Source organism: Micromonospora sp. DT48, from assembly GCF_049844495.1.
Classification (GTDB): Bacteria; Actinomycetota; Actinomycetes; order Mycobacteriales; family Micromonosporaceae; genus Micromonospora.
Genome location: NZ_JBNCLE010000006.1, coordinates 113,218 through 215,782 on the forward strand (window position 1 = coordinate 113,218; position 102,565 = coordinate 215,782).

Consider the following 102,565-nt stretch of genomic DNA (forward strand, 5'->3'; position numbering starts at 1 on the left):
GGAGTTGGGCGTCGACCTGATCGGGCTGGACGCGGTGGTGATCTGCGGCTACCCGGGCACCCGGGCCTCGCTGTGGCAGCAGGCGGGCCGGGCCGGGCGCTCCGGCCAGGAGGCCCTCGCGGTGCTGGTGGCCCGGGACGATCCGCTGGACACCTACCTGGTGCACCATCCGGAGGCGGTCTTCGGGGCACCGGTGGAGGCCACCGTGCTCGACCCGGCCAACGCATACGTGCTCGGCCCGCAACTGGCCTGCGCGGCGGCCGAGGCGCCACTGACCCCAGCCGACCTGGAACTCTTCGGCGACGGTGCGAAACAGGCCGTGCGGGAACTGGTCGAGGCGGGCGCGCTGCGGCAACGGCCGACCGGTTGGTACTGGCGGCACCGAGAGCGACCCGAGGTCGATCTGCGCGGCGAGGGCGGCACTCCGGTCTGCGTGGTGGAGGCGGCGACCGGCCGGCTGCTCGGCACGGTCGACGGTGGTTCCGCCCATTTCCTGCTCCACCCCGGCGCGGTCTACCTCCATCAGGGCGTGTCGTACGTGGTCGACTCGCTCGACCTCGACGACGGGTGCGCGCTGGTGCACCCCGAGGAGCCGGACTGGTCCACCCACGCCCGCGACGTCACCTCACTGTCGGTGGTCTCCGTCCGCTCCTACGTGGACGCCGGACCGGTCGGGCTCTTCCTCGGCGAGGTGGATGTGACCAGCCAGGTTGTCTCCTACCAACGGTGGCGGATCGCCACCGGCGAGGTGATCGACACCCGCCCACTGGACCTGCCGGCGCGCGAGTTGCGGACGGTCGCGGTCTGGTTCACCCTCTCTCCCGAGTCGCTGCTCGTCGCCGGGGTCGATCCAGCCGACGTGCCGGGGGCACTGCACGCCGCCGAACACGCCGCGATCGGGCTACTGCCCCTGGTCGCCACCTGCGACCGGTGGGACATCGGCGGCCTCTCCACGGCGGTGCACCCGGACACCGAGGCCCCGACCGTCTTCGTCTACGACGGGCATCCGGGGGGTGCGGGCTTCGCCGAGCGGGCGTACGGCATGGCGGCATCCTGGCTGCGAGCCACCCGGGACGCGATCGCCGAGTGCGGCTGCGAGTCCGGATGCCCGTCCTGCGTGCAGTCACCCAAATGCGGCAACGGCAACAATCCACTGTCCAAACCGGACGCTATCCGGGTGCTTGACGTGGTACTCGACAACCTGCCGGAGGTCGCCCGGGTATGAAAACCGGGTCGGCCGGGCAATGATGGTGGGAGCGCTTCCATCGAGCGCCGTCCTTGCCGTTCCCTTGCCAGGATGGAGGAGAGGCCGTGGCCGACACCATCGCCGAGACCGTCGACCTGCTCTACACCATTGACCAAGAGAAGCTCGACACCAACCAACTGATCGCATTGGGAACCGCGCTCGCCACCCTCGCTCAGGCCGAGCGGTTGGAGCAGATCAACGAACGCCTGCGTACCATCCAGCAGCTGTTGACCACCATGACGCACCGGGCGGCCGTCGAGGGCGTCCGCTGACCCGAGGCCTTGCGCCAACTCGCTGACTTGCCGATTTGCTGGCTTGCCGGCTTGCCGGCATGTCTGCCCGGCTTGCCGGCTTCTCTGCCTGGCTTGCTGGCGGTCCCCGGGCGCGGCCGTTGTCCGGCTGTGCGACACTCCGGCGCACCACATTTGAGGAGTTCTCATGCAGCTCGATAGCTTGCAGGCGCAGCAGCGGTTCCACATCCGCCAGCGGGTGCGCTTCATGGTCAACCAGTACGAGGTGCACAGTGTCGCCCCGGACGGCTCCGAGGGCGAACTGTTGGCGTTCGCCCAGCAGAAGCGGCTCGCGTTCAAGGAGCAGGTGACGATCTACGCCGACGATTCCAAGCAGCAGCCGCTGCTCGGCTTCAAGGCCCGTCAGCGCCTCGACCTGGGTGCCACCTACGACGTCACCGATCACGCGGGCAACCCGATCGGCCTGTTCCGGAAGGACTTCGCGCAGTCCCTGCTCCGCTCGACCTGGCACGTCGAGCAGCCCGGCCTGCCCAACGTCACCGGCCAGGAGCGCAGCATGCCGGTGGCGTTGCTGCGCCGGTTCGTCGACTCGCTGTCCTGGTTGCCGTACCACTTCGACTTCGTCGCGGACGGCCAGCCCGTCTTCTCGGTGGTGAAGAAGTGGGGCCTGCGGGACCGGTACGTCGTCGAGATCCAGAACCCGCAGATCGACCGCCGCATGGTGATCGCCATGGCCGTCGCTCTCGACGCCCTCCAGGGCCGCTGACGTCGAACCCACCCCTGACGCACTCCCCCCGGTCCGGCTCGCTCGACGCAGGCCCGAGCGAGCCGGACCCACCATTCCAGGCGGCCCGCCGGTCGGTCGGTCGATCCGTTGGGCTGCTGGGCCGGTCCGGCGGGTCAGTCGCTGTCGGACTGGTATGCGGTCCCGCGCAGCGGACCGGCCCTACTGGTGGCCCGGGCGGTCCGGGTCATCCCTGGTAAGGGCTCCACGACGACCTCCGTGGTGACCAGCACGTCCAGCCCGTCGAGCCGGCACCGCACCAGCCGGGCACCGTTCGCGACGACCAGTTCCCCAGCCCGGGTGCACGTCTCCGGCTCGCCCTGGAGGGCCCTCGCCGCCCCGGCCAGGGCACCGAGATCAGCGGCGACCCGGGCCTGCTGCCGTGCCAGCCGAGCCGTACCGACCCCTGCCCCGAACAGCCCGGCCACGACGAACAACAACCCCACGCCGAGCAGACAGATCGTCGCTCCTCCCCGGTCACCGCCCCCGGGCACCCACCGCCCCGCCGACCCACCGGCTCGACCGGACCAACCGGATCGACCGGGTCGGCCGGGTCGACCAGAGCGACTGGGTCGACCGGGTCGACCAGAGCGACCGGCTCGACCGGGTCGTCGGGTGAGCGGGCCGGATCCGGGGGCAGCGCAGCGAGCGGCGACGGCGCTCACGGTTGCGGCTCCGGCACACCCGGTTCGACCGCCGCTACGGCCGTGGCCACGACGCTGATCGCGGGCAGGTCGGCACCGAGGGCGCGAACGGAGGCGCGGACCGTCGCCCGGACGTGCTCACCGTCGTTGACCACCACGACCTCCGCACCCGGCGGGGCGTGTCGACCGCCAGCGGCGACGCCCGGCTGCCCCCGGGAGGCGGCGAGCGCTGCCTCCCGGGCCGCATCCAGGCACGCCGCCTTGGTGCTCACCGCGTTGATCGTGGTCAGCCCGGTGAGCAGGAGCAGCACCAGCGCCGGCAGGCCGGCCGCCATCTCGGCGGTGAACGACCCCCGGTCGCGGTCGGCCCGCCGGCGCCCGGTCACTTCAGCGCCCGGTCGATGACGGCAGTCAACGCGGACTGCACACTGTCGGAGGTCAGCACCTTGAGCAGGACACCGCCGAAAGCAACCGCGGCGAGCGTCCCGACCGCGTACTCCGCAGTGTTCATCCCAGCGTCCCCGCGAAGGCGGGCGAGGATTCTGCGCACGTGTTCGTCCTTTCTCGATGGGTCACAACACGTCGCCGAGAACGGCGACGATCACCGGCACCAAACCGGCGAGAATGAAGGCGGGCAGGAAGCAGAGCCCCAGCGGCAGCACGATCAGCACCCCCGAACGGCGAGCGGCCTCCTCAAGGTGGACGGCCCGATCCGCTCTCAGGTCGTCGGCGAGCCGGGTGAGTGCTCCCGCCAGCGCGGCACCACTGCTCGCCGAGCGGATCGCGGCGGTCGCCACCCGATGGGCTCCCGGAACCGTCGCCAGGTGCGCCCATGCCTCCTGGGGGCCACCGCCGAGTTGCAGCGTCCGGCCGACCCGGGCGAGTTGTCCGCCCAGCGGACCGCCGAGCGCGTCGGCCACCGCGAGCACCGAACGTTCCACCGGTGCCCCGGCCCGCAGGGTCGCCGCCAGCAGGTCGGCGGCGAGTGGCAGGTCGGCTGCGGCACGCAGCCGATGACGACGGACGGCCGGTGGCTCGATCCGCCGGAGCAGCCGGTCGAGCAGCACCACCGTGGGCAACGCCGCCACCGGACCGGCCCAGCCGCCGACAAGCACCGCCACCGCCAGCCCGGACAGCCCGGCGGCCAGCCGAACCAGATCGGGCCGCCACCGGTACGCCGACAGCTGTCCCGGGACACCGCCAACTCGCCCGCCGGACTGGACGACCGGCGACACCCTGCCGGACAGCCGACGCAGCCGACGCCGAGGCTGGTACCGGCTGACCACGAACGCGGCGAGCAGAGCAAGGGCGGCCAGACCAGAAGCGATTAGCGGTGTCCCGCGCATCAGCTGTCCCCGCCCGGAATGGTCGCGAGACGCTCCGACCAGAGCAGCCCGATCACCTGAAGGCCCACGGCAGCGATCGCGCACCCACCACCGACCGGCGTGTGCAGCAGTACCTGGAGCGGGTCCACCCCGATCCCGTAGCCGAGGCCGATCCCGCCCAGCGGCAGGGCAGCCAACAACCAGGCGGTGGCCCGAGCCCCGGATGCCTGGGCCGCCGCCGCAGCCAGCCCCCGATCCGTCGACCGGGCGTCCGCTTCGATCCGCTCCACCAGGTCGGCCAGCGGTGCCCCCGTACGCTCGGCCAGCCGTACCGCGGCCCCGGCCAGTCGCCCGAGGCGATCCTCGGATCGCCCGGGTGCGGCCTCTCTCGGCAGCGCGTGTTCAGCGCCGGTGAGCTGACCGTCGACGGTGGTTGCGTCCTCACTCAGACCGGCGGGAGACGGGCTGGTCAGCACCTGCGCGGCGGCCGGTACGGGTAGACCGACCCGTAGCTCCCCGGCCAGGGCACAGAGCTGGTCCAAGCGTTCCCTGCGGTCCTGAGCGGCCCGACCCACGGTCGCCCGGCGGAGCACCGCCCGCGCCCCCAGGACTCCGTATCCGGCCAGAGCCGCTGCCGCCACCGGACCACCGAGCAGCCCACCGGCCCCCGCGCCGAGCAGACCGGTCAACAGCAGGATGCGCCGTGGTTTCGCCAACCGCGCTACCTGCCCGCCTGGCCCGGGTACGTGACCGTCGACCTGATCCCGGCGCTCGATGCCGGTCGTGGCGCTCTGCTCCTCGAACGGTGTCGGCACACCAATGGGCGCGGCCGTCGACCCTGCGACGGCAGCGGCCGTTCGCGAAGCGGCACCAGCGGGTGTGCCGCCGGGCCGGGCCGGTCGTCGACTCCCTCCCCGGCCCGGCGGACGAGACCCGGGCGGTGAGGTCGGCGGCCCGGACGAGGGCATCGCGACCGGGACGGCCGGTCGCCTGCCCGGGCGTGCCACGGCCATCGGAGGCGGTGACCCGGGTTCCGACACCGGCGGGCGAGTCCCGGCCGGACGTCGCACCGCGCAGGTCGGACCGGTGCCCCGGACCAGCGAATCTACCGGATCGCTCCGCCACCCGAGGGCACTCGACCCGACCCGCCGGACAACCGTCGGATCAACCGGCCGCGCCGACTGCGCGTCACCGAGCCCGGACGCCCCGGTCACCGCCGGCCACCCGACGCCTGTCGGTTCCCAACCGGGCGGCCTCAGGCCAGGTGGCGGCTCCTCCCCCTCACGCTGACCGCCCGCCTCGCGGAGCGTGGTTACCCACGCGACCAGCGGATCGTCAGCCGCTTTCCGGCCGCCCGAAGACCACGTCGGAACACGACGGCCACTCGTGCGGAATTTCCGGATCGCCACCAGCAGCGGCAACACCGCGACCGCCAGCCACCACCCGCCACTCATGACGACACCGCCGACGCGGGCCAGGGCTCGCACAGGATCGGCGGCACCGGCACGTCGCGGTTGTGGATCAGCGTGCCGAGCGCTCGGGCCGCCAGGCCGATCCCCCGACCACGAACCCAGGCGGGCACGGCGACCACCAGCCGGTCGGGGCCCTCCGGCAGGAGCAGGCAGATCGACTCCAGGACGCGGCCCTGCGGTGTGCGGCGGATCTGGAACACCACCTGTAGGGCCGCCGCTACCTGGGCGTGCAGAGCCGAGCGTGGCAGCCCGCCGAGCAGACCGAGCGCCTCCAGGCGGGCCGGTACGTCCGACGGAGTGTTGGCGTGCAGCGTCCCCGCCCCACCCTCGTGGCCGGTGTTGAGGGCAGCCAGCAGATCGACCACCTCCGCGCCTCGACACTCACCGACCACCAGCCGGTCCGGCCGCATCCGCAGCGCCTGCCGGACCAGCTCGCTCAGGCCGACGGCACCCGAGCCTTCCACATTGGCCGTACGCGTCTGAAGGCTCACCACGTGCGGATGCACCGGTCGCAGCTCGGCGGCGTCCTCGACCAGCACGATCCGCTCGGTGCCCGGCACCAGCCCGAGCAACGTGTTCAGCAGGGTCGTCTTGCCGGAACCGGTGCCGCCGATCACCAGATAGGCGAGCCGGGCGGCCACCACAGCGGCGAGCACCGGCGCGACCGGCCGAGCCACCGCGCCCTGGGCCACCAGTTCGTCGAGGCTGAACGGCCGCTGCCGGAAAGTGCGCAGCGACAGGTAGGGCCCTTCGGTCGCCACCGGCGGCAACACGGCGTGCAGCCGTGTCCCGTCGGCCAACCGCGCGTCGACGCACGGAGAGCCGTCGTCCAGCCGACGACCTGCCCCGGCCGCCAGTCGCTGCGCGAGTCGACGTACGTCGTCCGGGGTGCCCACCGGCACCGGGACCTGATGCAGCCCCTGCCCACGGTCGACCCAAACCCGCGCCCCGTTGACCAGCACGTCCGTCACCTCGGGGTCGGCCAGCAACGCGGCGAGCGGGCCAGCGCCGACCAGGTCGTCGCGTACCCGATCGGCGATCCGCAGCAGGGCGTTGTCACCCAGGACGGCGGCGTCGGGTTCGGCGCGTACCGCGGAGACGATCGCGGCCGGAGTGACCGGTGTCGTGGTGGCGGCGATCCGCTGCCGCACCCGGGCCGCGAGATTCTCCCCGGTCACGCCGCGCCCGCCGCAGGCTGGCCGGTGAGGTCGGTGACGATGCGCTGACACAGCTCGGCCAGCGGCCCGCGCCCACCCGCCGCCGGTGCCTCGCCCCGCTCCAGCCCCCGGCACAACCCGGGCTCCGGCCGCAGGGACGCGGCCAGGGGCAAGCCGAGCGCCTTGGCCACCTCGACGGCGCGAAGTCGCCCCGGTGCCGGACCTCGGACGATGACGGACAGGTCGTGACAGTGCGGTGCCGCCGCCGCCACCACCCGGGCCGCGGCGGCGGTCGCCCGCAACTCGGCGGGCACCACCACGAACGCCCGGTCAGCCGCCTGAAGCGCGGTCACCGCAGCGTCGTCGAGGTGTCGGGGCAGGTCCACCACCACGAAGTCCCGGCTCCTCCGGGCGGCGTCCACGGTGGCGGCCACCGCTTCGGCGGGCACGGCGATCAGGTCACCCCGATCCCAGGAGAGCACCACCAGATCACCCCGGCTGGGCAACGCCCGCACCAGGGCAGGTGCGTCGACCCGCCCGTCGGCCCCGGTCAACGCGGGCCAGCGCAGCCCTTCCATCTGCTCCCAGCCGAGCACCAGATCCAGACCACCGCCGAGCGGGTCGGCGTCGAGCAGGAGGGTGCGCAGCCGGGCCCGTGCGGCGGTGACGGCGAGACCACCGGCGAGGATGCTGGCGCCGGCTCCACCCCGGCCACCGACGAACGCGACCATGCGGGCTTGGGCCGTGGCCGTACCCTCGCCTCCGCAGTCAGCGAACCGGTCCACCAGCCACGGCTCGGCCGCCGGCAGCACGGCGACGTGTTCGGCGCCGAGCAGGTCGGCCACCTGCCATCCGGACTCGACGTCGTCGGCCCGCCCCACCAGGACCAGTCGGGCACGCCGGGGCAGCCGCGCCCGCAGGCAGGACTGCGCCTGGTCGCTGCCGACGACGACCAGCGGCGCCGGTCGCCAACGGGTGCGGGCGGCGGCCGGATCGGCGGCCACCTCCACCTCGACTCCTCCTGCGGCAGCGAGCCGGAGAAGGTCGTCGAGCAGGTCAGCGTCCGAGGTGACGACCAGCGGTGGACGTCGGTCCGGTGGGAGGGTCGTACGGGGTGGCATCGCGGCCTCCAAGCGGTCGGCGCGGGTTCACTGGGTCGAACCCTGCCGCCGCTGCCACCCCGAAGGCCGCCCCGGACGGCCAACCTGTGGACAACGAAGTGCTCTGTGGACAACGCCCACAACGGTCGTTGATCTGTTATGTGGACAGGCCGCGCAAGGCACCTGATCTCAACCCACACCACCCGTAGCGAGACGTGACGTGCACCACGCATAATCGACGTCCTGTGCCGTCGCCGAACGGTGTTCCTCGCCGGATCGAGGTCATGAACCAGTCGCCAGATCACGAAGATGGCCGTGTCGAACCGAGGCTGCGGGTCGGCCCCTGGCTGTTCGACCCGCGCACCCGCGCCAAGCAGTTGGCGGCGCCGCCGGTTCTGCGGGCGCTGCCACCGGCACCCACCCCCGGAGGCGACGCGTCGACCACACCACCCCCGCCGGTACGGGAGCCGGTCGCGCCGTTCGAACCCGCGCACCGCGCGCCGGGCCGGATGTCGCACCGGCTGCTACTGGCCGGCCTCGCCACCGCCGTACTCGGTCTCATCCTCACCGTGCTCTGGCCCGCCGCCGGACCGCCGCCGGCCGCCGCACCGGACGTGCCGTCAGGCTGGGTTCCTCCGGCACCGGACAGCCGTGAGGGCGACCTTGGGCAAGTCGCCACCGCCGCCGCGTCGTCCCCCTCCCCGGCAGCCTCGTCATCCGTCGAGGGCGTCACCTCCTCCCGGCCACACCTGAGTCGCCGGGCGACACCACCACCGTCGGCCACCCGGACCAGCTCTCCGCCCAGGCCAACCACCCCAAGCACCCGACCGGTCCCCCCACCGAGCCGACCGGCGGCCCCACCACCGACCACCCGGCCACCCGAGCCGCAGCACCTGACACCGCTACCGGCGTCGCGGGAACGCGGACTGCGGTCGACCGACGGTGGCAGCGAGACGAGCATCGAGTTCGTCAACCAGCGATCGCGACCGGTAACCGTGTACTGGCTCGACCATCGTGGACAGCGGAGGCAGTACGCCGTGCTGCCACCACGCCAGTCGTACCGGCAGCACACGTACGTCGGTCACCCATGGGTGGTGACCGACCGCCGGGGCCGCGCCCTGGCCTGCTTCGAGCCGACGCGTACGCCCGGCCGAGCCGTGATCAGGTAGGGCCATGGTCTTTCCAGCCGTCCGACTCACCGGCTGCTTTCCCGAAGCTCATGGCTTCGCCCTGCTCGGCCCCGTGCGTCTCGACCAACATTTGGGCACGGACAGCACGGGTCGTGACCTGCTGGACCTGTTCAGCACCACCGAGGCCGGTGACAGCTTGGGCGCGGAGAGCTACACCGTACTGGTGCGGCACGCCGCAGATCCTTCCCCGAGGTCCGCCGCCGCGTTCTCGTCGCCGGGCTGGATCCTCGGGTCGGCGACTGGTTCGCTGCTGCTCTGCGGCGTCGGGTACCTCCGTCACTGGCAACCGGACCATCCGGCACACCACCGCGTTGCAGTGCCACCCGACTGGTACGAGACCGAAGTCCGAGGGCACGCTCAAGCCGAGGGAGCCGACGACGGCACGTACGAATTCGTGCTGACCTCCACCCCGACCCGACCGGTCTGCCACGCTGATCCGGCTCAACGGTTCGCGATCCGCCACGGCGACCTCTGATGCACAGTCGGATGACCGGGCTGTCCGCTACGTGACAGCGCCCTGCCGGGGCCGCAGGACACGCCTACGCTGAGCGCACGTTCCGCCGGGCGACGCTGCGGAGGAAGCCGACATGCCGTCCATCCTCGTCACCGCTCTCCTCGCAGCCGCCATGACGGCGGCACCCGCACTCGCACCCACCACCGCCACCCCTGCTGCCCCGGCCCACTACCGCGTGGTGGACCTCGGCACGCTCGGCGGCGACAGCAGCTACGCCACCGCCATGAACGACCGTGGCGACGTGGTGGGCCGCGCCCAGGGCGCCGACGGCAGTTACCGTGGATTCCTCTGGCGGCACGGTCGGATGATCGATCTCGGCGACTTCAGCCCAGTCGACATCAACGACCGTGGCCAGATCGTCGGCAGCCGCGACGACGGCTCCGGCGCGTACATCTGGCATCGCGGCGTCCTGCGCCCGCTGGGTGACCCGTCCGCGCGGCCGGTAGCGATCAACAACCGGGGCCAGGTCGTCGGCCACACCGACGCGGGCCCCACCCTGTGGACGCGCGGCCGGGCCCGACCCTTGCCCCTCGCCGACGTGTCCGACATCAACGAGCACGGCCAGGTCTCCGGCGGCATGGCCCTGCCAGATGGTTTCCACGCCGCACTGTGGCACCGTGGCCGGATCACCGACCTCGGTGCCGGCCCTTTCAACCGCAGCAACACGTACGCCCTCAACGACCGTGGCTGGGCGATCGGCTGGCAGTTTTCGGCGGACCAGGACGAACGCGGCATCCTCTGGCGGCACGGCCGCGCCCTGGACCTCGGCACCCTCGGCGGCAGCTTCACCCGACTCAGAGCGATCAACAACCGTGGCGCGATCCTGGCCAGTTCCCAGGCCACCGACGGAAGCGAGCGACCCGCGCTGTGGCGACACGGCGTCCTGCACGACCTCAGCCTCGCCGGAATCAGCACGGAGGGCGAGGTCGTCGACCTCGATGACCACGGCCGCATCGTCGCCTCGATCCGCCCGGTCTTCGGCGTGAGCCGCGCCGTCGCCTACCACCCGAACTGAGTCCCCGATGGGCAAGACGGACCGAGGCAAGGCTGCTCGCAACGCCGAGCGGATGCCCGAGTGGCCGACCGCTGAGCATGTGCCGGCAGAGGAACTGGCCCGTCGAAAGGGTGTGCGGCCGGTCGCCTCCATCGACAACCTGGCCCGGCCGGACCTGTTCGAATCCGACGAAGAGCTGGACGACTTCCTCGCCGACCTGTACGCCTCTCGGCGGGCCAGCGCCGCGTGAACCTGGTCGTCTCCTGGACACCGACGTCGCATCGGCGATCCTGAGGGGTCGCCTGCCTCCGGTAGGGTCCGCCGGATGAATCCTCCTGCGAGACGTGTTTCCACGGTCCGCATAATCGGCAACATGGCCCTGGTCGCTGGCCTACTGGTCTCGATCATCACGCTGTCGAGCGACTCCGGGTCGGCTGAGCCGCACATCCTGTCGGGATTCCTCGTCGCCACCGGCATCGGTCTGCGCATCGAAGCCGCGATCCGCGAACCTCGAGCGTGACAAGACCAAGACTGAGATCATGCGCTGCCTGAAGCGCTACTCGCCTAAGACGCCTACCGGCTACTCACGAACTCCGCGTATCCAACGCCGGGTCTCGACACCAGTAGCCGGATCCTGCACGCTGCACCGATGGCGGTCGACACCACCGGCAAGTTCTGGCGCGGCGACGACTTCACCGACCTCGCCGACTACTTGCGCGAGTACCAGCCCGGCGGCTACCCGGTGGCTCAAGTCGAGGAGCTGATCTGCCAGCGGTGCGGCGGCAGGGCCTTCGCCGTCCTCGCCGACGACGAGGACGGCTGCGCACAGACACGATGTCTGACCTGCGGCGATGGGCCACGAGCAGGCGTCCACCACGCTCAACCGCTACACCCACACCCCGGACGACTACGCCGCCCGCGTCCTGGCGGCCTTCGACGGCTCCGCTGCCTCGCTGCTGCCTCTGACCCCGGAAACGCCACAGGATGAGGCCACCGACGGGATCGGGACGACCTGTGACCTGCGGTGGAGCGCTTACCTACCAAAGGGACGACCCCCGTCGGGGGGAGACGGGGGTCGTCGAAGGTTCGGCTCCGGGGGGGTCGAGCCGAACCCACTCAGCGGTCACGGGGGGTGCAACCGCTGAGGGTCTGCCAGTTTGAGTGCTCGTGCTAGTGAACAAGTCTGCCTGAGCAGACCTGTGTACGTCGAGTGGTGTAGCCTCCACTCCCTGCGAAATCCTGTTCGCAGCGTGTGACTGCGGTCACTGTTCGCAGGCGGGCGGAGGTCGGCCCGCAGGTCCGAGTGCTCTTCAGGCCCCGGGCACCCGCCGACCATAGACCATCGGGCTAGACTTTCGCGCCGTGGGCCGAAGTGCCGCTTTTTTCGATCTGGACAAGACCGTCATCGCCAAGTCGAGCGCCTTGGCGTTCGGCAGGCCGTTCTACCGGGACGGCCTGATCACCCGGCGTGATGTGGTCAAGTCGGCGTACGCGCAGTTGATGTTCCGGCTGGGCGGCACCGACGAGCAGACCATGGCCCGGACCCGCGATTATCTCGCCACCCTCTGCAAGGGGTGGCGGGTGGAGCAGGTCCGTCAGATCGTCGCGGAGACACTGCACGAACTCATCAATCCTTACGTGTACGCGGAGGCCGCCGCGCTGATCGAGGAGCATCAGGCTGCCGGTCGGGACGTGGTGCTGGTCTCCGCCTCGGGCGAGGAGATGGTGCGCCCCATCGGTGCGCTGCTCGGAGTCACCGACGTGATCGCCACCCGGATGGGCGTGGTCGACGGTCGGTACAGCGGTGAGGTCGAGTTCTACGCCGCTGGGCCCAGCAAGGTCGAGGCGGTCAGCGAACTCGCCGCCGTCCGGGGGTACGACCTGGCCGACTCGTACGCCTACTCCGACTCGTACAGCGATCGCCCGTTGCTGGAGTGCGTGGGTCATCCGAGCGTGGTCAACCCGGACCGGCAGCTGCGTCGGCTGGCGGTGGAGAACGGCTGGCCGGTGCTTGAGTTCCGGCATCCGGTCCCGCTGGGTAGGCGGCTGCGTGAGCGGCCCGCCGTTCCGGTCGCCGCGGCGGCGCTCGGTGTCGGTGTCGGGGTGGCGATCGGCATCGCGTGGTACGGCCGGCATCGCCGTACCCGCGCCAGCGCCTCGCCGGCCTGACCTACCGCCCGGCCTGACCAGGCGGCCTGTCAGGCGGCCAGGGTCTCGTCTCCGATCGCGGTGAGCTGGTCGGCACCCACTTCCACGGCGGACATGTAGTGCCGCAGCCACGACCGCAACCCGTCAGGGGTGCCGGTGGCGAAGGCACCGGCCGCGCCGACGTACTCAGGCTCCCGCTCGCGGTGGCCGACGTCGACGGCGAGCAGGCCGCGCGGGTCGAAGCCGGTGGAGAGCAGTACGAGACGGGCCGCGCCCCGGGCCACCACACCGGAGGGGCCGGCGAACGGGCGCAGGTTGAGCAGTTCACCGTGTACGACGGCGGCCAGCACCAGCGGGCTGACCCGGGTGCCACCGGTCACCAGGTTGACCAGTGCGTCGAGTCGGGCGGCGACCACCGGGTCGTCGACCGGGCGGCCCAGTTCCGCTTCGGTGGTCACCTCACGGGCGGCGAGCACGTGCAGTTTCGCCAGGACCTGTCGGGGGGCCGTGGACCAGAGTTCACTGAGCCCGGGTAGCGCTCCGGCGACCCGTAGCGCGCCCTGGAGCACCGGTTCGGTGACGGTACCGGCGCGTACCTCCTCCCGCTCATGGTCGTGGCCCTCCAACGCGGCGCTAGCCACCGCAGAGCGCAGACTGACCTCGGCCGCCACCTGGCCGCCATGGCGGCGCAACGCCCGGTGGCCGAGTGCGTGGTCGAAGTGGGTACGGGCCTGCTCGACGGCGTCGGCGACGTCGGTGAGCGCGAGCAGCGGCGCGAGCGGGTCGGAGTTCACCCCGCCACGCTAGCGACCAGGTCGGCGGCTTCGGGCACGAGTAACCGGCAACGCGACGCCCGCCACCCGTAGCGACGTGTTAGCAGGGGGCCCTTCCTCTACCGGAGGCGTTAACAAGGTGCCCTTCCTTGCGCCTCGGCGCGTGGGAGGGGCCGTTGGGCGACGGGTCGGTGAGGGTTCGGTCGCCTCGCTCGTGGGCCACGACTAACCTGCCCGGAAGAGACCCAGGTCACCCAAACGACGAGGAGTGTTGGCATGAGTGAGGCATTGGCCAATCTGCTGAACGAGACGCGTCAGTTCCCGCCGCCAGCCGAGCTCGCCGCTGACGCCAACGTCACCGCTGACGCGTACGCCGAGGCGGAGTCCGACCGGCTCGCCTTCTGGGAGCACCAGGCCGACCGGCTGGCCTGGGCGAAGCGGTGGGACCAGGTGCTCGACTGGTCCCGGCCGCCGTTCGCGCGGTGGTTCGTCGGTGGCCAGTTGAACGTGGCCTACAACTGTCTCGACCGGCATGTGGAGGCCGGCCAGGGTGACAAGGTGGCGATCCACTGGGAGGGCGAGCCCGGTGACACCCGCACCATCACCTACGCCGACCTGCACCGGATGACCTGCCAGGCGGCGAACGCGCTCACCGACCTCGGGGTGACCGCCGGTGACCGGGTGGCGATCTACCTGCCGATGATCCCGGAGGCCGCGGTCGCGATGCTGGCCTGCGCCCGGATCGGCGCGACGCACAGCGTGGTCTTCGGTGGCTTCTCCGCCGACGCGTTGACCAACCGGATCCAGGACGCCTCGGCCAAGGTCGTGATCACCGCCGACGGCGGCTACCGGCGGGGCAAGCCGTCCGCGCTCAAGCCGACCGTCGACGAGGCGGTGGCGAACTGCCCGTCGGTCGAGCACGTGCTGGTGGTTCGGCGTACCGGCGGGGAGGTGGGCTGGTCCGAGCGGGACCATTGGTGGCACGAGACGGTGGAGCAGGCGTCAACCGAGCATTCCGCCCAGCCGTTCGACGCCGAGCATCCGCTGTTCATCCTCTACACCAGCGGCACCACCGCCCGCCCGAAGGGCATCCTGCACACCACCGGCGGCTACCTGACCCAGGCGGCGTACACCTCGCACGCGGTCTTCGACCTCAAGCCGGAGTCCGACGTCTACTGGTGCACGGCGGACATCGGTTGGGTGACCGGCCATTCCTACATCGTTTACGGTCCGCTCTCCAACGGCGTGACCCAGGTGATGTACGAGGGCACTCCGGACACTCCACACAAGGGCCGTTTCTGGGAGATCGTCGACCGGTACGGGGTGACCATCCTCTACACGGCACCGACGTTGATCCGCACCATGATGAAGTGGGGCGAGCAGATTCCGGCGGAGTACGACCTCTCGTCGTTGCGGCTGCTCGGCAGTGTCGGTGAGCCCATCAACCCCGAGGCGTGGATGTGGTACCGGCAGCACGTGGGGCACGGTGAGCTGCCCATCGTGGACACCTGGTGGCAGACCGAGACCGGCAGCATGATGATCTCGCCGTTGCCGGGCGTGACCGCCGCCAAGCCCGGTTCGGCGATGACTCCGCTGCCGGGTGTCGTCGCGGACGTGGTGGACGACCAGGGCCAGTCGGTGCCCAACGGCGGGGGCGGTTACCTCGTGCTGCGCGAGCCGTGGCCGTCGATGTTGCGCACCATCTGGGGCGACGACAACCGGTTCATCGAGACGTACTGGTCGCGGTTCGGCGCGGGCGCGAGCGGTAACGCCGACGACCCGTGGATCTACTTCGCCGGTGACGGTGCGAAGAAGGACGACGACGGGCACATCTGGCTGCTCGGCCGGGTCGACGACGTGATGCTGGTGTCGGGGCACAACATCTCCACCACCGAGGTGGAGTCGGCGCTGGTGTCGCACCCGTCGGTGGCGGAGGCCGCGGTGGTCGGTGCCACCGACCCGACCACCGGGCAGGCGATCGTCGCGTTCGCCATCCCACGGGGCAGCACCGAGATCTCCGGTGAGGCGGGCGAGCAGCTGATCGCCGAGCTGCGTAACCACGTGGCGAAGACGCTCGGCCCGATCGCCAAGCCGCGCCAGATCATGCTGGTGCCGGAGTTGCCGAAGACCCGCTCCGGCAAGATCATGCGGCGGCTGCTGCGGGACGTGGCGGAGAACCGTTCGCTGGGTGACGTGACCACCTTGCAGGACTCGTCCGTGATGGAGCTGATCTCCGCCGGGATGAGCGGCGGGAAGTCCGACGAGGACTGACGGCAGGCGTACGACTCGAAGGGTGGCGGTCCGAGATCGGGCCGCCACCCTTCGTCATGGTCGGGTACGTCCCGACCTGGTCTGAATGTGACAGCCCGAGCGCCCGGCAAAAACTATCTGCAACAAATTCGGCCTGGGTCTTCCCACCGGCCCCTCCAGTGCCTAAGTTCACCACTGGCCCCATTTACGGGGGCCTTTTTCACCGGCCCACAACCCCCGACGGGCCGGTTCCCTCAATCCGGAGGTACCACGTGCGGAAAGTCGCAGTGGGTCTGCTCGGGCTCTCGTTGACGGCGACAGGACTGACGGTCGGCTCATCCGCCGCCGCCGCGCCGCAGCTGGAGACGCCGGCGGCCGCGCCGTCCATCGCGGAGCCCGCCCACGCCGAACACGACCTACCGAACCCGCTGGAGGCCAAGCGTCGCGCCCTGCGTCAGGAGGGCCTCAGCGAGGTGCTCTCGGGCCGAGCCAAGGCCGAACGGATCAACGGCAGCACGGTCGTCAAGGTCGGCGAGCGGGCCACCCGTGGCGGCAAGGCCGGTCGCAACGCCAAGGCCACCAAGGGTGGCCGGGGCCCCACCGAGAAGCAGTACGTCGAGTTGTCCCGGGAGAAGACCGACCGGATCTTCGTGATCCTGGCCGAGTTCGGCAACGAACGGCACCCGGACTACCCCGACCAGGACACCGACCCGGATGTCCCCGGCCCGACGAAGTTCGACGGGCCGCTGCACAACGAGATTCCCGAGCCGAACCGGTCGGTGGACAACTCCACCGTCTGGCAGGCGGACTACAGCGCCGAGTACTACCGGAAGCTCTACTTCGGCACGGGCCCCGGTGACGAGTCGGTCAAGCAGTACTACGAGGCCCAGTCCTCTGGCCGGTACAGCGTCGACGGCGTGGTCACCGACTGGGTGAAGGTCCAGTACAACGAGGCCCGCTACGGCCGCTCCAGCGGCTACCCGTGTGCCGGGATCGTCTGCAGCAACGTCTGGGCGCTGGTGCGCGACGCGGCCAACCAGTGGGTCGCCGACCAGAAGGCGGCCGGGCGGTCCGACGAGGAGATCGCCGCTGACGTCCGGGCGATGGACCAGTGGGACCGGTACGACCACGACGGTGACGGCGACTTCAACGAGCCGGACGGCTACATCGACCACTTCCAGATCGTGCACGCCGGTGGCGACATGGCCGACGGTGACCCGATCCAGGGCGAGGACGCCATCTGGAGCCACCGCTGGTACGCGTACGCCTCGGACCAGGGTCGCACCGGTCCGCCGAACTTCCCGGCGGGCGGCACCCAGATCGGTAACACCGGCGTGTGGATCGGCGACTACACCATCCAGCCGGAGAACGGCGGTCGCAGCGTCTTCTACCACGAGTACGCTCACGACCTCGGCCTGCCGGACGACTACAACGTCCTCAGCGGTGGCGACAACAACAACGAGCACTGGACGCTGATGGCCCAGAGCCGCCTCGGTGCCAGCAACGACGGCGGCATCGGCGAGCGCGGTGGCGACCTCGGCGCCTGGAACAAGCTCCAGCTCGGTTGGCTCGACTACGAGGTGATCGTGGCCGGGCAGAAGCGGACGCTGACCCTCGGCCCACAGGAGTACAACACCAAGGAGGCCCAGGCCGCCGTGGTGGTGCTGCCCGAGCGGGAGTACACCTTCGACAACGGCGCGCCGTTCGAGGGTGACAAGCAGTTCTTCTCCGGCAACGCGGACGACCTCAACAGCACGATGACCCGGACGTTCGACCTGACCGGGAAGTCGTCGGCGACCTTGTCGATGAAGGGCCGCTACAGCATCGAGGAAGACTACGACTACCTCTTCTTCGAGACCTCGGTCGACGGCGGCCAGAGCTGGACGTCGCAGCCCGGCACCGCCGACGGTACGCCGCTGAAGGAGATCTCCCCCGGCCGGTTCGCACTGGACGGCAGCTCCGACGACGAGTGGGTCGACATCGAGATCCCGCTGGACGAGTTGGTCGGCAACAGCGTCGCGTTCCGGTTGCGCTACCAGACCGACGGTGGTGTCTCCGAGGGTGGCTTCTTCGGTGACGCGGTCACCCTGACCGCCGATGGCGAGACGGTCTTCACCGACGGTGCGGAGTCCGGCGCGGCAGGCTGGACGCTGGCCGGCGGGTTCGAGGTGGTCGAGGAGACGTACACCAAGAGCTTCGCGAACTACTACATCGCGGGCACCCGGCAGTACATCTCGTACGACAAGTACCTGAAGACCGGCCCGTACTTCTTCGGCTACACGAACACCAAGCCTGACTACGTGGACCACTACGCGTACCAGGAGGGGCTGCTGATCTCGTACTGGAACACCCGGTGGGCGGACAACGACACGTTCGCGCACCCGGGCGAGGGCCGGAACCTGATCATCGATGCCCACCCGCGGCCGATCTACAACCTGACCGGGCAGCCCTGGCGGGCCCGCGTCCAGGTCTACGACGCGCCGTTCAGCCTCAAGAAGGCGGACTCGTTCACGCTGCACCTGAACAGCCAGCCGCAGTACATCCGTGGCCAGGACGCGCAGCCGCTGTTCGACGACACCAAGCAGTACTGGTACCCGGAGCTGCCGAACCACGGCGTCAAGCTCCCGGCCACCGGCACCAAGATCAAGGTGGTCTCGCAGAACGGCATCTACACCAAGGTCAAGTTCTCCTGATCGCTGAGTGACAGCAACGATGCCCCGGGCAGGTGACCTGCCCGGGGCATCACGCTGTGCGGCACCGTGACGGACCCGGCCAGGTGGGAACCGGCACGACGCCGCTCACGTCGTACCCTCGTGTCCACCACCGTCCGCACCCGAGCGTCAGCGGCCGGTCTCGCCCTGCTGCTGGCGGTGGCCGGGTGCGCCGAGTCGGACCGGGGAGGCACCGTGACCGCCGACCAGAGCCCCACCGCGCCCGGCGGCTCCCCGACGGCGAGCCCCGGCGACGCCCCTGCCGACGACACCGCCGCCGGCCAGCCACCTTCCGGTCGTACCGGCCAGACGCTGTCGCCGACCGAACCACCGCTGATCGGCACCCCGACGGCCCCACCGAGTCATCCGACCGAGCTGCGCAAGGCGAACGTCCTCGCCGGCCGGCTCAGCCGTGGCGGCAGCGGCCCCTGCTACACCCTGGTCACCGACGACGGCCGGGAGTACGCCCTGCACGGCAGGGACAAGGGCACCTTCGCCACCGGGACCTGGGTGCGGGTGACCACCGCTGCGGCGACGACCGAGGTGGACTGCGACGGCCCGGGCATCCCGGTCGACATCATCAAGATCCTCCCGGTCGGTTGACCGTCCGGACCCGACCTCCGCCCGCCGCACAGCCAGGTCTCGGCCCGACCGACGCCGTCGACACAGGGCCTAGGCTGTGGTCCATGACCGAGCAGCGTGGCGATGCCGTCGACGAGTCCTGCGTACTCACCGAGGGGCCGTGGACGCACCGGTTCGTGGGTGCGAACGGCAGCCGCTTCCACGTCGTGGAGGCGGGTACCGGCCCGATGGTGCTCTTCCTGCACGGCTTCCCGGAGCACTGGTGGGCCTGGCACCAGATGCTGCCGGCCGTCGCCGACGCCGGCTTCCGCGCCGTCGCGATGGATCTGCGGGGCTACGGGGCCAGCGACAAGCCACCCCGGGGGTACGACGGCTACACCCTGGCCGCCGACGTCGCCGGGCTGATCCGGGCGCTGGGCGAGCGTTCGGCCACCCTGGTCGGCACCGGTGCCGGCGGGATGATCGCCTGGACCGCGGCGTCGTTCCACCCCAACCTGGTACGCCGCCTGGTGGTGCTCGCTGCCCCCCACCCGCTGCGGCTACGGGCCGCCATCTTCGCCGACCCCCGAGGCCAGTTCGCCGCCTCGACACCGGCGCTGAAATTCCAGCTGCCCCGATACGAACACCTCCTCACCCGCGACAACGGCCGCGCGGTGGAGGAGATCCTGCGCCGCTGGGGTGGCCCGCGCTGGGTCAGCGGCCCGGACTTCACCGACTACGCACGGCGCTACCGGGAGGCCATGCGGATCCCGCAGGCCGCCTTCTGCGCGCTGGAGGGTTACCGGTGGGCGTTCCGGTCGGTCCTTCGGCTGCACGGCTACCGCTTCGTCAAGCTGATGCAGCGCCCGCTGACCACACCCACCCTGCAACTGCACGGCGCGCGGGACATGGCGTCGTTGCCGCGTACCGCCCAAGGCTCCGGGCGTTACGTCAGCGCGGCGTACGAGTGGCGGCTGCTCGACGAGGTCGGGCACTTCCCACACCTGGAGACCCCGGAACTGGTGCTCGGCGAGATCCTCCGGTGGGCGAAGACCTGACCTGGACGGCCGCGCTCAGACCCGCTGCTCACGCACCTCGGTGACCTCGCCGACGGGTGCCCAACCCTGGTAGACGCCGAAGTCGAAGGCCTCCAGCCGCATCGCCTCCGCGACCGGCCACCGCCCGCCGGTGTACTCGACCCGCAGCCATCCGTCATGCTCGGCCAGCACGATGAACGGCTGTCCCTTCCAGGTGCAGGTCGTCCGGACGTACGCCAACTCCTCGATCTCGTTGGCCGGCACGACCCGGACGTACCGGCCGGGCCGCACCTCGGTGAAACCCTCGGTGGCCTCCGCCTGGTAGAGACGGACCTCGCTGCCGTCCGGGCTGGCCTGGTACTCCCGCCCGCGCCAGCGGGCCACGTAGCCGTCGCGCATCACCGCTCACCGACCTGTTGCCAGGAGAGCGTGTCGGTGTCGAGCACGGCGATCAGCCGCTCGGTGCCCGAGGCGTCGATGCGTACCAGCTGGGCACCGTGCGGCAGCCGGACGCTGTCCACTTTGAACTCGGCGAGCACGTCGCTGCCCTCGCCGGGGGCGAAGCCGTTGCCCCGGAACGGGGGCCGTTCGATGACCCAACCCTCCATCGCCCGCATGGCCGCCTCGTTCTGCCCGCCGTACGGAATCCGGTACAGGCTCGGCCGGTACGCGGGCCAGCGGAGCACGTAGATCTGCTCGGCGTCCGGTGCGAAGGGCGAGTCCGGGTGGTTGAGGCCGAGCGCCCGGTAGAGGGCCGCCGGGGTGGTGAGGTGTGCCAACTCGCTAGCCCGGTGGACGAATCCGGAGACCCGGTCGTAGCCCCGTTCCAGGTAGTAGCCGAGTTGGCTCGGGGCGATCGCCTTCTGCATCACGATCGGCCGGGCCAGGTCGCCCGCCGGTGCCGCCTGCCGGGGGCTGCTCGCCGGGGCGGGAGTCGTGACGGTCGGCTCGGGCTCGCCCTCGACATCGTCACCGAGACCGAGTTCGGCCGCCCAGTTGGCCAGCCCGACGATCTGCTCGCCGGGCAGCTTCGCACCGACCGGGGTGCCGGGGTTGACCGCGAACGACCACGACAGGTCGGGCCATCGACGGATCAGCTGGACGAACCGGACCTGGACCGTCTCGGCCGCCGGATCGGTGTGGTCGGCGAGGCGTTGCGGGGAGGTGTAGGCCACCACGTAGGTCTGCCCGTCCAGTTGCACGGTCGGCCAGACGAAGCCGGGTTCCCCGGGGCGGCTGCCAGGAGCGGAATCGGCGGCCACCGGCATCAGGACCCGGGCCAACAGCAGCGTGGAGAGGAAGGTGTCGGTGCTGCCGGCGCTGGCGGCACCGTACAGGTCTTCCTCCACCTCGTTGGCGGGTTCGAAGGGCGGCGCGGCGGTGACCGGTGTGGTGCTGCTGCCGGACGAGGGCTCGGTTACCGGGGAGCCGGCAGCCGCCGCTTCCCCCACCGGCGACGCGGTCGGGGGCTCGGCCGACGCGGGCGGCGGCGCGGGTGATGCGGCCGACGCGGGCGGCGGCGCGGGTGATGCGGCCGACGCGGGCGGCGGCGCGGGTGATGTGGCTGGCTGCGCGGAGACCGGCGTGAACAGCGAGGGCGTATCCGCCGGGTGGGGGGCGGTCAACGGCACCGTAGCCGCGTCGGTCTCCGACTGGACCTGGCTGGACAGCTCCGGGGTAGCCGTCGGAACCGGCACCGTCGGCTCAGCACCCGACCCCGTCGGAACCGGCACCGTCGGCTCAGCACCCGACCCCGTCGGAACCGGCACCGTCGGCTCAGCACCCGAACCCGTCGGAACCGGCACCGTCGGCTCAGCATCCGACCCCGTCGGAACCGGCACCGTCGGCTCAGCATCCGACCCCGTCGGAACCGGAACCGTCGGCTCGGATTCGGTGGTCGGGAGGCGTACCGTCGCCGCCTCCGGCGCGGGCGCGGCGAGCGGGGCCGTCACCTCGGTGTCCTCGGCTGCCGTCGCAGTCGACGGCATCGCCTGGGTCGGGCGCTCTCCTTCGTCGTCCGGTGTCGGCGGGCCACCGCTGCCGTTGGTCAGGGTGAGGTCCCGGGCCTCGATGATCGTGCCCTCTATGACGATCGGGGTGAAGCCGCGACGTGGCGCGGGCGGACCGGAGACCGGTTCGGCCACCGAGGTCGGCTCCTCCTCCACCGGCTGACGGCGGGGCAACGCCTGCGTCGGATCACCGCCACCACCGGCGGTCGGAGCCCCGCCGCCAGGTGCCGCCCAGCCTGCGGGAGTGCTCACCCGCAGCGGTCGTACCGGCCCGTCAGGGGCCGGTAGCGGCGCGGTGGCCTCCTCGTTCGGACCTGTCCGCGTACCGATGTTGGCCTGGTCGTTCTCGCTGAAGACGAAGGCACGGGTCGGCCCCTCGGACGGCGGTTCGCCAGCCGGGCCACGCCGGGGAAACGGCTGACCACCTCGGAACCGCGACGGTGGGGCGGCCCGCTCGGTGAGGCGGTCGCCACGCTGCGTCAGGCGGTTGTGCGCGGGTTCGAAGAAGGATCGCGGACCCGTCTGCTCGGCACCGGTCGAATGTCCGTTGGTGGCTCCGGGCTGCTCTGGGGGCCAGCCCGGCCCGGCGGACGCGGGTTCCTCGTTGCGGCCGGGCGGCGGGCGGCGTGATGTCAGGCCGCCCAGCGGGCCCGGTGCGTCGGATCGCGCACCACCGAGTCCACCCGGTCGTTGCTGACCGGCAGCCGTGGCACGGCCCACTCCGCCGCCGTCGGGTTGGCTCGGGCGCGGCGGTACGGGTGGCCGGTCGGCGGGCTGCGGTCGCGGGCCGGTGATCGTACGCGACGCCTGCGGTGGCACCTCGGGAAGGTGGAAGGCCGCCGGCACCACCGGAGGGGCCGGGGGAAGCTGGGTCGGTCGGCCCGGTCGCGGCGGTCGCGGCTGGGCGTTCGCCGCCGCGTCCGGTGGCGACGCGGCGGCGTCACGGACCCGGTTCAGTGCCTCCACCCGTTCCAGCCGGGCGCGGGCACCCACCGTGCGCCCGGGTAGCCGGACGTCACCTCGGGACAACTGGGCCACGTACCAGGCGGGCAGGTAGCCCTCGATGGGCAGGCCCGGGTTCACCGCCAACCACCACTCGTGGTTGGGCCAACTGGCGGCCAGTTCCGCGTAGCCGGTGCGCCGGCTCGGGCCGACGTGCTCGCCGAGGCAGGCGCGCATCGCCTCGGCGGAGGTGAACGCCAACACGTGGGTCCGGCCACCGGTCGTCCAGGTGCCCCAGCCCACCGGTGTCCGCCCGGCGGCAGCCTGCGCGGAGACCGGCAGCAACAGCTCGACGCCGGACAGGATACGGAAGTAAAGCTGCTGGTCATTGCCGTGCAGCGCGTCGCGCATCGCCGCCTCAGCCGCGGTGGCCGGCTCCCAGTCGGTCACGGCCACCCCTCCTCCCGGGCACAGGCCATAGGTATCGGATACAACCTACAAGGTGATTACAAGATCACAATCCCAGCCCGGCGGCTGCCCGCCCGACCCACCAGCAGCCGATAACATCGCGTGTCGCTGTCGACACGATGCGGAGGCGGTCGATGTCCCGGCCACTTTGGGTCCGGCGCGCAGGGCGACGCTGGTCGTGCCCGCTCGCCGGTCTGGCCGCGATCCTGCTGGTCGGCCCGATGGTGGCGGTCGGCGTGGCACCGGCCCGAGCCGCACCGCGCTGCGCGTCGCCGCCGCAGCCCGCCGGGCCGGTCTCGGTCTCCGCGATCCCCTGGCCCCAGCAACGGTACGCACCACAGCGGCTCTCCCGGCTGGCCACCGGCGCCGGGGTGATCGTGGCGGTGGTCGACTCGGGTGTCGACCGTCGGCATCCCCAACTGGCCGGGCGGGTGCTCGCCGGCATCGACCTGCTCGACCCCGACGGTGATGGCGGCCTCGACTGTGTCGGGCACGGCACCGGGGTAGCGAGCATCATCGCCGCAGTGCCACGCGACGGGACCAGCTTCCGTGGGCTGGCGCCACAGGCCCGGATCCTGCCGGTCCGGGTCAGCGAACAGCAGGTGGTGGACGGGCAGGGGACGGGGCGCGCGGCGACACCGGAGGATCTCGGCCGGGCGGTCCGTTGGGCGGTCGACCGTGGCGCGGCCGTGGTCAACCTCTCCGTCGTGCTCTACGCCGACCATCCCGCCGTCCGCACGGCGGTCGCCTACGCGGTCGACCGTGACGTGGTCGTGGTGGCCGCCGCCGGCAACCTGACCGGCGACGGCGGTCCGCTGCCCTATCCCGCCGCGTACGACGGGGTGCTCGGGGTCGGCGCGATCGGCGCGGACGGGCTGCGCGCCGACTTCTCGCACACCGGCACCCACGTGGATCTCGTCGCTCCCGGTGTCGACGTGCTGGTCGCCAACCCCGGGCAGGGACACCGCAGCATCGACGGAACGAGCTTCGCCGCGCCTTTCGTCGCCGCCACCGCCGCCCTGCTGCGCCAGTACCGTCCCGACCTCAGCGCGGTCGAGGTGACTCGGCGGCTCGTCGCGACAGCTGATCCGGCACCCGGTGGCGGGTACGGCGCGGGAGTGTTGAACCCCTACCGGGCGGTGACCGAGACCGGATCGACGCCGGGGCGCGCCCAGCCACCCAGCGGGCTGAGCGCGCACCGACCCGATCCGGCGCTGTTGGCGCAGCAGGATCGTCGCGCCGACGCCCTCGCCCGCGCGCTGCTGCTGGCCGGCGTGGTGGTGCCGCTGACCGGCGCCGTCGTGCTGGCGGCGACGGTGGTGCCTCGGGGGATGCGCCGACGATGGCACCCGGCCGGCCAGGACCACGACGCGGGGTGACACCGTTCGGCGCCACCCCGCGCTCGACGTGGAAAGGTCACTGGAAGAGGTTGGTGTTCCGCTTCTCGGTGTCGAGATAGTCGGCTGCGGACTCGTCCACCGCGAGCTTGATGTCGCGCAGCATCGCCTGGAGGTCCTGCGAGGCGTTGCGCCACCGCGTCTGCCGCTGCTCGTACGCCTGCTGGGCGGCACCGGACCAACTGGCGACCAGCGGCGCGGCATCTCGTTCCAGCTGGCCGAGCTGTGCGTCGAGCGTGTTCAGCGCCCGCTGGATGTCCGCGCTGGCCTGTTGCAACGCGGCGAAGTTGACGACCAGCACACCGTGCTCCATCGGTCTCTGTCTCCCTGGGTCGTGGGCTAGAGCGGCAGTCGGATACCGCCGCGCGTGGTGGCGGCGACTCGGGTAGCCGCCTCGGAGTCCGAGGCGTCGTACCGCGTGCCGGCGGTGCGGATCGCACCCGCCGTCTCCCGTAGCGCCTGTTGCAGCCCGGCCTGATCCTCCGCCCACTTCCGCTTGACCTGCTCGAACGACCGCCCGCCCGCCCCGCGCCAGGCCTGTTGCAGGATCTCCAGCTGGACCAGCAGTCCACTGAGCATCGACTGCAACGACTGGTCGGTCTGCTCGAACTTCGCCGCGGTCTGCTGCATCACCGCGGCCTCTGCCTGGGTCTGGGACACCTGGGACGTCACCTCGTCTCCTCGATCGTGGCTGGCCCTTCGGCGGAAAACGCCCCACCCACGACGCCGGAGGGCGTGCACGACGCGGGATGGGCCAACGAGAACTCGTCGCTGACAGTAGCGACACGATCGCAATTCTGCTACCCCTTGCTACTCCCCTGTGGACAACGTAAACCCGTGTCGGCGATTACGATGGGCGGTTGTCGATTCGCGAAGGGTGACCGGTCTCCGGGGAGGTGCGGTGACAACGGTTTGCGCTCCGCCCCGCCCGAGCACGAGCGACCAATCCCTTCCCGACGGCCTGCCTCCCTCCTCCGGGCAGCGGATCCGGCCCGTCGCCGCCCGATCACGGTCCGGGCGCCGGTGGCGATCCCCGCGGATCGGTGCCGGCCAGGTCGTCACCACCCAGGTGGCGGCGGCGGGGCTCGTCGCTGTCGCGGGCCGGGGCCTACCGGCGATCGCCGGCACGGCGCTGGCGGCGCTCGGGCTACTCGTCGTGACCTGGTTCCGGGTACGTCGACGGTGGTTGTACGAGTGGTTGGCCATCGGCTTCGGTTATCTGGCCCGCCGACGGGCGAGGAGATCACTGTCCACTGCGGCCGAGTTGCTCGACCTGGTGGCCCCGCACGCAGTGGTCCGCACCGTCGAGTGGGAGGGTGGCCCGGCCTCGGTGCTGGACGACCCGGATGGACTGGTGGCACTGCTGGAGGTCGGCGATCCGGCCGAGCTGCTCGGTGACGGCGGGCGGCGCGTGGGCTCACCGGCGGCGCTGCTGGCCGACGAGACCGACCAGGCACCGCCCGTACGCGTACAGCTTCTGCTGACCGGCACACCCACACCGGCGGTCGCTGCCGGTGACGGCGCGGCGGCCGCCTCCTACCGTCAGCTCGGCGACCAGCGACTGGCCGGCTGGGAGCGGACGGTGCTGGCGGTACGGGTGTCGCGGGCCCGGGGTTGGCCGGAGGAGACGCTGGGGAATGCCCTCGCCGGTGTCGTCCGCCGGATCGCCCGGCGGCTGCGCCCTGTGTCCGTGCGACCGCTGGGCGAGCAGTCGGTCCGCCGGGTGCTCGCCGAGTTCGCCCACCATGACGGGCGACCGGTTCGCGAGTCCTGGCAGACGGTCCGGTGTGGTGGCCTGCTCCAGACCAGCTTCCGGTTGAGCGGGTGGCCGGTGGGGGAGGCGATGTTCCCCCGACTGTGGGGGCTGCCCGCGACCGCGATCACGGTGTCGCTGCACAGCGCGACCGGACGACCGACGGCGGGCAGCGGCCGGGCCGGGCCGTCGGCCGGGCTGGTCGTACGGCTGGCCGCCGCGACGCCCGCCGAGTTGGCGAACGCGGCCCGACAGTTCCGACGGACGGTGGCCCTGGTCGGCGCGACGGTGGAGCGTCTCGACGGCAGGCAGGTGACCGGCTTCGCCGACACGCTGCCGCTGGCACTGCCCACGGCATCGCCCCCGACCAGTGCCGGGCATCCGGAGCTGACCGTGCCGTACGGCAACGCCGGGTTGCAGCTCGGCGTCAACCGGCACGGCCACGCCGTCACCGTCCGCCTGTTCCGGCCGGAGAGCACCCGGCTGGTGCTCGGCGGCGGGGTACCCGTCGCCCAACTGGTCGCCGTACGGGCGCTGGCGCTCGGTGCCCAGGTGGTCGTGCAGACGACCCGCCCGCACGCCTGGGACCGCTTCCTCCGGGGCGTTGGTGTGCCGGGCGCGCCCGTACGACTGGCACCGCCCGACCGGCCGGTGACGCGGGGCTCCGGGACGCCGCTCGCACCGGTGCTCGTGGTGCTGGACGCACCACCGCCGCCGGGTCCGCGACCGGGCACCGCGTGGCAGACCACGCTGCTGGTCCGCGACGCGCTGACCCCGTCGGACACGGACCCGTTGGGCCGGGCCGACCTGGCGGTCCTCCCCCCGCTCAGTCAGGCGGAAGCCACGGTCGCCGGTGCGGCGCTGGGGCTCGGCGACGCGGCGCACCTGTTGACCCGGATTCGGCCCGGTATGGTCGCCGTGGTCAACCGACGGGCCCTGCGCTGGGCGCTGCTCGTCCCCACCCCGATCGAGGCGCAGCTCATCGGTGCCGACATCCACCGTCATGCCGGATGATCTCGCGGGTTCCGCCCGCGCGTCGGCCGTGACACCATGCCCGCCATGGGTTTTCTGAAAGGTCTACTGATCCGGGTCGGCGCCACGGCGGTGGCCTTCTGGCTGGCCACACTGATCATCCCCGGGATCTCGCTCGACACCGACTCGGTCTCCGAGACGGTGCTGACGCTGGTCCTCGTCGCGGTCATCTTCGGTGTGGTCAACGGGGTGCTACAGCCGATCATCAAGACCGTCGGCTGCGGTTTCTACCTGCTCACCCTCGGCCTGATCGCACTGGTCGTCAACGGTCTGCTGTTCCTGCTCACCGGCTGGATCGCGGACCAGGCGGGGCTGCCCTTCGACGTCGACGGCTTCTGGCCGGCGGCGGTGCTCGGGGCGCTCTTCGTCGGCATCGTCACCTGGATCCTCGGCGCCATCCTCGACCGCGACTGACCGTCCTCGGCGATCCTGCCGGCGGCCACACATCGGTGACCGCCGGCAGGATGCGGTAACGCTGGCCATATCGCGGGAATTGGCTGCCGAGGCGCGCGCCGCCAGGCAGTAGCGTCGACAGGGTGTTCACCCTTACCCGCGACGACGGCTACACGATCAGCACCGACCCCACCCGGCTTGACCTTGACCTGGTACACGGTTGGCTCAGTCTGGACGCGTACTGGGCGCTCGGGCGTGACCGGGAGACGGTCGCGCGGGCGTTCGCCGGTTCGATCGGGTTCGGGGTGTACCGCCCGGCGGACGGCCGGCAGGTCGCGGTCGCCCGGGTGATCACCGACCGGGCCACCTTCGGCTACCTCTGCGACGTCTACGTCGACCGGGCCGAACGGGGTCGCGGGCTGGGCACCTGGCTGGCGGGCGCGGTCCGTGACCACCTGGCGGAGCTGGGCGTACGCCGAATCCTGCTGGCCACCAACGACGCACACGGGGTGTACGAGAAGGTCGGCTTCAACTGCGTACCCCCCGACCGGTGGATGGAACTCGACAGGCGCGACCCCCAACCGGTGAGTCCGCTCACCGGCAAGGACCGGATGGCCGACCCGGCGCTTACGGTTGAGCCGTGACGTCGCTCCGCCTCGGATACCTCTACGGCCTCGGTGCCTACCTGATGTGGGGGTTCTTTCCGCTCTACTTCAAGCTGCTGCGCCCGGCCGGGCCGATGGAGATCCTGGCCCACCGGGTGGTGTGGTCCGTCGCGTTCGTCGCGTTGCTGCTCCTCGCGCTGCGCAACGTCGGCTTCCTCCGTGCCCTGCTGCGCCAGCCCCGGACCCTGGCCGGGATCGGCGCCGCCGCCGCACTGATCGGTGTCAACTGGTTCACCTACATCTACGGCGTGAACACCGACCGGGTGGTGGAGACCGCCCTCGGATACTTCATCAACCCGCTGATCGTGGTCCTGCTCGGGGTGCTGGTGCTGCGGGAGCGACTGCGCCCGGCGCAGTGGTGGGCGCTCGGCGTCGGCGCGTTGGCGGTGGCCGTGCTCACCATCGACTACGGACGACTGCCGTACCTCGCGCTCATCCTGGCCTTCTCCTTCGGCGGGTACAGCCTGGTGAAGAAGCGCCTCGGCCTGCCCGCCGCAGAGGGCCTGTTCGTCGAGTCGGCAGTGTTGTCGCTGCCCGCGCTGGGCTACCTCGGCTGGCTCGCGGCCACCGCAGACCTGGCCTTCGGCCACGTCTCGGCCGGGCACACGGCCCTGCTGGTGCTCGCCGGAGCGTTGACCGCCATCCCGTTGCTGATGTTCGCCGGGGCCGCCAACCGGCTACCACTGACCGCCCTCGGCATGCTCCAGTACGTGGCGCCGATCCTCCAGCTCGGCTGCGGTGTGCTGATCTTCCACGAGCCGATGCCACCGGCCCGACTGGCCGGCTTCGCCCTGGTCTGGCTCGCCCTGATCGTCTTCACCGCCGACGCCGTACGCCAGGCCCGGCAGACCCGCCGCCAGCGCCTGGCGGACCCGGTGCCGCCCACGGCGGCGGTCGCCGGTAGCCGTTGAGGCCCGGTCAGCGGACCTCGTAGGCGAGCACCGCGGTGCCGTCCGCACGGATCAGCTCCAGCCGGACCAACTCGGCGTTGGTGAACCGGGTCGCGCCGGTGATCCGCAGGTCGTCGCCGGGGGCGGCCAGCCAGGAACCGATCTGTTCCTGCGAGCCGTCCCCGGCGTACGCGACCAGCCGGAATGCGGTCGCCTTGCCGTACCCGGCCCGCTGGTCGTAGCCGCAGTCCATGGTCACCTGGGTACCCCAGTTGGTGCCGGTCAGCCCGATCTCGGCGTGCACCGGCACCGTCCCGGCGACCGGTTGCATCTGCACCATCCGCACCTGGGCCACCGGCGGGTTCTGCTGCCCGGGCAGCATCATGGCCCCTCCGAAGCCGACCACCAGGGCGAACGCGGCGGCGGCCAGCCCGATCACCGCGTACCGCAGTCGGCTGGCCTGCCGCTCGCGGCGGCGGCGTTCCCGGGCGGCGTTGAGCAGCTCCGGCACCCGGGGGTTCTCCGGCTGCGGCAGGAGCTGTTCCAGGCTGGCCGGATCCAGCCGGCCGAGCAGGCCGGGCAGCACCGCGATCTCGGAAACCGACTGCTGGCAGGCCGGGCAGTCGACGAGGTGCCGTTCGTATGCCACCCGGTCGGCGGGGGAGAGCGCGCCCAACACGTATGCCCCGTCGTCGAACGCGAACTCGCACCGGTTCATCCGGTCACCCCCATCTCGGCCAGGACCAGCCGCAGGGAGCGCAGCGCATAGTGGGTGCGGGACTTCACCGTGCCCGGCGGCACCCCCAGTCGGGAGGCTGCCTCGGAGACCGACCGCCCCTGGTAGAAGCACTCCACCAGGACATCGCGGTGCGACGGGCTGAGCCGGTTGAGCGCCTCCGCGACCGTCCACGCCTCGACGGCCCGCTCGGTCTCGTCGACGACCGGCGGCTCGGGAAGTTCGTCGCTGTAGACCTCGCCGACTCGGGTCGACCGTCGCCGCCAGGCGTCGATCGCCAGGTTGCGCGCGGTGGTGAAGAGCCAGGCGCGTACCGAACCGCGTCGGGGGTCGAGCGACTCCGGATGCCGCCAGGCTCGCAGCAGCGTCTCCTGCACCAGATCCTCGGCGCGCTGCCGGTCGCCGTTGACCAGCCGCAGCGCGTGCGCGTACAGCGCCTCGGCATGCTCGTCATGCAGGGCACGCAGCAGGTGGGCGTCGTGGTCGCTGATCGTTCTCTCCTCGCTCTCACCGACGAGCGGGCGCGGTGTTACGACCGGAGATACGTGCGGTCACGCCGATCGGTTCATTCCCAGCTCGAACCCGGGATTCCCGAGGTGGAGTTCATCGCTGATTCACATCGACGCTGACCCGCGCTCACCACGCCGCCCTAGCGTCCGGCGGGTACGCGTCGGTGACCTGAGCCGACGTGCACCGACCCTCAGGAGGATCCTCCCCATGAGCGACCGTCCCCGGCTGCTCCCGCTGCTGGGCACCCCCCGCCACGGCAGCCGCGACGCCATGACCTGCCGCTACCGCTGCGGCAACGCCTGTGACCATCCGGTACCCAACACCTCCGACAACGCGTACTTCGGTGACGTGGTGAACGCCGAGGTCAGCCGCCGCGGTGTGGTCCGCGCCGGGGCGGTCGGTGCCCTGGTGCTCGGATTCAGCGGCGCTGCGGCCGGCGCGCTGGCCGGCGCGGCTCCCGCCGCCGCAGTCCCGGTACCCCCGGTGCCCCCGGCCGGTCAGCCGGCGGCAGCCGGCCGTCGCCCGGGCAACGGTGCCCTGAGCTTCACGCCGATCCCGCCGAACACCCTGGACACGTTCGTCGTCCCGAACGGCTACGACCACGCCGTGGTCATCCGCTGGGGCGACCCGGTGGTGCCCGGCGCGCCGGAGTTCAACCCGCGCCGGCAGACCGCCGCCGCGCAGAGCAAGCAGTTCGGCTACAACAACGACTTCGTCGGCGTGCTGCCGCTGGACAAGCGCGGCAAGCGGGCGCTGCTCGTGGTCAACCACGAGTACACCAACGAGGATCTGATGTTCCCCGGCTTCACCAGCCAGGACGCGCTCAGCGTCGAGCAGGTGAGGGTGGCGATGGCCGCACACGGCATGTCCGTGGTGGAGATCGAGCGGGTCGCCGGCACCGGCCAGTGGCAGGTCGTCGACTCCGGCCGCCGTCCGTACAACCGCCGCGTCGACGCGCTGAGCAGCAAGTTCGAGCTGACCGGGCCGGCCGCCGGCTCGTCGTTCGTGAAGACGGCCGCCGACCCGAAGGGTCGTACGGTCATCGGCACGCTGAACAACTGTGCCGGCGGCGTCACGCCGTGGGGCACCGTGCTGTCCGGGGAGGAGAACTTCAACCAGTACTTCGTCGGCGGCGATGCGGCGCCGGAGTCGGACAAGGCCCGGCTGGCGCGCTACGGCATCTCCACCACGGCCCGCTACCCCAGTGGCAGCCGCAGATGGGACCGGGCCGCCGAACGCTTCGACCTCGCCAAGCACCCCAACGAGGCCAACCGGCACGGCTGGGTCGTGGAGATCGACCCGTTCGACCCGGAGAGCCGCCCACGCAAGCACACCGCGCTCGGCCGGTTCAAGCACGAGGGCGCGAACGTCATCGTCGCACGCAGCGGGCACGTCGTGGCGTACATGGGCGACGACGAGCGCTTCGACTACCTCTACAAGTTCGTCTCGGACAAGAAGTTCATGAAGGGTGACTCCCGGGTCGCCCGCAAGCACAACCTGACGCTGCTGGAGTCGGGCACCCTCTACGTCGCCAAGCTCGACCAGACCAGCGCCGGTGAGATCGACGGCTCCGGCACGCTGCCCAGCGACGGCGCCTTCAACGGCAAGGGCCGCTGGATCAAACTGGTCAGCGGTCACCGCTCCTACGTGAACGGGATGACCGCCGCCGAGGTGCTGACCTTCACCCGGTTCGCCGGTGACAAGGTCGGCGCGACCAAGATGGACCGCCCGGAGGACGTCGAGCCGAGCCCTCTCACCGGGAAGGTGTACGTGGCGCTGACCAACAACACCAGCCGGGGGGTCGGCAGCAACCCGGGGCCGGACGAGGCCAACCCGCGTACCGCGAACCGGCACGGGCAGATCCTGGAACTGGTCGAGGACCGGGGGGACAACACCTCAGACACGTTCCGGTGGTCACTGCCGATCGTCTGCGGCGACCCGGCGGACCCGTCGACCTACTTCTCCGGGTACGACAAGACCAAGGTCTCGCCGATCTCCTGCCCGGACAACGTGGCCTTCGACGCCACCGGCAACCTCTGGATCTCCACCGACGGCAACGCGCTAGGAAGCAACGACGGCCTCTTCGCCACCGCGACCGAGGGTCCCGAGCGCGGTCACCTGAAGCAGTTCCTGACCGTGCCGGTCGGTGCGGAGACCTGCGGTCCGTTCATCACCGAGGACAACCGCTCGCTCTTCGTCGCAGTGCAGCACCCCGGCGAGATCACCGGCGCCACCATCGACAACCCGGCTTCCACCTGGCCGGACGGCGACTACGCCAAGCCGGGCGTGGTGGTGACCTGGCGGCTGGACGGCGGACCGGTCGGTAGCTGACCCCGCTCCGGCATCGCGCCGGCCGCCCATCCGACGGCCCTCTCCCCACCAGGGAGGGGGCCGTCCCGGCGTACGGCGTGGGTCAGCTGTCGGCGGCCAGCCCTTCGGCGATGGCACGCGCGGCGGTGAGCAGTTTCGTCCGTACCACTCGGGCGGAGGTCATCATCTCGCTGGCCGGCAGCGTGCAGGCCAGCACCGTCCGCCGTTCCATGTCCTTGTCCGGGCACACCAGGACGGCGGCGCAGGCCACCCCCTGCCGGAACTGGCCCAGTTCCAGCTGCATCCCGCGCCGTTCCCCGGCGGTGAGGTCGGCCTCGAAGGCTTCCGGGGTGGTGAGGGTGGCGCTGGTGAACGGGCGCATCCCGTACTCACGCAGGTAGCGCTGGCGTTGCTCGGTGGTGAGCGTGGCGAGCAGCGCCTTGCCGAGTGCGGTCGCGTGCGCGCCCTCGTCGAAGCCGGGGACGAGATCTTCCAGGTACGGCGATCGACTCCCCTCCGCCACGGCGGTGATCGCCACCTGGCCGCCCACGAACCGGCCCAGGACGTGGCTCCAGCCGGTCTCCAGGGCCACCCGACGCAGGCTCTCCCCGACGGCTGGTGAGCGGAACGCGGCGACCAGCTCGCGGTAGCGGTCGGCGACCTCCAGACCCACGATGTACGTGCCGTCCTCCCGACGGATCACGTAGCCCTCGTACGCGAGGGTGCGGACCAGGTGGTAGGTGGTGGCCACGGTCAGCTCACATCGGCGAGCGATCTGTTTGACCGTCAGGCCCCGAGGGGCACGACCGACCGACTCAAGCACTCGAAGCGCGCGGGAGACACTTCGGATCAGGTCCGAAGGTTCCGCCAGGGGGTCACGCACAACCACCTCCGCTACCGGGGACTTACACCATATGAAAAAGTGGCCCGCCGCGAAATGCCTGATCGGGTGAGCTGACCAAGATCGTCCGATACGGCATGTGAGGTGGAACGCACTTTCCGTCGCCGATCTGTGGCTGACGTAGGTTGGGCCCCACCATGACCCACATCGCCCCTCCGCCCACCTCGGCGACCGCCGCACGGCCCGTCCGGGCCAGTCTGGTGGCGGTCACCGTCACGATCGCCTGCGTACTGCCGGTCTTCCTGGTCGGTGGTCTCGCCGTGCAGATGCGGGAGGAGTTGGGCTTCTCCCCCGCCGGTCTGGGGCTCGTGGTGGCGGTCTACTTCGCTGTCGGTGCCCTCGCCTCGGTCCCCTCCGGCGCGCTGGTCGAACGGTGGGGTGCCGCCCTGGTGGCCCGGACCGGCATCGTGGTCTCCGCAGGCAGCCTGCTCGCCGTGGCGGTGGCGGCCCGCTCCTACCCGGTGCTGGTCGGCCTGCTCGCGGTTGCCGGCACTGCGAACGCCCTCGGTCAACTGTCCAGCAACGCGCTGCTCGCGCGGCACGTCCCGCCCCGTCGGCAGGGCCTGTCCTTCGGCGTCAAGCAGGCGGCCATCCCGCTGTCCACCCTGCTCGCCGGCGTGGCGGTACCCACCCTCGCGTTGACCGTCGGCTGGCGCTGGGCCTTCGTGGCCGCAGCCGGGGCGGCACTGGCCGCGCTGCCGGCCGTACCGTCGGATGGCACCGCGCCCACCGCGCGGCGGACCGGGCGCACCGGCCGGGCGAACCCGGGGCTGATCCTGGTCGGGGTGGCCGCGACGCTGGCCGCCGGGGCGGCGAACGCGCTGGGCACCTTCGTGGTCGACGCCTCGGTCGACCGGGGTCTGGGCCCCGCGATGGCCGGGCTGACGCTGACCCTGGGCAGCGCGGTCTGCGTGACGGCCCGGGTCGGGGTCGGCTGGTTGGCCGACCGCCGCACCGGTGGCCACATCGCGGTGATCGCCGGGCTGCTGGTGGCCGGGGCGGCCGGGCTGGCCCTGCTCGCCACGGCGGGCCCCGGCCCGCTGGTGGTCGGCGTGGTGCTCGGCTTCGGGCTCGGCTGGTCCTGGCCCGGCCTGATGAACTTCGCCGTGGTCCAGCTGCATCCGCAGGCCCCGGCCGCAGCCACCTCGATCACCCAGACCGGGGTGTACGCGGGCGGCTGCCTCGGCCCGCTCGCCCTGGGTCCGCTCGCCGCCGCGGCCGGCTATCCGGCGATGTGGCTGACCGCCGCTGCGGCCATGCTCATCGCCTCCGCCCTCATGCTCACCGCCACCCGCCTACTCCCCACCCGAAACCACGCCCCCACCAGTTGATCAAGAAGTTTTGGTCAGGATTCGCGCGTACGGCGACCAAAACTTCTTGATCAACGCGGGGGGACGCGGGGTGGGACGCGCGGTGGGAGGGGGTTAGCTGGTGCGGTCGGCGATGTGGTCGCAGAGGGATTCGAGCGCGCGACGGGCCGGACCGTCCGGCAGGGGCGCCAGTTGGGCGCGGGCGTCCTCGGCGTAACTGCGCACGGTCTCCCGGGACCGCTTGAGCGCCGGGCTCTCCCGGAGCAGACCGAGCGCCTCGGCGTGCAGGGCGTCGTCGGTCAGCGGGCCGGTGGCCAGGATCTCCCGCAGCCGCACGGAGGAGGCGTCCGCGTCGTCGGAGCCGAGAGCGTAGAGCACCGGCAGGGTGGGCACGCCCTCCCGCAGATCGGTGCCGGGTGTCTTGCCCGACTCGACGGACTCGCTGGCGATGTCGAGCAGGTCGTCGGAGAGCTGGAAGGCCACCCCGATGGTCTCGCCGTAACCGGCCAGCGCCGCCACGTGCTCCGGCGTGGCCCCGCTGAACTGGCCGCCGAAGTGGGCGCTGGTGGCGATCAGCGAGCCGGTCTTCTCGGCGATCACCCGCAGGTAGTGCGCCACCGGGTCGTCACCGGCCCGAGGACCGACCGTCTCGGCGATCTGGCCGTGCACCAGGCGGGCGAACGTACGCGCCTGAAGGCGTACCGCCTCCGGGCCGAGCTCGGCGGCGACGTCCGCAGCTCGGGCGAAGAGGTAGTCACCGACCAGGATGGCCACCGAGTTGGTCCACCGGGAGTTGGCGCTGGGGGCGCCCCGGCGCACCGGCGCCTCGTCCATCACGTCGTCGTGGTAGAGCGTGGCCAGGTGGGTCAACTCCACCACTACGGCCGCCGAGACGACCTCGGACCGGGCCGGGTCACCGAACTGTGCGCCCAGGGCCACCAGGAGCGGCCGGAACCGCTTCCCGCCGGCCTCCACCAGGTGCCGCGCCGCCTCGGTGACGAACGGGTCGGCGCTGGCGACACTGGCCAGCAACTCCGCCTCCACCGCCGTCAACACGCCGAGGACGGACTCCTCGCTGTGCGGGTCGGCGAGGTGAAGGCCGAGCGCGCCGAACTGAGCCGCGCCAGCCCGGCTCCGGCGACCACCGGAGCCGGTGACACCTGAACCCTCGCCACCCCTAATCACCACGCCTCCACCATGCCACACACGTTCTACCTGGGCCGGACCGGGTGGATACGCACGAGGGTCGGCCCACAGTCACGTGGGCCGACCCTCAAGCCGCAGGTCAGCAGCTATCGAACGAAATCGGCGGCCGACGACGCGAGGTCGAGCAGCGGTGCCGGTACCACGCCGAGCGCCAGCGTGGCGAGCACCCCGATAACCAGGGCCGCCGAGGTGAACGCACCGGGTACGGCCACCGTCGGCGTGCTGTCGCCCGGCTCGGAGAGCCACATCAGCACCACGACCCGCAGGTACGGGAAGGCCAGCACCATGCTGGTCAGCACACCCGCGATGACCAGCCACACCTGCCCGCCGTCCAACGCCGGGGCGAAGACCGCGACCTTGCTCATGAAACCGCTGGTGAGCGGGATACCCGCGAAGGCGAGCAGGATGAAGGTGAAGACGGAGGCGTACACCGGCGACCGTCGGCCCAGCCCGGCCCAGCGGGACAGGTGGGTGGCCTCGCCGTCGGCGTCGCGCACCAACGTCACCACGGCGAACGCGGCCAGCACCGTGAAGCCGTACGCGACCAGGTAGAACATGGTGCCGGAGAGCCCCTCGCTGCCCGGTGCGAGCACACCGACGAGCAGGTAGCCGGCGTTGGCGATCGACGAGTACGCCAGCAGCCGCTTGATGTCGGTCTGGGTCACCGCGAACAGTGCGCCGACCACCATGGTGAGGACCGCCACAGCGCCCAGCACCGGGGTGAAGTCCCACCGAGCGCCCTCGAACGCCACGTGGAACACCCGCAGCAGGGCACCGAACGCGGCGACCTTGGTGCAGGCCGCCATGAAACCGGTCAGCGGCGTCGGAGCGCCCTGGTAGACGTCCGGCGTCCAGACGTGGAAGGGCGCGGCAGCCGCCTTGAACAGCAGACCGATGGCGACCAGCGCCATACCGGCGAACAGCAGCACCGGGCTGGCCGTCGAATTCGCCACGGCCGCGTTGACGGTCGCGAAGTCCACGCCGGACGCCCGGTCACCGAGGCCGGCGGTGAAGCCGTAGATGAGCGCCAGCCCGAACAGGAAGAAGGCCGAGGCGTACGCACCGAGCAGGAAGTACTTCATCGCCGCCTCCTGGCTCAGCAGCCGGCGACGACGCGCCAGCGCGCAGAGCAGGTAGAGCGGCAGCGAGAAGACCTCGAGCGCGATGAACATGGTCAGCAGATCGTTCGCCGACACGAAGATCAGCATGCCGGCGATGGCGAACGTGGTCAGCGGGTACACCTCACCCGCGCCACCGGCGCTCTCCGCCTGCCGACGGTCCTCCGGCGAGTCGGCGGTCACCGCGGCCTGGGCGACGAACGCCCCTCCGCGCTCGACCGCCCGCTCGCCGAGCAGCAGCAGTGCCACCGCCGACAACGCGAGGATCGAGCCCTGGAGGAACAGGGTCGGCCCGTCCACGGCGATGACCCCGATGGTGATGACCCGCTTGTCGGCGTTGACGACCACCATCGTCAACGCCGCGAGCACCGCCAGCAGCGCCAGCGGCAGCTGCACGGGGTGCCGCAGACGCCGAGGCACGAACGCCTCGACCAGCACACCGACCACCGCCGCACCCAGCATGATCAGGATCGGTGCGATCGCCGCGTAGTCGATCGGCGGCAGTTCAAGCTCGGTCACTGGGCCAGCCTTTCGTTCGCGACTGCGGGGCTCGCAAGCTCACTCCTCGCGCTCACCCAACCAGCCTTTCGACCCGCGACTGCGGGGCTCGCAAGCTCACTCCTCGCGCTCACCCAACCAGCCTTTCGAATCCCGACTGCCGGGCTCGCAAGCTCAGTTCTCGCGCTCACCGGCTCGCCTCCTGGACGGTGCCTGCCGACGGCGCCGGGTCGGTGCGGTCGACGTCCTCCATGGTCGCCTGGATGGCGGGGTTGATCACGTCCGTGACCGGCTTCGGGTAGAAGCCGAGCACCAGGATCAGCGCGATCAGCGGGGCCACGACGACCTTCTCGCGGAGGTTGAGGTCGCGCTTCATCCCGTCGATCTCGGTCAGCGCCGGGTTGAGGGTGCCCTGCGTGGTGCGCTGGACCATCCACAGCACGTACGCCGCCGCCAGGATGATGCCCAGCGTGGCGATCACGGCGACCGGCTTGTTCACCGTGAACGTGCCGATCAGCACCAGGAACTCGGAGACGAACGGCGCGGTGCCGGGCAGCGCCAGCGAGGCGAGACCGGCGAAGAAGAACACGCCCGCCAGCACCGGCACCAGCTTGCCCGCGCCACCGAAGTCACTGACCAGCGCCGAGCCTCGGCGGACGACCAGCATCCCGACCACCAGGAAGAGCAGCCCGGTGGCGAGGCCGTGGTTGAGCATGTAGAGCACGGCTCCGGTACCGGCCTGCGTGGTGAAGGCGAAGATGCCGACACCGATGAAGCCGAAGTGGGCGATCGACGTGTACGACACCAGTCGCTTCAGGTCGTTCTGCCCCACGGCCAGCAGTGCCGCGTAGATGATGCCGACGACCGCCAGACCCAGCGCCCACGGTGCGAACCACTGGGCGGCGTCGGGGAACAGCGGCAGGCAGTACCGCAGGATGCCGAAGGTGCCCACCTTGTCGAGCACGCCCACCAGCAGTGCGGCGGCACCGGCCGGTGCCGCGCCACCGGCGTCCGGCAGCCAGGTGTGGAAGGGGAAGAACGGCGCCTTGATCGCGAAGGCGATGAAGAAGCCGAGGAACAGCCAGCGCTCGACTCCGGTGGAGATGTCCACCTGCGACAGCGCCACCCAGTCGAAGGTCTTGCCGCCGACCACCCAGAGGCCGATCACGGCGGCCAGCATGAACAGACCGCCGACCAGCGAGTAGAGGAAGAACTTGACCGCCGCGTACTGCCGCTGGTGGCCGCCGTAGCTGCCGATCAGGAAGTACATCGGCACCAGCATGACTTCGAAGAACACGTAGAACAGGAACACGTCGGCGGCGGCGAAGACGCCGATCATCGTGCATTCGAGGACGAGCAGCAGCGCGAAGTAGACCGGCACCGAACGCTTCGAGGACTCGGCGTCGTGCCAGGAGGCCAGGATCACCAGCGGCACCAGCACGGCGATCAGCATCAGCATGACCAACGCGATGCCGTCGGCGGCGAAGGTGAAGTTGACCCCCCAGTTCGGGATCCACGGGTACGACTCGCGGAACTGGAACCGGTCGCCGTCGACCTGGAAGGTCACCCACATGACCACCGACAGCGCCAGCACCAGCAGCGACCAGCCGAGCGCGACCTGCTTCGCCAGCGTCGGCCGACTGCGCGGCAGGAAGGCGACGACCACGGCGCCGACCAGCGGCGCCACGGTGAGCACCGAGAGGAACGGGAAGTCGGACATTATGCGGCCTTACCTCCGTCGTCACTGTGCGGTCCGCCGGCGACGGCCGCCTGAGAGGCCGACAGCCTCCTGAGGTCGATCACGCCAACCACCCCGCCTGTACGGCCAGGAAGGCGGCCACCACCAGCAGCGCGCCGGTCAGGATCGAGGTGGCGTACGACCGGACGAAGCCGGTCTGCAGCCGCCGGAGCCGACCCGATCCACCGCCCACACCCGCAGCCAGGCCGTTGATCAGCCCGTCGATGCCCCGGTTGTCGAGGTAGACCAGCGCCCGGGTGAGGAAGATGCCCGGCTTCTCGAAGACCGCCTCGTTGACCGTGTCGGTGTAGAGGTTCTTCCGGGCGGCGGTCACCAACACCCCGGCCGGCTGCGGCTCGGTAGCCGTACCGTTGCGGAACAGGTACCAGCCCAGCAGCGCGCCGATCACGGTGACCCCCAGCGACAGCACGACGATCGCCCAGTGCGGCAGCACCGCGTCGTGGTGCCCCTCGGTCGAGGTGAGACCGGCGGTGGCGGTCAGCCAGTCCGGCACCGAGGTGGCCAGCAGCCAACCGGCACCGATCGAGCCGATGCCGAGCAGGATCAGCGGGATGGTCATCAGCGGCGGGGACTCGTGCGGGTGCTCGATGTCCTCCGTCCACCGCTTCGGGCCGTGGAAGGTGAGCACGAACAGCCGGGTCATGTAGAAGGCGGTCAGCGCGGCACCGAGCACCGCGGCCCCACCGAACAGCCAGGCCGTCCAGCCCTCCCGCTCGAAGGCGGCGGCGATGATCGGCTCCTTGGAGAAGTACCCGGAGAACGGGAACATGCCGATGATGGCCAGCCAGCCCGCACCGAAGGTCAACCAAGTGATCTTCATGTACTTGGACAGGCCACCGAAGCGGCGGATGTCCACCTGGTCTTTCATGCCGTGCATGACCGAGCCCGCACCGAGGAACATGTTGGCCTTGAAGAAGCCGTGCGCCAGCAGGTGCACGATGGCCAGCGCGTACGCCGCGCCGCCGAGGCCGACGCCGAGGAACATGTAGCCGATCTGGCTCACCGTCGACCAGGCCAGCACCCGCTTGATGTCGTCCTTGGCGCAACCGATGATCGCGCCGACGAGCAGGGTCAGCGCACCGACGCTGACCACCACCAGCTGCAACGTGGAGTTGGCCGAGAAGATGATGTTGGAGCGGGCGATCAGGTAGACACCGGCGGTGACCATCGTCGCGGCGTGGATCAGCGCCGACACCGGGGTCGGGCCCTCCATCGCGTCCGGCAACCACGCCTGGAGCGGGAACTGGCCGGACTTACCGGTCGCGCCGAGCAGCAGCAGCAGGCCGAGCACCAGCACCGTGCCACCGGCCAGCGCGCTGACGCCGTTGAACACCTCGTCGTACTGGGTGGTGCCGAGGGTGGCGAACATGATGAAGATGGCGATGGCCAGACCGGCGTCACCGACCCGGTTCATCAGGAACGCCTTCTTGCCCGCGGTGGCGGCGGCCGGCTTGGTGTACCAGAAGGAGATCAGCAGGTACGACGCCAGACCGACGCCCTCCCAGCCGAAGTACAGCATCACGTAGTTGTTGCCCAGCACCAGCAACAACATCGCCGCGATGAACAGGTTGAAGTAGGCGAAGAACCGACGCCGTCCCGCGTCGTGCGCCATGTACTCGACCGCGTACAGGTGGATCAGGAAGCCCACGCCCGTGATCAGCAGGACGAAGACCCCGGACAGCGGGTCGAACAGCAGACCGAAGTCCACGTGCAGGCCGCCGACCGCGATGAAGTCCCAGAGGCTCAGCTGGACGGACTTGTTGTCCAGGCCGCGCAGTCCGAGGAAGTAGCTCAGGCCGAGCAGGAAGGCGGCACCGACCGCGGCCACCCCGAGCCAGTGGCCCCACCGGTCGGCCCGTCGACCGAGCAGCAGCAGGATCGCCGCGCTGACCAGCGGGATCGCCACCAGCAGCCAGACGCTGCTCAGCAGCCCGTCCGCCGTCGCGTACGAGACGGTCTCGGCCGGAGCAGCCTGGGCGTACGTCAAGATTTCGTCCACCGGTGGGCCCCTCTAGTACTTCAGCAGGTTGGCGTCGTCGACGCTGGCGGAGCGTCGGGTGCGGAAGATCGCCATGATGATGGCCAACCCGACCACGACCTCGGCCGCCGCCACCACCATCACGAAGAACGCCATGATCTGGCCGTTGAGGTCACCGTTCATCCGGCTGAAGGTGACCAGCGCCAGGTTGGCCGCGTTGAGCATCAGCTCGACACACATGAACAGCACGATCGCGTTGCGCCGGACCAGCACCCCGGCCGCGCCGATGGTGAACAGCACCGCGGCGAGGACCAGGTAGTAGTTCGGCTCGACCGAGAAGAAGTCACTCATTTCTCAGTGCCCTTCAGCGTGGTCTCCTCGGCGGTCAGCTCCCGCACCGGCAGGATGTCCGGCGTACTGCGGTCGCTCAGCCGCCCGTCCGGCAGGCGGGCCGGGGTGGCGACCGACGAAGAGGTGGCGAAGACACCCGGGCCGGGCTTCGGGCCGGGGTAGTTGCCGGGCCGGAAGCGGGCCTTCATGGTGGCAACCTGGTCGCGCTTGTCCTCCTTGCGCCGTTCGACGTGCGCGAGGATCATGCCGCCGATGGTGGCGGTGATGAGCAGCGCCGCAGTCAGCTCGAAGGCGAAGACGTAGTCCGTGAAGAGCAACCGGGCGATGCCCTTCACGTTGCCGCCCGCGTTGGCCTGCTCCAGACCAGCCGGGATGCTGCCCTGCGTGGCCCGGTAGACCCCGCTGCCGAGCAGGCCGGCGAAGCCGATCCCCAGCCCGAGCGCCGCGATGCGCTGGCCGCGTAGCACCTCGATCAGTGAATCGGAGGACTCCCGACCGACCAGCATCAGCACGAACAGGAAGAGCATCATGATCGCGCCGGTGTAGACGATGATCTGCACCATGCCGATGAACGGTCCCGCCTGGAGCACGTAGAACACGCCGAGGCTCAGCATGGTCAGCACCAGCCACAGCGCCGAGTGCACCGCGTTGCGGGCGGCGACCATGCCGATCGCACCGGCCAGCGCGAGCGGGGCGAGGATCCAGAAGGTCACCGCCTCGCCGCCGGAGACCGCACCGGAGGCGGCGAGCAGCGTCGAGGTGGTCATTCCGACTCTCCCTTCTCCGCCGCAGCCCGCTGGGCGGCCTGCTCGGCACCGGGGAAGGTGACCCCCGGGTGCTCGTCCACCTGGTAACGACCCGGACCCATCGGGGAGCGCTCCGCCCCGGCGGAGGTGCCCGGGTTGGTGAGGCTGCCGACGTAGTAGTCCTTCTCGCTGTCACCCAGCCGCATCGGGTGCGGCGGCTGCTCCATCCCCGGCAGCAGCGGCGCCAGCAGCTGCTCCTTGGTGAAGATCAGATCCTTGCGGTTGTCCCGGGCCAACTCGTACTCGTTGCTCATGGTCAACGAGCGGGTCGGGCAGGCCTCGATGCAGAGTCCGCAGAAGATGCAGCGGGCGTAGTTGATCTGGTAGACGCTGGCGTACCGCTCGCCCGGCGAGAAGCGCTGCTCGTCGGTGTTGTCGCCACCCTCGACGTAGATCGCGTCCGCCGGGCAGGCCCAGGCGCACAGCTCGCAGCCGATGCACTTCTCCAGGCCGTCCGGGTGCCGGTTGAGGATGTGCCGCCCGTGGTAGCGCGGCGCCGGCTTCGGCGGCGAGAACGGGTAGTCGGTGGTGACGACCTTCCTGAACATGTGCGAGAAGGTGACCCCGAAGCCCTTGAACGTTCCGGTGATCGCGCCCACGTCACACCTCCTCAGAGTCCTGGCCGGCGGGAGCGTTGGCCGGCTCCCGCTCGGCGACCATGCGCCGGGTGCGCGGGCTCGGTGGTACCTGGAGATCCATCGGGGGCAGCGGGAAGCTGCCCGGCGGCCGGTTCTCGACCTGCTCGGCGAGCGTCGGCTTCGGCGTCGGCTTGCGGCTCGGCCAGAACAGCGTGGCGAGCAGCACGATGCCGGCGGGGATGCCGATCGCGTACAGCCGGCTCCGGGTGTCCCAGTCGTCGACGGTGCGCAGGCCGGCGAGGACCACGATCCAGACCAGGCTGATCGGGATGAGCACCTTCCAGCCGAGTCGCATGAACTGGTCGTACCGCAACCGGGGCAGCGTGCCACGCAGCCAGACGAAGACGAAGACCAGCAGGATGACCTTGCCGAAGAACCAGAGCAGCGGCCACCAGCCGGAGTTGGCGCCCGACCACATGGTGATCGGCCATGGCGCGTGCCAACCGCCCAGGAAGAGCGTCACGGTGAAGGCCGACATGGTCACCATCGCGACGTACTCGCTGAGCATGATCAGCGCGAACTTGAGCGAGCTGTACTCGGTCATGAAGCCGGCGACCAGCTCCGACTCCGCCTCCGGCAGGTCGAACGGCGGCCGGTTGGTCTCGCCGACGATGGAGATGAAGAAGACCACGAAGCTCGGGAAGAGCAGCACCGCGTACCAGCCCGGTGCCGGGATGTCGACGCCGAACAGGCTCAGCTGGGTGCCGCTGCCCTGGGCGGCCACGATCTCACTGGTGGACATCGTGCCGGCGAGCATGAACACCGCCACGATGGACAGCCCCAGCGCCACCTCGTACGAGATCAGCTGAGCGGCGGAGCGCAGGCCGCCGAGCAGCGGGTAGGTCGAGCCGGACGCCCAACCGGCCAGCACGATGCCGTAGACCGCCATCGACGAGCAGGCCAGCACCACCAGCACCGCCACCGGGACGTCGGTGACCTGCAACGGCGTCTGGTGGCCGAAGATGCTCACCATCGGGCCGAACGGGATCACCGACAGCGCGGTGACCGCGCAGATCACCGAGATCGCCGGGGCGAAGAAGTAGACGACCTTGTCCGCCGCCTTCGGGAGGATGTCCTCCTTGAAGGCCATCTTCAGACCGTCGGCGAGCGTTTGCAGCAGGCCGAACGGGCCGAGCTGGTTCGGTCCGGGCCGCACCTGCATGAAGCCGACGACCCGCCGCTCGAACCACACGCCGAGCAGCGTGCCGAGCAGGGCGACCACGAACGCGAAGACAATCTTGCCGAGGATCAGCCACCACGGATCGTGGCCGAAGTCGGTCAACGACGGCGCCTGCGCCAGCGGGTTCATGCGACACCCCCGGAGGAGTTGAGGATCGGGCCCGGCCGGTCGGCCGCGTCGGCGGCGACCGGCTCAGTGGTGCCGGGTGCCGAGATCCGTACCACCGCACCGGAGGTCGCGCCGAGGCTGCGCCGCACGGTCGAACCGGGCGAGTTGGTGGGTAGCCAGACCACACCGTCCGGCATCTCGGTGATCAGCGCCGGCAGGGTCACCGCGCCCCGGTCGGTCCCCACCGTCACCGGTTCGCCGTCGGCGACACCGAGCGTCTCCGCGGTGCCCTTGCCGAGCCGGACCACCGGCGGTCGGGCGGTGCCGCCCAGGTGCTCGTCGCCGTCGGTGAGGCTGCCCAGGTCGACCAGCTGGTGCCAGGTCGCCAGCACCGCCTCACCGGCGGCCGGCGCGGGCACCGCCGCCGGTGCCACGGTCGGCGCGGCCGGACGGCTCACCCGGGTCGCCGGCAGGCTGCCCAGCTCACGCCGGACCGCCAGCACGTCACCGGTGCCCAGCCGCACGTCCATCAGGTCGGCGAGCGCGTCGAGCACCCGGCTGTCGGGCATCGCGGCGGTGTTCAGCACCGCGTCGAACGGACGCAGGCGGCCTTCCCAGTCCAGGAAGCTGCCAGCCTTCTCCACCACCGGCGCGACCGGGAGGACCACGTTGGCCCGGCGGGTGACCGCGCTGGCCCGCAGTTCCAGGCTGACCAGGAACGGCACCGCGTCCAGGGCCTGCTCGGCCAGGCGCGGGTCGGCCAGGTCGGCCGGATCGACCCCGGCCACCACCAGCGCGCCGAGCTGACCGGCGGCAGCAGCGGTGAGGATGGCGTCGGTGTCCCGGCCCGCCTGGCTCGGAATCACCCCGGCCGGGATGTCCCACGCCTCGCCCAGCTCCGCCCGGGCCGCCGGCTCGGTGACCAGGCGACCACCGGGCAGCAGGTTGGGCAGGCAGCCGGTGTCGACGGCACCACGGTCACCCGCGCGGCGCGGCACCCAGGCCAACTTCGCCCCGGTACGCGTCGCCACCTCGGCGGCGGCGGAGAGGCCACCCGGCACGGTGGCCAGCCGCTCGCCGACGATCAGGATCGCCCCTTCGGCACTGAGCGCCTCGGCGACCGTGGCGTGCTCGGCGAGCACCCCGGCCTCCTCGCCCGGCACCACCCGGGCCAGCTTGGCCCCGAGCTTCTCCAGGCCCCGGGTGGCGAACGGGGCGATCGCGTACACCTTCAGCTTGTTCTTCAGGTACGCCTTGCGCAGCCGCAGGAAGAGGATCGGGCACTCCTCCTCCGGCTCCAGGCCGACCAGCACCACCGCCGGGGCGTTCTCGACGTCGGTGTAGGTGACGTCGGTGCTGCCGGCGACCGTGCTGGCCAGGAAGTCGGCCTCCTCGCGGGAGGCCGGGCGGGCCCGGAAGTCGATGTCGTTGGTGTGCAGCGCGACCCGGGCGAACTTGGCGTACGCGTACGAGTCCTCGACGGTCAGCCGACCGCCGGTGAGCACCGCCGCGCCCTGGCCGGTGTCCCGGGCCGCCCGCAGCCCTTCGGCGGCGACGCTGAGCGCCTCGCTCCAGGACGCCTCCCGCAGTTCGCCGGTGCGCTCGTCGCGCACCAGCGGAGTGGTGAGCCGGTCGGTGGCGCGGGCGTACTGGAAGGCCCACCGCCCCTTGTCGCAGTTCCACTCCTCGTTGACCTGCGGGTCGTCGCCGGCCAGCCGGCGGAGCACCTTGCCCCGGCGCCAGTCGGTGCGCTGGGCGCAACCGGCCGAGCAGTGCTCGCACACGCTCGGGCTGGAGACCAGGTCGAACGGGCGGGCCCGGAACCGGTACTGGGTGCCGGTGAGCGCGCCGACCGGGCAGATCTGCACGGTGTTACCGGAGAAGTACGAGTTGAACGGGACGTCGCCGGCGTCGCTCTCGTCCCCGTAGTCCTCGTCCCGGTAGATGTTGATCTCTTCGGCGGAGGAGCGGTTCATCAGGTCGATGAACTTGTCGCCCGCGATCTCCTCGGAGAACCGGGTGCACCGCTGGCAGAGCACGCAGCGCTCGCGGTCGAGCAGCACCTGGGTGCTGATCGGCAGCGGCTTCGGGTACTCCCGCTTGTGCTCGTGGAACCGGGAGTCGGCGCGGCCGGTGGACATCGCCTGGTTCTGGAGCGGGCACTCACCGCCCTTGTCACACATCGGGCAGTCGAGCGGGTGGTTCACCAGCAGCAGCTCCATGATCCCCTCCTGCGCCTTCTTGGCGACCGGGGAGGTGAGCTGGGTGCGGACCACCATGCCGTCGGCGACCGTCTGGGTGCAGGAGGCGACGGGCTTACGCTGCCCCTCCACCTCCACCAGGCACTGCCGACAGGCGCCGGCCGGAGCCAGCAGCGGGTGGTCGCAGAAGCGCGGGATCTCGGTCCCCAACTGCTCGGCGACCCGGATCAGCAGCGCTCCCTTCGGAGCGGTGACCTCGACGCCGTCGATGGTGAGGGTGACCGTCTCGGTCTGCTTGGCAACGTCCGTCACAGTGCTCGCCTTTCGCTCGCGGCTGCGGGGCTCGCTCCGCTCACTCCTCGCACTCGCATCAGTGGGCTCCCACGAGCTGCTTGTCGGACAACTTCGGCGCGGTCCGTCCCTCGATGTAGTCGAGGTAGTCCTGCTTGAAGTACTTCAGCGACGAGGTCACCGAGCTGGTCGCACCGTCACCCAGACCGCAGAACGAGCGGCCGAGGATGTTGTCGCAGGTGTCGAGCAGGGTGTCCAGGTCCTCGTGGGTGCCCTGGCCGGCCAGGATGCGCCGGTAGACCCGGACCATCCAGTAGTTGCCCTCGCGGCACGGGGTGCACTTGCCGCACGACTCGTGGTGGTAGAACTCCAGCCACCGGTAGGTCGCGTAGACCGGGCAGTCCTGGTCGGAGAAGATCTGCGTGGCCGTGGTGCCGAGGATCGAGCCGGCGGCGGCCACCCCCTCGAAGTCCAGTGGCACATCCAGGTGCTCGGCGGTGAGCAGCGGGGTGGACGATCCGCCCGGGGTCCAGAACTTCAGGTTGTGCCCCGGCTGCATCCCACCGGCCAGCTCGATCAGCTCGCGCAGGGTGATGCCGAGGCCGCACTCGTACTGGCCGGGGTTGACGATCCGGCCGGAGAGGGAGTAGATCATCGGGCCCGCCGACTTCTCGGTGCCCATCGACTTCCACCAGTCCGCGCCACCCAGCACGATGTACGGCACGCTGGCGATGGTGCCCACGTTGTTGACCACGGTGGGGCTGGCGTACAGGCCGTGGGTGGCCGGGAACGGCGGGCGCAACCGGGGCTGACCCCGGAACCCCTCCAGGGAGTCCAGCAGCGCCGTCTCCTCACCGCAGATGTACGCGCCGGCTCCCGAGTGGACCACCAGGTCCAGGTCGAAGCCCGAGCCGAGGATGTCGCGGCCGAGGTAGCCCTTGGCGTACGCCTCGTTCACCGCGTTGCGCAGCCGGCGGGCGGCGTGCACGGCCTCACCACGGATGTAGATGTAGGCCCGGTTGGCCCGGATCGCGTACGAGGCGATGATGACGCCCTCGACCAGCGAGTGCGGGTCGTGGGTCATCAGCGGCAGGTCCTTGCACGTGCCGGGCTCGCCCTCGTCGGCGTTGACCACGAGGTAGTGCGGCTTGCCGTCACCCTGCGGGATGAAGCCCCACTTGAGGCCGGTGGGGAAGCCGGCGCCACCGCGACCGCGCAGCCCGGAGTCCTTCACCAACTGGATCAGGTCGTCCGGGTGTGCCTTGATGGCCTTGCGCAGGGCGGCGTAGCCGTCCAGCTTCTCGTAGGTGTCGATCCGCCAGGCGTCAGGGGACAGCCAGCGCTTGGTGAGCACGGGCGTCAACTTGGCCAGGGTCTCCGGCGCGGGCGTGGTCACTTCTGAGCCCCCTTGTCGTGCGCGGATTCCGGTGCACCGCCGGTCGACTCCGCCTCCTTGAGGTTGCGCTCCTGCGCGCCGGTGTCGTCACCGGCCGGCTTGGCGTCGCTTGCCGGCTTGTTGGCGGCCTCACCGGCGGCCTCCGCGGCCCGGGCGGCACCCGGAGCCGGCGGCTGCCCGTCGACGGGAACCTTGGTGCCAGGGGCATCCGGGACCGCGGTCTTCGCGTCCGGCTGCCGGGTCTCGGCGGTACGCACCTGCGGCGACTTGCGATCCGGTGCCGCGACGTCGGGCGCGGTGCTGCCGGTCGGCGCGGCCTTGGCCGGGGTCGCCGGTGCCGGCTTGTCACCGGCCTGGCCGCTGCGGATCGGGGTGTTCGGGTCGAAGCCCGGCGCGGTGATGCCGTGCTCCTGGGCCAGCCGCAGACCGCGCAGGCTCGGCTCGCCCGGCACGCCGTCGGCGACCGCGCCCTCCCGCTCGTCGGCGAAGCCGGCCAGCTGGATCGCCATCTCCTTGAGAGTGCAGAGGCGGGCCCCCCGGCTCGGCGTGGGCCGACCACCGGCGCGCAGCTCGTCGACCACCCCGACCGCGCGCTGCGGGTCGACGCCGTCGAAGAAGTCGTAGTTGACGGTCATCACCGGGCCGTAGTCGCAGGCGGCCAGGCACTCCGCGTGCTCCAGGGTGATCTTGCCGTCGGCGGTGGTCTCGTCGTGGCCGACGCCCAGGTGCTCGGCGAGGGTGTCGTAGACCTCCTGGCCGCCGAGCACGTTGCACATGGTGTTGGTGCAGACGCTGACCAGATAGTCACCGGTCGGCCGGCGCTTGTACATGGTGTAGAAGCTGGCCACCGCGCCGACCTGGGCCTTGTTGAGGCCCAGCACCTCCGCGCAGAACGCCACGCCGGCCGGGGACACATAGCCTTCCTCGGCCTGCACGAGGTGCAGCAACGGCAGCAGGGCCGAGCGGGACCGGTCCGCCGGGTAGCGCGCGATGATCTCCCGCGCCCGGGTCCGCGTCTCTTCGGTGAAGACAGTCATCAGCGTCGCCTTCCGTTCGCGACTGCACCGGCGTCTGCCCGCGACTGCGGGCGGATGGGGCTCGCAAGCTCAGTTCTCGCGCTCACCGGTCACACCCACCCATCACCGGGTCCAGCGAGGCGCCGCCCGCGATCACGTCGGCGATCAGGCCGCCCTCGGCCATCGCCGGCAGGGCCTGGAGGTTGACGAAGCTCGGCTCCCGGTAGTGCACCCGGTACGGCCGGGTACCACCGTCGGAGACCGCGTGCACGCCCAGCTCGCCGCGAGGCGACTCGATCGCGACGTACACCTGGCCCGGCGGCACCCGGAAGCCCTCCGTCACCAGCTTGAAGTGGTGGATCAGGGACTCCATCGACTGGCCCATGATCTTCGCGACGTGCTCCAGGGAGTTACCCATGCCGTCGACGCCGATGGCCAGCTGCGCCGGCCAGGCGATCTTCTTGTCGGCCACCATCACCGGGCCGGGCTTGAGCCGGTCCACGGCCTGCTCGACCAGCTTGAGCGACTCGCGGATCTCCGCCAGCCGGACTAGGTAGCGGCCCCAGACGTCACCGTCGGGGTGGGTCGGCACGTCGAACTCGTACGTCTCGTAACCGCAGTACGGCATGGTCTTGCGCAGGTCCCACGCGAGACCGGCCGAGCGGAGCACCGGCCCGGTGACACCGAGGGCCAGGCAGCCGGTCACGTCGAGCACCGCCACGTTCTGCGTCCGCTCCAGCCAGATCGGCTGGCCGGAGAGCAGGTCCTCGTACTCCTTGAGGCGCTTCGGCATCACCTTGAGGAACTCGCGGATCTTGACGATCGCCTCGTCCGGCACGTCCTGGGCGACGCCGCCCGGCCGGACGTAGGCGTGGTTCATCCGCAGGCCGGTGATCAGCTCGAAGATCTCCAGGATGTACTCGCGCTCCCGGAAGCCGTAGAGCATGATCGAGATCGCGCCCAGCTCCATGCCCGTGGTGGCCAGCCACACCAGGTGCGAGGAGATCCGGTTCAGCTCCATCATGAGCACCCGGATGGTGGTGGCCCGCTCGGTGATGTCGTCGGTGATGCCGAGCAGCTTCTCCACGGCCAGCGAGTACGCCGTCTCGTTGAAGATCGGCGAGAGGTAGTCCATCCGGGTCACGAAGGTCGAACCCTGGACCCAGTTGCGGTACTCCAGGTTCTTCTCGATGCCGGTGTGCAGGTAGCCGACGACCGAGCGGGCCTCCCGGACCGTCTCGCCCTCCAGCTCCAGGATCAGCCGGAGCACGCCGTGCGTGGACGGGTGCTGCGGGCCCATGTTGACGACGATCCGACCCTCGTTGATCGGATCGACGCCGGAGACGACTTCGTCCCAGTCCCCGCCGGTGACGGTGAAGACCCGGCCCTCGGTCGTCTCGCGCTCGGTAGCGTAGTTCGACCCGGTCATTGGTAAGACCTCCGCTTGTCGGGCGGCGGAATCTCGGCGCCCTTGTACTCCACGGGCACGCCGCCGAGGGGGTAGTCCTTGCGCTGCGGGTGACCCTCCCAGTCGTCCGGCATGAGGATGCGGGTCAGTGCCGGGTGACCGTCGAAGATGACACCGAACATGTCGTACACCTCCCGCTCCTGCCAGTCGGCGGTCGGGTACACGGAGGTGACGGTGGGCAGGTGCGGCTCCTCGGCGGTGACCGCGGCCTCCAGCCGGACCTGCCGCCGGTAGGTCATCGAGGTGAGGTGGTAGACGACGTGCAGCCGACGCGCGTCGGCACCGAGGTAGTCCACCCCGGACACCGAGGAGCAGAGCTCGAACCGCAGCGCCGGGTCGTCCCGCATCACCTGGCAGACCTCGGCGATCCGCTCGGGGCGGATGTGCAGGGTCAGCTCGCCCCGGTCGACCACGACCTTCTCGATCGCCTCGCCGAACGCCGGGTACGCCTCCTCCAGCGCGTCCCGCACCTCGTCGAAGTAGCCGCCGTACGGTCGCGGCGCGTCCTCGACGACGTGGTGCCGCCGGACCAGTCCGCCGAATCCGGAGACGTCGCCGGTGCCCTGGTTGCCGAACATGCCCCGGCCCGCCGGCGCGGCCGGCGGGAACTCGGCGGGAGCGCCACTCGTCGCGCCGGCCGGCGTCACCGGAACCGGTACGCCACCGGTGGTCGGCTTGTCGTCAGTCACTTGATCCCCCCGTACGGGTGGAGGTGGTTCTGGGCCTTCATCCAGTTCTCGATCCGCAGCTGCTCCTCGCGGCCCTCGCGGACGGCCTTCGTCCACTCGGCCCGCCGGGCCTTGTCGCTGCGGTACGACGACGGCATCGAGCCGTACGGCACCACGGGCACGTCACCGCGCGCCTCGCGGGCGGCCAGCATCTTGCGCCCGTTCGGGCCGAGCGGCTCGTGGCCGATCTTCTCGCGCAGCTTGAGGATCGCGTCGATGAGCATCTCCGGCCGGGGCGGGCAGCCCGGAAGGTACATGTCGACCGGCACGACGTGGTCGACGCCCTGCACGATGGCGTAGTTGTTGAACATGCCACCGCTGCTGGCGCAGACCCCCATGGAGAGCACCCAGCGGGGCTCGGCCATCTGGTCGTAGATCTGGCGCAGCACCGGGGCCATCTTCTGGCTCACCCGACCGGCGACGATCATCAGGTCGGCCTGTCGGGGCGAGGCCCGGAAGACCTCCATCCCCCAGCGGCCCATGTCGTAGTGCGGCCCACCGGCGGCCATCATCTCGATCGCGCAGCACGCCAGGCCGAACGTGGCACCCCAGACCGACGACTTGCGCGACCAGTTGACCAGCTTCTCCACCGAGGTGAGCAGGACACCGGCGGGAAGTTTCTCCTCGATACCCATAGCCGTTCCTCCCTCAGTCCCAGTCCAGGCCGCCACGCCGCCACTCGTAGGCGTACGCGACGAAGACGGCACCGATGAACACCAACATGGCGACGAACCCGAAGACCGGCAGGATGTCGAAGGAGACCGCCCACGGGTACAGGAAGATCATTTCGACGTCGAAGACGATGAAGAGCATCGCCGTCAGGTAGAACTTGACCGGAAAGCGGCTGCCGCCGATCGGCTGCGGGCTGGGCTCGATCCCGCATTCATAGGCTTCGAGCTTGGCCTTGTTGTAGCGATGGGGGCCGGCGAGCCGGGCAGCGGCTATCGAGAACAGCGCGAAACCCGCGGCGAGGGCGAACAGCCCGATGATGGGTACGTAAGGCGAGAGCGACATTTCTTCTCCTGCTCGTCCTTCCCTGCCCTCGGTGGTTGGCGAAATTCACACTATTCACATCCCACCCCGCGCCCTTCGGCGGGGGTGGACCTTGCCTGTTCAGCGCCCCTACACAGCGGGCGCCACCCTGGTCATCGCATTGATGACCCGGTCCATCGCGTCACCGCCACGCGGGTCGGTGAGGTTGGCCAGCAGCTTGAGCACGAAGCGCATCAGCGTGGGGTGGGGCATGCCGTGCTTCGTCGCGACGCGCATGATCTCCGGACGGCCGATCAGCTTCACGAAGATCCCGCCCAGTCGGTAGTAGCCACCGAACCGGGCCTTCAACTCCTGCGGGTACGCCATCAGGGCCCGCTCCCGCTCGGCACCGGCCGGTCGGGCGAGCGCCTGGACCGCGACCTCCGCGGCCAGTTCGCCGGACTCCATCGCGTACGCGATGCCCTCGCCGTTGAACGGGTTGACCATGCCGCCGGAGTCGCCCACGAGCAGCACGCCGCGCGTGTAGTGCGGCACCCGGTTGAACCCCATCGGCAGAGCGGCACCGAGGATCGACCCCTCGGCGTTCGTCTCGTCGGTCATGCCCCACTCCGGCGGCGTGTTGGCCAGCCAGTCGGTGAGCAGCCGCCGGTAGTTCGTCTTGCCGAACGCCGAGGACGAGTTGAGGATGCCGAGCCCGACGTTGACCCGGCCGTCACCGAGGCCGAAGATCCAGCCGTACCCGGGCAGCAGTTCGTTGCTGCCCTTGGCCCGCAGCTCCAGCCAGGACTCCAGGTAGTCGTCGTCGTGGCGGGCCTCGGAGCGGTAGTAGCGACGGACGGCGACACCGATCGGGCGGTCCTCGCGCTTGGCCAGTCCGAGGGCGAGCGGGAACCGACCCGAGACGCCGTCGGCGGCCACCACCAGCGGCGCGTGGAAGGTCACGGGCGCCTTGTCCGGCCCGTCCTCGCCCTGCACCCCGATCACCCGGCCGTTGCCGTCGAGCACCGGAGCGACGACGTTCACGCTGGTGCGCAGCTTGGCTCCGGCCGCCACCGCGCGCTGGGCGAGCAGGTCGTCGAAGTCGAGCCGGGTGCGGACCAGGCCGTAGTTCGGGAAGCTGGCCAGATCCGGCCAGTCCAGTTCGAGCCGCACGCCGCCACCGATCACCCGCAGGCCACGGTTGTGCAGCCAGCCAGCTTCGGGCGAGGTGTCCACACCCATCCGGATCAGCTGCCGCACCGCACGCGGGGTGAGGCCGTCGCCGCAGACCTTCTCCCGAGGGAACTCGGTCTTCTCCAGCAGCAGCACGCGCACGCCGTGCCGAGCCAGGTGGTACGCGGTCGCCGACCCACCGGGACCGGCGCCCACGACGATAACGTCGGCGTCGTTCTCCACCGCGGTCATTAGCGCCTCCTCCCCGCCCTGCTCGTGAAATGCTTCACAAGCCAGCCGGGACGAGTCTAGGACCGACGCCGTACGCTCGCCTTGTTAGGGCGACCTAACCTGCTGGAAACGATCGGAGGGGGACCGGCAGCCCCCTCAGGGCCGAGCCGCGCCGGCGCTGTCCAGACCGGCGCGGATGGTCTCCGGCAGCTGCTCGCGCAACGCGCCACCGGCCGCGCGGTCCAGCGCCGCGATCACCTCGGTCACCACCTGACGCACCTCTGCGGGATCCGCTCCGGCCAACTCGCGGAGTTGGTCGACCAACTCCGCAGCGTCGCTGGTGGCCGCACTCCTCGGATCCGTCATGCGGGCCAGCGTACGCCGCCAAGAGCGTCAAATCACCATATTTGCCTGAATTCCGGACTCACCGGATGGCCCGGTGCAGCGCCACCACGCCGCCGGTCAGGTTGCGCCACTCCACCGATCGCCAGCCGGCCGCCTTGACCCGGTCCCCCAGGGCGGCCTGGTCCGGCCAGGCCCGGATGGACTCGGCGAGGTAGACGTATGCGTCCGGGTTGCTGGAGACCTTCTGGGCCACCGCCGGCAGCGAGCGCATCAGGTACGACAGATAGACCTTGCGGAACGCGGGATTCACCGGCGTGCTGAACTCGCAGACCACCAGCCGGCCGCCCGGACGGGTCACCCGGGCCAGCTCACGCAACGCGGCGTCGGTGTCGTTGATGTTGCGCAACGCGAAGGAGATGGTCACCGCGTCGAAGCTGGCGTCGGCGAAGGGCAGCCGCAGGGCGTCGCCGGCCAGCAGCGGCACCTGCGGGCGGGTCCGCTTACCGGCGTGCAACATGCCGAGCGACAGGTCGACGCCGACCGCGTACGCCCCGGAGTGGGCGAGTTCCTCGGTGGAGACGCCGGTGCCCGCACCGACATCCAGCACCCGGTCGCCCGGTCGCAGGTTGAGCGCGGCCCGGGTGGCCCGCCGCCAGAACCTGTCCCGACCGAAGGAGAGGACGGTGTTGGTCAGGTCGTAACGGGCCGCGACACCGTCGAACATCGCGGCGACCTCGTGCGGCTGCTTGTCCAGACTGGCGCGCTGGCCCTGCGGATTACGGCTCACCCCACCACTGTGCCAGCCCTCCCGCCGACGGCCTGGGCAGGGTCACGACGAAACAGTGCGGGCGGGATGGTGACCCATCCCGCCCGCACTGCCTTGCGTTATGTAAACGGCCCGCGCGGGCCGATAGAGGACGAACTCAGGCGTCCGTCTTCTCGTCTTCCGGCGCCACCAGGACCACCCGGCGACGACGGGCAACCAGGAACATGGCCACACCGACGAGCACCACACCCGCCCCGATGCCACCGATCAGGCCGGCCTGTGCACCGGTGACCGGCAGGCCACCGCCGCCGCCACCGCCGCCGTTGGGGGCGGTGACCACCACGGCGAAGTCGTCGGAGTTGTCGGTCGGGTCCAGGTCGGCGAACTCCGACTCCTTGATCTCGCGCACCTCGGCCCGGTTGAAACTCGGCTTGGTGGCCTGCTGGCTGAGGCGAGCCTGGGGCGACAGCGCACCGAACGCCTCGGCCGTCAGGGAACCGCCCTGCAGGGTGACGGGAGCCGCCACGTCCGCACCCACCTCGACGGCCAGCGGAACGACCAGCACCGTGTCCGGCTCCAGCAGGAAGGCGTCGTCCTCGCAGACCGCAGCGCGCTTGTCCGCGCTGATCTCGCAACCCTCGACCGGCAGGAAGGCGACGCCCTTCGGCAGCTGGTAGGTCAGTCTGATGCCCTGTGCGGTCAGGTCACCCTGGTTGGCGATCTCGCTCCAGAGCAGGGCCGTGTCGCCCGGACGGACCGGGCTGCCGTCCTCCTCGAAGGTGTCCAGGTCGAGGCGAGTCTTCACGTCAGGGACGATGACACCGAGGTCGACACCGCTCTCGGGAGTCAGCTCGACATCGACCTCGACGCTGTTGTTGCTCTCGTCGGTGTCGTCCGGTGACTCGATGCTGATCGTCACCGGGGCGGTGTACGGGCCGGTGCTGTCCTCGGCGGCCTTGAACAGGACGATCGGCACCTCGGTCGTCTCACCCGGGCCGGGAATCTCGTCTGCGGCGAGTTCGCAGACCCACAGCTCGGGCTTGGTGTCGCCGGTGACGTCGCAGCCGCCTTCGGTGTACGCGCCCACCACGAGCTTGGTGTCGTCCACCTTGGAGGTGTCAACCTTGACAAGCAGCTTCGTCGGCGTGCCCTCGCCCTGGTTGGCAACCTTGCCCTGAACTCGGTCGGTGACGCGGGTGCCGGCGGCGGTGATGGCCAGGTCCGTCTCGGTGCCAGCGGCGTAGGCCGGAGCGCCCAGGGCGGTGCAGGTGCCCGAGGCGAGCAACGCAGCCACAGCCAGGCTGGCGGCACGACGGGGTTGCAAGATCATGGGATGGGCCCCCGTGGGGTTGCGAAACATACGGGCGGGGACGTTAGCGGTCACCGATCACCCGCGCCACCCTGCATCACACCCGCCACAAGCTGCCCGGCTAATGAAAGCTTAAAGATTGTCCGGATTGATGGGCCTTACTGCTCGGTCACCCCCTCGGCATCCAGCCGGGGCGTCCGACGCTTCGAACCGGATGGATGGCGCGTCCGGTCCGTTCGGCTGAGACGGCACGCATCCCGGACCTAGACGCAGTGTCAGCCGAGCGATCACCTGAGGTGATCGGTCGGCTGACGCGTCGAGCCGGACGAGAGCCTCGGTCAGTTCGCGTCGACCAGTGGCAGCGACCGACCGGCTCCCCCACCGGGCAGGGCGATCGAGGAGAAGTGTGAGACCACCCGGTCGTCGCTCGGATCGTCGGCCGGGGTGTGGTGCACGGCCAGTCTGTTGTAGAGCGTGTCCCGCTGGGCGGGGATCCGGTCGGCCGAGCGGATCATCCCGATCAGCTCGTGCAGGTTGGAGCGGTGCCGGGCACCCGCCGAGGAGATGACGTTCTCCTCCAGCATGATCGACCCGAGGTCGTCGACGCCCATGTGCAACGCCAGCTGGCCGACGTCCTTGCCGGTGGTCAGCCAGGACGCCTGAAGGTGCGGCACGGTCTCGAAGAACAGCCGGGCCACCGCCACCAGGCGCAGGTACTCCAGGGTCGTGGCCTGGGTGCGGCCCTTGAGGTGGTTGTTCTCCGGCTGGTACGTCCACGGGATGAAGGCCCGGAAGCCGCGCGTACGATCCTGCACGTCGCGGATCATCCGCAGGTGCTCGATCCGCTCGGCGGCCGTCTCGCCGGTCCCCATCATCATCGTGGCAGTCGACTCGACGCCCTGCCGGTGCGCGAGTTCCATGACCTCCAGCCAGCGCTCACCCGACTCCTTCAGCGGCGCGATCGCCTGGCGGGGCCGCTGCGGCAGCATCTCGGCACCCGCCCCGGCGATCGAGTCGAGCCCGGCGGCCTTGATCCGGGCGATCGCCTCGTCCAGGCTGACGCCGGAGACCTTGGCCATGTGCAGGATCTCGCTCGGCCCGATCGAGTGGATCGCGAGCTGCGGGTACGCCTTCTTGACCGAGGAGAACAGCTCCTCGTAGTACTCCACGCCGTAGTCCGGGTGATGGCCGCCCTGGAGCATCACCTGGGTGGCGCCCAGCTCGACCGCCTCACCGCACCGGCGCAGGATCTCCTCGGTCGGGTGGGTCCACCCTTCCTTGTGCTTCGGCGCGCGGTAGAAGGCGCAGAACTTGCACGCCGTCACGCAGACGTTGGTGTAGTTGATATTGCGGTCGATCAGGTACGTGACGATGTTGTCCGGGTACCGCCGCCGACGGACCGCGTCCGCCGCCTCGCCGAGGGCGTGGAAGGGGGCGTCGGTGTAGAGCAGCAGCGCTTCCTCGGGCGTGATCCGCCCGCCGTCGGCACCACGTTGCAGGATGTCGTCGATCTCCCGATTCACCGTCACATCCCCGAGAGTACGCCGACCCTTCTCCCCGTCCGCCAGGGCGGATCCCGACCTGTGATCCATCCCGCCGCCCCGGCGGCTGGCCGGTGCCGGGGGTCGGTCCGGCCCGGCCGACCCCTGGTAGGCGGTCGGTGGTCGCATCACGCGTCGTAGTCGACGGAGAGGGTGTCGGTCAATGGGCTGGACTGGCAGGTCAGCACGTAACCGGCCGCCACCTCGTCGGGCTCCAGCGCGTAGTTGCGGGCCATCTCGACCTCGCCGGAGACCACCTTCGCGCGGCAGGTCGAGCAGACCCCGCCCTTGCAGGCGTACGGCAGTTCACCGCGCACCTTCAGGGCCGCGTCCAGCACCCGTTCGTCGCGGCGCATGGTGAAACTCGACGAGCGCCCGTCGAGCATGATCGTCACGTCCGTACCGCCGGACACATCGTCGGGGCGGGCCACCGGCTCGGGCGGCGCGTCAACGTGGAACAGCTCGGTGTGCACCGCCGCCGTCGGCACGCCCCGCTCGGCGAGCACCGCCTTGGCGTCCACCACCAGCCCGTACGGGCCGCACAGGAACCATTCGTCGATCGCGTCACCGGGCACGATGGTGTCCAGCAGCCGACCCAGCCGGTCGGCGTCGATCCGGCCCGAGAGCAGCGGCGACTCACCCTGTTCCCGGGAGAGCACGTGTACCAGGTGCAGCCGGGTCGGGTACCGGTCCTTCAGGTCCGCCAGCTCCTCGGCGAACATCACGCTGCCGGCCGTACGGTTGCCGTACACCAGGGTGAAGGTGCTGGCCGGTTCCACGGCCAGCGCGGTGGCGACCAGCGACAGCACCGGGGTGATGCCCGAACCGGCGACCACCGCGCCGTAGCGGCGGGCCCGCTCCGGCGCGAACGCCGTGGTGAAGTGACCCAACGGCGGCAGCACCTCGATGGTGTCGCCGTGGCGCAGCACCGAGCAGGCGTAGCCGGAGAAGGCCCCGCCCGGGATCTCCCGCACACCGATCCGCAACCGTCCGTGCTGCGCCAGTTCCGCCGGGGTGGAGCAGATCGAGTACGACCGGCGTACGTCCTCGGCCGCGTCCGCCCCCGCACCGTCGCCGCGCTGCGCGGCCCCGGCGGGCAGCCGTACGGTCAGATGCTGGCCGGCGCGGAAGGCGAAGACCTCACGCAGTTCCTCGGGCACGGCGAAGGTGATCGCGACGGCGTCGGCGGTGAGCCGGTCGACGGCGACGACGGGCAGCGGATGGAACACCGGCCGGCGACGAACCGGGCGGGTGATGGTGACAGTCACAGGGCCTTCACATGGTCGAAGGGTTCGGAGCAGGAGCGGCACCGCCACAGCGCCTTGCACGCGGTGGAGCCGAAGCGGCTGAGCTGCTCGGTCTCCGGCGAACCGCAGCGTGGGCAGCGCACCGCCAGGGTGAGCGGGACGACGCCGTCGCGCCGGACCGGGGCTGGTGGGGCGATACCGGCGGCGGCCAGCTTGGCCCGCCCGGCGTCGCTGATCCAGTCCGTGCTCCAGGCCGGACTGTGCACCGTGCGGACCTCGGCGTCCGGGTGACCGACGGCGGCCAACGCCCGCCGGATGTCGGCGCGGATGACGTCCATCGCCGGGCAGCCGGTGTAGGTGGGTGTGATCGTCACCACCACTCGGCCGGTGTCCGGATCCTCCTGCACCGACCTCAGGATGCCCAGGTCGTCGATGGTGACCACCCGGATCTCCGGGTCCACCACCGCCGCCACGGCCTGCCGGACGCTGCTCATCTGGTCACCAGCGGGCCCCGGGATGGGCGCGGTGCAACACCTGCATCTCCGCGAGCAGGTACGACAGGTGCTCGGTGTGCACCCCGTCCCGCCCGCCGGTCGGCGACCAGCCAGCCTCGGGCACGGTGAGGGTCGCCTCGGTGAGCACAGTGGTCACCGTCTCGTCGAAGGCGGCGCGCAGGGTGGCGGGGTCGACCGGCGCGTCCGGCCAGGCCGCGAAAAGCTCGTCGGCGTACGGCCAGATCTGGTCGATGCCGGCCTGCATCCGCCGATGTGACTCCTCGGTCCCGTCGCCGAGCCGCCGCACCCACAGCGAGGCGTGGTCCAGGTGGTACTCGGACTCCTTGCGGGCCTTGCCACCGATGGCGGCCAGCCGCTCGTCCGAGCTGTCGGCCAGGGCGGTGTAGAGCGGCACCTGGTACGCCGCCAGGACGAGCAGCTTCGCCATGGTCACCGCGAAGTCGCCGTTCGGCAGCTCGACCAGCAGACAGTTGCGGAACTCCCGGTCGTCGCGCAGGTAGGCCAACGCGTCCTCGTCCCGACCGGCGCCCTCCAGTTCGCCCGCGTACGACAGCAGGAGGCGGGCGGCACCGAGCTGGTCCAGGGCGATGTTGGCCAGCGCGATGTCCTCCTCCATCTCGGGAGCCCGGGTGGTCCACTCGGCCAGCCGCTGCGCCGCGATGAGCGCGTCGTCGCCGAGGGCGAGGGTGAAGGCGAAGGAACCTTTCACAGGTGGGCCGCCCCTTCTGGGACCTCGTAGAAGGTGGGGTGGCGGTAGACCTTGTCGGCGGCCGGGTCGAAGAAGGCGTCCTTCTCGTCGGGGCTGGAGGCGGTGATGGCGCTCGCCGGCACCACCCAGATCGACACGCCTTCCTGGCGGCGGGTGTACAGGTCACGGGCGTTGCGCAGGGCCAGTTCCGCGTCGGGGGCGTGCAGGCTGCCGACGTGGGTGTGCGCCAACCCGCGCCGAGCCCGGACGAAGACCTCCCACAACGGGGTGTGTTGCTGGCTCACGCTGCCACCTTCTCCTTCTCCGTGCGCTTGGCCGCGTACGCGGCAGCCGCCTCGCGCACCCAGGCGCCCTCGCGGTGTGCGCGCCGCCGGTGTTCCATCCGCTGCCGGTTGCACGGCCCGTTGCCCTTGATCACCCGCATCAGCTCGTCGTAGTCGGGCTGGGTGAAGTCGTACGACTGGCGCTCTTCGTTCCAGCGCAGGTCAGGGTCGGGCAGGGTCAGCCCGAGCACCTCGGCCTGGCCGACACACATGTCCACGAAACGCTGGCGCAGCTCGTCGTTGGAGAAGCGCTTGATCTTCCAGGCCATCGACTGGGCGGAGTGGGTGGAGTCGCCGTCGGGCGGACCGAACATGGCCAGGGACGGATACCACCAGCGGTTCACCGAGTCCTGGGCCATCTCCTTCTGCGCCGGGGTGCCGTGCGCCAGGGTGTGCAGGATCTCGTAGCCCTGACGCTGGTGGAAGGACTCCTCCTTGCAGACACGGATCATGGCGCGGGCGTACGGGCCGTAGGAGCAGCGGCACAACGGCACCTGGTTGACGATCGCCGCGCCGTCTACCAACCAGCCGATCGCACCGACGTCGGCCCAGCTCAGGGTGGGGTAGTTGAAGATCGAGCTGTACTTCTGCCGACCGCTGAGCAGCAGGTCGACCAGCTCGTCCCGGCTGATGCCGAGGGTCTCGGCGGCGGCGTAGAGGTAGAGGCCGTGGCCGGCCTCGTCCTGCACCTTGGCCAGCAGGATCGCCTTGCGTTTGAGCGACGGGGCGCGGGAGATCCAGTTGCCCTCCGGCTGCATGCCGATGATCTCGGAGTGGGCGTGCTGGGCGATCTGCCGGATCAACGTCCGCCGGTACGCCTCCGGCATCCAGTCGCGGGGCTCGACCTTCTGGTCGGCGTCGACGATCCCGGCGAAGTAGGCGGCCAGGTCCGCGCCCGGCTCGGCGGCGGCACGGCCGCGTTCGGCAGCCGCGCGCAGCGCCGCCTCTGCGGCCTCGACCTCACCGAGCAGGCCGCCGGGCGGGTCCTCACCCGAGAAGTCATTGCCATACATGCCACCAGTGTTACAGCTGGGCGCTGAAGACACCAGAGGGTGTCATACAAATCCCGGACTCCCACCGCTACCCATCGGTCACCCAAAGTCGCCACGGCGACTATGAGTTAGGTCACGAACTACCGACAAATCCTCGCAAGCACCACAAATCGGTTCGTTATCCCGCCTTCACCGCGAGTCGCTCGGTGTCGGGTCCTGGCATCCCGCCGATCCGCACGTAGACTTCCTCCGTCACACCGATCGGCTGAAGACGATCGCCAGCTCAGGGCCACTTTCCCCCGGCCCGGCGGTCCACACCGGTCAGTCCTGGCAACCAGCCGGTCCCCCCGGCCTCGACATCTGGAGCTCACCCGCTCATGCGATCTCGCGTGACCATGGTGCTAGCCGTAACGGCGGTGCTGCTCGGCGGCGTCATGCTGGTGCCGGCCGCGTACGCCCGGCTCTCCGCCGGTGGGACGGACGGTGGCCAGGAGAGCGTCGCCGCGCCCACGCCCACCCCACCGCCGCCACCGACCCTGGCCGCCGGCAAGGTCTCGGTGGACTTCAAGGGCGAGTTCTTCTCGTGGGCGCTGATGGACCGGGAGACCGGCGAGATCTCCGGCTCGAAGAACATGGCCAAGACCAGCTCGACCGAGTCGATGCTCAAGGTCTGGATCGTCGCGGACTACCTGCGGCGGCTCGGCGACAAGGAGCCTCCGGCGGCGATGAAGAAGGACGCCAGCCGGGCCATCCGGGACAGCGACGACGACGCGACAAACCGGATCTACAGCGCCATCGGTGGCTCCTACCGGGCATCTGCCGACGGGCAGCCCGGCCCGGTGATCAAGCGCGCGATCAAGATCTGCGGCCTCACCGACACCGGGCGTGGCGAGGTCAGGGGCTACGAGGGCTGGTGGAGTTTCACCCAGATGTCCCCGCGCGACGCCGTACGCCTCGGTGACTGCGTCGCCGACGGCACCGCCGCCGGGCCCAAGTGGACCAAGTGGCTGCTCAGCGAGATGAGCAAGGTTCGCGGCAGCACCGCCGCCAAGGACCAGAAGGCCCGCTCGGGCGGCGGGCGGTGGGGCATCATCGACGGCCTGCCGGAGTCGATCACCAGCCAGGGCCCGATCAGCATCAAGAACGGCTGGACCCCCCTCAACTACGACGGCAACTGGCACGTCAACTGCCTGGCCGTGACCGAGAAGTGGAGCCTCGCGGTAATGCTGCGTTACCCCCAGCGGAGCGGGCTCGACTACGGGTCCGACGTCTGCGCCAGCGTCGCCAGCCAGTTGGTGACACCGCAGCCTGGCGGCGCCCTCAAGGTGCCGCAGCAGCCGATCGGGAAGCTCTGATGTCCGGCCGCAACCGCACCGATCGCCAGGGCGAGACCTCGCCGCTGCGTCTGATCGCGATCGCTGCGGTGCTGATCGGGCTGGTCCTGGTCTCGCTACGCCTCATGCCCGGTTCGCCCTTCGAGTCCACCGCCGCCGCCCAGTGGGGTCGGGGTGAGTCACCGGAGGCCCGCAGCGGCACCGCGACCGACCGCAGTGTTCGACCGTCGCCGTCGCCCAGCCCGTCACCGGAGCCTGAGCCGCTGCCCTTCGAGGCGAAGGAGATCGACCTGGACATCGACGGCTGGTACGCGTGGAGCGTGCTGGACCGCCGGACCGGCGAGATCATCGGCTCGGACAACATGGACGAGACCAGCACCACCGCGTCGTTGATCAAGTCGTGGATCGTCGCCGACTATCTGCGTCGTACGGCGAACGCCGGGCAGACCCCGAGCGACGCGAAGTTGAGCGACCTGACCCGGATCATCCGGGACAGCGACAACACCCGCACCGAGCAGCTCTACACGCAGATCGGCAGGTCCGCCTCGATCAAGCGGCTCCTGTCCACCTGCGAGCTGACCGACAGCAAGGTGTCCAAGGACCTCGGCTGGAGCCGTACCGAGCTGTCCCCGCGGGACACCGCCCGCCTCGGTGAATGTATCGCCGACGGCACCGCTGCCGGCCCGAAGTGGACCAAGTGGCTGCTCAACGAGATGCGTCAGGTACGCGGTGCCGGTGACTTCGGCATCCGCAAGGCGTTCCCGGCCGCCGAGGCGAAGAAGATCGCTATCAAGAACGGCTGGGTCGACCGCACCCGGGAGCAGGAGATCCACGTCAACTGCCTGGCGATCGGCGACACCTGGACGATGGGTGTGATGCTCCAGTACCCGATCAACAAGGGCTACGAGTACGGCATGGACAACTGCCAGAAGATCACCGAGGCCCTTCTCGCCACGTGACGAGCCGCGCCCGCCGCGCAGCGGGCGAGGCCCCGCCGCACAGCGGATGAGATCCGCCCCGCAGCGGCGCCTCAGCGGGTGAAGAAGGCGGGACCGTTCGGCGGCAGTGCCGGGGTCTCGCCGAGGGCGGCGGTGCGGCGGGCGAACTCACGGATGCCGGCGACCTGTCGCTCACCGAGGGAGAAGTCCAGAGCCCGGAAGTACTCGGCGAGCGTGGTGGCGTCGAAGGGCTCCCACCGGGCGGCCGACTCGGCGACCTGATCCAGCTCCGCCAGGCACAGGTCGCGCGAGCGCAGGAAGCCGTCGTGGACCTCCTTGACCAGGCCGGGATGGGCGGCGGCGAAGTCGCGACGGGCCGCCCAGACGGCGAAGACCATCGGCAGACCGGTCCACTCCCGCCACGCCTGACCCAGGTCGGTCACGGTCAGCCCCTGCCGGGGTGCCTCGTACATCGCCCGCAGTGCCACGTCACCGATCAGCACTGCGGCGTCGGCCTCCAGCAGCATCTGGGTCAGGTCCGGCGGGCACCGGAAGTACTCCGGGCGGACGCCGTACCGCTCGCGCAGCAGCAGCTGGGCGAGAAGGACGCCGGTCCGTGAGGTGGAGCCCAGCGCCACCCGGGCACCGTCGAGATCAGCCAGCGGCCGGGTGCTCACCAGGTTGACCGACAGCACCGGCCCGTCGCTGCCGACCGCCAGATCGGGCAGGAGCAGCAGGTCGTCGGCGTGCCGCAGGTACTCGACGAAAGTGATCGGCCCGATGTCCAGGTCACCGGCGACGAGTTGGGCGCTGAGCCGGTCCGGTGAGTCCTTGCGCAGGTCGACGTCGAGCAGCGCGCCGGAACGCATCAGCCCCCAGTAGATGGGCAGGCAGTTGAGGAACTGGATGTGCCCGACGCGGGGGCGGGCGAGGCGCTCGACCATGCCCCGACCGTATCCCCACCGCCCGTGACCTGCTCAGCGGGACGCCGTCGAAGTGGCCAACCCCGCACCGCCGACGGCCAGCGGGAAAATCGGTTGTCCACGGCACGCCCTCCAGTAGGCTGTTCGTCCCCGCCTGACGGCCGCGGTGAGTAGCACCGCAGCGGACGTCCCGCGCCGACCCACGAGTCGGAAACGCGAGCGGCAGCCTTCTTCCCGTGCCGAGGAGTACATGGATGAGCCTGCACGCCCGAGAGATCTCCCCGCCGAACGCGTTGGCGGATGAACTGGCCGCCGAACGCGCGCACCTGACCCGGTCACGCGCGGCACTGCACCGGATGCGCGAACGCGCCGAAGCCCTCTTCGCCACCGGCGACAAGGTGGCCGGGGACGCGTACACCGCCGAACAGCTCGGCCGGCACCTGGCCCGGCGGGTCGCCGAACTCGCCGACGACCCGCGTACCCCGCTCTTCTTCGGCCGGCTCGACTTCGACGACGTGGACGCCGATCACGCCGGCCGCCGCTACCACGTGGGTCGCCGGCACGTCACCGACGAACAGGGCGAGCCGTTGGTGCTGGACTGGCGCGCGCCGGTCTCCCGCGCGTTCTACCGGGCCAGCGCCCGAGATCCACAGGGCTTGGCGGTACGGCGCCGGTTCGGCTTCGGCGACGGGCAGCTGACCAGCTTCGAGGACGAGCACCTGAACCGGGGCGAGGAACTCGGCCGGGCCAGCCGGATCCTCACCGCCGAGATCGAACGTCCCCGGGTCGGGCCGATGCGCGACATCGTCGCCACCATCCAGCCCGAGCAGGACGAACTCGTCCGGGCCGACCTGGCCGACTCGATCTGTGTGCAGGGCGCGCCAGGCACCGGGAAGACCGCCGTCGGGCTGCACCGCGCGGCATACCTGCTCTACCTGCACCGGGAGCGGTTGCGGCGGTCGAAGGTGCTGGTCGTGGGGCCGAACCGGGCGTTCCTCGGCTACATCGCGGCGGTGCTTCCCGCGCTGGGTGAGGTCGAGGTGGAGCAGGCCACCGTGGAGGACCTGGTCGACCGGGTGCCGGTGCGGGCGGTCGACCCGCCGGAGGTGGCCACCCTCAAACACGACGCGCGGATGGCCGAGGTGCTGCGCCGGGCTGTCGACGCGTACATCGGAGAGCCGACCGAACCGGTGCTCGTCTCCGACGGCTCGTTCCGCTGGCGGATCGGGTTGGAGCCGCTGCACCGGCTGGTCCACGACACCCGCGCGGAGCGGCTGCCGTACGCGGTCGGGCGGGACCGGGTCCGGGCCCGGGTGGTCGGGTTGCTGCAACGACAGGCCGAGGCGCGGCGGGCGGAGTCACCGAGCGACGCGTGGCTGCGCCGGATGGGCAAGTCGAAGCCGGTCACCGAGTTGCTGGACGCGGTCTGGCCGGCGCTCACCCCGGACGGTCTGCTGCACGCGCTGTACACCGACGCCGATCGGCTCGCCCGAGCCGCCGACGGCCTGCTCACCGACAACGAACAGCGGCTGCTCACCGGCGGGGCCGGGCGCGCCGCCGGTGGCACCAGGTTGGGCCGGACGGCGAAGGCGACCCGGTGGACGGCCGCCGACGCGGTGCTCATCGACGAGGCGGCCGGGCTGCTCGAACGGTCGGCGGGCTACGGGCACGTGGTGGTCGACGAGGCTCAGGATCTGTCCCCGATGCAGTGCCGGGTCATCGCCCGGCGCAGCGAGCACGGCTCGCTCACCCTCCTCGGCGACCTGGCGCAGGCCACCGCGCCGTGGGCGGCCACCGACTGGCGGGAGAGCCTGCGCCACCTGGGCAAGCCGGAGGCTTCCGTGGTGCCGTTGACCATCGGTTTCCGGGTGCCCGCCGTCGTGCTCGCCTTCGCCAACCGGTTGCTTCCGGCACTGGCCGTCGACGTGCCACCGGCCGAGTCGCTGCGCGGGGACGGCACGCTCGACGTGCGTACCGTGAGCGATCTCGCCGATGCGACGGTGGCCGAGGTGCGGGCGGCGCTCACGCACGAGGGGTCGATTGCCGTGATCGCCGCCGACGATGCCGTGGACGCGCTGCGGGCGGCGCTGACCGGGGCGGGGATCGAGACCGCGACCGCCGACGAGCCGGCGGCCGAGGCGCGCGTCACGGTGATGCCCGCGACGCTGGTGAAGGGCCTGGAGTACGACCACGTCATCACGGTCGAGCCGGCCGCCATCGTCGCCGCCGAACCGCGCGGCCTGCACCGGCTCTACGTGGTGCTCACCCGGGCGGTGTCCCGGCTGTCCGTGCTGCACACCGCGCCGCTGCCCGAGCCGCTGGGCTGACGCCGCACACCCCGCTACGGTCGCCGGTTCAGTTGACGTTCCGCCCGTTTCCGCCCCGGGCGGCGGCGGACCGGTGCCACCATGCCCGAAGGGAGCGGCCGGTGGCCGCCGAGGCGAGCAGGGTGGCCAGGCGGCTGCCGGACGAGAGGGGTGGCCGTGGTCAGCATCGCGCCGGGTACGCCCTGCTGGGCCGACCTGGCGACGCCGGGACTGGACGCGGCCCGCCGGTTCTACCCGGAACTGTTCGGCTGGACCGGCCGGGTCGACCCGGAGCCGGAGGCGGGCGGGTACACGGTCTTCCTGCTCGGCGGCCGGGCGGTGGCCGGGGTGGGTCCACCGGCGGTGCCGGACCAGGTGCCGATCTGGTCGACGTACGTCGCCACCGACGACGCCGACCTGGTCGCCGGTCGGGTGGAGCGGGCCGGTGGGCAGGTCGTGGTGCCGCCGTTCGACGTCTTCGACCGGGGCCGGATGGCGGTCTTCACCGACCCGGCCGGGGCCGCGTTCAGTGTCTGGCAGCCGATGACCTTCGCCGGTGCCGAGGTGTTCGACACTCCCGGGGCGATGAGCTGGACCGAGCTGGTCACCCCCGACCCGGACGGGGCGAGGGTCTTCTACGAGCTGGTCTTCGGCTGGCAGCCGGAGGAGGAGCCGATGGGGCAGGCCGCCTACACCGGATGGCGGCTCGGCGACCGTCTGGTGGCGGGCATGATGCCGCCGCTGGGTGACGATTTCCCGGCCGACTCCCCGGCCTACTGGACGCTGTACTTCTCCGTCGCCGACGCGGACGCCACCGCGGCCCGTGCCGCCGAACTGGGCGGCACGATCCTGGTCCCGCCACGGGACGTACCCGCCGGTCGTCTCACCGCCCTCCGCGACCCCGACGGCGCCCTCTTCTCCCTCATCGCCCTGGCCTCCTGACCCACCTTCACGCTCCTGGTTCAGGACGAGTCGCGGCCCAGGTCGGGTGCCCCGACCGCGCCGTCGCGGGTGGGGCGGGTGGGTAGGACCAGGGGACCGTGCGGGCCGGGGATGACGCGGACGCTGGCGCGGTAGTGGCGGGACAGCAGGTCCTCGGTGAGGACTTCGGCAGGGGTGCCGGCGGCGACGATCCGGCCGTCCGCCAGCAGCACCATGCGGTCGGCGTACTCACCGGCGATGGAGAGGTCGTGCATGGTGGCCACCACCGTCAGGTTGTGCGTGCGACGCAGCTGGTCGACCAGTTCGAGGACCTCCTGCTGGTGGCCGATGTCGAGGGCGCTGGTGGGCTCGTCGAGCAGCAGCAGGGTGGCGCCCTGGGCCAGCGCCCGCGCCAGGAAGACCCGCTGCCGCTCGCCACCGGAGAGGGTGGCCAGCTCGCGGTCGTGGAAACCGGCGAGATCCAGCCGGTCGAGCACCTCGTGCACCACGGCGAGGTCGGCAGCGGACTCCCGGCCCAGCGGCGCGATGTACGGGGTACGCCCGAGCAGCACGTAGTCCAGCACCGCCATGCCGGGCGGTACGACAGGTGCCTGAGCGACCGTGGCCACCACCCGGGCCCGTTCCCGGCGCCGCAGCTCACCGATCGGCGTACCGAACAGCCGGACGGCGTCCGGCGTGGGCAGCAGGCCACCGACGGCGCGCAGCAGCGTGGACTTGCCCGCGCCGTTGGGACCGATCACCGTGACCCACTCACCGGCGCTGACGGTCAGGTCGACGCCGGTGAGGATCGGTGCACCGTCCAGGCTGATCCGCAGGTCACGGAGGTCGACGGCGGGGACGGACGGCGTCATGTCAGCACCCGCCGGGCCGAGCGCAGCACCACCACGAAGAACGGGCCGCCGAGCAGCGCGGTGACCACCCCGATCGGGATCTCCTCGGGCGCGGCGGCGGTCCGCGCCACCACGTCGGTCAAGGCCAGGAAAGCCCCTCCGAACAGCAGCGACAGTGGCAGGATCACCCGGTAGCTCGCCCCGGCCAGCATCCGTACGGTGTGCGGCACGATGATGCCGACGAAGCCGATCAGGCCGGAGGCGGAGACCGCGGCGGCGGTGCCGAGCGAGGCGGCGGCGATCAGCAGGTACCGGGACCGCTGCGGGTGCAGGCCGAGGCTGGCCGCCTCGTCGTCGCCGACCGAGAGCACGTCCAGCTCCCGGCCGTGCAGCAGGGTGATCAGGCTGGTCAGCGCGAAGTACGGCAGGACCAGCAGGACGTCCTGCCAGCCGGCGGTGGCCAGCCGCCCGAGCAGCCACGAGTACACCTGCTGGAGGCTCTCCGCGTGCTGTTGCAGCAGGTACGTCTGACCGGCGCTGAGGAACGCGGAGACGGCCACCCCGGCCAGGATCAGGGCGGCCGGGGAGCGGCTGCGCCCACCGGCCGAGCCGAGCAGGTAGGTCATCGCCACCGCACCGAGGGAGCCGACGAAGGCGGCCAGCGGAACGGTGACCGGCAATCCGCTCAACGCGCCACCAGCCCCGACCCCCAGGGTCAGCACCACGGTGACCGCCAGCCCGGCCCCGGCCGCCACGCCGAGCAGGTACGGGTCGGCCAGCGGGTTGCGGAACACCCCCTGGTAGGTGCCGCCGGCCAACGCGAGCAGCCCGCCGACCAGCAGGCCGAGCACCACCCGGGGCAGCCGTAGCTCGGTGACGATGGCGATCTCCCGCTCGGTGAGCCCGCTGTCCAGGTGTACCCCGGGCAGCAGGTTCAGCAGCTCGATCGCGACACTGCCGGGCGGCAGGCTGACCGGGCCGAGCGACACCCCGACCACCAGCGTGACGAGCACGGCGAGCACACCTGCGGCGAGCCAGCGCTTGCGCAGGCCCGCCGGTCGGGGCGGGGTGAGAGCCCCGACCGGCGCGTCGCCGTGGCGCTTCAGCGAGAGGGCCATGGCGGGGAACCCGTCACCGCCCGGCGTTCATCGTCACTGGGACACCTTGGCGATGGCGTCGACGATCGTCCGCAGCAGGTCCACCACGCGCGGCCCCCAGCGGGAGGCGATGTCGTCGTCGAGTTCCACGATCTGGTTCTGCCGCACCGCGGTCAGCGCCGACCAGCCACTGCGTGCCTTGACCGTCGCCGCGTTCTGTGCGCAGCACTTCACGTCGGACAGGAAGATGAAGTCCGGATCGGCGTCGACGATCACTTCCTGGGACAGCTGCGGGTATCCGCCGTTCTTGCCGTCGGCGTCGGCCGGGTCGGCGATGTTCTCCAACCCGGCGAGGCTGTAGATCGAGCCGATGAAGGTCTTGCTGGTCGCGGTGTACAGCTCCGGGCCCAACTCGTGGAAGTAGGTGAGCGGCTGGGCCCGCTGCGGCACCTCGGAGACGAGCTTCGCGATGTCGTCCTTCATCCGCTGGACCACGTCGGCCGCCTCGGTGGCGTTGCCGGTGAGAATCCCCAGCTCGGTCATCTGCCGGTAGGACTCGTCGAGCGTCTGCACCGCCGGGGTCTGGTAGACCGGGATCTTGAGCGTGGTGAGCTGGTCGACGATCTTGTTGCGGTCGTCGCTGAGCACCACCAGGTCCGGGTCCTTCGCGGCGATGGCCTCGGCGTTCGGCTGGTAACCGGAGAGATCCGACTTCGGCGCGTCGGCGGGGTAGTTGGACTGGTCGTCGACGGCGACGACCTGCGGACCGGCACCGACGGCGAAGAGCATCTCGGTGGCGCTCGGCGACAGCGAGATGATCTTCTGGGGCCGCTCCTCCAGCGTCACGGAGCCGACCGTGACGGGGAACGAGGTGTCCGAGCCGCCGCCGGTTGCGGGAGCGTCGGTGGTCTTCTCGGCGCAGGCGCCGAGCGTGAGCGCGGCCACCGCCAGAGCGGCGGCGAAGACCTTGGGGGTACGTCTGAACATCGGTCCTCCTGTCGGTCGAGGATGTGCTGCTTCGCCGACAGAGAGCCGAGGTGGCACCCGTCCGCGAGGCGCCCTTCCTCGAGAGCGCGGTTCGCGACCACGCCCCAGGCGACCTGGCTCATCCCCGGTAACGGGGCATCACAGTTGCGGGACAGCGCCGGTGTCTCACCGGCTTCGCTGGAACGGGTCGGTTAGACCGTAGCGCACGGTGCGACGGGGCCCTGCGGGGGACACCGCAGGGCCCCGTCAGACCTCAGCGGGTGTTTCAGGAGGCGGTGATGGTGATGTTGTCCACCGCCGCCTCGACGAGGCTGGCCGTGGAGACGTCCGCGGCCTCTACCAGGATCCGGATGGACTGGCCGGCGTACGGCGTGAGGCTGAGGTTCGACACCGTCCAGGAACCGTTGCGGTTGCTGGCCGCGCCGGTCTGGTTGAGCAGCGTTGTGGTGCCGCCGTTGTGCACCACGCTGACCCGGAAGTAGTCCGCCGAGGACGAGTTCGAGCCATGGGCCAGATACCACGCCAGGGACAGCGTCAACGTTCCGCTGGACGGCAGGGTGATGGCCGGGGATCGGGCGCTGGTCACGCCGCCGTCGACGTCGTAGTCGCCCGCACCGCTACCGGCGAGCCGGCCGGTGACCAGGTCGTTGCTGCCCGCGTACGGGGTGAGTTGCTTGGCACCGCTGGAGTTGGTGGCCTGTGCGGCACCCCGTTCCCACTGACCCGACGTCGCGGTGTCGGTGCCGTTGGGGTTGGTCGTCCAGCCGGTCGAGGTCTCGAAGGTGTCCGACCAGACCGTGGTGCCCCCACCGCCGCTACCGCAGTACTGTGCCTGCTTGCCGATGGCCCGGTACGGGCAGTCGGCGTACTCGGAGAGGATCAGCACCGCCTCACGGTTGCGCGAGGTCTGCTGCGGGATGACCTCGTCGGGCGGGTAGAAGCCGCCGCCGGAGGCCGAGCGCGGGTACAGCTCGAAGGTGTACGCCCAGATGCCGTGGTTCGCCCACATCCAGTCGATGCTGCTGCCGTCGGTGATGTACAGGTCACTGGACTGCTGCGGGGTGAAGCCGTTGGTCGCCGCCATCTGCCGGCCGATGGTGGCGAAGGTGTTGTACTGGTCGGCGGTCATGCCCGGAGCGGTGTTGTTGTACGTGTAGCCGTACGGCCAGAGCACCAGCTCGGAGTAGGTGTGGAAGTCGATGTTCGCCTTGATCTGCTGCACCCCACCGACGACCCGGCTGTTGACGAAGTTGCGCAGCGCCTGCGTCTCGGGAGCGGAGAAGGCCGACGGCCCCCGGTAGGTCTCCGAGGAGGTGGAGCCGGACGAGCCGCCGCAGCAACCCCAGTTGTAGCCCCAGTTCCGGTTCAGGTCGGTGCCGACGTACGACGATCCGCTGTTGGGTTGACGGTTCTTGCGCCACGACCGGTAGGAGCCGGTGGCGATGTCGTACTCGCTGCCGTCCGGGTTCACCGACGGCACGATCCAGATCTCCCGGTTGTTGACCAGGTTGGTGATCCGGGAGTCGGAGCCGTAGTTGTCGGTGAAGAGGTTCATGAGGTAGAGCGCCATCTCGACGGTCAGGTGCTCGCGGGCGTGCTGTTGGGCGTTGAACAGGATCTCCGGCTCGTTCTCGTCGGTGGCGACGTTGTCGGAGATCTTCACCGCGACCAGGTCACGGCCCTCGTACGAGGTGCCGATGCTGATCTTCCGTGCGATCGTCGGGTGATCGGCCACCACCTTGTTGACCGCCGCGATCATCTCCGGATAGTCGTGGAAGTTCGAGTCGGCCGCCGGGAAGCCGAGTGCGCCGACGTCCCCCTCGGCGTGGCTGTGGCCCCGGTCGTTCGGAACCTCGGGGATCTCCTCCAGTCGGAACCCGAGCCTGGTGATCGCGGCGGCTTCGGCCCGGGTGGCCGAGACGTGCAGCACCCCGTGCTCGGAGTAGTCGATGGCGGCACCGGTACGGGCGACCGCGCTGCGGTCGGCGAGGGTCTTGGGGCCGAGCACCCGATAGGACGCCGCCGCCGGTTGTTCGTCCCGGTTGGGCACCGGATCGGCGGACACCGGTGGCGCGGCGATGGTCAGCAGGCCGAACCCGGCGGCGACGACGAGCGCCAGGGAACGGCGGACAGAGATGGAACGGAAGGCCATGGACAACCTCCTGGAGGCGCGGTAAACCCGCACGGTGGCGGACAGCCCACCACCAGTCACATGGTCATATCAACATTGATCGTTGTTTGGCCCATCCCAGCCGGATCCTCATGTCGGCGACATGCATCGCCGACATGCCACGAAACCGGGTGGCCGCTCAGCCCTTCTCGTCGGCGGACCGGTCGTCCGCCGCGCCGTCGACCTGGTCCTCACCGGCCAGCGCCGTCCGCAGGCGTTCCTTCTCCACCCGGCGACGCTCGGCGGCGGCGGCCATCTCCTCGGCCATCTCGTCGCGCAACCCCTTGAGCAGGAAGAACGACACGGCGGCGGAGAACAGCAGCGCCAGGATCAGCTTGAGGAAGATGTCCATGTCGACCGGCCACAACGCGGCCACCACGACCACGAACAGGCCGATCCGGCCGAGCGTGTACTTGACCGCCGCACTCACGTTCGTTCGCTCCGCTCGCTCACGTCACCACTTCCGTATCTCCACCGTCCGCGACGGCACTCCGGTAGATCCTGCCCGACCACCCGGTCCACCTGGTCGCCCGGCCTGCCGCACCACCCGGGACGCGGAGTCTCAGCCGGTGCGGTTGGCCAGCCAGCGAACGCCGGGAAACCAGATGACCGCGTAGACCACGGTGAACGTGGTCGCGGCGAACACGCCGGACAGCAACGCCGGCAACCCCGCCGCCGCACCGGCCACCAGCAGCCCGGAGACCACCGCCGTCGCCACCGCCACCAGCCCGGCCACCACCCGGGGCGCACCGAAGCCCCAGGCGCGGAAGTCCTCCCAGAACAGCCAGGCCGGCAGGATCACCGCCAGCCAGCCGTTGGCCTGACCGAACTCACCCGCGCCGAACCAGGCGAACGCCCCGTCGAAGATCGCTAGTACCAGCAGCCCGATGACCACCCCGGCCAGCGCGATCCCCATCAGGTCACCCAGGGTGCGGATGCGCCCCTCGGCGTCCCGACGGGGAAAGGTGCTCTGCTGCTCAGTCATCGTCGTGCCAGGGTACGCGTCGGGTCAGGCCCAGACCTGCTGCGGCTCGGACCGGCGCTCGGCCAGCGTGGGAGCGGCGTCGTACTCGCGGACCACCTCGTAGCGGGTGTTGCGCTCGACCGGACGGAACCCGGCGTCCCAGATGAGGTGCAGCAGGTCGTCGCGGTGCATGGTGTTCGGCGTCCCGTACGAGTCGGCGTCGTGGGTGATCTTGTATTCCACGACCGAGCCGTCCAGGTCGTCCACACCGAAGTTGAGCGACAACTGGGCCACCGACAGGCCGTGCATCACCCAGAAGCACTTGACGTGCGGGACGTTGTCGAACAGCAGTCGGGAGACGGCGAAGGTCTTCAACGACTCGGCCGGTGAGGCCATCGTGGTGCGGGCCTGGATCCGGTTACGGATCTTGCCGTCCGCCGAGTCCACGAAGTCGTGCTGGTAGCGCAGCGGGATGAAGACCTGGAAGCCGCCGGTCTCGTCCTGCAACTCGCGCAGCCGCAGCACGTGGTCGACCCGGTGCCGGGGCTCCTCGATGTGCCCGTAGAGCATCGTCGACGGCGTCTTCATGCCCTTGCTGTGGGCCAGGCGGTGGATGCGCGACCAGTCCTCCCAGTGGCAGGCGTGGTCGACGATGTGCTGTCGGATCTCCCAGTCGAAGATCTCCGCGCCGCCACCGGTCAACGACTCCAGACCGGCGTCCATCAGCTCGTCGAGGATCTCGTCGGCGCTCAGGCCGCTGATCTTCTCGAACCACTGCACCTCGGTGGCGGTGAACGCCTTGAGGTTGACCTTCGGCAGCGCCGCCTTCAGCTCACGCAGCACCTTGGGGTAGTAGCGCCACGGCAGGGTCGGGTGCAGGCCGTTGACGATGTGCAGCTCGGTGAGCTGCTCGTCCTCCATCTCCTTGGCCTTACGAACCGCCTCGTCAATGCGCATGGTGTACGCGTCCTTCTCGCCCGGCTTGCGCTGGAACGAGCAGTACGCGCAGCTCGCGCTGCACACGTTGGTCAGATTCAGGTGCCGGTTGACGTTGAACATCACCCGGTCGCCGTTCATCTCGGTGCGCTTGTGGTGGGCCAGCCGCCCCAACCAGGTCAGGTCGTCGCTGGCGTAGAGGGCGATCCCGTCCTCACGAGTCAGTCGCTCCCCCGCGTACACCTTTGCTTCGAGTTCGCGCTTGAGTCCGGCGTCCATCGAAAGCCCCGTCCCCTTCCACCTGCGGTCGCGACCGGAACGCGGTCGCCACCCGAGCCTACGTCGGCCGTGCTGGCAACTCACATCGTGGGCGTCGCCAGCAGACTCTCAGGCTCCCGTTACCCGTAAGGACATCGACACCGGTGCGCCGGGTGAGGTAAGACAGGGTGGGGCACGACACACACTGGTAGCGTCCCGAACCGCCGCGCGGACCGAGCGTGGCAGAGCAGCGCCGGACGGGGAGCGGGATGATCGACAACGCGGACGGACGGCAGCGGCGACGAGGGCCGGTGATCTCACCGGTGCTACGGCCGGCGCTCTGGTCCGCCCTGCTCGCCGCGGTCGCCAGCGCGGTCCTCGCCACACCTGCGTACGCCGAGCCGGGCGTCCCCGTCACGGTGCCCGACACCGGCTCCCGTCCGGTCGTCACCGGCCAGCTCCAGCTACCCGGCGCGCCCGCCGGCACCACGCCCGGCCTCCCGTCGCTCGACACCCCGGTCGCCAACACGCTGGAAGCCCAGATCAACGCCGCCGAGGCTCGCGTCGCCGAGCTGGGCACCCAGCTACTCGAACTCGAGCAGCAGCGCAACGAGGTACAGGCCCAGTTCAACGCCGCCCAACGGGATCTGGAGTTCGCTCGAGGCGCGGTCCGGCTGGCGCAGCAGCGCGCGGATCAGGTCGCCGCCGAGGCGCTCAAGGCAGCCGCCGCACTGCCGCCCGGCGACTTCGCCTCCGACCTGCGTCACCTGGAGCTGCTCAGCCGGGCGAACCGGGGGGAGAAGGTCGAGCACGCCACCGGCCCGGCCGAGGGTGAGCTGGCCCGCACCCGGGCCGACGAGCAGGTGGCGACACAGGCGTACACGGCCGCCCAGTCCCGGCTTCAGGGCGTCGAGCAGCAGTACACCGCCACCCGGCAGGCGCTGCGCGACGCCGAGGCGAAGCTCATCAAGCTCCGCGACGAGAACGCCGCGAAACTCGTCGAGCTGGCCCGGCAGCAGGAGGCCGCCGAGCAGCAACTCGGCGCCGACTACGTCGACCAGCCGGCCGGCGGCCTGGTCGCCCATCCCGTCGCGCAGGCCGCTGTCGCGTACGCCCGCAAGCAGCTCGGCGACCCGTACGTCTGGGCGGCCGAGGGCCCGGACGCGTTCGACTGCTCGGGCCTGATGTGGGCGGCGTACCGGTCGGCGGGCTACCGGCAACTGCCTCGGGTCTCCCGCGACCAGTACCGCGCGACCCGCTCCCGGACCGTGCCCCGCAATGCTCTCCTCCCCGGTGACCTGCTCTTCTTCGCCTCCGGCAGCAACTGGCAGAGCATCCACCACGTGGGGATGTACATCGGCGGCGGAAAGATGATCCACGCGCCGACCACCGGCGACGTGGTGAAGATCTCCACGGTCCGCTGGTCCCGGCTCTACGCCGCGACCCGGGTGGTGGGCGCGGTTCCGGCACCGACGTCCTCGCCCACCCCGTCGCAGCCGCCGACCCCCACGCCGAAGCCGACGCCCAAGCCCACGCCGAAGCCGACGCCCACCAAGACGCCGAAGCCGACCCCGTCGCCCACCCCGTCGGGCAGCACGACGCCGTCGCCGACCCCCTCGGGCTCCACCACCCCGTCGCCGACCCCGTCGGACTCGACCACCCCGTCCGCGACCCCGTCAGACTCGACCACCCCGTCGGCCACCTCGTCGGCGCCCGCCTCGCCGACCCTCGGTGCCAGTAGCCTCACGCCGACCACCTCCACCGGCACGGTCGATCCGACCACGGGGGCCAGCAGCGCGACGCCGGAGGACAGCGCCTCGGCCAGTCCTTCGGCGGCCAGCGGACGCTGACCCGGCCGGCACCCGTCCCGGACGGCAGGTGCGCACGTCACGGTACAGGTGTGATCGGTAACCACTGATGTCCGATTTGTCGGCCGCCGATGACACCTGGAACGGGGTATGCGCTCTGGGTGTGCCGCGCGGGTGGAATGTGGCACGGTGTCTCTCAGGCATTCCCGGTCCCGGCGGTACGGGTCCGGTTGCGAGCGTGGCGCGGAGGCGACGATGACGGAGCACGAGGTTCCGGCGGGACCGGTCAGTCCGGCCCCCACCCCCACCGCCACCGCCGAACAGAGCGCCGGCACCGCCCCGGCACCGGCAGGGAACGAGGCCGCCGCCGAGGCTGCGGAAACCTCGTCGCCCGCTGCCCGTGCCACGGCGGGTGCCGCCGACCATCGGTCGATACCGGCCCGAGGCCGGGCAGGAGTCGCCCGGGTAGCGGTACCCGGCAGTGTGGCCCACGGCGAGCCACCGGTCGGCACGCCCGGATCTGGCGGGGGAACCACCTACCGCGCCACCGCCACCGCCGAACCGGTGGCGGGCGGAGCTGTCGCCGCTCCCGCAGCAGCGGCGGGCGGAGCTGTCGCCGCAGCACCGGCAGCGGTGACGGGTGGAGCCGTCGCCGGTCCCGCAGCGGTGGAGGGCAGCGTCGCCGCAGGTCCCGCCGCAGCGGCGGCGGTGACCGGGAAGGCGAGTGTCCCCGGGCAGCGGGAGGCGGCCTCGCCGGACCGGGAGGCCGGATCATCGAAACCGGCGCGGGCCAGCGTCCGGGTACCAGGCATCAGCCGGGTGAGCGCGGACGAGGCGCAGTCGGCCGGAGGCGGCGGCAAGGCGAGCGGCGTCTACCGGTCCGCGCCGACCGAACCGAAGCCGGTCACGCCGCCGGAGCCCGCCCAGCCACGCGAGCCGGCCGAACCACCGACACCACCCACCCCTGAGCCGGAGCCCGCTCCCCGCCCGCCGACACCCGAACCGACCCCACCAGCGCCGGCCCCCACCCCGGCGCCCGTACCGGCCCCACCCGCGCCGACCCCGCCACCGCCAGCACCGACCCCACCGCCTGGGCCGTACCCTCCGGAGCCGCCGCCCGGCCCCCGGCCCACGCCACCGGTTCCCGGGCCACCGACGCCGCCGCCCGGCCCTCCGGTGCCCCCGCCGCCACCGCCACCGGGCCCGATGCCGGCACCACCGTTTCCGCCTCCTCCGGCGACCGCCGGGGCCGCGCCTTCCGCCGCACCGTCGCGGGCGGTCCCGCCCACCGGTGGGGGAATCGCTGCGGCACCTGTCGTACCGGCCCCGGCCCTGCCGGTCTGGCCGCCACCGACCACCCCCGCCGGGCGTCGGGACGACCCGGCGCCCATCTCACCGGCGATGGCACCACGACCCTCGGCGCGTCCGGGCCTCCGTCCGGGCTCGACCACCCCGATCGCCGCCGTCACCACGCCGGAGACCGGCCCGGGAACGATCCGACCGTCGGCCGGATCCGAGCCCACCGCCCGGGTGGGGACCGGCGCTCCGGCGACGCCGCACGTCGCGCCGCCCCAGGGGCACCGCCCCGGAGGTACCGACCTGAGCGCGTACTACGCCGGAGGGGAGAGTTCCGCGACGGTGGCCTTCCCGGCCGGGGAGGAGAACTCCGGCTCGTTGACCGGGCACATCCTGGCTCAGGGCTGGGCGGACACGGCCAGCGAGAAGTCCAGCAGCACGCTGCGCGTGGTGATCCTGATGGCCATCGCGCTGGGGGTGTTGGTGGCGATCAGCGTCTTGGTGGTGCTCTTCGCGAACAACGCGCTGTCCGGCTTCGGCAGCGGCCTGACGGGGTGACCGAAGGCTCGCGGAGGGTGGTGAGTCCGCCCACTACCCGACTCCACGGCGCGTGGGCCGCCGCCGCTCGCCGTACACTGGGCAGCGATCATTGACCTGGCGCGTGACCACGCGCCCATGGGCGATCTTGCGGAAGATCCGGCGGCCATGGCCGCAGCGGGACATCGCGAAGATGCGCCCCGCTTGAAAGGCAGTTCTTGACCACCTCCGCTGACCTCAGCATGCCCCCGTTCTCTCCCGACCTTCCCGCCGCGCCGCAACCGGCCGGCACCACCACCCCCGACACCCCGGTCACCTTCGGCACGCTGGGGCTTCCCGCGCCGCTGGTCCGCGCCCTCGACCGGCAGGGCATCACCACTCCGTTCGAGATCCAGCAGGCCACCGTGCCCGACGCGCTCGCCGGGCGCGACGTGCTGGGTCGTGGGCAGACCGGCTCCGGCAAGACCCTCGCGTTCGGGCTGCCGCTGCTGGCCCGGATCGCCGCCGGTGAGCGGGCCCGCCCCCGGCGGCCACGCGCGCTGGTCCTGGTGCCCACCCGGGAACTGGCCATGCAGGTCAACGAGGCGCTGCTGCCGCTGGGCAAGGCGGTCGGCGTGTTCCTCAAGACCGCCGTCGGCGGCGTCCCGTACGACCGGCAGATCGATGCCCTGCGGCGCGGGGTCGAGGTGGTGGTGGCCACCCCGGGTCGGCTCGCCGACCTGATCGACCGGGGTGTCTGCCAGCTCGACGACGTCGAGATCACCGTGCTCGACGAGGCCGACCAGATGGCCGACATGGGCTTCCTGCCCGAGGTCACCGAGTTGTTGGCGAAGACGCCGGCCGACACGCAGCGGCTGCTCTTTTCGGCCACGTTGGACGGTGACGTCGACGCGTTGGTGCGGCGGTTCATGACCGACCCGGTCACCCACTCGACCGCACCGCCGACCGCAGCCGTGTCCACCATGGACCACCACCTGCTGCTCATCCCGCCGCAGGACAAGTTCCCGGTGACCGCGTCGATCGCCGCGCGGGCGGGCCGGACCATCGTGTTCGCGCGTACCCAGTTGGGTGTGGACCGGCTGGTCAACCAGCTCGCCGCCGTGGGCGTACGCGCCGGTGGGCTGCACGGCGGCAAGACCCAGCGGATGCGTACCCGCACCCTGGCGGAGTTCCGCGAGGGGCGGACCAGCGTCCTGGTCGCCACGGACGTCGCGGCCCGGGGCATCCACGTCGACGGTGTCTCCCTCGTGCTGCACGTCGACCCGCCGAAGGACCCGAAGGACTACCTGCACCGCGCTGGGCGTACCGCCCGAGCCGGTGAGGCCGGTGCGGTGGCCACCCTGGTGCTCCCGAAGCAGCGCCGCACCACCCTGGCGATGCTGGAGAAGGCCGGTGTGGAGCCGGCCCAGGCCCGGGTACGCGCCGGTGACCCGGTCCTGGCCGAGCTGACCGGGGCGCGGGAGCCCAGCGGGGTGCCGGTGCGGGACGAGCCGGAGCCGCCGCGCCAGCGCAGCAGCAGCCGACCGGGTGGACCCCGCCGCTTCGGCGACCGGCCCACCGGGGAACGCCGTTACGCCGACCGTGGTCACCGGGGCGACCGCCGCTACGCGGAGCAGGCACCGGGCGACCGTCGCTACCACGACCACCCGCGCGGCGAGCGTCGTTTCGGCGGTGAGCGGGGCGGCCGGTCGGAGGGTTGGAGCCAGCGCGAACGGCCGCGCGAGGACCACCGAGGTACGGGCGGCCGATCGCGGGCCCACAGCTACTGACCTGGGCGTTTCGCTCGCGGTGCTGGTCTTCGGCGCATACGCTGCCCGGCTCGTCCGGGTGGCGTAACGTCCGGCTCATGTCGACCACGCCGAAGTCGTTGCTGTGGACCCGTACGGATACCGCGGGTGCCGAGCACGCCGTGGTCGACGACGGCCACGGGCTGACGGCGCAGGGCACCCAGGTGGCCGTCGACCCGGTTCCCTACACCTGTCGTTACCAGGTGACCACCGACACCGACTGGACGAGTGTCCGTCTGGAGGCCGAGGTCGAGGGAGCCGGGTGGCGGCGCAGCGTACGCCTTGAACGGGCGACGCGACGATGGCGGGTGACCGCCGCCGAGCAGGGTGATCTCGACGCGGTTCTGACCGCCGCCGGGCACGCCCCGGCCGGGCTGCCCGGCGTGGAGGACCAGGATCGGCTGGCCGACGCCCTGGACGTGGACCTGGGCGGCTCGCCGTTGTTCAACACCCTGCCGCTGCGTCGACTCGGCCTGAACACCGCGCCTCCGGACACCGCCCACTCGGTAACCGTGGCCTGGGTGCTGCTGCCCAGCCTGACCGTGCTGCCCACCGAGCAGCTGTACACCGGGCTGGGCCCACACCGGTTCCGCTACGCCAGCGACGGTTTCAGCGCCGAGGTCGAGGTGGACGCCGACGGCTACGTCCTGCGCTATCCCGGCCTGGCCGAGCGCGCTCCCACCCGCTGAGCTGACCACCACCCGGCCACGCCCTCGACGGCCCGCCGGTGGCTCAGGTCGGCCAGGAGCCGTCGGTCAGGAAGCGGTCGATGGTGGCCAGGTGTGGCGTCAGATCGAGGCCCTGCTTGGCCACCCACTCGTCGGCGTAGTAGGTGTCGGCGTACCTGTCGCCCGCGTCGCAGATCAGGGTGACCACCGAGCCCGTACGGCCGGCGGCCAGCAGTTCGGCGATCAGGCCGAAGGCGCCCCACAGGTTGGTGCCGGTCGAGCCACCCACCCGTCGGCCCAGCACCGCCGAAGCGGCCCGCATGGCCGCCAGGGACGCCGCGTCGGGCACCCGCACCATCCGGTCCACCACCGAGGGCAGGAACGACGGCTCGACGCTCGGGCGGCCGATGCCCTCGATCCGGGAGCCTCGGCCGGTCCGCACCGACCAGTCAGCCGCCTGCCAGGCGGGGTAGAACGCGGAGTTCTCCGGATCGACCACGCAGAGCTTGGTGGGCAGCCGCCGGTAGCGGGCGTACCGGCCGATGGTGGCGCTGGTGCCGCCGGTGCCCGCGCCGACCACGATCCAGGCCGGTATCGGATGCCGCTCCAGGGCGAGCTGCGCGTAGATCGACTCGGCGATGTTGTTGTTGCCGCGCCAGTCGGTGGCCCGCTCGGCGAAGGTGAACTGGTCCATGTAGTGCCCGCCGGTGTCCTCGGCGAGCCAGCGTGCCTCGATGACCACCTTCGCCGGGTCCTGGACGAGGTGGCACCGGCCGCCCTGGAACTCGATCTGGGCGATCTTCTCGGGCGAGGTGGAGGCGGGCATCACCGCGATGAAGGGCAGCCCCAGCATCCGGGCGAAGTACGCCTCGGAGACCGCCGTGGAACCGGACGACGCCTCGATGATCGTGGTGCTCGGCCCGATCCAGCCGTTGCACAGCCCGTACAGGAACAGCGAGCGGGCCAGCCGGTGCTTCAGCGAGCCGGTCGGGTGGACCGACTCGTCCTTGAGGTAGAGGTCGATCCCCCACTGCCGGGGCAGCGGGAACGGCAGCAGGTGGGTGTCGGCGGACCGGTTCGCGTCCGCCTCCACGGCCGCGATGGCCTCGGTCACCCACCACCGGCTGGCCTCGTCGCACCGGTCGAGTTGAGTCACGCCGGAAACCTAGCAGCCGACCTGCGGCAGCGGGCTCAGGCGGTCGGCGGCAGGCTCAGGCGGTCGGCGGCAGGCTCAGACCGTCGGCGGCGGAGCGACCGGCGGCGGGCGGTTCTCCCACTTGGTCGACAGGGCGATGCCGGTACGGGTGGAGGCGACCCCGGGTGTCCGGTTCAGCCGGACGATCAACTGCTCCAACTCGGCGATGGTGCCCACCCGCGCCTTGAGCAGGAAGGATTCGACACCGGCCATGAAGTAGCAGGATTCGATCTCGGGCATCGCCCGGAACGCCTCCAACACGTCGTCGGTGTCCGCCCCGGAGTCCTCCACGATGCCGATCAGGGCGGTCACGCCCAGTCCGATGGTCTCCGGCTCGACCTCGGCGCGGTACGCCCGGATGACGCCCCCGGATTCCAGCTTCCCGACCCGCTCGTGCACCGCCGGGGCAGACAGGCCGACCTGTCGGGCAAGTTCGGCGTACGACAGCCGGGCGTTGCTGCGGAGCAGGTCCACGAGGTTGAGGTCGATGGCGTCCACGGACTGTGACCCTAGTCGGCAGGGCGTAACACCCGGACTCCGGCATCCGTTTGACCTGGCAGCGGGTGACAGTTCGCATACCCGGGGTTCGGAGGGCGTGACGCCGGTACCATTTACTAACTTCCCACTCAGTGCGTTTTTCGCGTTTGGCGGACACGCCAGGTCGCTGGTGCTGTAATTGCCATACGTCCCTCATGACGGCTCTGGGCTCGCACCGGCCGGGGGCAGTGTGTTCAGCCGGGGGCTTCGTCGACGCGAGGAGGGGGCTGTGGACACTGGAGATCGCCTGCTGACACCGGGTGAAGTCGCCGCACTGTTTCGGGTTGATCCGAAGACTGTGACGCGATGGGCGGCGGCGGGTCGGATCGGGAGCATCCGGACTCCAGGAGGGCATCGCCGGTTTCGGGAATCCGAGGTGCGGGCCCTGCTTGAAGGGGAGGGCATGCTGGACGAGGCGGAGGAGATGGGTAAACCGCGTAACGCGGGCCCGACCGCCTCGACCGGCCCGGTCGGCCCGGCGAATGCCGGCCCGGCGAACGCCGGGATGTACTGAAGTGCGGGTCGGGACGCGGACCGGCCGTCAGGTCCGGTCCGCGTTCAACTTCCCGGCCCAGCGCGTGAACAGGGTGTGCGGCACGTCGAGGGCGTCGAGCACCTTGCCCGCCACGAAGTCCACCAGCTGGGCCGCGGAGGCCGCGGCACCCGCACCGTAGAAGCCGGGACTGGCTGGCAGCACCACAGCACCAGCGTCGTGCAGCGCGATGAGATGTTCCAGGTGGCTCCGGGTCACCGGCGTCTCGCGGGGCACCACCACCACGCGTCGCCGTTCCTTCAGGTTCACCTCGGCCGCACGCTGCAACAGGTCCTTGGACAGGCCGATGGCGATCCCGGCGCATGCCGCCGTGCTGGCCGGCACCACCACCATCCCGCGTACCGGGTAGGAACCGCTGCTCGGCCCGGCCGCGAGGTCACCGGCAGGCCAGTGCCGCAGGTCGGCCGCGCCGATGTCCCGCCCGAGCCAGCCGGCCAGGTCCTCGGCCCAGTGGCCGTCCCGGAACGGCCGTCCGGTCTCGTCGAGGACAGTCAGCCGGGCCGCCCGGGAGACGATCAGGTCCACCGGCTGCCCGGCGTCGAGCAGGCCGCGGATGACTGCCGCCGCGTACGGGGTGCCGGAAGCCCCGGACACCCCGACCACCCATGGTTCGCGCATCCCCCCAGCCTGCCTGGTCACCCGTGGTCTGGGTCGGGCACCCCGCCCGCGTGTCCTAGGTGCCCGTGATCACCGCAGGTCGGACCGTTACATCGCCGATGCCCGACGGGTCTGCGCGGGCCACCGTGGGCTGTCATGCTGCCGGGTACGCGGGCGTGGGCGGGCGGAGAGGAAGTATGATGACCGACGAGATCATCTCGTCGTCGGCCCACGGTGCCCACGACGTCCTGGCGGCCCTGCGGGCCGCCTGTCCCATCCCGGCACGGCTTTCCCCGCACGCCGACGACGTGCAGGGTTGGCTGGTCTCCGAGCTGCCGTGGGACGCGCCGACCCGTGAACGGCTGGGGCTGGCCGGTTTCGCCCGCTACGCGGGTCGGCTCTATCCCGACGCCACCGAAGCCGACCTGCGCGTCCTGACCGCGTTGTTCACCTGGTTCTTCCTGGTCGATGACGCCTGCGACTCCGCCGACCGCAACGCTCCGGAGGAGATCCGCGCCCTGCGCGACGGAGCGGTCGCGCTGCTGCACGGCGGCACCCGGCTGCGGCACCCGGGGCTGATCGGTCCGCTCCGTCGGCTGCTGGTCCACGCCTGGCGGGAGCCGTACCGCCGGATGCCCGCCTGCTGGCGGCTGCGGTTCGCCGACGCGGTCGCCCACCACCTCGACGGCACCTGGCAGGAGGCGGTCAACAAGACGAACGGGCACGCGCCCGGTGTCGAGGAGTACGTCGAGCTGCGCCGGGCGACCTCGGCGGCGTACGTGTCGTATCCGCTGGTGGAGTTCGTCAGCGGCCGACCGCTGCCCGACGCGGTCTACCACCACCCTCGGCTGGGTCAGCTGCGCGCCGTCGGCAACGACCTGCTGTCCTGGTACAACGACATCGCCTCGCTGGACCGGGACGCGGCGGTGTCCGGCGGTCACAACCTGGTGCTGGCGTTGGCCGCCGCGCACCGCCTGCCGCTGGCCGCCGCCGTCGAGTTGGCGGCCGAGCGCTGGCACGACTCGATGCGCCGGTTCGTCAGCCTGCGCGACTCGGTGCCCTCGTTCGGTCCGGCGTTGGACCCGGCGGTCACCGCCCACCTCGACGGGGTGGCCCGAGCCGTGCGCGGCACCGTCGACTGGACCATGGAGAGTGCCCGCTACGCCCTAGCGAAGGAAGGGCCCCTTCCTAACGCCTCCGGTATAGGAAGGGGCCCTTCCTAACACCGCGCACCTGCGGGCGTCCGGGCGGCCGCGCTCAGGGGCGCAGGCCGAGCCGGACGACCAGGTCGAGCAGGGCGAAGGCGAACAACGCGATCCCGACGAACCCGTTGGCGGTGAAGAAGGCCCGATTGACCCGGCTCAGGTCGGTCGGCGTGACCACCAGATGCTGGTAGGCGAAGGCGACGGCGGTGAGTGCCAGCCCGATCCACCAGAGCCAGCCGAAGCCGACCAGCACGCCGAACCAGCCGAACAGCGCGAAGGTGACCACGTGCGCCACCGTGGAGGCGTGCAGCGCGAAGCGGCGACCGTACCGGGCCGGCACGCTGTGCACACCGATCTCCCGGTCCACCTCGTCGTCCTGGCAGGCGTAGATCAGGTCGAAGCCGCCGATCCACAGCCCGACGGCCACGCCGAGCAGCCAGGCCGGTCCGGAGCCGGCGAGGGTGCCGGTGACCGCGAGCCAGGCGCCGACCGGCCCGACCATCTGGGCCACGGCCAGGATGGCGTGCGGCCAGTTGGTGAACCGCTTGCCGTAGGGGTAGACCACCAGCGGCACCACGGCCAGCGGCGCGAGCACCAGACAGAGCGGGTTGAGCAGGGCGGCGGCGACCAGGAAGACCACCAAGGCGACGCCCGCGCCGGTCCAGGCCGTGCGCAGGCTCACTGCCCCGGTCACCAGTTCCCGGTTGGCGGTACGCGGATTCCGCGCGTCGATCTTGCGATCCAGGATCCGGTTCGCGGCCATCGCGAACGTCCGCGCCCCGACCATCGCCACGGTGATCAGCAGCAGGTCGAGCCAGCGCACCCGCCCGCCGTTCACCTGCATCGCGGTCAGCGCGGACAGGTACGCGAACGGCAGCGCGAACACCGAGTGCTCGATCGCCACGAGCTTGAGGAAGGACTTCACCCGCCCGGGGCGTTCGGCGGGCTGCACGGCGGTGGCGGCCATCAGATGCCGTACTCCTTCCACCGCTTGTCGACCAGCGACACGACCTCGGGAGTCATGGTCATCTCCTCCGGCCAGCCCCGGTGGTAGCCCTCCTCGGGCAGCTTGCGGGTGGCGTCGATGCCGGCCTTGCCGCCCCAGAACTGCTGGTACGAGGAGTGGTCCAGGTGGTCCACCGGCCCCTCGGTGAGCAGCAGGTCCCGGGCGTAGTCGACGTTGCCGAACGCGCGGAAGGCGACCTCGCGGTAGTCGTGCACGTCGCAGTCCTCGTCCACGATCACGATCAGCTTGGTCAGCGACATCATGTGCGCGCCCCAGATCGCGTTCATCACCTTCTGGGCGTGCTTCGGGTAGCGCTTGCGAATCGACACGATCGCGCAGTTGTGGAACACCCCCGCCGCTGGCAGGTCGTAGTCGACGATGTCCGGGATCAGGAACCGCAGCAGCGGCGCGAAGATCCGCTCGGTGGCCTTGCCGAGACCGTGGTCCTCCTGCGGCGGCTTCGAGGTGACGATCGAGTGGTAGACCGGGTCACGCTGCATGGTCATCGCCTCGACGTGCAGCACCGGGAACGGCTCGACCGGGGTGTAGAAGCCGGTGTGGTCACCGAACGGACCCTCCGGCAGCCGCTCACCCGGCTCCAGGTAGCCCTCCAGCACGATCTGCGCGTGCGCCGGCACCTGCAAGGGCACGGTCAGGCAGTCGACCATCTCCACCCGCTCGCCGCGCAGGAACCCGGCGAACAGGTATTCGTCGATGTCGGCGGGCAGGGGCGCGCTCGACGCGTAGCTGACCACCGGGTCGCAGCCGATGGCGATGGCGACCGGCAGCCGCTGGCCGAGCCGCTCGGCGACGGCGTGGTGCGCGGTGGAGTTCTTGTGAATCTGCCAGTGCATCCCGAGGGTGTTGTGGCTGTGCTGCTGGAGCCGGTAGAGGCCGAGGTTCCGCTTACCGGTCTCCGGGTGCTTGGTGTGGGTCAGCCCGAAGTTGTGGAAGATCCCGCCGTCACCCGGCCAGACCTGGAGTCCGGGCAGCCGGTTCAGGTCGACGTCGTCCCCCCGGTAGACCACCTGCTGGCAGGGGGCGGTCTTGACCTTCTTGGGCGGCATCGACTTGAGCTGCATCACCTTGCCGAGGCCGCCCATCATGCCGGCGAAGCCCACCGGCAGCTCCGGCTTGAGCATCTCGCCGATCCGGTCACCGATCTCGTCCAGCGACTCGACGCCGAGCGCCATCGCGGTCCGCTTCTCGGTGCCGAACAGGTTGATCGCCAGCGGCATCTCGCCCCGGGTGGGCTGCTCGAACAGCAACGCCGGCCCGTCGGCCCGTACCGTCCGGGTGACGATCTCGCTGATCTCCAGCGTCGGGTCGACCGGGACGCCGACGCGCCGCAGTTCGCCCGCGCGCTCCAGCGCCGCGAGAAAATCCTTCAGATCGGTGTACGGAAAACCACGAGCCGCCATGCCGCAAGTCTCCCCCACCGCCCTGAGGTGTAAGGAAGGGCCCCTTATTAACGCCTGAGGTAGAGGAAGGGTCCCTTCCTAACAGGCGCCCCCGCAGACGGATCACTGCGGGACATCGCGATCCGGCGAATATTGCGATGCTTGTTCCGCCCAGCCGGGCGCAGACCACGCAACCGGCACCCGTGTGCGCAGCTGCGACAGCTACGCCCGCCGTGGCCGGGTTCCCACCAGGAGTGACAGATGGGCCAGGACCGGTCAGACGTCTCCCGCTTCGCAGCGCCGGGTCGGCTGACCTCCGCCGGGTCGTACGCATCACTGCTCGACGCGGTGCCGTCGGATCCGGCGGGGATCGCCCGGACCATCCAGGGGTTGCTGATCCACGAGCACGTCGCCGGGGAGTACGGGGTGACGTTGACCGACGCCGACCGGCAGACCGTGCACCTGCGGCGCGCAGACGAACTGCTCGCCCGGATCGCGGGCTCTCCGGACGACCAACCGCTGACCGTCGCGCGTACCCCGGAACAGCGCATGCCGGGCAACTGTCGGCACTACTCCCTGCTGATGGTCACCGCGCTGCGGGCCCGGGGCGTACCGGCTCGGGCCCGGTGCGGGTTCGGCGACTACTTCGTCGACAACTGGTACGAGGACCACTGGGTGGCGGAGTACTGGAGCACCGAGCAGGCTCGCTGGATCATGGTCGACGCCCAGCTCGACGCGCGCCACCACGAACTCCTCGACCTCGACTTCGACTTCACCGACGTACCACGGGATCGGTTCCTGGTCGCCGGAGAGGCGTGGGCCCGCTGCCGTGCCGGTGCGGCCGACCCGGACGCCTTCGGGCTACACGGGATCAGCGAAGGCGGCTGGTGGTGGATCGCGGGCAACCTGATGCGCGACGCCGCCGCGCTGCACGGGGTGGAGTTGCTGCCGTGGGACGCCTGGGGTGTGCTGCCCGGTCCCTTCGAGAAGGTCGACGATGAGCGGGCGGCCCTCTTCGACGAGCTGGCTCGCCTCACCCGGGAGCCCGACGAGCACGCCGACGAGCTGCGCCTGCTGTACGCGGACAAACGCCTACGCGTCCCCGCCGTCGTCACGAACGGGCTGCGCGCCCGCGACGAACCGATCTGACCCGCCCGGGTTGTACCGCGCTGGCCCGCGCCGCGCCGGGCGGGCAGCAACACCGGGCAGGCAGCAACACCGGGCAGGCAGCAGCGCGGGGCGGCGGCCCGCGGCCTGCGGCGGGCAGCAGCGCGGGGCGGCGGCCCGCGGCCTGCGGCGGGCAGCAGCGCGGGGCGGCGGCGGGGCGGCCTGCGGCGGGCGGCGGGGCGCCGGGCGGCGGGTCAGAGTCGGCGGGTCGCCGCCACGAAGGCCCGCCAGGCCGCCGGGCCGAAGACCAGCACCGCGCCGTCGCGGTCCTTGCTGTCGCGGACCGCGACCAGGCCGGGCAGGTTGTCGGCCACCTCGACGCAGTTGCCGCCGTTGGTGCTGCTCCGGGTGCTGGTGCGCCACCGGGCACCGGTCAGCTCCGCCATGACTCCGCCACCTCCGTCACCAATTCGATCGACTGTCGGGGCGGCAGCGCCTCACCCTGGATCGCCTCCCAGGAGGCTCGGATCGCCAGCACGTCCTCGGTGTGGTCGATCACCTGGCCCTTGAGCTGATCGTCCAGATAGGCCACATCCTCCCCACCGGGAAGGGTAGCCAGCACGAAGGCCCCGGCGACACCCGGATACGCGCCGACCGAGGCGGGCACCACGTGCAGCCGTACCCGGGAATGCTCGGTGGCCAGCTTCACCAGCCGCCGCAGTTGCTCGCGCATCACCACCGGCCCGCCGACCGGGCGACGCAGCACGTGCTCGTCGAGCACGGCGACGAGTTGCGGCGGACGCTCACCGGTCAGCACCGCCTGCCGGGCCAGCCGCGCCTCCACCCGCTGCTCCACCTCCGCCTCGTCGTAGAGGCCGACGCTGCGGAACAGCGCGCGGGCGTACGCCGAGGTTTGCAGCAGCCCCGGCACCACCGTGTTCTCGAACGACCGCAGCACGGTGGCCTGCCGCTCGTTGGCCTCCCACTCCCGCATCCACTGCGGCGACCCGAACCGGGCCAGCATCCGGACGAACGCGCCACCCGTGTCCAGCGCCGCGTCCGCCCGCTCCCAGAAGTCGGGCGGCGGCTTGCGCGCCTCGGTCTCCACCATCGCCACCGTCGACGGCGAGTAGTTGATCGCCCGAGCCAGCTCCTCCTGCGTCACCCGGCGCGCCGCCCGCATGTGCCGCAGCTCCTCGATCAGCACCCGCGACCGTTCGTCCACCCGCACCACTCCTCACCAGCACGATCCGCGTTTCTCACCGCCCTCACCGGGGGACAGTCCAGGCACACAGGGCGATCGAATGCCTTCCGAGCGTAGTCGGCGGCACACCAGACTGTCCCCATCGGAACCGCCCGGATCCGACCCGAAAGGGACGGGCGCGACCGACGCGGGGCCGTCCGGTACGTCGGCGACGGACGGCCCCGCCGCCAACCGGCCGCAGACAGGAGTACGTATGACGTCGCAGATCCACGTCGCGCTTCGGCCACTCTGGCTGTGCCGGGCCTGCGCCGCACCGTGGCCCTGCGCCACCGCCCGGCTCAACCTGCTGGCCGAGTACCGGAACAGTCACGTGGCCCTGTCGATCTACCTCGCCGGGATGCTCTACACCGCAGTCGAGGACCTTTACCGCCTCAACCCCCAGGACGCGCCGAAGCCCACCGCGCTGCACGACCGCTTCCTCGGCTGGACCGCCCCACGCGCACCCCGCCCACAACCCCCCGACTGACCGCCGCCGTCGCCCGGCGATTGGTCGTACGCTCGCACCTCATGACGATCGTCCCTGCCGACCGGCCGCACTCCGACGACGAGCCGCCGGTGGCCGCCTTCCCGGCGTCCGTGGCGGAGGCGGAGCGGATCCAGCAGGAGTTGCGGCAACGCCTCGACCTGGGCGAACACCTCAAGGGCGTACCGAGGCTCGTCGCGGGCGTGGACGTGTCGTACCACAAGGATTCGCCGCGTATCGTCGCCGCCGCCGTGGTCATCGACCTGGCCACCGATGCCGAAGTGGAGTCGGCCGTGGTGCCCGGCCAGGTGAGCTTCCCGTACGTGCCGGGGCTGCTGGCCTTCCGGGAGGTGCCGATCCTGTTGGCGGCGCTGGACCGGCTCGAACATCGTCCCGAGGTGGTGGTCTGCGACGGGTACGGCGTCGCTCATCCCCGGCGGTTCGGGCTCGCCTGCCACCTGGGCGTGCTGACCGGGCTCCCCACCTTCGGGGTGGCGAAGACGCCCTTCGTCGGTGCGTACGACGAGCCGGGCACCCGTCGGGGCGACTGGTCGGCGCTACGCGATGGCGACGAGGTGCTGGGTCGGGTGCTGCGTACCCAGACCGACGTCAAGCCGGTGTTCGTTTCGGTCGGCCACCGCACCAACCTCGACCAGGCGACCACGATCACGCTCGATCTGAGCCGACGCTACCGACTGCCCGAGGCGATCCGCCGGGCCGACTTCCTCTCCCGCGAAGCCCTCCGGATGTCGAGTGATTCTTGGACAATTCCCGTCAGCGAATAACGGAAACTGTCCAAGAATCGGCGGAAGCCCTGGGGAAATCTCACCAGCGGCGGACCGGACGCCGGGGTCAGAGGCCGGCGTAGGAGTGCAGGCCCTCGAAGAAGATGTTCACGCCGAAGAGGTTCATCATCACGGTCAGGAAACCGAGGATGGCCAGCCAGGCGGTCACGTTCCGCCTCACGCTCGGCGTGGCGCGGGCGTGCAGGTAGCCCGCGTAGATCACCCAGGAGATGAACGCCCAGGTCTCCTTCGGATCCCAACCCCACGGGCGTCCCCAGGCCGCCTCGGCCCAGATGGCACCGGCGATCACCCCGAACGTGAAGATCGGGAAAGAGAAGGCGTGCAGCACGAAGGTGAGCCGTTCCAGCCCGGCCGCCACCGGCAACCGCTTCGCCAGGGTGTACGGGAAGCTGCGCTTGCCGTCCTCGTATCCGGCCCGCATCAGGTATGCCACCGCCGGCACCGCGCCGAGCAGGAACAGCCCTGAGGAGAACACGACGGTCGAGACGTGCACGATGAACCAGTACGAGTTGAGCGCCGGCACGAGCGGCACGATCGGGGTGTAGAGCACCAGCTCGGCGGTGGCCACGAGCAGCACCATCACCAGCGTCAGGAAGAGCCCGAGGCGGCGCAGGTACGGCCACTTGACCAGCACGGCCAGCCAGGCGGCGACCCCGATGAAGGAGACCGTGAGCACGAACTCGTACATGTTGCCCCACGGCATCCGGCCAGCCGCGAGGCCACGGGTGACCAGTGCCGCCAGGTGCAGCGCGGCGGCCAACACGGTCAGCCCGACGGCGATCCGGCCGCCCAGCTCCGCTCGACGCGCGGTGCGGTCAGCCCGACTCGGTGAGCCCGTGCCCGGCTCGGTGCCGACAGCGCCACCGGCTGCCGACGTGCCGCTGGCCAGGCCTCCTGCATCCTCCGAACGATTTACGACGGCGCCGGACGACGCGGCACCCACCGCCGCACCGACCAGTTCCCGGGAGGGGGCCGCGACCTGCTTGGCGCGCGAGGCACCGAGGGCGTACTCCACCGCGTGGCTGATCATCGCCAGCAGGTACACCATCGTGGCGATGGAGACCAGCTGATCGGAGAGTGCGGACATCACTCGACTCCTTCCCGCGCCCGGGCCGGCGCGTCCGGGTCGGTGCCGGCGTCACCGGATCGTCCACCGATCGCGGCGACCAGTTGGGCGAACTCGGCAGCGAACCCGGGATGCTCGGTACGCGGCAGACCAGCTACCTCGACCAAACTACTACCGCCCGTCGGAGATCCACCGTCGGGGTCGTCCGGACCGGCCGGCAGCAGCCGGACGAACACCCGCCGACGCCTGACGAAGAGCGAACCCATCAGTCCCAGCACCAGCCCGATGGAGCTGACCAGCAGCAGCATCGTGCCCGGGTCGTGCCGTACCGACAGCACGATGTACCGCTCCGTGCCCACGAACTCGACTGTGGTGCCGTCGTCAAGCGTCCAGCTCTCGCCGATCCGCAGCTGCTTCGCACCGATCTCGGTGAGCCGGCCGTTGCGTAGCTGACGCTGGTCAAGCTGGTAGACCGAGCCGGGGATACCGGCGTCGAGCCCCAGGTTCCCCCGGTACGCCACCAGGTCGAGCAGCGGATTCTGCTCGGTCGGATGCTCCGAGCGTACGAACGGCGGCTCCTGCGGCGCGGTCGGCAGGTAGAGCCCGGAGAAGGCCACCTGGAGATCCGGGTTCCGCTCGCCGGTCTCCGGGTCGACGTTGGCGTCCGGGAAGGCGGCCAGCCCCTCGCTGGTCAGCCCGATGTCGCCGGTGGTGAGGAACGGAAGGTTGCTGGTCTGGGCCTTACCGAACCGATCGGTGTACCGGATCAACGGGACGTAGCCGTGCCCGAGCAGGTAGACGTTCGCGCCGTCGAGGCGCAACGGTGCGTTGACCGAGAACTCGGCCCGGCGGGGCGCACCGCCGTCCTCGTCGACGGTCACCTTCGCGTTGAACGAGGACGCCTGACCGTTCGGCAGGAACTGCGCGTCGAACTCGTCCAGCTGCATACAGAACCGGGGCAGGTCGTCACCGACGCGCGGACCGAGCTTCGCCTCGGCGTACTGCTGGCGGGTGTTGCAGAAGACCTGGTCCGCTCCCGCCACCAGCAGCCGGTTGCCGTGCCAGCCGTACCAGGAACCGAGCGCGACACCGACAAGCACCAGCACCATCGAGGTGTGGAAGATCAGGTTGCCGGTCTCCTTCAGGTAGCCCTTCTCGGCGGAGACCTCGTCGCCGCGTACCGCCACCCGCCACCGCCGTCGGCGCAGCGTCTCGGCGACCGCCGCCGCGCCGCCCTCGGGCGCGGGCACCACCGCATGCTGCGGCAGCCGCTCCAGTCGCTTCGGTACGGCCGGCGGGCGGGCCCGCAGCGCCCGGACGTGGTCGCGGAGCCGGGGCGTGATGCAGCCGATCAGCGAGGTGAACAGCAGCAGGTAGATCGCCGAGAACCAGACCGAGCTGAACGCCTCGAACGCGCCGATCCGGTCCAGCACCGGGGCGAGCTCCGGGTTCGCGGCGTAGAAGTCGCGGACGTCCTCCGGGTTCACCCCCCGCTGCGGCAGCACCGAACCGGGGATCGCGGCGACCGCGAGCAGGAAGAGCAACACCAACGCGGTACGCATGCTGGTCAGCTGCCGCCACGAGTTGCGCAGCAGGGCGAGCAGCGGATTGCTGCGTCGCCGGGGCGCTTCGGCCGGGGTGACCGGCCGGTCGTCGACTCTGGTCATCAGATGCCCACCTCGAAGCTGCCCACCCCGACGGTGGTCTGCAACCAGATCACCACGTTGGTCCAGCCACCGGTGAGCAGCGCCAGCCCGATCAGGATCAGCAGCGCACCGCCGATCCGGGTGACCCAACGGCTGTGTCGACGCACCGTGCGGAACACCCCGAGCAACCGGTTGAAGCCCAGCCCGAAGACGACGAACGGAAGCCCCAACCCGAGGCAGTACGCCACGGCCAGCACCACCGCCCGGTCGGTCTGGCCGCTGGTGGTGGCCATGCCGAGCACGGCGGCCAGCGTGGGCCCGGTGCACGGAACCCAGCTCAGGGCGAACACCGCACCGAGCACCGGCGCGCCGAGCAGACCGGCGGCGGGCAGCCGGTTGATCCGGAACTCCCGCTGGAACCCGGGCAGCACGCCGAGGTAGCCCAGGCCGAGCACGACGACGAGCCCACCGACGACGATCTCCAACGTCCGTTCGTGCTCGAAGAAGACCCGACCGAACCCGCTGAACAGGACGGCGGTGGCGGTGAACACGACGGTGAAGCCCGCGATGAACAGCAGCGTCCCGGCCAGCACCCGACCCTTCACCGCCGGGGCGACCCGGGTTTCCGGCCGTACCGCCGTGCCGACCCGGCCACCACCCACCTGCTCCCCGCCTGCCCGCTCCCCGCCGGCCCGCTCCCCGCCGCCGGACGTGTTAGGAAGGGCCCCCTCCTCTACCGGAGGCGTTAACGGGGGGCCCTTCCTTACACTTCGGCCTTCGAGGTCGGTGCCGGCCAGGCCGGTGACGTACGACAGGTATCCGGGCATCAGCGGCAGCACGCAGGGGGAGAGGAAGCTGACCAGACCGGCCAGGGCTGCCGCGCCCACCGCGAGCAGCAACGGGCCGGACTCGGCGAGTTGGCCGAAGGTCGCACCCATCAGCGTTGACCGGTCGGCGCGGGCGACTCGGCGGCGATCCGCTCGACGATGGGTTGCAGCCCTTCCTGCCGTACCGCAGCCCTGATCACCGTGGCGATCCGGCCCTGCCGGTCGAGCACGACCGTGGCCGGGATGGTGTTCGGCGGGATGTCCATGTCGAGGGCGAGCCGGCTGCCCGGGTCGAAGATGCTCGGGTAGCTGACCCGGCCCTCCTCGAAGGCGAGCGCCTTGTCCCGATTGTCCTGCACGTTGATGCCGAGGAAGGTGACCCCGGAGTCCTTCGTCGCCTGGTACGTGCGCTCCAGGTCGTCGGCCTCGGCCCGGCACGGCGCGCACCAGGAACCCCAGAAGTTGACCACGACGACCTGGCCCCGCTGACCGGCCACGTCGTAGGACCCACCCGCCAGCAGCTCACCGGCGATCTTCGGGGCGGCGGAGCGCTGCTCCGGGGCGCACTCGACGATGCCGCCGACGCTGTCGCAGGCGGACTCTCGCCCGTCGGTGCAGCCGGTCAGCAGCAGCGCGGTGGTCGCGGTGGCAAGCAGACCGACGGCCACCCTCCGGACGCCCATCTCAGGCTCCCTTGGCCGTCCGTGCGGTCGCCGACATGGCCACCAGGTGCGCGGCCGGTTCGGAGTAGCCGATGCCGACGATCTTCGCACCGTCGAAGTGGAAGGTGGTGAGTGAGGCCAGCCCGCACTGCCGACGGCGCGGGTCGTGCCACAGTCGCTTGCGCTCGACGTAGCGGCGCAGCGTCCAGATCGGCAGCTGGTGCGAGACCAGGACGGCCTCGCGGCCCTCGGCGGCGACCCGGGCGGCGTGCAGCGCGGCGAACATCCGCTCGGCGATGGCCCGGTACGCCTCACCCCAGGACGGGGTGACCGGGTCACGCAACACCCACCAGTTACGGGGGTCGCGGAAGGAGCCGTCGCCGGGCGAGACCTTCTTGCCCTCGAACCAGTTGGCGCTCTCGATCAGCCGCTCGTCCACCCCCACCGGTAGCCGGAACTGGGCGGCGATCGGCTCGGCGGTCTGCTGGGCGCGTTCCAGCGGGCTGGCCGCGATGTGCACGACCTCGCGGTCGGCGAGCCCCTGCGCGGCGGCCTTGGCCATCTGGACACCCAGCTCACTGAGCCGGAAACCGGGCAGCCGGCCGTAGAGGATGCCGTCCGGGTTGTGTACCTCGCCGTGCCGAAGCACGTGGACCACCGTCTTGCTCACCGGAACCCACCCTTCGTTCGCGACTGCGGGGCTCGCAAGACCGGCTCACTCCTCACGCTCACCGCTGCCCCCTTGTTCGCGACTGCGGGGCTCGCAAAACCGGCTCACTCCTCGCGCTCACAGAGCCCCCCTTCGTTCGCGACTGCGGGGCTCGCAAAACCGGCTCACTCCTCGCGCTCACCGCTGCCCCCTTGTTCGCGACTGCGGGGCTCGCAAAACCGGCTCACTCCTCGCGCTCACCGCTACCCCCCGTGGCTTGCCGCTGCCGCCGCGTTGGCCGCTGCGGGCAGCGCGCCGGCGACCTGTTCCAGGGCGGCGTCGTCGATCGCCGCCGAGACGAACCAGGACTCGAACGCGCTCGGCGGGAGGTAGACCCCGGCAGCGAGCATCGAGTGGAAGAACGCCTTGAACGCCGGCACCTGCTGGGTGCGGGCGCTGTCGTAGTCGACCACGTCGGCGTCGGTGAAGAAGATCGAGAACATGTTGCCCGCGTACGAGAGCCGGTGTGGGACCCCGGCGGCGGCCAACGCGTCGGTGACCAGCTTGCCCACCGTGGCGGCGGTCTCGTCCAGCCTGCGGTAGAGGGCGTCGTCGGCGAGCCGCAGCGTGGTCAGCCCGGCCGCGCAGGCCAGTGGGTTCCCGGAGAGGGTGCCCGCCTGGTAGACGGGGCCAGCGGGCGCCAGTCGCGACATGATCTCCGCGCGCCCGCCGAACGCCGCTGCGGGCAGGCCACCCCCCATGACCTTGCCGTACGTCCACAGGTCCGCCTCGACCGGGTCGAGCCCGTGCCAGCCGGAGCGGGAGACCCGGAACCCGGTCATCACCTCGTCGACGATGAGCAGCGCGCCGTGCGCGTGCGCGATCCGGGCCAGTTGTGCGTTGAACCCGTCGCGGGGTGCGACCACACCCATGTTGCCCGGAGCTGCCTCGGTGATCACCGCGGCGATGTGCTGGCCCTCGGCGGCGAAGGCCGCCTCGACGGCGGTCACGTCGTTGTACGGCAGCACGATGGTCTCGCTGGCCGCCGCGCCGGTGACCCCCGGCGAGTCGGGCAGTCCGAGCGTGGCCACGCCGGAACCGGCGGCGGCCAGCAGCGCGTCCACGTGCCCGTGGTAGCAGCCGGCGAACTTGATGATCTTCGAGCGGCCGGTGTAGCCCCGGGCCAGGCGGATCGCCGACATGGTCGCCTCGGTGCCCGAGTTGACCAGCCGGACCTGCTCGACCGGGGTACGCGCGACGATCTCGTCAGCCAACTCGACCTCGCCCGGGGTGGGCGTACCGAAGCTGGTGCCGTGCGCGGCGGCGGCCTGCACGGCCGCGACCACCTCGGGATGGGCGTGGCCGAGGATCAACGGCCCCCACGAGCAGACCAGGTCGACGTAGCGGCGACCGTCCGCGTCGTGCAGCCAGGGCCCCTCGCCCCGGACCATGAAGCGTGGTGTGCCGCCGACCGCACGGAAGGCGCGCACAGGTGAGTTCACCCCACCCGGCACGATGGCGCAGGCGCGGTCGAACAGGGCCGCTGAGGCCGGCGCGTCGACCGGGTAACGGTCGGATCCGGCAGTAAACACCTCGGTCACGATGTCGCCATTGTGTCAGCGACCGGCGGTGGATTGGCAGGCACCCCAGCCCAGGGTTACCGGGCTCACCCCCAGCACGCTGCGGGGGGACGGCACGCCTCGACGGGCCGGGCGACCGAGATCGCGATAGGCTGACCCGGTGGATCGTGCCGAACTGTCCATCACCGTACACCGGACGGGCGACGAAGCTGTGCTGCGCCTTGCCGGTGAGATCGACATGCAAACGGCCGCCCAACTATCGACCGTTGTCAATGAAGTTCTCACCGAGCCGCCGCCCCGGATCGTCCTCGACCTCGGCGGCGTGACCTTCTGCGACTCGCAGGGCCTGGGCACCCTGGTCGTCCTCAGTCGCAAGGCCAGCCACGCGCAGAGCCTGCTGATCCTGACCAATGTCGGCGAGTTCCTGCTGCGCGTCCTGGACATCACCGGCCTGCGGAGCGCCCTGATGGTCCGTAACGACGCCACCACGATCTGACCCGACTCAGTCGGGGGTGGTCCCCCAGCGCGCCTGTTCGAGGAGAGCCACCGCGCGGGCCCGCGCCTCCGGGTCGTCGCCGCGCAGCAGCGACGTGGCCTCGTCGACCGCCTCGGTCAACAGCCGCCACTGGGCATCACGCTCGCGCACCATCTCCGACTGCGCGGCCAACTGGCGGGTCTTCGTCCACAGCTCGACGAAGACGGAGACCTTGGCCCGCAGCACCCACGGGTCGAAGGGCTTGGTGAGGTAATCCACCGCACCCGCCGCGTAGCCCCGCAGGGCCAGCTGGGCGTCCCGGTCGGCGGCGGTCAGAAAGATGATCGGTACGTGTCGGGTGCGCTCCCGCCGCTTGATGTGGCTGGCCGTCTCGAACCCGTCCATGTCCGGCATCTGGGCATCCAGCAGGATCACCGCGAAGTCGTCCACCAGCAGCTGCTTCAGCGCCGCCTCACCGCTCTCCACGGCGACCGACTGCACCGGCAGGCCCTGGAGGATCGCCTCCAGGGCCATCAGGTTCTCCCGGCGATCATCGACCAGCAACGCCTTGGCCATCTGGGTCACGAGCCCTCCTCGGTACGGCTGCCACTGATCCAGGTGCCCATCAGCTCGATCAGCTGGTCCAGGTCGACCGGCTTGGTGATGTAGTCGCTGGCTCCGGCCGCGATCGCCGACTCCCGGTCCCCCGGCATCGCCTTCGCGGTCAGGAACACGATCGGCAGGTCCGCGAACCGGTGGTTACGTCTGATCTGCCGAGTCGTCTCGTATCCGTCCTGATCGGGCATCATGGCATCCATCAGGACGATATCGACTTCTGGGTGCTCAGCCAACAGCCGGACGCCATCTGTGCCGTTGTCGGCGTACAGCACCGTCATGCCGTGCAGTTCGAGCGCACTGGTCAACGCGAAGACGTTACGCACGTCGTCGTCGACGATCAGCACGGTGGAGCCGTCCAGTTGCCGGGTCTTCGGCGCCTCGGGCGCCTCCGACAGCAACTCCATCGGCGGCATCAACAACGACGCCGGCAGGCCCGCCCGCTGCGGCGACGGCGGCGCGGGCGCCACCACCGCGTCCGGGGCCAACACGTCGGGCAGGTAGAGGGTGAACGTCGAACCCTGCCCGGGTGCCGCGGCGACGGTGATCGTCCCGCCGATCAACCGGGCCAGATCGCGGCTGATCGACAGCCCCAGCCCGGTACCGCCGTAGCGGCGGCTGGTGGTCCCGTCCGCCTGCTGGAACGCCTCGAAGATCAGCGACAGCTTGTCGTCGGAGATGCCGATCCCGGTGTCGACCACCGTGAAGGCGATCACCTGCCGGGCGTTGATCAGCGCCGGCACGTCGAACACCGCGTGCTCCGGCGCCCGGGAGATGCGCAGCTCCACCGCGCCGGTGTCGGTGAACTTGACCGCGTTGGACAACAGGTTGCGCAGGATCTGCTGGAGCCGCTGCGCGTCGGTCACCACCACCGGCGGCAGGTCCTCGCCGATGCTCACCTGGAAGTCCAGGCCCTTCTCCTCGGCCTGCGGCGCGAACGCCTGCTCCACGTAGTTGCAGATCTCGGTGAACCGGACCTCGGTCGGCTCGACGTCCATCCGGCCGGCCTCGATCTTGGACAGGTCCAGGATGTCGTCGATCAGGCGCAACAGATCGGACCCGGAGCCGTGGATCGTACGGGCGAACTCGATCTGCTTCGGCGTGAGGTTCTGCTCCGAGTTCTCCATCAGCAGCCGGGCCAACAGCAACAACGAGTTAAGCGGCGTACGCAGTTCGTGGCTCATGTTCGCCAGGAACTCCGACTTGTACGCCGAGGCCCGGGTGAGCTGCTGCGCCTTGTCCTCCAGGCCGAGCCGGGCCAGTTCGATCTCGCGGTTCTGGGTCTCGATGTTCGCCTTCTGCTCCGACAGCAGCTTGGCCTTCTCCTCGAGTTCGGCGTTGGTCCGCTGCAACTCCGCCGACTGCTCCTGCAACTCGTGCGCCAGCCGCTGCGACTGGGCGAGCAGCTCCTCCGTACGCCGGTTCGCCTGGATGGTGTTCACCGCGATGCCGATGGTGGAGACCAGCCGCTCCAGGAACGACAGGTGCAACTCGGAGAAGGGCTTCACGGTGGCGAACTCGATCACGCCGAGCATCTCGCCCTCGAACAGCACGGGCAGCACCACCAGATCCGCCGGTGGCGTGTCGGCCAACCCGGAGCGCAACGTGATCCGACCGTCCGGTACGGCACCGACCCGGATGGTGCGCCGGGACAGCGCCGCCTGACCGACCAGCCCCTCGCCCGGACCGAAGGTCACGTCATGCCCTCGGGAGACATAGCCGTACGAGGCGGTCAGCCGCAGCCGCATCACTCCCTCGGAGTTGTCCATCAGGAAGAAGGCACCCAGCTGCGCGTCGACCAGCGGCGTCACCTCCTGCATGATCATCCGGCAGACCTCGCCGAGGTCGCGCTGGCCCTGGAGGAGGCCGCCGATGCGGGCGAGGTTCGAGTCGAGCCAGCCCTGCTCGGCGTTCTTGTGGGTCGTCTCCCGCAGGGTGACGATCATCTGGTTGATGTTGTCCTTCAGCTCGGCGACCTCGCCCTGCGCCTTCACCGCGATCCGCTGGGTGAGGTCACCCCGGGTCACCGAGGTCGAGACCCGGGCGATCGCCCGGAGCTGGGTGGTCAGCGTCGAGGCGAGCTGGTTGACGTTCTCGGTCAGATCCCGCCAGGTGCCGGAGACCCCCTTGACCTGCGCCTGACCGCCCAGCTTGCCCTCGGTACCCACCTCACGGGCCACCCGGGTCACCTCGTCGGCGAACGACGACAACTGGTCCACCATCGTGTTGACGGTGTTCTTCAGCTCCAGGATCTCGCCCTGCGCGTCGACCGTGATCTTCTGCGACAGATCACCGTTCGCCACCGCCGTGGTGACCGAGGCGATGTTCCGCACCTGGCTGGTCAGGTTCGACGCCATCGAGTTCACGTTGTCGGTCAGGTCCCGCCAGGTGCCGGCGACACCGCGTACCTGCGCCTGACCACCGAGCTTGCCCTCGGTACCCACCTCACGGGCCACCCGGGTCACCTCGTCGGCGAACGACGACAGCTGATCCACCATCGTGTTGACGGTGGACTTCAACTCCAGGATCTCGCCCCGGGCATCCACCGTGATCTTCTGGCTCAGGTCGCCCTTGGCCACTGCGGTCGAGACCTGGGCGATGTTGCGCACCTGGGCGGTCAGGTTCGACGCCATCGAGTTCACGTTGTCGGTCAGGTCCCGCCACGTACCGCTGACGCCCTTGACCTGTGCCTGGCCGCCGAGGTTGCCCTCGGTGCCCACCTCACGGGCCACCCGGGTCACCTCGTCGGCGAACGACGACAGCTGATCCACCATCGTGTTGACGGTGGACTTC

At 70.8% G+C, this 102,565-nt stretch carries 97 protein-coding genes, 1 pseudogene and 1 riboswitch (1 of these 99 cut by a window edge); of the genes and pseudogenes, 35 read left to right on the forward strand and 63 right to left on the reverse strand.

What is annotated here, in order from left to right; genetic code table 11:
- From ACLQ2S_RS06465 to ACLQ2S_RS06475, 3 genes are all read left to right on the forward strand, one after another.
- Positions 1-1,225, forward strand: the end of a protein-coding gene (locus tag ACLQ2S_RS06465) for a DEAD/DEAH box helicase (protein ID WP_425701433.1). 1,397 nt of this gene lie to the left of the window's left edge; only the last 1,225 of its 2,622 coding nucleotides appear in the window; its start codon lies beyond the left edge, outside the window; its stop codon occupies positions 1,223-1,225.
- Positions 1,226-1,311: 86 nt separating this feature from the next.
- The gene (locus ACLQ2S_RS06470) at positions 1,312-1,518 is read left to right on the forward strand and encodes a hypothetical protein (RefSeq protein WP_230462569.1); all 207 of its coding nucleotides are present in this window, start codon (positions 1,312-1,314) and stop codon (positions 1,516-1,518) included.
- Between the two features lie 166 nt (positions 1,519-1,684).
- Positions 1,685-2,263 (forward strand): hypothetical protein, encoded by a 579-nt coding sequence (locus ACLQ2S_RS06475; protein WP_425701319.1) that lies wholly within the window; start codon positions 1,685-1,687, stop codon positions 2,261-2,263.
- Positions 2,264-2,397: 134 nt separating this feature from the next.
- Here ACLQ2S_RS06475 and ACLQ2S_RS06480 read toward each other — a convergent pair whose 3' ends face one another.
- The 7 genes and pseudogenes from ACLQ2S_RS06480 to ssd all read right to left on the reverse strand — a co-directional run bounded on the left by ACLQ2S_RS06480 (position 2,398) and on the right by ssd (position 8,000).
- A complete protein-coding gene (locus ACLQ2S_RS06480; protein ID WP_425701320.1) occupies positions 2,398-2,775 on the reverse strand; it encodes an Rv3654c family TadE-like protein in 378 nt (125 codons plus the stop codon).
- Between the two features lie 167 nt (positions 2,776-2,942).
- The gene (locus ACLQ2S_RS06485; protein ID WP_309223148.1) at positions 2,943-3,311 is read right to left on the reverse strand and encodes a TadE family type IV pilus minor pilin; all 369 of its coding nucleotides are present in this window, start codon (positions 3,309-3,311) and stop codon (positions 2,943-2,945) included.
- The gene (locus ACLQ2S_RS06490; RefSeq protein WP_155217386.1) at positions 3,308-3,436 is read right to left on the reverse strand and encodes a DUF4244 domain-containing protein; all 129 of its coding nucleotides are present in this window, start codon (positions 3,434-3,436) and stop codon (positions 3,308-3,310) included. The genes ACLQ2S_RS06485 and ACLQ2S_RS06490 overlap by 4 nt, the downstream gene beginning before the upstream one ends.
- 61 nt (positions 3,437-3,497) lie before the next feature.
- On the reverse strand, positions 3,498-4,271 hold the full coding sequence (locus ACLQ2S_RS06495) for a type II secretion system F family protein (protein ID WP_155217384.1): 774 nt from the start codon (positions 4,269-4,271) through the stop codon (positions 3,498-3,500).
- Positions 4,271-4,885: pseudogene (locus tag ACLQ2S_RS06500) on the reverse strand (type II secretion system F family protein); the annotation flags it as partial. The gene ACLQ2S_RS06495 and the pseudogene ACLQ2S_RS06500, both read right to left, overlap by 1 nt.
- Before the next feature lie 815 nt (positions 4,886-5,700).
- Positions 5,701-6,900: a TadA family conjugal transfer-associated ATPase gene (locus ACLQ2S_RS06505; protein ID WP_309223146.1), complete on the reverse strand. Its 1,200-nt coding sequence runs from the start codon at positions 6,898-6,900 to the stop codon at positions 5,701-5,703.
- Positions 6,897-8,000 carry a septum site-determining protein Ssd gene (gene ssd / locus ACLQ2S_RS06510; protein ID WP_155217382.1) on the reverse strand — a complete coding sequence of 368 codons (1,104 nt, stop codon included), beginning with the start codon at positions 7,998-8,000 and terminating at the stop codon, positions 6,897-6,899. The genes ACLQ2S_RS06505 and ssd overlap by 4 nt, the downstream gene beginning before the upstream one ends.
- 263 nt (positions 8,001-8,263) lie before the next feature.
- Between ssd and ACLQ2S_RS06515 the strand changes: the two genes are divergently transcribed.
- From ACLQ2S_RS06515 to ACLQ2S_RS06545, 7 genes are all read left to right on the forward strand, one after another.
- Complete coding sequence (locus ACLQ2S_RS06515) at positions 8,264-9,148, forward strand: hypothetical protein (RefSeq protein ID WP_425701321.1); 885 nt, start codon at positions 8,264-8,266, stop codon at positions 9,146-9,148.
- 4 nt (positions 9,149-9,152) lie between these two features.
- Positions 9,153-9,644 carry a hypothetical protein gene (locus ACLQ2S_RS06520; RefSeq protein WP_425701322.1) on the forward strand — a complete coding sequence of 164 codons (492 nt, stop codon included), beginning with the start codon at positions 9,153-9,155 and terminating at the stop codon, positions 9,642-9,644.
- A gap of 112 nt (positions 9,645-9,756) precedes the next feature.
- Positions 9,757-10,698 carry a hypothetical protein gene (locus ACLQ2S_RS06525; RefSeq protein WP_425701323.1) on the forward strand — a complete coding sequence of 314 codons (942 nt, stop codon included), beginning with the start codon at positions 9,757-9,759 and terminating at the stop codon, positions 10,696-10,698.
- Between the two features lie 7 nt (positions 10,699-10,705).
- Entirely contained in the window at positions 10,706-10,927 is a 222-nt protein-coding gene (locus tag ACLQ2S_RS06530; protein ID WP_425701324.1) for a hypothetical protein, read from the forward strand.
- A 123-nt stretch (positions 10,928-11,050) separates the two neighbouring features.
- Positions 11,051-11,197, forward strand: coding sequence for a hypothetical protein (locus ACLQ2S_RS06535; protein ID WP_425701325.1), 147 nt, complete (start codon positions 11,051-11,053; stop codon positions 11,195-11,197).
- A 129-nt stretch (positions 11,198-11,326) separates the two neighbouring features.
- Positions 11,327-11,665, forward strand: coding sequence for a hypothetical protein (locus ACLQ2S_RS06540; protein ID WP_425701326.1), 339 nt, complete (start codon positions 11,327-11,329; stop codon positions 11,663-11,665).
- Between the two features lie 374 nt (positions 11,666-12,039).
- Positions 12,040-12,846, forward strand: coding sequence for an HAD family hydrolase (locus ACLQ2S_RS06545; RefSeq protein ID WP_309223145.1), 807 nt, complete (start codon positions 12,040-12,042; stop codon positions 12,844-12,846).
- A 29-nt stretch (positions 12,847-12,875) separates the two neighbouring features.
- On the opposite strand, the gene ACLQ2S_RS06550 is transcribed toward ACLQ2S_RS06545, so the two are convergent.
- Positions 12,876-13,619, reverse strand: coding sequence for an oxidoreductase (locus tag ACLQ2S_RS06550; RefSeq protein ID WP_425701327.1), 744 nt, complete (start codon positions 13,617-13,619; stop codon positions 12,876-12,878).
- 255 nt (positions 13,620-13,874) lie between these two features.
- Between ACLQ2S_RS06550 and acs the strand changes: the two genes are divergently transcribed.
- The 4 genes from acs to ACLQ2S_RS06570 all read left to right on the forward strand — a co-directional run bounded on the left by acs (position 13,875) and on the right by ACLQ2S_RS06570 (position 20,178).
- On the forward strand, positions 13,875-15,869 hold the full coding sequence (gene acs / locus ACLQ2S_RS06555) for an acetate--CoA ligase (protein WP_155217374.1): 1,995 nt from the start codon (positions 13,875-13,877) through the stop codon (positions 15,867-15,869).
- Between the two features lie 266 nt (positions 15,870-16,135).
- Positions 16,136-18,541, forward strand: coding sequence for an immune inhibitor A domain-containing protein (locus ACLQ2S_RS06560; protein WP_425701434.1), 2,406 nt, complete (start codon positions 16,136-16,138; stop codon positions 18,539-18,541).
- Positions 18,542-18,661: 120 nt separating this feature from the next.
- Positions 18,662-19,162, forward strand: coding sequence for a DUF5818 domain-containing protein (locus ACLQ2S_RS06565; protein ID WP_155217372.1), 501 nt, complete (start codon positions 18,662-18,664; stop codon positions 19,160-19,162).
- An 83-nt stretch (positions 19,163-19,245) separates the two neighbouring features.
- Positions 19,246-20,178, forward strand: coding sequence for an alpha/beta fold hydrolase (locus ACLQ2S_RS06570; RefSeq protein ID WP_155217370.1), 933 nt, complete (start codon positions 19,246-19,248; stop codon positions 20,176-20,178).
- Between the two features lie 15 nt (positions 20,179-20,193).
- Here the strand turns inward: ACLQ2S_RS06570 and ACLQ2S_RS06575 are convergent, their stop codons facing one another.
- Positions 20,194-20,559, reverse strand: coding sequence for a hypothetical protein (locus ACLQ2S_RS06575; RefSeq protein WP_309223143.1), 366 nt, complete (start codon positions 20,557-20,559; stop codon positions 20,194-20,196).
- Entirely contained in the window at positions 20,556-23,558 is a 3,003-nt protein-coding gene (locus tag ACLQ2S_RS06580) for an SseB family protein (RefSeq protein ID WP_425701328.1), read from the reverse strand. The genes ACLQ2S_RS06575 and ACLQ2S_RS06580 overlap by 4 nt, the downstream gene beginning before the upstream one ends.
- A gap of 152 nt (positions 23,559-23,710) precedes the next feature.
- On the opposite strand from ACLQ2S_RS06580, the gene mycP reads away from it, so the two are divergent.
- Positions 23,711-24,955 (forward strand): type VII secretion-associated serine protease mycosin, encoded by a 1,245-nt coding sequence (mycP, locus tag ACLQ2S_RS06585; RefSeq protein ID WP_425701329.1) that lies wholly within the window; start codon positions 23,711-23,713, stop codon positions 24,953-24,955.
- Between the two features lie 37 nt (positions 24,956-24,992).
- On the opposite strand, the gene ACLQ2S_RS06590 is transcribed toward mycP, so the two are convergent.
- Complete coding sequence (locus ACLQ2S_RS06590; protein WP_155217364.1) at positions 24,993-25,286, reverse strand: WXG100 family type VII secretion target; 294 nt, start codon at positions 25,284-25,286, stop codon at positions 24,993-24,995.
- Positions 25,287-25,312: 26 nt separating this feature from the next.
- On the reverse strand, positions 25,313-25,633 hold the full coding sequence (locus tag ACLQ2S_RS06595) for a WXG100 family type VII secretion target (RefSeq protein ID WP_309223188.1): 321 nt from the start codon (positions 25,631-25,633) through the stop codon (positions 25,313-25,315).
- Between the two features lie 241 nt (positions 25,634-25,874).
- Here ACLQ2S_RS06595 and eccE point away from each other — a divergent pair, with 241 nt between their 5' ends.
- The 4 genes from eccE (at position 25,875) to rarD (ending at position 29,727) form a co-directional block, all read left to right on the forward strand.
- Positions 25,875-27,740, forward strand: coding sequence for a type VII secretion protein EccE (gene eccE / locus ACLQ2S_RS06600; protein WP_425701330.1), 1,866 nt, complete (start codon positions 25,875-25,877; stop codon positions 27,738-27,740).
- Between the two features lie 45 nt (positions 27,741-27,785).
- Entirely contained in the window at positions 27,786-28,172 is a 387-nt protein-coding gene (locus ACLQ2S_RS06605; RefSeq protein ID WP_155217362.1) for a phage holin family protein, read from the forward strand.
- Positions 28,173-28,294: 122 nt separating this feature from the next.
- Positions 28,295-28,795, forward strand: coding sequence for a GNAT family N-acetyltransferase (locus ACLQ2S_RS06610; protein ID WP_309223140.1), 501 nt, complete (start codon positions 28,295-28,297; stop codon positions 28,793-28,795).
- Between the two features lie 44 nt (positions 28,796-28,839).
- Positions 28,840-29,727 (forward strand): EamA family transporter RarD, encoded by an 888-nt coding sequence (gene rarD / locus ACLQ2S_RS06615; protein WP_155217678.1) that lies wholly within the window; start codon positions 28,840-28,842, stop codon positions 29,725-29,727.
- A gap of 7 nt (positions 29,728-29,734) precedes the next feature.
- Here rarD and ACLQ2S_RS06620 read toward each other — a convergent pair whose 3' ends face one another.
- Both ACLQ2S_RS06620 and ACLQ2S_RS06625 read right to left on the reverse strand, forming a co-directional pair.
- Positions 29,735-30,424 carry an anti-sigma factor family protein gene (locus ACLQ2S_RS06620; protein ID WP_155217358.1) on the reverse strand — a complete coding sequence of 230 codons (690 nt, stop codon included), beginning with the start codon at positions 30,422-30,424 and terminating at the stop codon, positions 29,735-29,737.
- A complete protein-coding gene (locus ACLQ2S_RS06625) occupies positions 30,421-30,912 on the reverse strand; it encodes a sigma-70 family RNA polymerase sigma factor (protein ID WP_155217356.1) in 492 nt (163 codons plus the stop codon). Before ACLQ2S_RS06625 ends, ACLQ2S_RS06620 begins: the two co-directional genes overlap by 4 nt.
- A 247-nt stretch (positions 30,913-31,159) precedes the next feature.
- Between ACLQ2S_RS06625 and ACLQ2S_RS06630 the strand changes: the two genes are divergently transcribed.
- Positions 31,160-33,283 carry a PhoX family protein gene (locus tag ACLQ2S_RS06630; protein ID WP_155217354.1) on the forward strand — a complete coding sequence of 708 codons (2,124 nt, stop codon included), beginning with the start codon at positions 31,160-31,162 and terminating at the stop codon, positions 33,281-33,283.
- A gap of 82 nt (positions 33,284-33,365) precedes the next feature.
- On the opposite strand, the gene ACLQ2S_RS06635 is transcribed toward ACLQ2S_RS06630, so the two are convergent.
- Positions 33,366-34,145: an IclR family transcriptional regulator gene (locus ACLQ2S_RS06635; protein ID WP_309223138.1), complete on the reverse strand. Its 780-nt coding sequence runs from the start codon at positions 34,143-34,145 to the stop codon at positions 33,366-33,368.
- Positions 34,146-34,300: 155 nt separating this feature from the next.
- Here ACLQ2S_RS06635 and ACLQ2S_RS06640 point away from each other — a divergent pair, with 155 nt between their 5' ends.
- Positions 34,301-35,494, forward strand: a complete 1,194-nt coding sequence (locus ACLQ2S_RS06640) for an MFS transporter (protein ID WP_425701331.1) — start codon at positions 34,301-34,303, stop codon at positions 35,492-35,494.
- A gap of 93 nt (positions 35,495-35,587) precedes the next feature.
- On the opposite strand, the gene ACLQ2S_RS06645 is transcribed toward ACLQ2S_RS06640, so the two are convergent.
- From ACLQ2S_RS06645 to paaA, 25 genes are all read right to left on the reverse strand, one after another.
- Complete coding sequence (locus tag ACLQ2S_RS06645) at positions 35,588-36,658, reverse strand: polyprenyl synthetase family protein (RefSeq protein WP_375335330.1); 1,071 nt, start codon at positions 36,656-36,658, stop codon at positions 35,588-35,590.
- 107 nt (positions 36,659-36,765) lie between these two features.
- Positions 36,766-38,316 (reverse strand): NADH-quinone oxidoreductase subunit NuoN, encoded by a 1,551-nt coding sequence (gene nuoN, locus ACLQ2S_RS06650; RefSeq protein WP_309223136.1) that lies wholly within the window; start codon positions 38,314-38,316, stop codon positions 36,766-36,768.
- 166 nt (positions 38,317-38,482) lie between these two features.
- The gene (locus tag ACLQ2S_RS06655; RefSeq protein ID WP_425701332.1) at positions 38,483-40,015 is read right to left on the reverse strand and encodes an NADH-quinone oxidoreductase subunit M; all 1,533 of its coding nucleotides are present in this window, start codon (positions 40,013-40,015) and stop codon (positions 38,483-38,485) included.
- Positions 40,016-40,094: 79 nt separating this feature from the next.
- Positions 40,095-42,053 (reverse strand): NADH-quinone oxidoreductase subunit L, encoded by a 1,959-nt coding sequence (nuoL, locus tag ACLQ2S_RS06660; RefSeq protein WP_309223135.1) that lies wholly within the window; start codon positions 42,051-42,053, stop codon positions 40,095-40,097.
- Positions 42,054-42,065: 12 nt separating this feature from the next.
- Entirely contained in the window at positions 42,066-42,383 is a 318-nt protein-coding gene (nuoK, locus tag ACLQ2S_RS06665) for an NADH-quinone oxidoreductase subunit NuoK (RefSeq protein WP_013731028.1), read from the reverse strand.
- A complete protein-coding gene (locus ACLQ2S_RS06670; protein WP_155217348.1) occupies positions 42,380-43,150 on the reverse strand; it encodes an NADH-quinone oxidoreductase subunit J in 771 nt (256 codons plus the stop codon). Before ACLQ2S_RS06670 ends, nuoK begins: the two co-directional genes overlap by 4 nt.
- Positions 43,147-43,788: an NADH-quinone oxidoreductase subunit NuoI gene (gene nuoI, locus ACLQ2S_RS06675; RefSeq protein ID WP_309223134.1), complete on the reverse strand. Its 642-nt coding sequence runs from the start codon at positions 43,786-43,788 to the stop codon at positions 43,147-43,149. Before nuoI ends, ACLQ2S_RS06670 begins: the two co-directional genes overlap by 4 nt.
- A gap of 1 nt (position 43,789) precedes the next feature.
- The gene (gene nuoH, locus ACLQ2S_RS06680) at positions 43,790-45,136 is read right to left on the reverse strand and encodes an NADH-quinone oxidoreductase subunit NuoH (protein ID WP_155217346.1); all 1,347 of its coding nucleotides are present in this window, start codon (positions 45,134-45,136) and stop codon (positions 43,790-43,792) included.
- A complete protein-coding gene (locus ACLQ2S_RS06685) occupies positions 45,133-47,628 on the reverse strand; it encodes an NADH-quinone oxidoreductase subunit G (RefSeq protein ID WP_309223133.1) in 2,496 nt (831 codons plus the stop codon). Before ACLQ2S_RS06685 ends, nuoH begins: the two co-directional genes overlap by 4 nt.
- Before the next feature lie 58 nt (positions 47,629-47,686).
- Positions 47,687-49,003, reverse strand: a complete 1,317-nt coding sequence (nuoF, locus tag ACLQ2S_RS06690; protein WP_309223132.1) for an NADH-quinone oxidoreductase subunit NuoF — start codon at positions 49,001-49,003, stop codon at positions 47,687-47,689.
- Positions 49,000-50,040 (reverse strand): NADH-quinone oxidoreductase subunit NuoE, encoded by a 1,041-nt coding sequence (gene nuoE, locus ACLQ2S_RS06695; protein ID WP_230462522.1) that lies wholly within the window; start codon positions 50,038-50,040, stop codon positions 49,000-49,002. The genes nuoF and nuoE overlap by 4 nt, the downstream gene beginning before the upstream one ends.
- 82 nt (positions 50,041-50,122) lie before the next feature.
- Entirely contained in the window at positions 50,123-51,448 is a 1,326-nt protein-coding gene (locus ACLQ2S_RS06700) for an NADH-quinone oxidoreductase subunit D (protein ID WP_425701333.1), read from the reverse strand.
- On the reverse strand, positions 51,445-52,176 hold the full coding sequence (locus tag ACLQ2S_RS06705) for an NADH-quinone oxidoreductase subunit C (protein WP_425701334.1): 732 nt from the start codon (positions 52,174-52,176) through the stop codon (positions 51,445-51,447). Before ACLQ2S_RS06705 ends, ACLQ2S_RS06700 begins: the two co-directional genes overlap by 4 nt.
- A complete protein-coding gene (locus tag ACLQ2S_RS06710) occupies positions 52,173-52,850 on the reverse strand; it encodes a NuoB/complex I 20 kDa subunit family protein (RefSeq protein ID WP_093404021.1) in 678 nt (225 codons plus the stop codon). The genes ACLQ2S_RS06705 and ACLQ2S_RS06710 overlap by 4 nt, the downstream gene beginning before the upstream one ends.
- A gap of 13 nt (positions 52,851-52,863) precedes the next feature.
- Positions 52,864-53,229 (reverse strand): NADH-quinone oxidoreductase subunit A, encoded by a 366-nt coding sequence (locus tag ACLQ2S_RS06715; protein WP_155217340.1) that lies wholly within the window; start codon positions 53,227-53,229, stop codon positions 52,864-52,866.
- Positions 53,230-53,337: 108 nt separating this feature from the next.
- Positions 53,338-54,612, reverse strand: a complete 1,275-nt coding sequence (locus ACLQ2S_RS06720) for a geranylgeranyl reductase family protein (RefSeq protein ID WP_155217338.1) — start codon at positions 54,610-54,612, stop codon at positions 53,338-53,340.
- A 135-nt stretch (positions 54,613-54,747) separates the two neighbouring features.
- Complete coding sequence (locus ACLQ2S_RS06725) at positions 54,748-54,957, reverse strand: hypothetical protein (protein WP_155217336.1); 210 nt, start codon at positions 54,955-54,957, stop codon at positions 54,748-54,750.
- 58 nt (positions 54,958-55,015) lie between these two features.
- On the reverse strand, positions 55,016-55,723 hold the full coding sequence (locus tag ACLQ2S_RS06730) for a demethylmenaquinone methyltransferase (RefSeq protein ID WP_425701335.1): 708 nt from the start codon (positions 55,721-55,723) through the stop codon (positions 55,016-55,018).
- 136 nt (positions 55,724-55,859) lie between these two features.
- Complete coding sequence (locus ACLQ2S_RS06735) at positions 55,860-57,032, reverse strand: hypothetical protein (RefSeq protein WP_425701336.1); 1,173 nt, start codon at positions 57,030-57,032, stop codon at positions 55,860-55,862.
- A 317-nt stretch (positions 57,033-57,349) separates the two neighbouring features.
- Positions 57,350-58,540, reverse strand: coding sequence for a cyclic dehypoxanthinyl futalosine synthase (gene mqnC, locus ACLQ2S_RS06740; RefSeq protein WP_309223129.1), 1,191 nt, complete (start codon positions 58,538-58,540; stop codon positions 57,350-57,352).
- Positions 58,541-58,680: 140 nt separating this feature from the next.
- Positions 58,681-59,820, reverse strand: coding sequence for a 1,2-phenylacetyl-CoA epoxidase subunit PaaE (gene paaE, locus ACLQ2S_RS06745; protein WP_425701337.1), 1,140 nt, complete (start codon positions 59,818-59,820; stop codon positions 58,681-58,683).
- Positions 59,817-60,293, reverse strand: a complete 477-nt coding sequence (gene paaD, locus ACLQ2S_RS06750) for a 1,2-phenylacetyl-CoA epoxidase subunit PaaD (protein WP_425701338.1) — start codon at positions 60,291-60,293, stop codon at positions 59,817-59,819. The genes paaE and paaD overlap by 4 nt, the downstream gene beginning before the upstream one ends.
- A 4-nt stretch (positions 60,294-60,297) precedes the next feature.
- Positions 60,298-61,023, reverse strand: coding sequence for a 1,2-phenylacetyl-CoA epoxidase subunit PaaC (paaC, locus tag ACLQ2S_RS06755; protein WP_425701339.1), 726 nt, complete (start codon positions 61,021-61,023; stop codon positions 60,298-60,300).
- Entirely contained in the window at positions 61,020-61,307 is a 288-nt protein-coding gene (paaB, locus tag ACLQ2S_RS06760) for a 1,2-phenylacetyl-CoA epoxidase subunit PaaB (RefSeq protein WP_204001799.1), read from the reverse strand. The genes paaC and paaB overlap by 4 nt, the downstream gene beginning before the upstream one ends.
- Positions 61,304-62,359: a 1,2-phenylacetyl-CoA epoxidase subunit PaaA gene (gene paaA / locus ACLQ2S_RS06765; protein ID WP_425701340.1), complete on the reverse strand. Its 1,056-nt coding sequence runs from the start codon at positions 62,357-62,359 to the stop codon at positions 61,304-61,306. Before paaA ends, paaB begins: the two co-directional genes overlap by 4 nt.
- 356 nt (positions 62,360-62,715) lie before the next feature.
- On the opposite strand from paaA, the gene ACLQ2S_RS06770 reads away from it, so the two are divergent.
- Positions 62,716-63,693 (forward strand): hypothetical protein, encoded by a 978-nt coding sequence (locus ACLQ2S_RS06770; protein WP_155217328.1) that lies wholly within the window; start codon positions 62,716-62,718, stop codon positions 63,691-63,693.
- Positions 63,693-64,631, forward strand: coding sequence for a serine hydrolase (locus tag ACLQ2S_RS06775; RefSeq protein WP_425701341.1), 939 nt, complete (start codon positions 63,693-63,695; stop codon positions 64,629-64,631). Before ACLQ2S_RS06770 ends, ACLQ2S_RS06775 begins: the two co-directional genes overlap by 1 nt.
- 71 nt (positions 64,632-64,702) lie before the next feature.
- Here the strand turns inward: ACLQ2S_RS06775 and ACLQ2S_RS06780 are convergent, their stop codons facing one another.
- Positions 64,703-65,554, reverse strand: a complete 852-nt coding sequence (locus ACLQ2S_RS06780; RefSeq protein WP_155217325.1) for a menaquinone biosynthetic enzyme MqnA/MqnD family protein — start codon at positions 65,552-65,554, stop codon at positions 64,703-64,705.
- A 233-nt stretch (positions 65,555-65,787) separates the two neighbouring features.
- On the opposite strand from ACLQ2S_RS06780, the gene ACLQ2S_RS06785 reads away from it, so the two are divergent.
- Positions 65,788-67,860 (forward strand): HelD family protein, encoded by a 2,073-nt coding sequence (locus tag ACLQ2S_RS06785; protein WP_155217322.1) that lies wholly within the window; start codon positions 65,788-65,790, stop codon positions 67,858-67,860.
- Positions 67,861-68,016: 156 nt separating this feature from the next.
- Complete coding sequence (locus ACLQ2S_RS06790; protein ID WP_309223125.1) at positions 68,017-68,781, forward strand: VOC family protein; 765 nt, start codon at positions 68,017-68,019, stop codon at positions 68,779-68,781.
- Positions 68,782-68,801: 20 nt separating this feature from the next.
- Here the strand turns inward: ACLQ2S_RS06790 and ACLQ2S_RS06795 are convergent, their stop codons facing one another.
- From ACLQ2S_RS06795 to mqnE, 7 genes are all read right to left on the reverse strand, one after another.
- Entirely contained in the window at positions 68,802-69,632 is an 831-nt protein-coding gene (locus tag ACLQ2S_RS06795; protein ID WP_155217318.1) for an ABC transporter ATP-binding protein, read from the reverse strand.
- The gene (locus ACLQ2S_RS06800) at positions 69,629-70,729 is read right to left on the reverse strand and encodes a FecCD family ABC transporter permease (protein ID WP_155217316.1); all 1,101 of its coding nucleotides are present in this window, start codon (positions 70,727-70,729) and stop codon (positions 69,629-69,631) included. Before ACLQ2S_RS06800 ends, ACLQ2S_RS06795 begins: the two co-directional genes overlap by 4 nt.
- A 33-nt stretch (positions 70,730-70,762) precedes the next feature.
- Positions 70,763-71,695 (reverse strand): ABC transporter substrate-binding protein, encoded by a 933-nt coding sequence (locus ACLQ2S_RS06805; RefSeq protein WP_155217314.1) that lies wholly within the window; start codon positions 71,693-71,695, stop codon positions 70,763-70,765.
- A 112-nt stretch (positions 71,696-71,807) separates the two neighbouring features.
- A riboswitch (cobalamin riboswitch) is annotated at positions 71,808-71,868 on the reverse strand.
- 92 nt (positions 71,869-71,960) lie between these two features.
- Positions 71,961-73,847, reverse strand: coding sequence for a M14 family zinc carboxypeptidase (locus ACLQ2S_RS06810; RefSeq protein WP_155217312.1), 1,887 nt, complete (start codon positions 73,845-73,847; stop codon positions 71,961-71,963).
- Between the two features lie 157 nt (positions 73,848-74,004).
- Positions 74,005-74,295: a DUF4229 domain-containing protein gene (locus tag ACLQ2S_RS06815; RefSeq protein ID WP_309223124.1), complete on the reverse strand. Its 291-nt coding sequence runs from the start codon at positions 74,293-74,295 to the stop codon at positions 74,005-74,007.
- A 132-nt stretch (positions 74,296-74,427) separates the two neighbouring features.
- A complete protein-coding gene (locus ACLQ2S_RS06820; protein WP_155217310.1) occupies positions 74,428-74,850 on the reverse strand; it encodes a hypothetical protein in 423 nt (140 codons plus the stop codon).
- A 24-nt stretch (positions 74,851-74,874) separates the two neighbouring features.
- A complete protein-coding gene (gene mqnE / locus ACLQ2S_RS06825) occupies positions 74,875-76,044 on the reverse strand; it encodes an aminofutalosine synthase MqnE (protein WP_155217308.1) in 1,170 nt (389 codons plus the stop codon).
- 248 nt (positions 76,045-76,292) lie between these two features.
- On the opposite strand from mqnE, the gene ACLQ2S_RS06830 reads away from it, so the two are divergent.
- From ACLQ2S_RS06830 to ACLQ2S_RS06845, 4 genes are all read left to right on the forward strand, one after another.
- Complete coding sequence (locus ACLQ2S_RS06830) at positions 76,293-77,873, forward strand: C40 family peptidase (protein WP_155217306.1); 1,581 nt, start codon at positions 76,293-76,295, stop codon at positions 77,871-77,873.
- 213 nt (positions 77,874-78,086) lie between these two features.
- On the forward strand, positions 78,087-79,685 hold the full coding sequence (locus tag ACLQ2S_RS06835; protein WP_425701342.1) for a hypothetical protein: 1,599 nt from the start codon (positions 78,087-78,089) through the stop codon (positions 79,683-79,685).
- Between the two features lie 221 nt (positions 79,686-79,906).
- Positions 79,907-81,433, forward strand: coding sequence for a DEAD/DEAH box helicase (locus tag ACLQ2S_RS06840; protein ID WP_155217650.1), 1,527 nt, complete (start codon positions 79,907-79,909; stop codon positions 81,431-81,433).
- Positions 81,434-81,510: 77 nt separating this feature from the next.
- A complete protein-coding gene (locus ACLQ2S_RS06845) occupies positions 81,511-82,140 on the forward strand; it encodes a putative glycolipid-binding domain-containing protein (protein ID WP_155217301.1) in 630 nt (209 codons plus the stop codon).
- Positions 82,141-82,183: 43 nt separating this feature from the next.
- Here the strand turns inward: ACLQ2S_RS06845 and ACLQ2S_RS06850 are convergent, their stop codons facing one another.
- Positions 82,184-83,275, reverse strand: a complete 1,092-nt coding sequence (locus ACLQ2S_RS06850; RefSeq protein ID WP_425701343.1) for a PLP-dependent cysteine synthase family protein — start codon at positions 83,273-83,275, stop codon at positions 82,184-82,186.
- Between the two features lie 75 nt (positions 83,276-83,350).
- The gene (locus tag ACLQ2S_RS06855) at positions 83,351-83,812 is read right to left on the reverse strand and encodes an Lrp/AsnC family transcriptional regulator (protein ID WP_425701344.1); all 462 of its coding nucleotides are present in this window, start codon (positions 83,810-83,812) and stop codon (positions 83,351-83,353) included.
- A 268-nt stretch (positions 83,813-84,080) separates the two neighbouring features.
- On the opposite strand from ACLQ2S_RS06855, the gene ACLQ2S_RS06860 reads away from it, so the two are divergent.
- Entirely contained in the window at positions 84,081-84,365 is a 285-nt protein-coding gene (locus ACLQ2S_RS06860) for a BldC family transcriptional regulator (protein WP_309223121.1), read from the forward strand.
- 27 nt (positions 84,366-84,392) lie between these two features.
- Here ACLQ2S_RS06860 and ACLQ2S_RS06865 read toward each other — a convergent pair whose 3' ends face one another.
- The gene (locus tag ACLQ2S_RS06865; protein WP_155217299.1) at positions 84,393-85,022 is read right to left on the reverse strand and encodes a UbiX family flavin prenyltransferase; all 630 of its coding nucleotides are present in this window, start codon (positions 85,020-85,022) and stop codon (positions 84,393-84,395) included.
- Between the two features lie 179 nt (positions 85,023-85,201).
- On the opposite strand from ACLQ2S_RS06865, the gene ACLQ2S_RS06870 reads away from it, so the two are divergent.
- Positions 85,202-86,224 (forward strand): terpene synthase family protein, encoded by a 1,023-nt coding sequence (locus tag ACLQ2S_RS06870; RefSeq protein WP_425701345.1) that lies wholly within the window; start codon positions 85,202-85,204, stop codon positions 86,222-86,224.
- Between the two features lie 34 nt (positions 86,225-86,258).
- On the opposite strand, the gene mqnP is transcribed toward ACLQ2S_RS06870, so the two are convergent.
- Together mqnP and ACLQ2S_RS06880 are read right to left on the reverse strand one after the other, a co-directional pair.
- Entirely contained in the window at positions 86,259-87,173 is a 915-nt protein-coding gene (gene mqnP, locus ACLQ2S_RS06875) for a menaquinone biosynthesis prenyltransferase MqnP (protein ID WP_155217295.1), read from the reverse strand.
- Positions 87,173-88,633, reverse strand: coding sequence for a menaquinone biosynthesis decarboxylase (locus tag ACLQ2S_RS06880; RefSeq protein ID WP_155217293.1), 1,461 nt, complete (start codon positions 88,631-88,633; stop codon positions 87,173-87,175). The genes mqnP and ACLQ2S_RS06880 overlap by 1 nt, the downstream gene beginning before the upstream one ends.
- A 240-nt stretch (positions 88,634-88,873) precedes the next feature.
- Here ACLQ2S_RS06880 and ACLQ2S_RS06885 point away from each other — a divergent pair, with 240 nt between their 5' ends.
- Positions 88,874-89,761, forward strand: a complete 888-nt coding sequence (locus ACLQ2S_RS06885) for a transglutaminase-like domain-containing protein (protein ID WP_425701346.1) — start codon at positions 88,874-88,876, stop codon at positions 89,759-89,761.
- A 212-nt stretch (positions 89,762-89,973) separates the two neighbouring features.
- On the opposite strand, the gene ACLQ2S_RS06890 is transcribed toward ACLQ2S_RS06885, so the two are convergent.
- On the reverse strand, positions 89,974-90,165 hold the full coding sequence (locus tag ACLQ2S_RS06890) for a DUF397 domain-containing protein (RefSeq protein ID WP_425701347.1): 192 nt from the start codon (positions 90,163-90,165) through the stop codon (positions 89,974-89,976).
- Entirely contained in the window at positions 90,153-90,944 is a 792-nt protein-coding gene (locus tag ACLQ2S_RS06895; protein WP_425701348.1) for a helix-turn-helix domain-containing protein, read from the reverse strand. The genes ACLQ2S_RS06890 and ACLQ2S_RS06895 overlap by 13 nt, the downstream gene beginning before the upstream one ends.
- A gap of 232 nt (positions 90,945-91,176) precedes the next feature.
- On the opposite strand from ACLQ2S_RS06895, the gene ACLQ2S_RS06900 reads away from it, so the two are divergent.
- Positions 91,177-91,449, forward strand: coding sequence for a hypothetical protein (locus ACLQ2S_RS06900; protein ID WP_425701349.1), 273 nt, complete (start codon positions 91,177-91,179; stop codon positions 91,447-91,449).
- A gap of 41 nt (positions 91,450-91,490) precedes the next feature.
- Positions 91,491-92,231 carry an endonuclease V gene (locus ACLQ2S_RS06905; RefSeq protein ID WP_425701350.1) on the forward strand — a complete coding sequence of 247 codons (741 nt, stop codon included), beginning with the start codon at positions 91,491-91,493 and terminating at the stop codon, positions 92,229-92,231.
- Positions 92,232-92,298: 67 nt separating this feature from the next.
- Here the strand turns inward: ACLQ2S_RS06905 and ccsB are convergent, their stop codons facing one another.
- From ccsB to hemL, 6 genes are all read right to left on the reverse strand, one after another.
- Positions 92,299-93,339 carry a c-type cytochrome biogenesis protein CcsB gene (gene ccsB, locus ACLQ2S_RS06910; RefSeq protein WP_425701351.1) on the reverse strand — a complete coding sequence of 347 codons (1,041 nt, stop codon included), beginning with the start codon at positions 93,337-93,339 and terminating at the stop codon, positions 92,299-92,301.
- Positions 93,339-94,985 carry a cytochrome c biogenesis protein ResB gene (locus ACLQ2S_RS06915; protein WP_425701352.1) on the reverse strand — a complete coding sequence of 549 codons (1,647 nt, stop codon included), beginning with the start codon at positions 94,983-94,985 and terminating at the stop codon, positions 93,339-93,341. Before ACLQ2S_RS06915 ends, ccsB begins: the two co-directional genes overlap by 1 nt.
- Positions 94,985-95,902, reverse strand: a complete 918-nt coding sequence (locus ACLQ2S_RS06920; protein WP_425701353.1) for a cytochrome c biogenesis CcdA family protein — start codon at positions 95,900-95,902, stop codon at positions 94,985-94,987. The genes ACLQ2S_RS06915 and ACLQ2S_RS06920 overlap by 1 nt, the downstream gene beginning before the upstream one ends.
- Positions 95,902-96,474 (reverse strand): TlpA family protein disulfide reductase, encoded by a 573-nt coding sequence (locus ACLQ2S_RS06925; RefSeq protein WP_155217276.1) that lies wholly within the window; start codon positions 96,472-96,474, stop codon positions 95,902-95,904. The genes ACLQ2S_RS06920 and ACLQ2S_RS06925 overlap by 1 nt, the downstream gene beginning before the upstream one ends.
- 1 nt (position 96,475) lies before the next feature.
- The gene (locus ACLQ2S_RS06930) at positions 96,476-97,123 is read right to left on the reverse strand and encodes a histidine phosphatase family protein (protein ID WP_309223120.1); all 648 of its coding nucleotides are present in this window, start codon (positions 97,121-97,123) and stop codon (positions 96,476-96,478) included.
- A gap of 242 nt (positions 97,124-97,365) precedes the next feature.
- Entirely contained in the window at positions 97,366-98,703 is a 1,338-nt protein-coding gene (gene hemL / locus ACLQ2S_RS06935) for a glutamate-1-semialdehyde 2,1-aminomutase (RefSeq protein WP_425701354.1), read from the reverse strand.
- Positions 98,704-98,842: 139 nt separating this feature from the next.
- Between hemL and ACLQ2S_RS06940 the strand changes: the two genes are divergently transcribed.
- Positions 98,843-99,178, forward strand: coding sequence for an STAS domain-containing protein (locus ACLQ2S_RS06940; protein WP_309223118.1), 336 nt, complete (start codon positions 98,843-98,845; stop codon positions 99,176-99,178).
- Positions 99,179-99,184: 6 nt separating this feature from the next.
- On the opposite strand, the gene ACLQ2S_RS06945 is transcribed toward ACLQ2S_RS06940, so the two are convergent.
- Positions 99,185-99,742: a response regulator gene (locus ACLQ2S_RS06945; protein WP_309223117.1), complete on the reverse strand. Its 558-nt coding sequence runs from the start codon at positions 99,740-99,742 to the stop codon at positions 99,185-99,187.
- On the reverse strand, positions 99,739-102,565 hold a 2,827-nt coding region (locus ACLQ2S_RS06950), incomplete at its 5' end, for a HAMP domain-containing protein (RefSeq protein ID WP_425701355.1). The genes ACLQ2S_RS06950 and ACLQ2S_RS06945, both read right to left, overlap by 4 nt.

Bases quoted from the DNA above. Each gene is read 5' to 3' on its own strand.
- ACLQ2S_RS06640 (WP_425701331.1), top strand. From the start codon at position 34,301: ATGACCCACATCGCCCCTCCGCCCACCTCGGCGACCGCCGCACGGCCC.
- ACLQ2S_RS06845 (WP_155217301.1), top strand. From the start codon at position 81,511: ATGTCGACCACGCCGAAGTCGTTGCTGTGGACCCGTACGGATACCGCG.
- ACLQ2S_RS06795 (WP_155217318.1), bottom strand. From the start codon at position 69,632: ATGACGCCGTCCGTCCCCGCCGTCGACCTCCGTGACCTGCGGATCAGC.
- ACLQ2S_RS06655 (WP_425701332.1), bottom strand. From the start codon at position 40,015: ATGTCCGACTTCCCGTTCCTCTCGGTGCTCACCGTGGCGCCGCTGGTC.
- mycP (WP_425701329.1), top strand. From the start codon at position 23,711: ATGTCCCGGCCACTTTGGGTCCGGCGCGCAGGGCGACGCTGGTCGTGC.
- ACLQ2S_RS06870 (WP_425701345.1), top strand. From the start codon at position 85,202: ATGACCGACGAGATCATCTCGTCGTCGGCCCACGGTGCCCACGACGTC.
- ACLQ2S_RS06890 (WP_425701347.1), bottom strand. From the start codon at position 90,165: ATGGCGGAGCTGACCGGTGCCCGGTGGCGCACCAGCACCCGGAGCAGC.
- ACLQ2S_RS06885 (WP_425701346.1), top strand. From the start codon at position 88,874: ATGGGCCAGGACCGGTCAGACGTCTCCCGCTTCGCAGCGCCGGGTCGG.
- ssd (WP_155217382.1), bottom strand. From the start codon at position 8,000: ATGCCACCCCGTACGACCCTCCCACCGGACCGACGTCCACCGCTGGTC.
- paaA (WP_425701340.1), bottom strand. From the start codon at position 62,359: ATGTATGGCAATGACTTCTCGGGTGAGGACCCGCCCGGCGGCCTGCTC.
- ACLQ2S_RS06520 (WP_425701322.1), top strand. From the start codon at position 9,153: ATGGTCTTTCCAGCCGTCCGACTCACCGGCTGCTTTCCCGAAGCTCAT.
- ACLQ2S_RS06670 (WP_155217348.1), bottom strand. From the start codon at position 43,150: ATGACCACCTCGACGCTGCTCGCCGCCTCCGGTGCGGTCTCCGGCGGC.
- ACLQ2S_RS06905 (WP_425701350.1), top strand. From the start codon at position 91,491: ATGACGATCGTCCCTGCCGACCGGCCGCACTCCGACGACGAGCCGCCG.
- ACLQ2S_RS06530 (WP_425701324.1), top strand. From the start codon at position 10,706: ATGGGCAAGACGGACCGAGGCAAGGCTGCTCGCAACGCCGAGCGGATG.
- ACLQ2S_RS06700 (WP_425701333.1), bottom strand. From the start codon at position 51,448: ATGACCGGGTCGAACTACGCTACCGAGCGCGAGACGACCGAGGGCCGG.
- ACLQ2S_RS06630 (WP_155217354.1), top strand. From the start codon at position 31,160: ATGAGCGACCGTCCCCGGCTGCTCCCGCTGCTGGGCACCCCCCGCCAC.
- ACLQ2S_RS06540 (WP_425701326.1), top strand. From the start codon at position 11,327: ATGGCGGTCGACACCACCGGCAAGTTCTGGCGCGGCGACGACTTCACC.
- ccsB (WP_425701351.1), bottom strand. From the start codon at position 93,339: ATGTCCGCACTCTCCGATCAGCTGGTCTCCATCGCCACGATGGTGTAC.
- ACLQ2S_RS06720 (WP_155217338.1), bottom strand. From the start codon at position 54,612: ATGACCGCGGTGGAGAACGACGCCGACGTTATCGTCGTGGGCGCCGGT.
- ACLQ2S_RS06735 (WP_425701336.1), bottom strand. From the start codon at position 57,032: ATGATCTTGCAACCCCGTCGTGCCGCCAGCCTGGCTGTGGCTGCGTTG.
- ACLQ2S_RS06515 (WP_425701321.1), top strand. From the start codon at position 8,264: ATGAACCAGTCGCCAGATCACGAAGATGGCCGTGTCGAACCGAGGCTG.
- ACLQ2S_RS06865 (WP_155217299.1), bottom strand. From the start codon at position 85,022: ATGCGCGAACCATGGGTGGTCGGGGTGTCCGGGGCTTCCGGCACCCCG.
- ACLQ2S_RS06620 (WP_155217358.1), bottom strand. From the start codon at position 30,424: ATGAACCGGTGCGAGTTCGCGTTCGACGACGGGGCATACGTGTTGGGC.
- nuoK (WP_013731028.1), bottom strand. From the start codon at position 42,383: ATGAGTGACTTCTTCTCGGTCGAGCCGAACTACTACCTGGTCCTCGCC.
- ACLQ2S_RS06820 (WP_155217310.1), bottom strand. From the start codon at position 74,850: ATGACTGAGCAGCAGAGCACCTTTCCCCGTCGGGACGCCGAGGGGCGC.
- ACLQ2S_RS06835 (WP_425701342.1), top strand. From the start codon at position 78,087: ATGACGGAGCACGAGGTTCCGGCGGGACCGGTCAGTCCGGCCCCCACC.
- ACLQ2S_RS06900 (WP_425701349.1), top strand. From the start codon at position 91,177: ATGACGTCGCAGATCCACGTCGCGCTTCGGCCACTCTGGCTGTGCCGG.
- ACLQ2S_RS06915 (WP_425701352.1), bottom strand. From the start codon at position 94,985: ATGACCAGAGTCGACGACCGGCCGGTCACCCCGGCCGAAGCGCCCCGG.
- ACLQ2S_RS06880 (WP_155217293.1), bottom strand. From the start codon at position 88,633: ATGGCGGCTCGTGGTTTTCCGTACACCGATCTGAAGGATTTTCTCGCG.
- paaD (WP_425701338.1), bottom strand. From the start codon at position 60,293: ATGAGCAGCGTCCGGCAGGCCGTGGCGGCGGTGGTGGACCCGGAGATC.
- ACLQ2S_RS06800 (WP_155217316.1), bottom strand. From the start codon at position 70,729: ATGGCCCTCTCGCTGAAGCGCCACGGCGACGCGCCGGTCGGGGCTCTC.
- ACLQ2S_RS06780 (WP_155217325.1), bottom strand. From the start codon at position 65,554: ATGGTCGAGCGCCTCGCCCGCCCCCGCGTCGGGCACATCCAGTTCCTC.
- ACLQ2S_RS06525 (WP_425701323.1), top strand. From the start codon at position 9,757: ATGCCGTCCATCCTCGTCACCGCTCTCCTCGCAGCCGCCATGACGGCG.
- ACLQ2S_RS06710 (WP_093404021.1), bottom strand. From the start codon at position 52,850: ATGGGTATCGAGGAGAAACTTCCCGCCGGTGTCCTGCTCACCTCGGTG.
- acs (WP_155217374.1), top strand. From the start codon at position 13,875: ATGAGTGAGGCATTGGCCAATCTGCTGAACGAGACGCGTCAGTTCCCG.
- ACLQ2S_RS06775 (WP_425701341.1), top strand. From the start codon at position 63,693: ATGTCCGGCCGCAACCGCACCGATCGCCAGGGCGAGACCTCGCCGCTG.
- ACLQ2S_RS06570 (WP_155217370.1), top strand. From the start codon at position 19,246: ATGACCGAGCAGCGTGGCGATGCCGTCGACGAGTCCTGCGTACTCACC.
- ACLQ2S_RS06590 (WP_155217364.1), bottom strand. From the start codon at position 25,286: ATGGAGCACGGTGTGCTGGTCGTCAACTTCGCCGCGTTGCAACAGGCC.
- ACLQ2S_RS06475 (WP_425701319.1), top strand. From the start codon at position 1,685: ATGCAGCTCGATAGCTTGCAGGCGCAGCAGCGGTTCCACATCCGCCAG.
- ACLQ2S_RS06840 (WP_155217650.1), top strand. From the start codon at position 79,907: ATGCCCCCGTTCTCTCCCGACCTTCCCGCCGCGCCGCAACCGGCCGGC.
- mqnP (WP_155217295.1), bottom strand. From the start codon at position 87,173: ATGGCCGCCACCGCCGTGCAGCCCGCCGAACGCCCCGGGCGGGTGAAG.
- ACLQ2S_RS06605 (WP_155217362.1), top strand. From the start codon at position 27,786: ATGGGTTTTCTGAAAGGTCTACTGATCCGGGTCGGCGCCACGGCGGTG.
- ACLQ2S_RS06925 (WP_155217276.1), bottom strand. From the start codon at position 96,474: ATGGGCGTCCGGAGGGTGGCCGTCGGTCTGCTTGCCACCGCGACCACC.
- ACLQ2S_RS06490 (WP_155217386.1), bottom strand. From the start codon at position 3,436: ATGAACACTGCGGAGTACGCGGTCGGGACGCTCGCCGCGGTTGCTTTC.
- mqnE (WP_155217308.1), bottom strand. From the start codon at position 76,044: ATGGACGCCGGACTCAAGCGCGAACTCGAAGCAAAGGTGTACGCGGGG.
- ACLQ2S_RS06725 (WP_155217336.1), bottom strand. From the start codon at position 54,957: ATGACGGATCCGAGGAGTGCGGCCACCAGCGACGCTGCGGAGTTGGTC.
- ACLQ2S_RS06535 (WP_425701325.1), top strand. From the start codon at position 11,051: ATGGCCCTGGTCGCTGGCCTACTGGTCTCGATCATCACGCTGTCGAGC.
- ACLQ2S_RS06830 (WP_155217306.1), top strand. From the start codon at position 76,293: ATGATCGACAACGCGGACGGACGGCAGCGGCGACGAGGGCCGGTGATC.
- ACLQ2S_RS06805 (WP_155217314.1), bottom strand. From the start codon at position 71,695: ATGTTCAGACGTACCCCCAAGGTCTTCGCCGCCGCTCTGGCGGTGGCC.
- ACLQ2S_RS06770 (WP_155217328.1), top strand. From the start codon at position 62,716: ATGCGATCTCGCGTGACCATGGTGCTAGCCGTAACGGCGGTGCTGCTC.
- ACLQ2S_RS06920 (WP_425701353.1), bottom strand. From the start codon at position 95,902: ATGGGTGCGACCTTCGGCCAACTCGCCGAGTCCGGCCCGTTGCTGCTC.
- ACLQ2S_RS06495 (WP_155217384.1), bottom strand. From the start codon at position 4,271: ATGCGCGGGACACCGCTAATCGCTTCTGGTCTGGCCGCCCTTGCTCTG.
- rarD (WP_155217678.1), top strand. From the start codon at position 28,840: ATGTGGGGGTTCTTTCCGCTCTACTTCAAGCTGCTGCGCCCGGCCGGG.
- ACLQ2S_RS06785 (WP_155217322.1), top strand. From the start codon at position 65,788: ATGAGCCTGCACGCCCGAGAGATCTCCCCGCCGAACGCGTTGGCGGAT.
- ACLQ2S_RS06715 (WP_155217340.1), bottom strand. From the start codon at position 53,229: ATGTCGCTCTCGCCTTACGTACCCATCATCGGGCTGTTCGCCCTCGCC.
- ACLQ2S_RS06810 (WP_155217312.1), bottom strand. From the start codon at position 73,847: ATGGCCTTCCGTTCCATCTCTGTCCGCCGTTCCCTGGCGCTCGTCGTC.
- nuoH (WP_155217346.1), bottom strand. From the start codon at position 45,136: ATGAACCCGCTGGCGCAGGCGCCGTCGTTGACCGACTTCGGCCACGAT.
- nuoE (WP_230462522.1), bottom strand. From the start codon at position 50,040: ATGACTGTCTTCACCGAAGAGACGCGGACCCGGGCGCGGGAGATCATC.